77 protein-coding genes and 1 pseudogene are annotated in these 82,266 nt (G+C 44.4%); 36 read left to right on the forward strand and 42 right to left on the reverse strand.

Annotated elements, in window-relative coordinates:
• Positions 1-1,464: molybdopterin-dependent oxidoreductase (locus tag HQM11_14730; GenBank protein ID MBF0352285.1), on the reverse strand; the 1,464-nt coding region annotated here is incomplete at its 3' end.
• A 185-nt stretch (positions 1,465-1,649) separates the two neighbouring features.
• Here HQM11_14730 and HQM11_14735 point away from each other — a divergent pair.
• The 10 genes from HQM11_14735 (at position 1,650) to HQM11_14780 (ending at position 9,451) form a co-directional block, all read left to right on the forward strand.
• Entirely contained in the window at positions 1,650-2,249 is a 600-nt protein-coding gene (locus tag HQM11_14735; GenBank protein ID MBF0352286.1) for a hypothetical protein, read from the forward strand.
• Positions 2,250-2,371: 122 nt separating this feature from the next.
• Entirely contained in the window at positions 2,372-2,875 is a 504-nt protein-coding gene (locus HQM11_14740; GenBank protein ID MBF0352287.1) for a hypothetical protein, read from the forward strand.
• 13 nt (positions 2,876-2,888) lie between these two features.
• Positions 2,889-3,479: a recombination protein RecR gene (gene recR, locus HQM11_14745; GenBank protein MBF0352288.1), complete on the forward strand. Its 591-nt coding sequence runs from the start codon at positions 2,889-2,891 to the stop codon at positions 3,477-3,479.
• A 25-nt stretch (positions 3,480-3,504) separates the two neighbouring features.
• Entirely contained in the window at positions 3,505-3,960 is a 456-nt protein-coding gene (locus tag HQM11_14750) for a hypothetical protein (GenBank protein MBF0352289.1), read from the forward strand.
• Positions 3,961-3,982: 22 nt separating this feature from the next.
• A complete protein-coding gene (locus tag HQM11_14755; GenBank protein ID MBF0352290.1) occupies positions 3,983-4,354 on the forward strand; it encodes an STAS domain-containing protein in 372 nt (123 codons plus the stop codon).
• A gap of 120 nt (positions 4,355-4,474) precedes the next feature.
• The gene (locus tag HQM11_14760) at positions 4,475-4,759 is read left to right on the forward strand and encodes a late competence development ComFB family protein (protein ID MBF0352291.1); all 285 of its coding nucleotides are present in this window, start codon (positions 4,475-4,477) and stop codon (positions 4,757-4,759) included.
• A 109-nt stretch (positions 4,760-4,868) separates the two neighbouring features.
• Positions 4,869-5,627 carry a sulfite exporter TauE/SafE family protein gene (locus HQM11_14765; GenBank protein MBF0352292.1) on the forward strand — a complete coding sequence of 253 codons (759 nt, stop codon included), beginning with the start codon at positions 4,869-4,871 and terminating at the stop codon, positions 5,625-5,627.
• 138 nt (positions 5,628-5,765) lie between these two features.
• Positions 5,766-6,038 (forward strand): OadG family protein, encoded by a 273-nt coding sequence (locus HQM11_14770; GenBank protein ID MBF0352293.1) that lies wholly within the window; start codon positions 5,766-5,768, stop codon positions 6,036-6,038.
• Positions 6,039-6,094: 56 nt separating this feature from the next.
• Complete coding sequence (locus HQM11_14775) at positions 6,095-7,864, forward strand: biotin attachment protein (protein ID MBF0352294.1); 1,770 nt, start codon at positions 6,095-6,097, stop codon at positions 7,862-7,864.
• A gap of 84 nt (positions 7,865-7,948) precedes the next feature.
• Positions 7,949-9,451, forward strand: a complete 1,503-nt coding sequence (locus tag HQM11_14780; GenBank protein MBF0352295.1) for a sodium ion-translocating decarboxylase subunit beta — start codon at positions 7,949-7,951, stop codon at positions 9,449-9,451.
• A 62-nt stretch (positions 9,452-9,513) separates the two neighbouring features.
• Here the strand turns inward: HQM11_14780 and HQM11_14785 are convergent, their stop codons facing one another.
• The 6 genes from HQM11_14785 to HQM11_14810 all read right to left on the reverse strand — a co-directional run bounded on the left by HQM11_14785 (position 9,514) and on the right by HQM11_14810 (position 18,092).
• On the reverse strand, positions 9,514-10,896 hold the full coding sequence (locus tag HQM11_14785) for a wax ester/triacylglycerol synthase family O-acyltransferase (GenBank protein MBF0352296.1): 1,383 nt from the start codon (positions 10,894-10,896) through the stop codon (positions 9,514-9,516).
• Between the two features lie 21 nt (positions 10,897-10,917).
• Positions 10,918-15,117 (reverse strand): hypothetical protein, encoded by a 4,200-nt coding sequence (locus tag HQM11_14790; GenBank protein MBF0352297.1) that lies wholly within the window; start codon positions 15,115-15,117, stop codon positions 10,918-10,920.
• A gap of 364 nt (positions 15,118-15,481) precedes the next feature.
• On the reverse strand, positions 15,482-16,642 hold the full coding sequence (locus tag HQM11_14795) for a TonB C-terminal domain-containing protein (protein ID MBF0352298.1): 1,161 nt from the start codon (positions 16,640-16,642) through the stop codon (positions 15,482-15,484).
• A gap of 20 nt (positions 16,643-16,662) precedes the next feature.
• On the reverse strand, positions 16,663-16,944 hold the full coding sequence (locus HQM11_14800) for an aspartyl/glutamyl-tRNA amidotransferase subunit C (GenBank protein ID MBF0352299.1): 282 nt from the start codon (positions 16,942-16,944) through the stop codon (positions 16,663-16,665).
• Between the two features lie 144 nt (positions 16,945-17,088).
• On the reverse strand, positions 17,089-17,520 hold the full coding sequence (fabZ, locus tag HQM11_14805; protein ID MBF0352300.1) for a 3-hydroxyacyl-ACP dehydratase FabZ: 432 nt from the start codon (positions 17,518-17,520) through the stop codon (positions 17,089-17,091).
• Positions 17,521-17,561: 41 nt separating this feature from the next.
• Positions 17,562-18,092, reverse strand: a complete 531-nt coding sequence (locus HQM11_14810) for an OmpH family outer membrane protein (GenBank protein ID MBF0352301.1) — start codon at positions 18,090-18,092, stop codon at positions 17,562-17,564.
• A gap of 311 nt (positions 18,093-18,403) precedes the next feature.
• On the opposite strand from HQM11_14810, the gene HQM11_14815 reads away from it, so the two are divergent.
• From HQM11_14815 to HQM11_14835, 5 genes are all read left to right on the forward strand, one after another.
• Positions 18,404-18,703 (forward strand): hypothetical protein, encoded by a 300-nt coding sequence (locus tag HQM11_14815; GenBank protein ID MBF0352302.1) that lies wholly within the window; start codon positions 18,404-18,406, stop codon positions 18,701-18,703.
• A gap of 167 nt (positions 18,704-18,870) precedes the next feature.
• Positions 18,871-21,687 (forward strand): PAS domain S-box protein, encoded by a 2,817-nt coding sequence (locus tag HQM11_14820; protein MBF0352303.1) that lies wholly within the window; start codon positions 18,871-18,873, stop codon positions 21,685-21,687.
• Positions 21,674-22,795, forward strand: coding sequence for a hybrid sensor histidine kinase/response regulator (locus tag HQM11_14825; GenBank protein ID MBF0352304.1), 1,122 nt, complete (start codon positions 21,674-21,676; stop codon positions 22,793-22,795). The genes HQM11_14820 and HQM11_14825 overlap by 14 nt, the downstream gene beginning before the upstream one ends.
• Positions 22,796-22,819: 24 nt before the next feature.
• On the forward strand, positions 22,820-23,605 hold the full coding sequence (locus tag HQM11_14830; protein ID MBF0352305.1) for a thioesterase family protein: 786 nt from the start codon (positions 22,820-22,822) through the stop codon (positions 23,603-23,605).
• Between the two features lie 60 nt (positions 23,606-23,665).
• Entirely contained in the window at positions 23,666-24,112 is a 447-nt protein-coding gene (locus HQM11_14835) for a MarR family transcriptional regulator (protein ID MBF0352306.1), read from the forward strand.
• Between the two features lie 35 nt (positions 24,113-24,147).
• Here the strand turns inward: HQM11_14835 and HQM11_14840 are convergent, their stop codons facing one another.
• From HQM11_14840 to miaB, 8 genes are all read right to left on the reverse strand, one after another.
• Positions 24,148-24,702 (reverse strand): Uma2 family endonuclease, encoded by a 555-nt coding sequence (locus tag HQM11_14840; protein ID MBF0352307.1) that lies wholly within the window; start codon positions 24,700-24,702, stop codon positions 24,148-24,150.
• A gap of 256 nt (positions 24,703-24,958) precedes the next feature.
• Positions 24,959-25,363 carry a rhodanese-like domain-containing protein gene (locus HQM11_14845; protein MBF0352308.1) on the reverse strand — a complete coding sequence of 135 codons (405 nt, stop codon included), beginning with the start codon at positions 25,361-25,363 and terminating at the stop codon, positions 24,959-24,961.
• Positions 25,360-25,830, reverse strand: a complete 471-nt coding sequence (queF, locus tag HQM11_14850; protein MBF0352309.1) for an NADPH-dependent 7-cyano-7-deazaguanine reductase QueF — start codon at positions 25,828-25,830, stop codon at positions 25,360-25,362. Before queF ends, HQM11_14845 begins: the two co-directional genes overlap by 4 nt.
• 55 nt (positions 25,831-25,885) lie before the next feature.
• Positions 25,886-26,668 carry a flagellar biosynthetic protein FliR gene (gene fliR / locus HQM11_14855; protein MBF0352310.1) on the reverse strand — a complete coding sequence of 261 codons (783 nt, stop codon included), beginning with the start codon at positions 26,666-26,668 and terminating at the stop codon, positions 25,886-25,888.
• Between the two features lie 62 nt (positions 26,669-26,730).
• On the reverse strand, positions 26,731-27,111 hold the full coding sequence (locus HQM11_14860) for a TraR/DksA family transcriptional regulator (protein ID MBF0352311.1): 381 nt from the start codon (positions 27,109-27,111) through the stop codon (positions 26,731-26,733).
• A gap of 279 nt (positions 27,112-27,390) precedes the next feature.
• On the reverse strand, positions 27,391-28,701 hold the full coding sequence (locus tag HQM11_14865) for a methyltransferase domain-containing protein (GenBank protein ID MBF0352312.1): 1,311 nt from the start codon (positions 28,699-28,701) through the stop codon (positions 27,391-27,393).
• A 12-nt stretch (positions 28,702-28,713) separates the two neighbouring features.
• Positions 28,714-30,006, reverse strand: coding sequence for a class I SAM-dependent RNA methyltransferase (locus HQM11_14870; protein MBF0352313.1), 1,293 nt, complete (start codon positions 30,004-30,006; stop codon positions 28,714-28,716).
• Between the two features lie 36 nt (positions 30,007-30,042).
• Positions 30,043-31,365 carry a tRNA (N6-isopentenyl adenosine(37)-C2)-methylthiotransferase MiaB gene (miaB, locus tag HQM11_14875; protein MBF0352314.1) on the reverse strand — a complete coding sequence of 441 codons (1,323 nt, stop codon included), beginning with the start codon at positions 31,363-31,365 and terminating at the stop codon, positions 30,043-30,045.
• Positions 31,366-31,614: 249 nt separating this feature from the next.
• On the opposite strand from miaB, the gene HQM11_14880 reads away from it, so the two are divergent.
• From HQM11_14880 to HQM11_14890, 3 genes are read left to right on the forward strand one after another with little or no spacing between them, the layout of a single operon-like run.
• The gene (locus HQM11_14880) at positions 31,615-32,646 is read left to right on the forward strand and encodes a hypothetical protein (GenBank protein ID MBF0352315.1); all 1,032 of its coding nucleotides are present in this window, start codon (positions 31,615-31,617) and stop codon (positions 32,644-32,646) included.
• The gene (locus HQM11_14885; protein ID MBF0352316.1) at positions 32,643-33,500 is read left to right on the forward strand and encodes an aminotransferase class IV; all 858 of its coding nucleotides are present in this window, start codon (positions 32,643-32,645) and stop codon (positions 33,498-33,500) included. The genes HQM11_14880 and HQM11_14885 overlap by 4 nt, the downstream gene beginning before the upstream one ends.
• Positions 33,497-34,132 carry a hypothetical protein gene (locus tag HQM11_14890; GenBank protein MBF0352317.1) on the forward strand — a complete coding sequence of 212 codons (636 nt, stop codon included), beginning with the start codon at positions 33,497-33,499 and terminating at the stop codon, positions 34,130-34,132. Before HQM11_14885 ends, HQM11_14890 begins: the two co-directional genes overlap by 4 nt.
• Positions 34,133-34,177: 45 nt before the next feature.
• On the opposite strand, the gene HQM11_14895 is transcribed toward HQM11_14890, so the two are convergent.
• Positions 34,178-39,091, reverse strand: a complete 4,914-nt coding sequence (locus HQM11_14895; protein MBF0352318.1) for a protein kinase — start codon at positions 39,089-39,091, stop codon at positions 34,178-34,180.
• 163 nt (positions 39,092-39,254) lie between these two features.
• Positions 39,255-40,091, reverse strand: a complete 837-nt coding sequence (locus HQM11_14900) for a DUF547 domain-containing protein (GenBank protein ID MBF0352319.1) — start codon at positions 40,089-40,091, stop codon at positions 39,255-39,257.
• A 479-nt stretch (positions 40,092-40,570) separates the two neighbouring features.
• Between HQM11_14900 and HQM11_14905 the strand changes: the two genes are divergently transcribed.
• Entirely contained in the window at positions 40,571-41,071 is a 501-nt protein-coding gene (locus HQM11_14905) for a hypothetical protein (GenBank protein MBF0352320.1), read from the forward strand.
• Positions 41,049-41,369: a DUF1566 domain-containing protein gene (locus HQM11_14910; GenBank protein MBF0352321.1), complete on the forward strand. Its 321-nt coding sequence runs from the start codon at positions 41,049-41,051 to the stop codon at positions 41,367-41,369. Before HQM11_14905 ends, HQM11_14910 begins: the two co-directional genes overlap by 23 nt.
• Positions 41,370-41,529: 160 nt before the next feature.
• Here the strand turns inward: HQM11_14910 and HQM11_14915 are convergent, their stop codons facing one another.
• From HQM11_14915 to HQM11_14940, 6 genes and pseudogenes are all read right to left on the reverse strand, one after another.
• Positions 41,530-42,579, reverse strand: a complete 1,050-nt coding sequence (locus tag HQM11_14915) for an Rpn family recombination-promoting nuclease/putative transposase (protein ID MBF0352322.1) — start codon at positions 42,577-42,579, stop codon at positions 41,530-41,532.
• Positions 42,580-42,795: 216 nt separating this feature from the next.
• Complete coding sequence (locus HQM11_14920) at positions 42,796-43,242, reverse strand: type II toxin-antitoxin system VapC family toxin (GenBank protein ID MBF0352323.1); 447 nt, start codon at positions 43,240-43,242, stop codon at positions 42,796-42,798.
• A complete protein-coding gene (locus HQM11_14925) occupies positions 43,239-43,481 on the reverse strand; it encodes a hypothetical protein (protein ID MBF0352324.1) in 243 nt (80 codons plus the stop codon). Before HQM11_14925 ends, HQM11_14920 begins: the two co-directional genes overlap by 4 nt.
• Positions 43,482-43,744: 263 nt before the next feature.
• On the reverse strand, positions 43,745-44,098 hold the full coding sequence (locus tag HQM11_14930) for a DUF5615 family PIN-like protein (protein ID MBF0352325.1): 354 nt from the start codon (positions 44,096-44,098) through the stop codon (positions 43,745-43,747).
• 10 nt (positions 44,099-44,108) lie between these two features.
• Positions 44,109-44,336, reverse strand: coding sequence for a DUF433 domain-containing protein (locus HQM11_14935; protein MBF0352326.1), 228 nt, complete (start codon positions 44,334-44,336; stop codon positions 44,109-44,111).
• A gap of 701 nt (positions 44,337-45,037) precedes the next feature.
• A pseudogene (locus HQM11_14940) lies at positions 45,038-45,151 on the reverse strand (DUF547 domain-containing protein).
• A 300-nt stretch (positions 45,152-45,451) separates the two neighbouring features.
• On the opposite strand from HQM11_14940, the gene HQM11_14945 reads away from it, so the two are divergent.
• Positions 45,452-46,408, forward strand: a complete 957-nt coding sequence (locus HQM11_14945; protein MBF0352327.1) for an NAD-dependent epimerase — start codon at positions 45,452-45,454, stop codon at positions 46,406-46,408.
• 36 nt (positions 46,409-46,444) lie between these two features.
• Here the strand turns inward: HQM11_14945 and HQM11_14950 are convergent, their stop codons facing one another.
• From HQM11_14950 to scpA, 8 genes are all read right to left on the reverse strand, one after another.
• Entirely contained in the window at positions 46,445-48,157 is a 1,713-nt protein-coding gene (locus HQM11_14950) for a sigma 54-interacting transcriptional regulator (protein ID MBF0352328.1), read from the reverse strand.
• Between the two features lie 19 nt (positions 48,158-48,176).
• Entirely contained in the window at positions 48,177-48,521 is a 345-nt protein-coding gene (locus tag HQM11_14955) for a DUF86 domain-containing protein (GenBank protein MBF0352329.1), read from the reverse strand.
• Complete coding sequence (locus tag HQM11_14960) at positions 48,518-48,826, reverse strand: nucleotidyltransferase family protein (protein MBF0352330.1); 309 nt, start codon at positions 48,824-48,826, stop codon at positions 48,518-48,520. Before HQM11_14960 ends, HQM11_14955 begins: the two co-directional genes overlap by 4 nt.
• A 136-nt stretch (positions 48,827-48,962) precedes the next feature.
• Positions 48,963-49,379, reverse strand: a complete 417-nt coding sequence (locus HQM11_14965) for a HEPN domain-containing protein (protein MBF0352331.1) — start codon at positions 49,377-49,379, stop codon at positions 48,963-48,965.
• Positions 49,372-49,689, reverse strand: coding sequence for a nucleotidyltransferase domain-containing protein (locus HQM11_14970; GenBank protein ID MBF0352332.1), 318 nt, complete (start codon positions 49,687-49,689; stop codon positions 49,372-49,374). The genes HQM11_14965 and HQM11_14970 overlap by 8 nt, the downstream gene beginning before the upstream one ends.
• Positions 49,690-49,893: 204 nt before the next feature.
• Positions 49,894-50,361, reverse strand: coding sequence for an RES family NAD+ phosphorylase (locus HQM11_14975; protein MBF0352333.1), 468 nt, complete (start codon positions 50,359-50,361; stop codon positions 49,894-49,896).
• On the reverse strand, positions 50,361-50,780 hold the full coding sequence (locus HQM11_14980) for a DUF2384 domain-containing protein (protein ID MBF0352334.1): 420 nt from the start codon (positions 50,778-50,780) through the stop codon (positions 50,361-50,363). Before HQM11_14980 ends, HQM11_14975 begins: the two co-directional genes overlap by 1 nt.
• Positions 50,781-50,955: 175 nt before the next feature.
• On the reverse strand, positions 50,956-53,100 hold the full coding sequence (gene scpA / locus HQM11_14985) for a methylmalonyl-CoA mutase (GenBank protein ID MBF0352335.1): 2,145 nt from the start codon (positions 53,098-53,100) through the stop codon (positions 50,956-50,958).
• Between the two features lie 318 nt (positions 53,101-53,418).
• Between scpA and HQM11_14990 the strand changes: the two genes are divergently transcribed.
• Entirely contained in the window at positions 53,419-55,059 is a 1,641-nt protein-coding gene (locus HQM11_14990) for an aldehyde dehydrogenase family protein (GenBank protein ID MBF0352336.1), read from the forward strand.
• A 264-nt stretch (positions 55,060-55,323) separates the two neighbouring features.
• Here the strand turns inward: HQM11_14990 and HQM11_14995 are convergent, their stop codons facing one another.
• Complete coding sequence (locus tag HQM11_14995) at positions 55,324-56,058, reverse strand: hypothetical protein (protein MBF0352337.1); 735 nt, start codon at positions 56,056-56,058, stop codon at positions 55,324-55,326.
• Between the two features lie 155 nt (positions 56,059-56,213).
• Positions 56,214-58,490 (reverse strand): adenylate/guanylate cyclase domain-containing protein, encoded by a 2,277-nt coding sequence (locus HQM11_15000; protein MBF0352338.1) that lies wholly within the window; start codon positions 58,488-58,490, stop codon positions 56,214-56,216.
• Between the two features lie 90 nt (positions 58,491-58,580).
• On the opposite strand from HQM11_15000, the gene HQM11_15005 reads away from it, so the two are divergent.
• Complete coding sequence (locus HQM11_15005) at positions 58,581-58,931, forward strand: phosphomannose isomerase type II C-terminal cupin domain (protein MBF0352339.1); 351 nt, start codon at positions 58,581-58,583, stop codon at positions 58,929-58,931.
• 161 nt (positions 58,932-59,092) lie between these two features.
• Here the strand turns inward: HQM11_15005 and HQM11_15010 are convergent, their stop codons facing one another.
• Together HQM11_15010 and HQM11_15015 are read right to left on the reverse strand one after the other, a co-directional pair.
• The gene (locus tag HQM11_15010; GenBank protein ID MBF0352340.1) at positions 59,093-59,452 is read right to left on the reverse strand and encodes a hypothetical protein; all 360 of its coding nucleotides are present in this window, start codon (positions 59,450-59,452) and stop codon (positions 59,093-59,095) included.
• A gap of 37 nt (positions 59,453-59,489) precedes the next feature.
• The gene (locus tag HQM11_15015; protein ID MBF0352341.1) at positions 59,490-59,906 is read right to left on the reverse strand and encodes a TerB family tellurite resistance protein; all 417 of its coding nucleotides are present in this window, start codon (positions 59,904-59,906) and stop codon (positions 59,490-59,492) included.
• A 291-nt stretch (positions 59,907-60,197) separates the two neighbouring features.
• On the opposite strand from HQM11_15015, the gene gcvT reads away from it, so the two are divergent.
• The 3 genes from gcvT to gcvPA all read left to right on the forward strand — a co-directional run bounded on the left by gcvT (position 60,198) and on the right by gcvPA (position 63,133).
• Positions 60,198-61,298: a glycine cleavage system aminomethyltransferase GcvT gene (gene gcvT / locus HQM11_15020; GenBank protein ID MBF0352342.1), complete on the forward strand. Its 1,101-nt coding sequence runs from the start codon at positions 60,198-60,200 to the stop codon at positions 61,296-61,298.
• A 90-nt stretch (positions 61,299-61,388) separates the two neighbouring features.
• A complete protein-coding gene (gcvH, locus tag HQM11_15025; protein ID MBF0352343.1) occupies positions 61,389-61,778 on the forward strand; it encodes a glycine cleavage system protein GcvH in 390 nt (129 codons plus the stop codon).
• On the forward strand, positions 61,775-63,133 hold the full coding sequence (gene gcvPA / locus HQM11_15030; protein MBF0352344.1) for an aminomethyl-transferring glycine dehydrogenase subunit GcvPA: 1,359 nt from the start codon (positions 61,775-61,777) through the stop codon (positions 63,131-63,133). Before gcvH ends, gcvPA begins: the two co-directional genes overlap by 4 nt.
• Positions 63,134-63,139: 6 nt before the next feature.
• On the opposite strand, the gene HQM11_15035 is transcribed toward gcvPA, so the two are convergent.
• The 5 genes from HQM11_15035 to tig all read right to left on the reverse strand — a co-directional run bounded on the left by HQM11_15035 (position 63,140) and on the right by tig (position 68,621).
• Entirely contained in the window at positions 63,140-64,339 is a 1,200-nt protein-coding gene (locus tag HQM11_15035) for a U32 family peptidase (GenBank protein ID MBF0352345.1), read from the reverse strand.
• Positions 64,340-64,346: 7 nt separating this feature from the next.
• Complete coding sequence (locus HQM11_15040; GenBank protein ID MBF0352346.1) at positions 64,347-65,336, reverse strand: adenosine kinase; 990 nt, start codon at positions 65,334-65,336, stop codon at positions 64,347-64,349.
• Between the two features lie 65 nt (positions 65,337-65,401).
• A complete protein-coding gene (gene clpX, locus HQM11_15045; GenBank protein MBF0352347.1) occupies positions 65,402-66,655 on the reverse strand; it encodes an ATP-dependent Clp protease ATP-binding subunit ClpX in 1,254 nt (417 codons plus the stop codon).
• A gap of 43 nt (positions 66,656-66,698) precedes the next feature.
• Complete coding sequence (clpP, locus tag HQM11_15050) at positions 66,699-67,301, reverse strand: ATP-dependent Clp endopeptidase proteolytic subunit ClpP (GenBank protein ID MBF0352348.1); 603 nt, start codon at positions 67,299-67,301, stop codon at positions 66,699-66,701.
• A gap of 15 nt (positions 67,302-67,316) precedes the next feature.
• Complete coding sequence (gene tig, locus HQM11_15055; protein ID MBF0352349.1) at positions 67,317-68,621, reverse strand: trigger factor; 1,305 nt, start codon at positions 68,619-68,621, stop codon at positions 67,317-67,319.
• Between the two features lie 310 nt (positions 68,622-68,931).
• Here tig and HQM11_15060 point away from each other — a divergent pair, with 310 nt between their 5' ends.
• From HQM11_15060 to HQM11_15075, 4 genes are read left to right on the forward strand one after another with little or no spacing between them, the layout of a single operon-like run.
• On the forward strand, positions 68,932-69,867 hold the full coding sequence (locus tag HQM11_15060; GenBank protein MBF0352350.1) for a chemotaxis protein CheV: 936 nt from the start codon (positions 68,932-68,934) through the stop codon (positions 69,865-69,867).
• A 14-nt stretch (positions 69,868-69,881) separates the two neighbouring features.
• Positions 69,882-70,277: an Hpt domain-containing protein gene (locus HQM11_15065; GenBank protein MBF0352351.1), complete on the forward strand. Its 396-nt coding sequence runs from the start codon at positions 69,882-69,884 to the stop codon at positions 70,275-70,277.
• A gap of 25 nt (positions 70,278-70,302) precedes the next feature.
• Positions 70,303-70,758: a hypothetical protein gene (locus HQM11_15070; protein MBF0352352.1), complete on the forward strand. Its 456-nt coding sequence runs from the start codon at positions 70,303-70,305 to the stop codon at positions 70,756-70,758.
• Positions 70,759-70,773: 15 nt separating this feature from the next.
• On the forward strand, positions 70,774-74,742 hold the full coding sequence (locus HQM11_15075; GenBank protein MBF0352353.1) for a GAF domain-containing protein: 3,969 nt from the start codon (positions 70,774-70,776) through the stop codon (positions 74,740-74,742).
• Positions 74,743-74,752: 10 nt separating this feature from the next.
• Here the strand turns inward: HQM11_15075 and HQM11_15080 are convergent, their stop codons facing one another.
• Positions 74,753-75,196 (reverse strand): biopolymer transporter ExbD, encoded by a 444-nt coding sequence (locus tag HQM11_15080; protein MBF0352354.1) that lies wholly within the window; start codon positions 75,194-75,196, stop codon positions 74,753-74,755.
• Positions 75,193-75,834, reverse strand: a complete 642-nt coding sequence (locus HQM11_15085; protein ID MBF0352355.1) for a MotA/TolQ/ExbB proton channel family protein — start codon at positions 75,832-75,834, stop codon at positions 75,193-75,195. Before HQM11_15085 ends, HQM11_15080 begins: the two co-directional genes overlap by 4 nt.
• 149 nt (positions 75,835-75,983) lie before the next feature.
• On the opposite strand from HQM11_15085, the gene HQM11_15090 reads away from it, so the two are divergent.
• The 6 genes from HQM11_15090 (at position 75,984) to HQM11_15115 (ending at position 81,563) form a co-directional block, all read left to right on the forward strand.
• Positions 75,984-79,193 (forward strand): SpoIIE family protein phosphatase, encoded by a 3,210-nt coding sequence (locus HQM11_15090; GenBank protein MBF0352356.1) that lies wholly within the window; start codon positions 75,984-75,986, stop codon positions 79,191-79,193.
• Positions 79,194-79,403: 210 nt separating this feature from the next.
• Positions 79,404-79,649 (forward strand): transposase, encoded by a 246-nt coding sequence (locus HQM11_15095; protein ID MBF0352357.1) that lies wholly within the window; start codon positions 79,404-79,406, stop codon positions 79,647-79,649.
• Between the two features lie 114 nt (positions 79,650-79,763).
• Positions 79,764-80,078, forward strand: coding sequence for a hypothetical protein (locus HQM11_15100; protein ID MBF0352358.1), 315 nt, complete (start codon positions 79,764-79,766; stop codon positions 80,076-80,078).
• 359 nt (positions 80,079-80,437) lie between these two features.
• Complete coding sequence (locus HQM11_15105; protein MBF0352359.1) at positions 80,438-80,695, forward strand: transposase; 258 nt, start codon at positions 80,438-80,440, stop codon at positions 80,693-80,695.
• Positions 80,696-80,875: 180 nt separating this feature from the next.
• Entirely contained in the window at positions 80,876-81,235 is a 360-nt protein-coding gene (locus HQM11_15110; protein MBF0352360.1) for a transposase, read from the forward strand.
• Positions 81,219-81,563 carry a transposase gene (locus HQM11_15115; protein ID MBF0352361.1) on the forward strand — a complete coding sequence of 115 codons (345 nt, stop codon included), beginning with the start codon at positions 81,219-81,221 and terminating at the stop codon, positions 81,561-81,563. Before HQM11_15110 ends, HQM11_15115 begins: the two co-directional genes overlap by 17 nt.
• Positions 81,564-82,266: the final 703 nt, after the last annotated feature.

Below are 82,266 nucleotides of genomic sequence, written 5' to 3' on the forward strand. Positions count from 1 at the left end.
GGTTTCATGAGTCAAGCCAAGCTGTTCAAGCCGAGCGTCAAACGCACCCTGAGGCGCTTCACCGAGCATGACCAGTTTTTGCCAGCGTTCCAGCAGCGCCTGGGCATCCTGATCAATCACAGGTTCCAGTGGCGAGGTCGGAGGCAGAATGATGTTGGCATGGCGGGTTGTTTCATTGAGATAAAAATCAATGGAAACCATGAAATCCAATTGTTCCAGTGCGGTGTCCAGACGTTTTCCATTCGGCGTGGACAAAACAGGATTTCCCGCAAGGGTCACCAGCGCTCGGATCTGGCCCTCACCAGGGGTCAAAATTTCATCAGCCAGTGTGGCCACCGGGAATTCACCGCCAAATTCAGGAAGCTTTCGAACACGGCTCCGACGAATAGCATAATGCCCTTTTTGTCCCATTCTCGCGGTGATGTCCACGATATCCACGGCAGGTTTGGTGAACATGGCTCCACCTTCCCGATCCAGATTGCCTGTCAAAATATTGAAGACCTGAATCAGCCATTGGGTCAAAGCCCCGAATTTCTGGGTGGAAACACCCATTCGGCCATACAGCACCGCGGATTCCGCTTTGCGGAAATCTCGAACCAGTTGCCGGATTGTATCCGCGGAGATTCCTGTAAATTCACTCACTTTTTCCGGTGCAAACGGTTCCACAATCGCTTGAATGGCTTCGACCCCTTCCATCATAATTTCCAACCGGCCTGAATGAACCAGATTTTCCTGGAACAGGGTATGAATCATGGCGGCCAGCAACAAAACATCTGAACCGGGCTGAATTGGAATGTAACGGGAGGCAACCCTGGCTGTTTCTGTACGTCGCGGATCAAGGACAACCACTTCCCCGCCCTGATCCTGAATTTCACGCAAACGTTTACCAATATCAGGAACGGACATCAGGCTTCCATTGGACGCCAAGGGGTTCCCTCCCAGAATCACCAGGAATCGGGTGCGTTCCACATCCGGGATAGGAATCAGGAGTTGATGTCCATACATGAGCAACGAAACAAGCTGATGTGGCAATTGGTCAACTGATGTGGCAGAAAAGTTATTACGGGTTCTCAGGCTTTTGGCAAACATCGGGCCAAAAATCATAGCACCCAGATTGTGGACGTTGGGGTTCCCAAGATAGACGCCCACCGCTGATTTTCCAAAGGAATTCTGGATGTCTTTCAACCGGGTGGCGACTTCATCAAACGCTTCCTCCCAACTGATTTCCTTCCAGCCTGACTCGGTGCGTTTCAAGGGTTGACGCAAGCGGTCGGGATCATTTTGCAGATCTTGCAGAGCCACAGCTTTCGGGCAGATATGCCCCCGACTCAGCGAATCCTCCGCATCACCACGGATGGACACAATTTCAGAGCCACGCGTCTGGATTTCAATTCCGCAAATTGCCTCGCATAATGGGCAGGTTCGGAAATGTGACTGAAGATTGTCATGGTTTTGTTGAGACATGATGTTCCTTGTGGAATAATGAAATAATCACGGATTGTAACCTAAGAACGAATAAAACGTTGCGAATATCCACTTTTTTTTGTCAATATCAAATTGGAAACGTTGTTCCAGGAAAAGGTTAATAGATTAATGGAAACATTGAATGTGAAACTGATCTCCAGATAAGAATTATCCATGCAGAATTTATGATAACCCGCATTATAATCCTCAGTTGTTTAGGCGGTATTCTATTTCATTGGTGGCTCAATCGGACTGTGCATTACGGTCCTGGTGTGCTGGTTCCTGAAGAACCCTTCCAACAGGAGTTGAAAACCACAGAAGTATTTAATCATGACGAATTTGTAATCACTGCAATTGCACTGTTTCAGGCAAGGGCAAAAGTGCTTTCAAAAAAATATTATTCTGATGAAGGCGCAAAACTATCCCCTGTGGATCTGGCCTTGGGATGGGGACGCATGTCTGATGAAGCGATTCTTCAGGATGTGGATATATCACAGTACAATCGGTTTTATTTCTGGAAGGTTGCTACTTTTCCGATTCCACGCAGAGAGATTGAAACACATAGCGCGAATATGCATTTCATTCCTGCCAATGATCAAGTTGCAACACAACTGGATCGTGTGAATCAAGGGGATTTGATCGGTTTCAAAGGCCGCCTTGTCAGGATTGACAGAGCAGATGGATGGCACTGGAAAAGTTCGCTGACACGTGAAGACACTGGAAATGGTGCTTGTGAATTGATTTGGGTCGAAGCCTTTTCAATCCTGAAACCACCGCTAAATTAGTGGATGTCGCAATTTTATTTGGAAATAATTGAACATGAATGATGTCTTGTGAAAGACCTTAGCATGTGATTGTTTATCCCGGTTCAACAAAAACGATTCACTCTTTCAGGGAATTTTGATTCATGGGAAAAGTCATCAGTTTTGCCGAAAAACGGCTTCAGAAAGCACAGGAAAAGCAAAATTTTCTACTTGAAGGATACCTTGTCTGGTTGAAATGCCCTAAATGTGAAACCCTGGAATATACAGAAGTCCGAATGCCAGATGGCAGGATCCATAACCGTTGTGGTTCAATGGTTACAGAATGTGAGGTGAAAATTGATATCAGAGCGGAATATACCATTGTAACCCGAAATTTGAAGATGTTGGAAAAATGGTTTGAAAAAACAGATATTCCCCTTGAGATTCTACGTCTTCTTGGTCCGGAAAAAAAGATGCTGGTACGAGTTCAGCAAGCAGAACTGGAATATCTGAGGCGCCTCAATATCATGGCGTTGCCGCATAAGGTTGAGCCCTATCCTGAGGAATGGGAGCCTGACAGTTCACAAAAACTGAAAAGGTTGCATCCGCTGGGAATGATCATGAGTGAGGCTCGACAGCCTGAATTGCATTTTGATGCTCAATCCTGAATGAAAGGTCTGAATGGAACTGCCTGAATCACTGGACCGTTTGGTCAGAGAATTGTCCCGGTTACCCGGCATTGGTCGCAAAACCGCACAAAGGCTGGCTTTCGGTATTTTGCGCTATTCTAAAGAGGAAGCTCACCGTTTGGCACAAGCTGTGCTGGATGTGAGTGAAAAAATTCAATTTTGTCATATTTGCGGTTCCTTCACCGATCAGAATCCCTGTTTGATTTGCCGGAAACGACCGCATGAAATTATTTGTATTGTAGAACAGCCCAATAATATTTTTTCAATTGAAAAAAGTGGGGTGTTCCGTGGTGTTTATCATGTTCTGATGGGGGCCATCTCACCGCTGGACGGTGTGGGGCCCGATCAACTCCGAATTCGTCAACTCCATGACCGAATTGAAACAGGCAACGTTCAGGAGTTGATCATCGCGACCAATCCAACGGTTCAGGGTGAGGCAACGTCTCTGTTTCTTCAGGAACAGTTTGAGCGAATTGTTCCGAAAATCACCAGACTGGCAAGAGGTTTGCCCTCGGGGGGGGATCTGGAATATGTGGATGATACCACCATGTTACAGGCATTTTCCGGACGACAAACTTTTTAGAAATGGTGCTAACATGAATATGCGGATGAAATGTTTATCAAAAAAAGAATGTTTCCTGATCTGCCTGATGTTTTTTATCTTTTACTGCCTGAATGTATTTGCTAAAGAAGCAGAGAGTTGTCTGGTGAGTTGTGTCAGACAACATCCGTTATGGGGGGCAAAATCATGCCGGGAAACAGATTTTTTCATTGAAGGCCCCGGCTGTTATGAAGTATTCAGCGGTTGTCTTCAGCAATGTGGAAAGTACTCACCCAAGGCGTATATTCCTTCTCAGAAAAAACTGACTGACCAATGGCGGCAAGGTACGGTTTGTGATTCGGAAATAACAAAAATCCCACTGGATTTGATGCCTGGAACGTATGAGGTTGACCCTCAGTGGAGTGGCCGCTGTGAATGTGCCAACAGTCGTTTGATTGAGGCGCCATGTGGTCATCGCAAAGCTTCATGCCAACAAGTTTGTAACACTGATGTGATTTTTTGAATAAGACATTTGGAAGGAAAGTATGGAAATCAGCCATCGAATTGAAAATGATGTGTGTGTGATCGAAATTGATGGAAATATCGCGTTGGATGGTGTCAAGGCTACAAAAAATTATATACGACCTTTTTTAAGCAATGAAGCCTTACACGCAATTTTAATCAACTTTGAAAAAGTAGATATTATTGACTCAACAGGAATCGGGTTTGTTGTTTCCGTGTTTCAGTTTCTAAGAGAACGCAATGCCTTCCTGATTCTATATAATGTGAATAAAAAAAATCAGGAAACCTTCAGCATGACACGACTGGATAAATTTTTGAATATCGCTGGAACTGAAGGGGAGGCCTATAAAAAACTGAATCAACTTAAAGAAAGTTCCGCCTCTTCACCGGCTTAAACCGAAATATAACAAAATGGCACGAAGCCGGAGTTACGATTCATTATTATCAGCACCCGGTGCGTGTCCTCTCGACCTTGCCATTCCGGCATAAAGTTAACTACCTCTGACTCAGGATCTATGGAACGGGAATTTATTATCAACGGAGTGAGTGTTGGACATATTTATAATCACAATGAGGAACGCGTGGCCGCATTGATCCCCGAAGTCCTCAGCGAATTTAAATTCAGAAAACTCACTGATCTGGATATTGAAGATATTTATGCGTTAACCCTGAACAGCATGCCTTCACGTTATATGCAGTTTGGCAGCGCCTTGACGATCAAGGAAGAGGAAGTCGGGGATGAAACAGTGCGGGAACAAATCCGTAAAGCCATTGAAAGGGTCATAGATAATCCACGGTAAGACCCCCTTCTTTTAAAATCAAAATATGTGACAGATACGTTGTTCAGTTTGCTGGTTCAATGACCTCCTGCCATGTTTTCCCACACAAAAACAACTGATTTTTATGACAATGATAACATGGGAATACGCATTGTTGTTGCTGGCGGTTGGAGTCATTGCCGGATTTGTGAACACTCTGGCAGGTGGTGGGTCCATGCTGACCTTGCCCGTACTCATGCTGTCAGGGATGCCGGCTGACCTTGCCAATGCGACCAACAGAGTGTCCATCTGGGGCCAATCCGCTTTTGGGGCTATGCGGTTCCATCAGCACCAGCAACTGGACGTTTCCGCGATCATTCCTGTCTTGATTCCTACGGCAAGCGGTTCCCTGATTGGTGCCTTGCTGGCTTCGTTTCTCCCACTGACATTCCTGAAGCCTGCATTGTTGATTGTTATGATTTTCATGGCGTTGATCATGGTGATCATGCCGTCTGTTCTGGAACCCGGATTGGATGAAATTCCCTTCACATTGAAGCAGAAACCTGCCGGAAACGTCGCGTTGTTCCTTTCCGGAATTTATGGAGGGTTTGTTCAGGCGGGAGTGGGATATATTCTACTTTTTTCACTCACGGGAATCCTGCGTTATCATCTGGTGAAAGCCAACGCGTTGAAAATGACAGCAACCCTCATTTTCAGCACAATTGCCTTGGTTGTGTTTATCTGGAGAGATCAGGTTTTATGGATTCCGGGACTCATTCTTTGTGTGGGAGCCATCGTTGGCGTGCAGGCCAGTGTTTGGTTTGCGCTGAAAGCTCACCAGAAAACGCTTAAATGGATTTTGCTTGTAATGATTTTTATGACCTGTCTCGGGGCCTTCTTCAAAAAATAATCCACTATGCTCTTGCAAACAACAGGGACTTTCGCTAAGGGTACATCAAAGCTTTCAGGTGAGTTAGTCCCCTCATGGAAGCACTCCATTGTGGAGTTTGTCAGATTGTTTATCACAATTCATGAACGGATGTTTTTTATGATAATGGATGGATTGCAGTTATTGGTCATGGGAATGGTCACCGTTTATCTTTTTCTGATCATCATGATTCTTGGCATCAACCTTGTTTCTAATCTTACGCGGGAACATTCTGAAAAAGAACGTCTCGCCATGCTCAAACAGGAACAGGAGTTGCGTGATAAAAAAAGGAAAAAATTGGCTCCTACATCAGCCGTTCAAACCGCAGGGTCCGTACCTGTCGCAGTGTTTGCCGCAGCGATTGACGCCTTCGAAGCAGATCGTAATCGCTAAATAATGCTTTTTATCAACCCCCATTTCAAAGAGGAAATGTGAAAAAAATTAAATTTATGGATACTTCATTTCGTGATGGTTTTCAGTCCTGTTTTGGTGCCCGAGTGCTGACTAAAGATTTCATGCCGGCGCTCAAAGCCAGTGTGGAAGCGGGAATTGAGCATTTTGAAGCTGGCGGTGGTGCCCGTTTTCAAAGTCTGTTTTTGTATTGTAATGAATCCGCGTTTGACATGATGGACCGCTTTCGCCAGGAAACAGGCCCCAATGCCAATCTTCAGACCTTGGCTCGTGGTATCAGCGTCGTGGCGCTCAGCCAACAACCCAGAGACATGATTGATCTTCATGCCAAAATGTTCAAGAAACACGGCATGACCACCATCAGAAATTTTGACGCGTTGAATGACGCAAGAAACCTGCAATATTCAGGTGAACGGATCAAGCATCATGGCTTGAAACACCAGATTGTAATTTCAGTCATGGATCTTCCTCCGGGTTCAGAAGGCGCTCATACTCCGGAATTTTATATGAAAACCCTGAAAGATATTCTGGCACTGAAAATCCCGTTTGATTCCATCTGTTTCAAGGATGCGTCAGGCATCGCCAATCCAGCCAAAGTGTATGAAACGTTCAAAAGCGCACGCAAGATGCTTCCTCCGGAAACCATTCTGTGGTGTCACACACATGACACCGCCAGCCTCGGCATCTCACAATACAAAGCTGCGATCGAAGGTGGCGCGGATGGAATTGATCTTTCCAAAAGTCCTTGCAGCGGCGGAACCTGCCAGCCTGATATGCTGTCGATGATCCATGCGTTGAAAGGAACCGATTTCACACTGGATCTGGATTATGAAAAAGTTCTCAAGGCTGCTGATGCTTTTGAACAAGCCATGAGTGATTACTTTGTTCCACCAGAAGCCAAAATGATCACGCCTATGGTTACTCTGGCCCCCATGCCCGGTGGTGCGTTGACCGCTAACACCATGATGATGCGTGATACAGGCACACTGCATCTGTATCCTCAAGTGATCAAGGAAATGTCGGAAGTCGTCCGGTTGGGAGGTTTTGCGACATCTGTAACGCCTGTTTCCCAGTTCTATTTTCAACAGGCCTATACCAATGTGACACAAGGTCGCTGGAAAACCATCACCAAAGGTTACGGCGATATGGTGCTTGGATATTTCGGAAGAACTCCTGTGAAACCGGATGCGGAAGTTGTTCGTCTGGCGGCCGAACAACTGGGTAAAAAACCATTTGATGGCGATCCACTGGATATTCTGGAAGCTGGAATTCCCAAAGCGGAAAAAGTTCTTAAAGACAACAATCTTCCTGTCAATGATGAAAATCTGTTCATTATTGCCAGTTGCGAAACCAAAGGACTTGAATTCCTGCAAGGCAAGGCCAAAGTCAATGTTCGTAAAATTTCAGAAGAGAAAAAGAAAGAAGCTGCCGTTGAAGTCAAATCAGCACCCAAAGCAGCCCAACCCGCCTCTGGCCCACGAAACTATTCTATTCTGGTCAATGGACAGAATTATCAGGTCACAGTGTCTGATGCCGGTGGAATTCAGGCCGCCCCATCAGCCGCGCCTGCCGCGCCTGCCGCACCCAAAGTTGCTGGTCTGGATGTCAATGCGCCTGCGCCTGGAAACATTCTGAAAATTGAAGTCACTGTGGGTGATACTGTCGCTGCGGAACAGGTTCTGTTGGTCATGGAAGCCATGAAAATGGAAAATCCTGTCAAAACTCCCAAAGCTGGAAAAGTGCTGGAAATTCATGTCAGTCCCGGTGATACCGTGCAGACTGGAAATCCGTTGGTGACCATTGGTTAATGTTCTTTCCCTTTGCTTTTTAGGGCACCCCGACAAGTTCGGGGTGATTCCATAAGCGTCTTCAACTTTCAATCAAAGTGAATTATGAAATACGGTTGGTTAGGGGTTTTATGTTTGATGTTGTTCTCTGCGACAGTGTGGGCAGAAGAACAGGTAAATATTACGTCTCCCCTTAGCGGAAAAGTTCTGAGGGTAGAAATCAATGCGGGAAAATTTATTTACAGTGGTGACAAACTGGCTGTGATCAAGGGGGCTGATGGCAATAAGACCGTTTTGCGTTCTGGCGTTTCGGGCCAGGTGACCAGCGTTACCATTCAGCAATATGATGAAGTCACCATGGGACAATCGCTGGGGGTCGTTGCCACCAATGTGATCATTGCGGAAAAATCGGAAAGCAAGGAATCGGCAGCTTTGCCAAGTTTTGGCAAACTGATGAAAAATCTGTTTGATTCCACTGGACTTGCCGCCTTGATCAATGGACAAATCCATGACTGGACCGATGGTCTGGGACGGATTTTGATGATCGGTGTGGGGTTATTGTTGATCTATCTGGCCATCAACAAGGATTTTGAACCCCTATTATTGATTCCAATCGGATTTGGTGCGGTGCTGTCCAATATTCCACTGGCTGGAATTGCTGAAACAGGTGGGCTCCTGGCATATGCTTTTGATGTCGGGATTTCAACGGGTGTTTTTCCCTTGTTGATCTTTTTGGGAGTCGGTGCCCTGACTGACTTTGGTCCGATGATCGCTAATCCCAAAACAGCGCTGTTGGGTGCGGCCGCTCAGGTAGGAATCTTTGGAACACTCATCGGTGCTTTGGCACTGAGCGAATATATTCCAGGTATCCACTTTACCATCCGTGATGCCGCCTCTATCGGAATCATTGGTGGTGCTGATGGTCCAACCTCTATTTTTCTGGCCAGTCAACTCTCTCCCCGGTTGCTGGGCGCGATCGCGGTTGCGGCGTATTCGTACATGGCTCTGGTTCCCATCATTCAACCACCGATCATGAAAGCCCTGACCACCGAAAAAGAACGTGGAATCAAAATGGAGCAACTCCGTTATGTGTCCAAGCGGGAAAAGATTCTGTTTCCGTTGCTGGTGCTTGGCTTGTGTATTCTGCTGTTGCCCTCGGCGGCACCATTGATTGGTATGTTGATGTTTGGCAATCTTCTCCGTGAATGTGGGGTGGTTGAACGACTTTCGCAAACAGCCCAGAATGCCTTGATCAACATTGTGACCATATTCCTGGGATTGGGTGTTGGCAGCAAATTATCAGCCGACAAATTCCTTAATCTGGAAACACTCGGTATCCTCGTGCTGGGATTCCTGGCTTTTTGTATGGGAACAGCCGGAGGGGTACTGATGGCCAAAATCATGAATAATGTATCCAAAGATCCCATCAATCCACTGATTGGCGCGGCTGGAGTTTCAGCGGTTCCAATGGCGGCACGGGTGGTCAACAAGGTCGGTCTGGAAAGCAATTCCCAAAACTTCCTGCTGATGCACGCCATGGGACCCAACGTTTCCGGGGTACTGGGATCAGCGGTCGCTGCCGGTGTGTTGCTTGCCGTTTTGGGTTAATCTCTCAGATTATCTCTGAAAAAAATTCACGGTCCCATCATCCTCGTTGGGACCGTTTTTTTCTACATTCCTGTTTTTCCATCCACAGCACGTTTCAGTTCCTCAAAGGATTCTGACAGATACTTAGCAAGTTCCTGAATTTTGGGAATGCCATCCCTGCACGCTAACAGTCCAAAACATAATTTTCCATGATAGCTCGTCACTGTGATATTCAATCCCTGCCCACCGAATAAGAACGAGACCGGATAAATGGCTTCCATCGTCGCACCATTCAGATAAAGTTGTTCTTTAGGACCCGGATAATTGGAAATGACCAGATTGAAGGCTGGTACCGTCTGGTTTTGCATTTGAAGCAACTGAATGGTGAACATCGGGCTTTGCAGAATCAGCATGAGATTTTGAGCCGCTTCTTTGGACAGACCACTGATTTTTTCTTTTCCTTCCCTGGAAGACTCCACGATAATTCGCAAACGTTCCAGCGGGTCCGCAACATCAGTTCCCAGTTTACAGAGAATATTGCTCAACTGGTTGCTCACATGCCCTTTGCTTTGGGTTTGAATCGACACAGGCACAAAGGCGATCAGTGATTTTTCAGGCAGATCATGATGTTTCAGCAAATAATGACGCAAGGCTCCTGAGCAGATGACCATGACCACATCATTGACGGTTGCGCCCATTTTTTTACCAATTTGTTTGATTTCAGCCAGTGACAGATCCTGGCTCGCAAACCGTCGCTGTGCGGAGGTGACCACGTTGATGGAAGACACCGGAGCATTGAACGGAAGCGGTGCTTTCATTTTATGTGGTTCAGTCAGGTATCCTGTGGAACGCAACAGCAGATTGATCAATTCAGGAACAGTGCTGATCTGGGCTTTTATCCTCTCCAGAAACGCTTGTTCTACAGACTCATTGTTGTCTTTTTTCTCATCAGGTACGGCCTGCCATGGCGCACGGATTTTCCGGTTTTCAGGGGATGTACTCAGTATTCGTTGAATGGCCTTCATCCTGCCGAGGCCATCAATACAGGCGTGGTGGACTTTGAAATAAATGGCGAATCTGTCACCTTCCAGTCCTTCAATGATGTGAAATTCCCACAAGGGCCGACTTCTGTCGAGCAGGGAGCTGTGCAGTCTTGAAATCAGCGTATAAAGTTGTTCATAGCTACCTGGGCCGGGAATGGCGGAATGACGGATATGGAAATCCAGATCAATGTTGTCATCCACCACCCAATGAGGCAAGCCGAGTTTGAATGGCGGGTATTTCAGTTTTTGATTGAAAGGCTCAATGAATTGTTTCACCTGCCTCATTCCTGTGACCAGATCTTTAAAATAATCACCGTCATAAGATTCCGGTTTCTTTAAAATCAGTACGCTGGCCACATGCATCAATTGTTCGCGTGTTTCAATCTGCAAAAAAACAGTATCAATGATATTCAAACGTTTCATAAAGTCCTTGTAATTAAAGAATCAAAGTTGTTCCGGTGTTTGTTCCGGTGTCTCAGACTGAAGTTTGTTGGGGGTATCTGATTTCCTGTCCCGGGGTTGTCGCCAGACAATCGTTTTCCAGTAGCCATTGGTGCTGAAACATTCCCAACTCCATTTGCCCCATGAGATCAGCATGGATGCCAGCCAGATGGCCCAAAACAGCATAAATCCACGATAAACCCACAGGGGCAATGAAATCACCTGAGCTTGCGTCAGCGTTGAGGCCGACTGATCCTGATACCATCTCAGAATGGTGCCGTTGGAGCCGTTTCCTGAAATCTGCATTTGCGGAGACCCGAGCAATCCCTGCTGAATGGTGTACAGCAACACCCCCAAAGAGCCAAACGTGAGTAGCACCAACCCGAGCTGGAGTATGTTGAATCGGAACGTTGATCCGGACTGATCCATCGAACGTCGCCAGCCGATCGCAAACAACCAGATTGTGACCAGCAGAAACGCTTCCGGCATGACAGGCGCCAGTCCCAGTCCGAGCAATATCCAGTGCAGGGATTTAAGTGGCGTGATGGTCGTTTTTCCGAGTCCCACACTGACCAGCAGAATGATCAGCAGGGTTCCCCAGAATAACACCGCCGGCCCCATCAGCGGACCACTGACCCATAAAATCCAGCGGTTTCCGGGCATCCGTACCTGAATATCGGAATTGACTACCGGAGTTGCCATTTTCAGAGCGGGGGTTTTGGTCTGTGTGGAAAGATCCTGCTGTTGATTCCAGGAAAGATCCATGATCTGATTTCCCGGCATGACAGGCAACACCAACTGATTCTGCTCCATTCGGGGCACCTGGGGAATTCGGTTGATCAGCACCTGATTCAACTGGCTGTCCTCAGGCAGTCGGATGGTGTATTCGCCGCCCTTGCTGGAACGCAGATGGAACTTGAAGCGATATTCCACATGGCGTTGCCCCGGAGTCATGTGGAGTTGAGTGTAATCGACGGTCATGGTCGCGCCTTCCACGGCTTCAGGGCGATGAATTGACAACTGGATGGATTCTTCGGGCCACGGCCGCCATTCAGGAACCCACAAGCCCTGACGACTCAAATTGTTCAGTGGAGGAATTCCCTGATAATCCACATGCCACACGGGTTTGACATTCAACAGCCAGACTTCCTGCCATGCCAGCATGGATGGCGCTTTTAATTCGAGCTGTTCTTGAAACCGCAAGGTTGAATTCCATGATGTGGACTCTCCCGGAGCAAGATGGATGAGTGCCTTGCCATTTTTAACCTGAATCGCCTCGCTCATGACGGATTCGCCCTCCAGCAGAGGAATTTCCACAATGGCCGACGAATCAGACACGTTCATGGGCGTGATCGTCGTCTGAATTTTCCATGTCAATTCAAACAGTAATTCCCGTTTTACCTGTAAAAAAGGCGGCAAGGCCTGCGTTTGCAGAACCTGCGGTTCATCCGGACTGGCTTTGACCTGTTTCTGAAGGCGGAAAAATTGCAGGGACGGACCAACCTTGTTGTCAGCCAGAATTCCTTCAACACGCCAGCCTTCCAAAGTGACAGTCACCCTCTGCGGAATCACTTCAAAATTAAAATCAATCACGCGCTGATCAAGAATTTTTCCGGAAATAATGATCTGTTGAATTCCCGGTTCCAGCGCCGTGGCAATCTGACCGTTGGACAATCGTGTTATCGAAGAGGGTTTCCCGTTGACCATAAGGGTATTTAATTTCCAGGACTGAATACTGCCTCCCAACGGCATCACAATATGTTCCAGCGCATGAACTTCATAGCGGACTCTCAGCTCATCCGGAGTCATTTCAAACCAGGCCTTGGTGACAGTCGCGCATTGGGGCAAACATTCGGGCGGTCGGGTCAGCCGATTTTGAAGTTCTTTCAGCAAGCCCTCGGGAGGAAACTGGGCCTGTGCCACAGAGGGGGAAAAACTGCTGACAACCCCCAACAGCAGAAACAGGGACAGCGATAAATTCATTAAATTTTTAAACGAATATTTGTTTCGGTCTGACCAGTGAAATTCCAGAAAGAATACAATCATCACCCCCAGAAGGATGACCTTGAGGAAAGCCAACAGCAAATTGACCCAGGGAGGCGTGAGCCATAATGTTATTTTCTGATTTTGCGGCACAGGTCCATTCCATCCGAGATTGATCGTTTGCCAATGCCATAAGGGAATACCACTGCCTGTTTGAAGTTGGGATTTCGGATCCATTTCATTCCAGTCCTGCTCCTGTTTTTCCATGGAAAGCATCATGGGTGCTTCAGGCAAAGCATTGTATCCTTTCATTTCACGTTGAGGTTCAACCTGAGAGAAACCATCCATTTCCTGTTCATCGGCCATTGGCATGCTCCGTTTGGCTTTCAAGGCGGAAGAAATTCCGACACGTCCTGACATTCCCGGATTATGTAGATAATTCTGAAACATGGTTTCCACATCCATGACCTGCCATTGATTTTCCAGTTGGGGGTACAACCCTTGACGCAACTGCTGAATCATGAACGGCAATGCCGCAAAAATCAGGCTGACCAGAGCCAGAATCCGCCATGTGTGCACAAATCTTCTGAATTTTCCCACAGGGAGAACCCTCAATAACGCAACGGCGCCCAGAATATGCAGAAATACCCAGCGTGGAGCCTGGGGTTCCTGATAAATCAAGGTCATGGTGACCATTGTCAACAGACCGGCTTTCCAACCCCACAAGCGAAACGAGGCAAACACAATCAGAAACACCACAAACAAATCCAGCAAGGTCCATCGATCGATCCATGAAGTTTGGGTGGTGTCTGTGCCCTGAACACCCCAAAGGGTCCAACCCGGAGGAAGATGCAGTCGAGCGTTCAGTGATTGCAGATCTTTCTTCCAGCCAACCACCGGCAGAGACATCGAATCCCTGATCAGTGAGCTTTCGGATTGAACATTGATTTGCCCCGGACGAACTTCAATGCCCGCAGGAGCATTCTCCGCGATCCGGGTGATGAGCTGGTCACGGCCATTGAGGGTCACTCGATCCAGATGAAAAATTTCGTTCATGTCAAGGCGAGTGCCTTGGCGGATCTGCCCCTGCAATTGATCCAGAACACTGAAACCTGTGCCTTCAAAATTGAGCCAATACTGGCGTTCCAGGCCCAGTTGATCGGGTTCAGGCTGTCGTCCCCGTTTTTTTTCATTGAGGGTGAGCGCTTCACCGGGCAGTACCAACCAGGCAGGATAATTCCTCCATTCGGGCGGCATGGAGGTTTGTCCCGGATCCACCGAGGTTCCACCTTCCACCTGAACAACCCTGAGTTCCGGATGAGAAAAAAAACTCCAGATTTCCTGCTTTGGCATCCGGTCATCACGGGATTCAACCCGCAATTGATTCAACGGTTCACTGGACCGGACAGAATAACGGATGTTCCAGTGTCCGGGGCGTACCTGAATTTTCATGGAATGGTTTTCTTCCATTCTGACAGCCAGAGGACTGTTCAAGGCGAAGGCAATCGTTTTGCCAAAAGTTCCGGGATCAATCTCGATTTCACGGGTTTTTCCTGACACATCCAGTTCCAGATGTGTGTGAATGAGGAGTGGAACCTGATCTTCAATCAGTCGGAAAACCCTGAAGCGAACAGAATCTTCTTCCACAACAGGTGGCGGTGTCGCCTTGTCAGCCGGTTGATTCAACCACAGCATTCCCTGTGTATCAAAGCGGGGTGTCCTGATTTCTGTTTTACCCACCCACAATTCAATCAGGCCGGTATTGGGGCTGATCTCCAAAAATTCCGGTAAGGTGTCCCATTCCCATAGTCCTTCAATTTCATGGGTTCCAGCGTCCAGCCAAACTTCGGATCGGTTGTCCAGTTGCCTTACCGGGACAGGTTTGCCTTTGATCGTCACATTCTGTGCCCAATGTCCGGATTTCCCGGGCAATTCAGTCCATCCTGCCTGATACACGTCCAACGCCTGAATGAAGCGTCCACCTGTTTCATGGGCATAGATTTTCAGACTGTAAGGCCAGACACAGTGTCGTTGCTGAAACTGGTTGTATAAAAAGGGGCAATTCTGTTGTTTCTGTTCATGCAGAACCCATGGAACCCATGGTTTGAGCGCTTCAGGAAGGTTTTTGATCGAGGTTGGTTCGGCCTTGATGCTGGAGGTTGCTGAGAGCAATAAAAAGAGTAGAACGGACCATGCTGAGATATATTTAACGGCGCCCATAACGTACCTTTCAGGGAGTTACTTAGTGACAAAAAATTCAAGGAGGTGTCACTCACATCTGTAACAAACCAGAAAACCAAGGTAAAGGGGGAATAAAGTGGGGCAGACTTGTGTGTTTGACCGGGAGCAGGGCGAACACACATGTTTGCCACTAAGGAACCACAAAAGAATAACTGCCCAAAGTTTTTATCACACGCTCCCTTGCCAGGTCTGTAGAGACGCGCTATAGCACGTCTCTACGCATGCCCGGCAGGAAATGTCTTTTGAAAAGTTATGGAAGTTATTTTTTGCGTATTCCGAAGTGTTGTGAACGGAAATGTGACCAATCCTGAAATTAATAAATCTGTGGACAACTGGTTATTCATCATCTCGGTTCTGCGCGTACAGCCGGATAGACAAATCTGAAATGTACCTGGAGTTCCTGATCCTCAAAATCATCCGGCAACGCAGGCAGACTGGATGCCCCCAGGATTGCGCTCAATACGGATTCTTCCATTTCTCCAGAAGCACCAAGGACCTGAGTCACTTCAAAATTTTTCAGGGAACCATCTCTGTTGAGCGATACCTTCACAAACACCTCACCGCCTCCGGGAACCTTACCCATCATGTAATCCATCGGCAGATTATTTCTCCAGTTATAAATCAGGGCCTTGGCCCAGCGTCCCATGTAAGATTCATACGGCCAGTCATAATTGCTCAGCGTAAAAAATGTATTTGGCCCCACACCTTTGGCTTCAGGACTTCCGGGTGGAGGCGGACTGTGATTGACCGTTTTTTTTGCGGTGGATTTGTTGGGAAAACTTTTGCCTGTAGGACGTTTGGGCGTGGGGGTCGGTGGCGTTTCGTGGGGTTTGTTGAAATCCGGGTTCAGAAAATAATTGGGGGGAAGCGGTTCAAAGACAGGCTGTTCCGCGGTTGGTTGGGGTATGATCGAAGCTTCGGGTTCCGGATGAGATTGAGACAGCATTGCGACCGATTGCTCTTGTTTCACGGTATTCTCGGGGGGTGGCAAAGCTTGCGGTTCTTGAATGTCGTTGTTCACACTTTTCGCCTGGGGGACTGGTTCCTCTGGTTGCAACATTTTTTCCGCAGGTTTGGAATTGGTTTCCGCAATTCCTTTGGGAGGTTCCTGCTGTGGTTGTTCCCTCTCTGTGGACCCCTGGAGTTTCTGGGTGCTTTGCAACAGTTTCATGCTTAATTTTTCTGATTCCTGTTCTTGAATCAGATCATTCAGAAGTTTTGGCGGTTTTATATCCGGAGGTTGCGGGATGTCCTCATGTTTTTCCTGTTGTGGAACAGGTTGAGGGGGTTGTTCAGGTTTGGGCAGAGTTTTGACAAGTGGGGGCGAAGGCTTGGCCTTGGGTGGAAGGTCCATCAGTTCCACTTCCAGCGGACGATCATCCCGGGTGGATTGCTCAAACCATGGGGCTGTTTTCCAAAGAAGAACACCATGAATCAGTAACGCGATCAGAAGACCAAGTCCCCAATATCCCGCTGAATCAGTACGGGGCTGTGAGTAGTTCATGGTTCAGAAACATGGATGGATTAACCCTGGTCAATGACTTTGGGAACTCTGAACAGGTTATTGTGAAGATAGGGGCTGAAACTGTCAGGCGTTACGCTTGATTCCTTTAAAACATCCTCCCTTGAAATTTTACAGAATTGTTCATCCCGGTCTTCAAGATCTTGGGGAAGATCCAGTGTGTTGAGTTTTTCAAAATAATCCAGAACCTGACTGAATTGTTGGGCAAACTGGATTTTTTCTTCTGCGGTCAGTGTCAACGAAGACAACTCGGCAATTTTATTGACCTGTTCAATGGTAAACATACTTGGGAACCTTTAAAATAAAATGGAAAACTTTCCAGAACATCATTTCTGCCGTACACGTAGAGACGCGCGAATCGCTCGTCTCTACAGGCCTGAATTACAATTTCTACAACTTATTCTTTTGCTGTTGCTTTGTCTCCTGAGTTATTCAATGATGGCGAGTTTGATTTCAGCAATCACCGCAATTTTTGAGTCAACAGTGGCTTTTCCTTCCAGAATCCACAAATTCCGTTTTTTGTTTTTGAAGGTTGTTTCCAGAATCAGTTGATCCCCTGGAACCACCTGCTTTTTGAAGCGTACATTGTCCAGTCCGCCAAACAGCACCTGAAAATTTTCCGGTGGATTTTCAAGGCTTGAATGGATCACAAACCCGGCAGTCTGAGCCAGAGCCTCCACCATCAGCACACCAGGCATGACCGGGTTTCCCGGAAAATGTCCTTCAAACACAGGATCGCCTGCGGAAATATTTTTAAGGGCTTTGCAGTATTGCCCCGGTTGGATTTCCAGAATCCGATCCACCAGCAAAAATGGATAACGATGCGGCAATACTTTTTTAATTGCTTCCAGATCAAGCATAACACTCCAGTTTTGTTATATTTTTCAATCTCAGATTCAGATCAATGCTTTTCAGCTTTCAACGCATTGTAGCGATCAATGATTTTCTGGGTAAAATCATCTTTATCTTCTTTCATGTATAAAATCACTTCCGCCGCGTTTTTTTCCAGCACCACATCATATTTTTCCGCAATGGAAACAGACCGGATGACCGTTTTCAGTTCCTTGAAAATTTCTTCGGTGAGACGTCGTTCTTCGGTACGGATATCCTGTTGGAATTGCTGGATTTTTCCTCGTAAATTTTGTTGTCGTTGCCGAAGTTCTTCTTCTTTCTGGCGTTTGGTTTCCGGATTCAGCAAGGGATTGTTACTCAATTCCTCGGCCAGAGTTTTTAATTCTTCTTCTTCCAGTTTGATATCCTGCTGTTTTTGTCGCCCCTTGCTTTCCAGAATATTTTTGGAACGGATGCCTTCTTCAGATTCATTCAATGCCCGGTTAAGATCCACCACACCAATTCTTAACGCCCATGCTGAATTGGTCACAAGCATGATTAATGAAAATATCCCGAGCCATTGCCATTTGAATTGTCTCACTACGCCTCCATATTGTGAAATAACTTTGAAATTGAATTATGTTGAAAGGAAGGGTCACCATAAAAAAAACAGGATAATTATGCAATCAAAATCTCAGTGAAACTCAGACTCATCCGGGATTGATGCGAGTCGACCGGTTGAATATAAATTTTTTTATTGAATATACTATTGATACGTATAATAGCTATGTGAAATTTACTCTAACAAATAGTTTTGTTCGGAAGGAAATTTATTAACAATCGGATTGCTGAAAGGAACTTATGAAACAATGACACCATACCACCTGTAATCTTTGCGCTCAAAATTGTGGATTGGAGGTTCTTGTTGAAAACAATCGAATTGTGCGGTCCAAGGGTGATAAAACCTATCCGGGGAGTCAGGGCTATGTTTGCCGGAAAGGCACCAGCATTGCCAGTTATCAGCACCATCACCAGATGCCACAGGCACCCAATGTGCTCAGAGAGTTTTCCAGCAATCCTGAAAAACTATTGGTGGTGATTGATCCCAGAAAATCCGAAACCGCCAGGGTGGCCAACATTCATCTGGCATTGCGTCCGGGAACTGATGCCTTGCTGACTCGGGCGATGATTGCGACGATTACTCAGAGTTGAAACATTGATAACGCTTCAGGCCAACACGTAGAAACCGGGTTAATTATTGCTATTGCTAAGGAATCACGTAGTTTTACGAGTATCAGATGCAGGGTAAATCTGCTATAATGCAAAGTTATTTTTTTGAACATGCCTTAGAATAATTTCAACATTGAACAGGGTGCACCATGTCCGATAACAAATTCGAGGCTGAGGTGCTTACTGAAACCTCTGGTACGGATCAAACCATCAAAGCCGTTAATAGCGAAACCATCCTGCTCAAAACAGGTGCCTTACAGAAAGCGATTTTCAATAGTGCAAACTTCTCGAGTATTGCCACCGATGAGATGGGGGTCATTCAAATCTTCAATGTCGGCGCCGAGCGTATGTTGGGCTATGCCGCCGCTGAAGTGGTGAATAAGATCACACCCGCCGACATTTCTGATTCGGAAGAAGTGATAACGCGTGCTAAAGCGTTGAGCATTGAGTTTGGAACCACGATTGCGCCGGGTTTTGAGACCTTGGTGTTCAAGGCTTCGCGCACAATTGAGGATGTCTACGAATTAACCTACATTAGAAAAGATGGCAGTCGCTTTCCGGCAGTCGTATCAATCACAGCGTTGCGCAATATCCAGGGTACGATCATCGGTTATCTGCTGATCGGCACGGATAATACGGCACGCAAGCAGGCAGAAGAGGCATTGCTCAAAGCAAGCGCCCTGCAGAACGCAATTTTCAACAGCGCAAACTTCTCGAGTATTGCCACCGATGAGATGGGGGTTATTCAAATCTTCAATGTTGGCGCCGAGCGTATGCTGGGCTACGAAGCCACTGAAGTGGTGAACAAGATCACACCCGCAGATATTTCCGATTCCCAGGAATTGATAAACCGTGCGAAATTGTTGAGCCTTGAATTCGGAACCACGATCGCCCTAGGCTTTGAGGCACTGGTTTTCAAAGCATCCCGCACGATTGAGGATATCTACGAATTAACCTACATCCGGAAAGATGGCAGCCGTTTTCCGGCAGTCGTTTCGGTCACAGCGTTGCGCGATACTCAAGGCGTGATCATCGGTTATTTGTTGATCGGTACCGATAATACCGCACGCAAAGAGATCGAGGCCGAACAGAAACGGCTCAGCCAACGTCTGCGTGACCAACAGTTCTATACACGCTCCCTGTTTGAATCCAATATCGATGCCCTGATGACCACCGATCCAACCAGCATCATCACCGATGTCAATAAACAGACAGAGAAACTTACCGGTTGCTCACGGGATGAATTGATTGGAGCCCCCTTCAGTAATTACTTCACCGATCCGGAACTAGCTGAGGCCGGCATTAAACTGGCACTGACTGAAAAAAATGTCATCAACTATGAACTTACAGCGCTGTCCAGGGACGGTGTGGAAACTGAAGTCTCCCTCAATGCTACCACTTTTTATGATCGGGACAGGAAGTTGCAGGGAGTGTTTGCCGCAGCGCGGGACATCACTGAACGAAAATTTCTGGATCAAGAGCTCCATGAAAAGAATATAGAGTTGGAAAACGCGAAATCGGTAGCGGAAAAAGCCAACCACGCAAAATCAGACTTTCTTTCGAGCATGAGTCATGAACTGCGCAGTCCGCTCAATGCCATTCTCGGATTCGCCCAGTTGATGGAGTCCAACACTCCGCCACCAACACTGGACCAGCAGGAAAGTTTAGCCGAGATTCTTAAATCCGGATGGCATTTACTGAAGTTGATCAACGAAATCCTCGATCTGGCGAAGATCGAGTCCGGGCATGTGCCGCTGTCGATGGAACATGTATCGCTGGGGTCCGTCGTTGGCGAATGTCGGAGCATGCTTGACCAACAGGCGCAACAGCGTGAACTCAAGATGATCTTTCCCCCATTTGATATTCCGGTCTTTGTCTATGCGGATCGAATCCGTGTCAAGCAGGTTCTCATCAACTTGCTGTCCAATGCGATCAAATACAACAACAAACAAGGAACCCTTGAGTTATCTGTCGTCGACGCAACGCCGGGGAGAATCCGCGTGAGCGTCAAGGACACCGGCGATGGCCTGAAACCCGAACAAGTGGAGCAACTCTTTCAGCCGTTCAATCGTCTTGGGCAGGAAACAGGCACTGAGGAAGGCACAGGGATCGGCCTCGTGGTGGCCAAACAATTGATTGAACTGATGCAGGGCACAATCGGTGCGGAAAGTACCGTTGGCGGGGGAAGCGTGTTCTGGATTGAACTCAACTCAACTACTGCGCCAGGAGTTTCAGTGGCACAGATCAACACCATGAAATTGCCCCAACTGCATACCATCACAGGAGAGGGGCCACACACCCTGCTCTATATTGAGGACAACCCCGCCAACCTGAAACTGGTTGAGCAAATCATGGAGCGCCATCCGGAGATAAACCTGCTGACAGCAAATCATGGAAAACTCGGGATCGAAATGGCCTACGCCAATCATCCGCGTGTCATCCTGTTAGACATCAATCTGCCTGATATCAACGGTTTTGAAGTCCTGAAAATCCTGCGTTCCAATCCAGCCACCTTGAGCATCCCCACCATTGCCCTCACCGCGAATGCCATGCCGAATGATATCAAAAAGGGCATCGAAGCGGGATTTTTCCGCTACATTACAAAACCCATCCAGATCAATGAGCTGATGAACGCGGTGAATCTGGCACTGGGACATAAGCAAAATGGCATACAGTCAAACGTGCAGTCCGAAGAACTGAACCCTCGTCTTTCTTCCAAAATTACAAAATTTCTCATGGAAAACGGAATGTTCCATGATGTCGTGGTCAAACTACCCAAGGCTTTGATACTGCGAATGCAGGATGCCGTTAGTGTCGCGGATTTAGACCGTCTGCTTGAACTGATGGACGAACTCGAAGGAAATACCGAACTGTCACAGCATCTGAAAATGCTGGCTCGAAATTATGACTATGATACGTTGCAACACATCTTTACAAAATTGGAGGAAAACCATGACTGTCATTAACACCTCAGGGCATAGTCCGCTCAATATTCTGATTGTAGACGATACTCCCGCTAACCTTAAAGTCTTGAGCGATATGCTTAAAGATTTCAACTTTAAGGTGCGACCGGTTCCAAGTGGAAAACTGGCCTTGCATGCGGCAGAAAAAGAACCTCCAGATCTGATTATCCTGGATATCATGATGCCGGAGATGGATGGGTATGAAGTCTGCCGCCGACTTAAGGAAAATGAAAAATTGAAAGAAATACCGGTCATTTTTATCAGCGCGTTGAATGAAACAAAGGATATTGTCAAGGGTTTCATCGCCGGAGGAACAGATTATATCACCAAACCCTTTCAAATTGAGGAAGTCAAAGCCCGGGTTGATATGCATCTCAAAGTACATTTCCTCCAGCTTGAACTTCAAAAAAACGCGATAAAACTTCAGGAACTGAATGCCATGAAAGACAGATTTTTTTCGATCATCGCCCATGACTTGAAAAACCCCTTGTCGGGTATCGCGGGGGTCTCGGCAATGATGATGAAACAGTCGCAGACCATGAAGGAAGAAAAGAAAAACCAATTGATTCAAATGATCCACGAAAGTGCCCAAAATTCCTTTAATTTGCTGGAAAATTTATTGCTCTGGGCACGCAGTCAAAAAGATGAACTGAAATTTAATCCCGTTACGCTGGATCTCAGTAAAATGATCCATGACTGTACTGCTTTTTTAGAAAATATGGCGCAACACAAACACATCGAACTCCTGCATGAGCTTAAGGAATCCTGCAACGCCGTTGCCGATTATGACATGATATTAACGGTCATCAGAAATCTGATCTCGAATGCGATTAAATTCACCGAACCCAATGGCACAATAACCATTTCTTGTGAAGAATCCGCGGATTCAATGATCCTGTCCGTAAAAGACAGCGGCATAGGAATGCAGCCCGAAGACCTTGAAAAACTGTTCAATTTGGACACTGTTTCAAAAATTGGGACCTCCAAGGAAAAAGGAAGCGGATTGGGGTTGGTTTTATGTAAGGAATTTGTGGAAAAAAATGGTGGAAAAATTTGGGTGAACAGTGAATTTCAAAAAGGAAGTGAATTTTTCTTTAGCCTCCCCAAATGAAACAATACAAAATGGAGAAACAGCATGAATTACTCTGAACTTTTACAGTCCATGAAACAGGAAGAAAATGGCTGGACCGCCTTGATGACGGAAGACTGGTTGCAGGGACGAAGTGCCTTTGGCGGGATTCAGGCCGCAATCGCTGTGAAGGCGATGCGTCCTCTGGTTTCAGAGGAAATGCCCTTACGGTCACTACAGACCACTTTCATTGCGCCAGTTCCTCCAGGTACTTTCCGGGTAACCGCACAGGTCCTGCGCTCCAGCAAAAACACTACGCATGTCGAGGCACGGTTGTTGGAGGGTGACAAAATTCTGGCACTATTGATCGGAGTGTTTGGTGGCTCCAGACCTTCCAAAATCATACGCGTCCCCCAGCAGCCAGAAGTTGTTTGTGACAAACCTGTTGAACTGCGTTTTATTCCCGGCGTGGTGCCTAATTTCACTCAGCATTTTTCCGCGTTCTGGATCCGGGGTGGATTACCGTTTTCAGGCAATCCACTTCCTGAGGTTGTTGTAGAGGTCAGTATGAAGGACTCCGGATTTGCGACTGAATCACACATTCTGGCAATCGCTGATTTTATTCCACCGGTAGCGCTTTCCATGATGAACACACCTTCCGCAGGCAGTTCGTTGACGTGGATGCTCGAATTTCTGGGAGATTCACTCCAAAGCAGACCTCTTGAACATTGGCGTATTGACGCTGAAATGGTTGCCGGACAAGAGGGCTACACCAGTCAATCCGTCATGATCTGGGGACCGGGCGGTGAACCTGTGGCCTTAAGTCGGCAGAGTATGGTCGTTTTTGGCTAAGCCCGTTTTTCAGTTCTCAAACGTAGCCTGAGCATTCAGGTGACTTTCAGATCAATCAACATGACGTCCATCAACCCTAACGATTGTTTATACTATTTGATTTCCAGAGCGACGCTGGTCACTACTTCCGCCTTGAAAAAAGATTTTGAAATTGCGGGAATTCCTGAAATGAAACCCGCCTATCTGGGAGTATTGCTGTCACTCTGGAAAGAGGATGGCTTGCAGTCTGCCGAACTTGGGAGAAAAGCCGGTTTGGAACCATCAACGATGACCGGACTGTTGGATCGCATGGAACGGGACGCGTTGATTCTCAGGCAAGCAGATCCGAACGACCGTCGTGCGCAGCGCATCTATCTGACACAAAATGGGCGAAACCTACAGGAATCTGTCATGGCTATAGTGAATCAAACGCTAAACAGGATGAATGCGGGTATTTCTGTGGAAGAGATCAATGTGGTAAAAAAGACGCTGAAAACTTTGTTATCCAATAGCCTGGGAGGCCAATAATCACACAGACAAGAATTTTCCGGATTCCTGTTTCTCTATCGCTGACGGGACATCTCCTCAAAAATCACCTTATCATAGAGTTGATCCACTGAACCTTGAAATTCAGTGGAGGCCAACACAAAATTTTCTCCGGCTTCATAGGTGGTTAACATCCAGCTATTGAGTTGCTCCGGAATTTTATGAAAGATCTCCACTCGTTTGATATGAGAATTGATCAAAACATAATCTTTCAGGGATGTCAGCCGTTTGTAAAGGTTGAATTTCTCTCCACGGTCATAAGCTTCAGTTGAATGTGACAACACTTCAGCAATCAACACAGGATGATGGATGAAATCTCTGTTATGCTGTTGGTCGTCCGATGAGCATGTGATGGAAACATCCGGATAAACAAAATGTACTTCCCGACGGGATTCAATACGGACCTTCATATCAGGTCCATGCACCTCACAGGATCTTCCTTTCAAAAACGTATGGAGTTCCCCGATCAAGTTGGTCGATATCGTGGAATGATTACGCTTTGCGCCTGCCATTGAATACAATTGGCCCTCATGAAATTCATGTTTGAGATGTGAACGGGTCTCAAATGCCAAATATTCTGTTTCAGTATAAATTTTAGAAAGTTTTCTCGCGGAGTACATAGGCTTAGAACATGTAAAGGTAAGCGTTCAGCCGTCAGTTATCAGTTTTCAGGAATTCTCAAGGCCTGGAAGCCAAACGATATTTTCTGCTATTGAGTTATAATGCTTCTGAAGCGCATAAACACTGAAAGCTGAATACTGAAAGCTGAACGCTTACATGTAAAGTTAGGAACGGTCATTTTTTGAATTACGGGACAGCATTGAACTGTTAACGGGAAACAGGCAACCCCTGTGACTGCCATTCGGCAAAACCATGATTCATGTGCAGGACATGCTGAAAACCCAGTTGCTTCATTTTGTTCAACGCCTGACTGCTGCGTCCGCCAACCTGACAATAGACCAGATATGCTTTCGAGCGGTCCAGTTCCTGAATGTTTTTCATAAAATCTGTTGAAAAATAATTGATCAGTTTCGCCTCAGCCAGATGTCCACGGGAGAATTCCGCAGGCGTTCGGAAATCCAGAATTTCAAGGGGCTGGTCTTTTTCGTTTTGCTGAAGTGCCTGAAACGCTTCATTGGCGGATACATTCCGGAATTGTGACTTGAGCGGTTGCGCCCATAAAGTTCCTGTCATGAACAGCACGAGCCATAAACAGAGTAGCGATTGTTTCATAAGTTCTCCTTTGAGGTGTGAAAGGGAGGCGTTTTTTCCCGGAGGGATTCCTGATCTTCTGAACGGATGATACAGGTGGTATCAATCCCGCCTCGAGTGTTATAAACAGTGCGGACAATGAGCACTTCAGGTTGTAGCAGTTTGTTGAGATCCTGAAATATACGGGATGTTACTGCTTCCTGAAAAATCCCCACATTTCTGAAGGAAAGATAATAATATTTAAGCGCTTTCAACTCCACCAGCCAGTCCTTCGGAACATAGTCCACCACAATCAGTCCATAATCCGGCAAACCTGAAAAGGGACACACCGCGGAAAATTCAGGCATGCTGTAACGGATCCACTGACGTGGTCCCTGATAGTTAAAACGTTCCAGGAAGTCTGGATTGATGGAATCTTCCGATTCAAATTTGAATATTTTGCCTTCAGCATATTCCGTGCTGGTGACATCAGCGGAAACTGTTTTCATAAACTGTTTTCAATAAGAAAAGAGTGGTAAAATCATGAAGTACGAAATGTATGTATTATTGCGACAGGAGGTGAAGCACACGGAGAACATAATCATCAAACCGTTCAAAAAAGATTCTCAAGGTCTGGATAAAAAATGGCATGGTGACAGACATGAATCCAAACCCCAACAGCAACGTCAACGGAAACCCGATCACAAATAACTGAAACTGGGGCACAGACCGGTTGAGGAGTCCAAGGATGATGTTTGCGAGAAACAGCGAAACAATCAGTGGTGCCCCAATCTGAAAACCAATGGTAAAAATACTGGAGGATAATTTTAAAAATTCTTCGACCAGATTTTCACTCAAGCCAGCCTTGCCCGGAGGAATGATCTGATAACTTTGCACAATAGCCTGGATCACAACATGGTGCGCGTCAATCATCAGGAACACCAGAGAGGCAATGACCTTGTCAAACACCGCGATCAGTGACGATTGTTGTTGAGTGGTTGGATCAAACATGTTGGCAACGCTCAGCCCCATCTGCATTCCGATCAATTCTCCGGCAAAACTAATGGCGGCAAACATGATTTGTCCGACCATGCCCAATGTCAAACCTATCAGCAATTCGCTGGTTACCAGAATGAGAAAATGATGAATGGCGTGAACGTCAACAGGAATGGCTGGTAGGAACGGATGGATCAAAAAGGTCATTGCCAGGGAAAAGGCAATTTTTATCCTGCCTGGAATCGCAACGTCTCCCAAAATGGGGGCTGTCATTACAATTCCGGTTATCCTGAGCAGAACCACAATAAACGCCATCAATTCTGACGCATTGTAACTGAGTAGATTGGGCACTTCTGCCTCCCTGTCCGGGGTAACTCAAAAAATACTTTTATCCGCTCAGGAAAACGCAGGAATCAATCTTCGCCGAAATTCCGGCTGTCTTCAAAAGTGTTGGCATTGCGTGCTGTGCCGCGTTCCATAGTTTCCTGACAGAAAACACAATAGCGTGTGAAGGGAAGAGCCATCAGGCGTTTTTTGCCAATTTCCTCACCGCATTCATCGCAAAATCCATAATCTCCAATTGCCATCCTTCTCAGAGCATCCTCAATCTTCAGGAGTTTGTTCCGTTCACGATCCTGCAACAGCAGTTTAAATTCGCGTTCCTGTTCTTCAACACTTTCATCGATTGGATCACCCACATCGTGATCACTGTTTATATCCTGGTTGTGTTGTTCTTCAATATCCGCCATCAACTGCGCTTTTTCCTGCATTAGAACTTGTTTAATTTCTTCCATGGTTACCTTCAATAATTAGTCGGTCCGTAAACCAGAGACGGGGACTCACCCTCATCTGTAAGGAAAGCAATGATCTGGATGATGCCCTGTCAGGCATCAAATCAAGGTGTGAGGTTCTAAAAAGATCAGGTGTATATGTCAAGGAAATTGACAATTTTCTCTGTTTCCATGCAATTATATAGCATATAAAAAGCACCTAAGCAAAGTGATGGTTTGGCCATGCAGAATCCTTACCTCAAAAATTGTAACATTGTCTGAAATTACAATGTTGAGCGTTTTTCAGGAAACACGCTGGAGCAAGGCTCCGAAAAATCCCATGATGCCAGCCTCTGGCAACGTTTGAAAAAACCCCTCCTCTGTGAGCCATGCCTGATAAGGCGTCTGGTCCTCAAGAAGTTTTCCCGGTGGCACAACCTGAAATGCGGGATGCTGTTGAAGAAATCTGGAAATTTGCCGCTGATTTTCTTCTGGCTCAAGTGAGCAGGTCGAATATACCAGAAAACCGTTGATTTTGGTGACAGCCGCTCCTGATTCCAGCAGTTTCCGTTGCACAGAAACCTGCCTTAGCAGATCCTGTAATTTTGCAACACGTTTAATGTCAGGATTTTTCCTGATGGTTCCTGTGGAAGAGCAGGGCGCATCCACCAGCACCAGATCAAACGTCTGATCGGTAAACGGCAAATTATGACCATCAGCGGTCAACAGGAGCGGCATTTTAAAAGACAGTCGGGTCAAATTTTCTGCCAGAAGACGCATTCTGGCATGGGCGGAATCGACGGAGACCACTTGAACCGCGGCAGGATTTTCGAGCAAATGAAAGGTTTTGCCACCGGGTGCCGCACACATATCCAGAATTTTTCCTGATACCACAGAGTGTATCAGTCGCATAAACAGCCAGGAAGACACATCTTGAACAAACCATGGCCCATGCTGAAACGCTTCGCCCTGCAATAGCGATGAACCCTGAGTCAGGATCCGCCCTTCCGGTACCAGCGGATGGGGCATGGAGTCGTCAGGAAAAACATCGGAATTATTCTTGTTCTCCAGGGAATTCTTCGAAAAAAAGGTCATGCCCTCATACTGGTTATTGGCCACACACATGGATTCTGCCAGTTCAGGACCATAAAATTGCCGCCACCGTTCAACCATCCATGCCGGATGGGAGGTTCGCACCTCCAGTGGATGCGTTTCAAGGGCTATTTTTCCTGCGGCCAGATCACGCTGAAGGTTGCGCAACACCGCATTCACCAGATTTTTTTTATGTGGAACTTTGAAAACTCCCGCGAGTTCTACGGCTTCGAAAAGTGTGGCACGCTCAGGAATTTTTTCCATGAACAACAATTCAAAAGTGCCCAATTGTAAAATGATCCGCACCACATCCGGCAGTTTATGGAGTGGTTGGGACAAACGCGCGGTGATTTCAGTATCAAGCAGGATGCTGTTTCTAAGGATTCCCTGAAACAATGCGGAATACAACCTTCGATCTTCACTTTTGGGGATGGAAGGCGGCAACTCTTCCGGCAACCAGCCCTGTTTCTGGAGATTCAACAAGTTTTTCACACACCAGAATCTGGCGGGATTTACAGACATACGGTACCTTTCTCAGCGTTCCAGCACAAGGAGTGTTTCAAAATGGGGTGTTGCCGGAAAAAAATTATACAATTTCCAGAAAACCGGGCGGTATGCCCCGAGCAAGCGTGATACATCACGGGTGCAGGTGGAAGGATTGCAGGATAAATAGATCAGTCGTTTCGGTAGTTTTTTAAGGATTTCATTGCAAAAGCCGGCATCAAGTCCCGCACGGGGAGGATCCACCAGGATCACTTTGTCGCCCTCAATGTAATTTGGTAAAGTTTCACTGCGGCCATGCAATGCCTGATAATGAGTCAGATGATTGAGCGCGATATTGGCTGAGGCGAAGGCGACCGCGTTCCTGTCACTTTCGACCACCATACAGCTTCGAACCGCATCAGCCAGTCCAATTCCCAGGGCGCCGACCCCGCCATAGTAATCGACCAGGTGCTCATCTCTGACAAAGGGCAGTATGTCCTCAAGCACGGCATTCAAGGGAAACACATTGATCTGAAAAAAGGCCTGGTCGCCATAGCGCAGAACCCTGTGCCGGAGCACTTCTTCCAGATAGGGGATTCCCAACTGTTTGATCAATCGCGGGTGTTTCCTGTTAGTTGTTTCTTCATAAATCCAGAGTCCGGCCAGCCCTGTTTTTTCAAACAATGATTGAGCCTGTGGAAAATGTGAGGAATGGATGAACAGACTTGCCTGGATCGCCCCCCCGGTGCAGGTTCGTACAATCAGTTTTCTGAGTTGGTTGACCTCAATTTTTCGGGCTTGAAGCCATTCCAGAATGTTGTGTGCCATCTGGTTCAGCCGGGATTCCCCCAACAGACAACCACAAACAGGTTGCAGATTATGGGTTCCGCGCTGGAGCATGGCGAAGGACAATGTTCCCTGATGCATCATGAAATTGAATTCAAGTTTGTTGCGGTAGGAAAATCGTTGGTGTTCTGTGAGCGGATGGATGGTGAAATCAAGCGGCAGTTTACAAAAACGATTGAACAATTCCCGGGCAATCTCTATTTTCCAGTGTTGCTCACAGTCAAGCGTCATGATCTGCCACGGACTGCATGAGTAAAAATGGTCTTCAACCGGTTCAATCCGTTGAGCCGATGGTTCCAGAACCTGAAGTGTTTCCGCCTCGAGGTAATCTTTTTTTTCTTCCAGCACCGACACCTGAACCCGTTCCCCGGGCAGTGCATTTCCAACGAGTATCACCTTCCCATTCACCCTGCCAAGCCCATTCCCTCCTGAAACCAGTTTTTCAATCTGGCATTCCAGAACTCTCTTTGGTTGTGGCGCTGAAATTTGTTTAGTCATTTTTCCTTTCCCCCTTTTCCCTTTAACCTTTCCCCTTTAAAAAGGTTTTCCTACGAGTGAATAGAGTTTGGCTTCGGTAATGATGACATTCAGTATGTCGCCGGGTTTTCCTGTGGAGTCCTCAATCATGATCGAATGGTTGCCACGGGTTTTTCCTGTGGGACATTGAGAAAATTTGGGATGAAATCCTTCAAGCAGTACTTCCTGTGTTGTTCCGATCATGGATTGATATTTTTCGCCAATGATTTTCTCATGCAATTCCAGCACAATTCGCAAACGTTCATTCTTAACCTCTTCAGGAACCTGTTCATCAAAGGTTGCCGCGGGAGTTCCAGGTCGTGGTGAATACTTGAAGGAGTACACCTGGTCAAACCGTGCCAGTTCCATCGCCTTAACCGAACATTGAAAATCTTCATCGGTTTCACCGGGAAAACCCACAATCAAATCGGTGGAGATGGCGGCCTCAGGCAAATGACTGCGCAAGAGATGAACTTTTTCCATAAATTCTTCCAGCGTGTAATGCCGTCGCATGGATTTCAGAATTTTATCGGATCCTGATTGAATTGGCAGATGCATGTGTTCACAAAGGGAGGGCAATTCCACAAAGGCCCGGGCCAGATCTTCCTGAAAATCTTTGGGATGAGGGGAAATGAAGCGAAGTCTGCTGAGTCCGGGAAGCGCATCGAGTTGTCTCAATAATTCCACAAAATCCACTCCGTTGGCTTTGTAGGAATTGACGTTCTGACCCAGCAGGCAGATTTCCACAATTCCTTCAGCGACCAGTTTACGTGCTTCCTCAATAATATTTTCCGGTTCGCGGCTCACCTCAAGACCACGAGTGACGGGAACAATACAGAAGGTGCAAAAATTATTACAGCCCTTGGTGATGGAAATATGCGATTTGAACTGTGGTCCGGGTGGAGAGTGAAACAGGGTTTCCGGGATAAAATTTCTTACTTTTTGTTTATATTCCTTGCGTTCGGTACGCAACACCCGTTTGCCCTGACGGACCTGTTCCAGCATTTCCGGAAGATCAAACAGATTGTCTGTTCCAAAAACCATATCGACTGATTTTGCCCGTTTCAGAATGGTTTCACCTTCCTGTTGCGCCACACACCCCCCAACCCCGATGATGAGTCCGGGATGTTTCTCCTTCAGCATTTTCAATCGTCCCAGCATGCTGTAAACCTTTTGTTCAGCCTTATCTCTGACAGAACAGGTATTCAGCAGAATCAGGTCGGCGTCCTCTGTTTGATCGGTGTAAACATAGTTTTGCTGTTTCAGAATTTCGGCCATTTTTTCAGAATCGTATTCATTCATCTGGCAACCGAAAGTTTGGATATTCACTTTTTTAGTCATGAGCAAACCCTTGGAACTGAAAAGGAGTGTTTAATAATTCAAGGAATCCGGGGAGGTATAAGTCTGCATGGAAAAAAACTCAATTCCAAAACCCTGCCTGACGATTTACTTTGATTGATGGAACATTTTTTGCGTTTTCATTGACGGGAAATACTGGAAACTGCTCTTGTAATTGATAGCAAGAGTGTGTCACATCCATATAAAACATCAGTCGGTTTTTTATGCACAACCCACAAATAAACAGGACTCATGGGTGATGAAGACAAACTACAGAACCGTCAATCAACTGAAACAGTGCCTTCCACTTCCGAACAACTGCTGGCAAAGATCATGAGTCTGCCAACGGATCAACAGTATTATCTGGAAATCATAATCGATGGTCTGGGTGCGGGAAAAACCAAACAACAACGCCGTGCCGCCAAAAATACGGTGATGACCATTCTGGGGATTGTTCCCTCAGACATGACACTCCTCCGCCAGATTCAACAACTGTCTCCCTCTGCCAGAGAGGATGTCAAATCATTCATTCAGGAACAATTGCAGGCAGAACCTGAAATGGAATCACTGGTACGCACTCCAGTCTCGTCGACGCTTCCCTCAGAATTATCTGAATCCCCGGAAACGCATCCCGTTGAAGTGACATCTGCGGCTGAGGTTCAGATGGATTCCGTTGCCATGGAATCCACTCCGACTGAAGCATTGCCACAAATGGCGGAATCAGACGCCGAGACATCCCCTGACGTGAGTAATTCTGAGGCAGTGTCTGAAATATCGGCTGTGGAACCGGATTCCACGATGGCGACCGGCACTGTGGACATAGCAGAAACTGAAATACCTGAAATGGCAACAATGGCTGAAGAACCTGAGGTGGATAATTCCCGGGACTCAGCATTATCAGAAGCAGAGACCAACGAACAACCGAGCCTTGCTGATGAAGAGAGAGCCGCCAGGGAACTTGTTGAAGCACAAGCCCGGGAAAATTACGAAAAATTTATCAGGGAACTTGAAGAACTCGACAATGTGACAGATTCAAAAACCCGGATTCACATTTCAACACTCGGCAATGGATTGCTCATCAGTACTGATCAGGAAATTAAAAATCTGCATGAAGTGATTGATATTTACGTCGGCATGAAATTCAGGAATGTATACGGGTTATTCAAATCAGAGGACAAACACGCCGTGGAACATATCAATCCTGAAAAACTGATGTACATCATCATGAATGGAATGATTGTGGATAATGTCCGCTATCCCGTTGAATATGAGGTTCGGGTGTGACGACTTCTTTGCTTGAAATTTGTGTCAATGGCAGTTTTTTTCCAGAAAACCAGCCGGTATTGACAGCCAGTGATCGAGGCTTGTTGCTGGGTGATGGTTTGTTTGAAACCATTCGGGTTTATCAACAAAAACCATTTTTGATCCAGCAGCATCTGACACGAATGCTGGCATCAGCCCGCCACTTTCGTTTTCCGCTTTTGCCCGATTCCTTCGTGATCCATTCATGGCTTCAAGCGTTGATAGAGCGCAATCAGATCCAGACCGGCTATGCGCGCGTCACCCTGACCCGTGGCCTCAAACAATCTCCCGGACTTTACCTTGATCAGGAGTCTCACCCTCAAATCATTATTGAAACAAAACCGCTTGAATACCGGGAAATGACCTGGAACATCACCCTGGCTGAGGTCCGTCGTTCAAGAACATCCTTGATTTCCGCGCACAAAACAACCAACTATCTGGAAAACCTGATGGTTTTGGATCAGGCAAAAAATGAGGGCTTTGATGAAGCAATTCTCTGTGTGGAAGAAGGACTGGTTCAGGAGGGCACACGCACCAACCTGTTTTTTGTCGAAGAAAACCAACTATTCACTCCACCCCTTGAATTGGGGCCCTTGCCCGGCATCACACGGGGACTTGTGATGAACCAACTCCAACATGGTTACCCTGTGACTGAACTTCCGTTTGCCTGGGATTCTGTTCGCATGGCTGACGAGGTGTTTTTAACCAATTCCCTGTGGGGCATTATCGAGGTTTCCCGGGTGGATGAATTGCATAAACCAGCGGGAAAAGTGACGCAGAAACTGAAGCAGGTCTATCTGCAATATGTACAATCATTTAAGGAGACAAAAATATGAGTCAGGATTCGTTTTATCCGTTGATGAACCGGGATGTCTGGTTTGTTCAACAAGTCCGGGAATGGGGCGAAATTCTCACAGGCTTCGAAAGCCGCAATAAATATGAGATCATTGATGAGCATGGTAGCGCTCTCGGGTTTGTGGTCGAGGAATCAGGCGGTTTCATGGACACCCTGCTGAGACTGTTCCTGCGTTCTCATCGGCCCTTTCGGGCTTTGATCCTTGATGCGCAGGGAACGCCTGTCTTGCAGATCATTCGTCCTTTTTTCTGGATCTGGTCATCGCTCAGCATCCTGAACATGTCAGGGGAGCCACTGGGAGAAGTGCATCGGCGGTTTGCGCTGTTGCATCGTCAATATGACCTGCTGAACAAAGAGTTGATTCCATTTGCCAGAATATGGGCCGGATTGTTCAGGATCTGGACTTTTGACCTGAAATCTCTTGCGGATGAAACCATCGGCATGATTGCCAAAAAATGGAGCGGGATGTTTCAGGAAATGTTCACCAATTCGGATCGTTATATCATTTCCATCGACCCCTCAGTCGCTCTTGAACCCGAAGAAAAAGCTGTTGTATTTGCCACGGCCATCTCCATTGACTTTGATTATTTTGAAAAATCATCCAATTCATAACCAGTCGCTGTCGCTGTAGGTCTGAAAATTTCCGGAGTACTCACATTATTTCTTGTCAATCCGATACACGCCGTTCCATTGTGCTGGAGGTAGTTTCAGAAAGGTTTCACAACGGTCAATGAACACTTGAGGGACAGGATCTTCAGGCAGAAGTTCCTGATAATTTCTGAAACAGGCCTGAGCCTCTTTCCATTTTCCTGCTTCATAGATGCTGACAGCTTCCTGAAAACTGGTGAGATGCTTCAGTTTTGCTTCCTTCAATTCGGGCCGATCATGTTCAAACACATCATAGAGCCTCGTGACAGCCTCCTTGCCTTTGACCTGCACGCTGTCAATCAAGCGCATCGGAAGAGTATGCTGATTTCCCAGAAAATTTTTGGTTTGTTCCGAAATGATCAAATCACAACCATACAGTTTTGTGAGGGATTCGATCCGTGACGCGGTATTCACCGCATCGCCCAAAACCGTAGTGTCCATGCGTTCTTCCGAGCCAATCACGCCAATGGTGACTTCACCGGTGTTGATGCCGATCCCGATCCGCAAGGGAACAGCGCCTCGTTGTTGACGAATTACATTGAATTGAGCAAGAGCGGATTGCATACCCAAAGCGGCATACACCGCATCTCCCGGATTATCGTCAAACAAGGCCATGATCGCGTCACCAATGAATTTATCCACAAAGCCATGATGTTCCCGAATCGGCGCTTCCATGAACTTGAGATATTCATTGAGGAACCGGAACACTTCTTCAGGCGGCATATCCTCTGTCAACGAAGTGAACGACCTGACATCTGAAAACAGCACCGACAATGTTGTTTGTCGGGCCAATCCGGTTTCCAGGGATTCTATGTCAATATTGCCCAGGCGATTGGTGAACTGTCGGGGCACAAAGCGCTCAAACACCCGCATGGTGGCTTCAGTTTGTTGACGAGCTTGCTGTTCCTGCGCATAAATCTGGGCATTGTTCATGGCAATCGAAACCTGGGTGGCGAACACTTCCACAATTTCCCGATCCTTCATGCTGAACACCGAAGACGCATGATGGTTTTCCAGATATAAAACGCCCTGCATCGTATCTTTCAACATGATGGGGACCGCCAGGATGGATCGCAACTGAAACGACCGAATGCTATCGCTTTTGTTCCACCGTTTTTCATGTCGCGCGTCACGGGTCACAATCGATTGTCTGGATTCAAAAACTTCCCTGATCAAAACTTTACTGAAGCGATGGTCTTTTGGCTCCAACCGGGTTCCTCTGGCATTTCGGGCCAGGCGCAACATCACATCATCTTCACTGCACAGGCCGGTGACTTGACAACAACGGCCCACCGTGAACAGATAGCCCTGCTCAGCGCCGGACATCTGCATGGCACCTTTGAGAACCTCCTCGAACAGCGACTGAATATCCAGTTGAGCGGATATTTTCCGGTTGATTTCCATCAGTTTGAACATATCGGCGTTGCCCTGAAGAAAGGAAGTCAGAGAGGTCGAAGATTCGCTGGTATGTTTACTCCATGTTTTCAGGTCATCCCTGAACAGTTCATAATATCCGGTGATGTCGAGTCGGAGCATTTCAGTGAGGATTTGTTCTGCTGTTTTAACCGCATTGGGTTGATGCTCCCTGAACCATGCCAGACGTTGCACCGCGAATTGCACTTGCAGTTCAAGCAGTGGCGCGTCCAGTGGTTTGGAAAAACTCCGGGCCTCCTCAAGGGCTTCCCCGGCCTTGTCGAAAAAATTCAGATTCATATACGCCCATCCCGCCATGCAGGCATACAATCCCTGCATGTAGGGGTCCGGTCGAAAATCCATCTGGATTTTTGCTTCATCCAGAAATTTCAGGGCGGTTTCAGGATCATCGTTGAATATCGCCACCTGAATCCGTCCATACAAGGCCATTGGCCGATCAATCTGCTGTTCAGCTTTTTCGGTCCGGTTCAAAATTTCCTCAAACCGTTGAATGGCATCACTCAGTTTTCCATTCATCCCCAACGCTCTGGCGATCAAACATTTCTCAATGGCATCGCCCATGGGGCCCATCAGGCCTGTCATCATCCCGGTGTACTCAGAATTGACCATTTCCAGAATCTTTCTGAATTCACCGCGTTCCATTTCCATGATGGCCTGAGCCGCGATTCTCAATGTTTCTCCCAGACCTGTGTTTTCGGTGTTCAACCTGTCGGCGATTTGATGAATGGTGGCTTCCAGTTCACGAAATCGCCCCTGATAACTCATCAACGACGAGAGGATGATCATATTGTTCACCACCTCGTTATAAATTTGATATTTGAAGGACAGTTCCATGCCCCGTATGAGCAGATCGGAGCGTTCCGCATAACTCTTGCCGCTGGCAATGCGGCCCAGAATATTGAGAATTCGGGTCAGATATTGTTCGTCTTCAGGTTCAGTCGCCATGTGGATCAACTCTTCACCAAACCGGAAGGTGTCTTGTTTGAAGCCTCTGAAAAAACTGAGCATAGCCTTGAGCCACAGAAGTTTCATGATCTGGACTTTATTGTGACCAGCCCACTTTTCCAGAGCCAGCGTTTCCTGCCATAATTTGTCATACTCCTGAGTGTATAAAAAATTATAGCGAATGGCTTCATAGCGCACATCAAACTGTCGATCTGCGGGAATCAAACCCTCTGGTAAAGAGTTGAGATATTCCACCGCAAGATTGAAATAAATGTTGGTCTGGCGTTGGTAGGTACGCTCATCATGCGTCAGCATCGCGGATTTGAAATAGGCTTCAAACGCCTGTTCATTGTTACCGCTTTTCGCCCAATGGAAGGCAATGTCATAAATGCTGTCCGGAGAATCCGGAAGAATCCGCTGTTTCAGAAACAGGGCAATTTCCTGATGCAGACGCGCTTTGTGGTCGGGAACGAGACTGGAAGCCAGGGATTCTCTGAGTTGAGTGTCACGGAAGGCATACAGTTTTTTGGAATCCACCATCAGGACATTGTTCTGAATGGCTTTGTCCAGAATGACCAGCAACTCATTGTTTTGCAGGGGCTGAAGCTCAGGATGCGCTGGAATAATCCGGAGTAGCGCTTCAAAAGTAAACGCTCTGATAAACACGGCACCGCATTGCAGTACCTTTTGTTCCTCAGGTGTGAACAGGAGCAGTTCCAGTGAACCAGCTTTTGCCGACTCCACTTCGCCCATGAGACGTTCGGTCTGTTCCCGATCGACACGCCATGAATTGTGCTGATAATACACGGCATGATGATCCACCAATTGCTGAAGAATCTGACTCAACAAGCCCGGGTTTCCATGAACCAGATTGTAAAGACGGTTCATTAAAAAAGTCATGTCCTGTAACTTTTGGGAAAAGACACGCTGAAGCAACAGTCCAAACTGTGCCTCACTCAACGGATTGAGAAACATGTGCCTGAGCGTTGGCAAATCGAGAAGAGACAGTGTCTGTTTAAATTCTTTGGAAAGTTGTTTGTAATTGAAGGTGATGATCCACAAAACTTTCAATTGCAAAAACCGCTTCAGATCACCAAACAGACATTGAAAAGACTGGGCATCCATGTGCTGGAGATCATCAACCATGATCACCAGAAAGTGATTGTAGCGTGCGGTGATTTCAATAAATTGATAAACCACTTCACGATAATCCTCGATCTTCCACGGATTGACGGTTCGGGATACCGGAATCATGCCGGGTTCCAGCCAGTTTTCCAGTTCAGGAACAATTTCAAGCAGAAGCGGAAATCTGGTGTCGAAGGATTTGATGAAATATTGAACAATCGTCATTTGCTGAGCAGGTGTCATGCTTTTCAGAAACACATCAAACTGTCCCAGCAATGTTTTGAAAAAATGCATTGGTTTTTCACGGGAATCCTGACGCGACTGAACATGCCAACATATTTTTTCGGTGGTGCTCAGTTGATTGAACAGTTCCGAGATAAACCGTGTTTTTCCAACCCGGGGTGCGCCTTCGACCAGAAGCATTTGGCCTGATCCCAGGCGCAAGGCCTGATCCCTGTATTCCATGACGGTCTTGATTTCCTGCTCACGACCCACCAGCGGATATTGTCGGGGAATGCTCCAGGAATGGTCTTCCTCACCCAGTTTGAAATGAATGGAATGAGGCGCTTGTGTTTCGGCCAGACGGACATAGCGCTGAATGTCTTTGAGCAGTCCCTGGGTGGTTCGGTAGCGGTCATCCGGATCTTTGCTGAGCAATTTGAGAATGATGTTTTCCAGAATCACCGGCACATCAGGTCTGAATTGAGTCAAAGGTTCTGGTTCCTGAGCCATATGTTGATGAATCAACAATGCCGCGTCTTCATGCTCAAAGGGAACTTTTCCGGTTAAAATCTCATACATGCAGATCCCCAGCGAATACAGATCGGCGCGATGATCCACCGGACGATGCAGGATTCCGGTTTGCTCGGGTGCCATGTAAGCCAGGGTGCCGCCCATGTGTTCCATCTGGCCTGTCACCAGATGGGAAAGTCCGAAATCGAGCAATTTGACACCCATACCATTGCGGGTATGCCGAATGAGAATATTGGCTGTTTTCAAATCAAAATGAACCCAGTTTTTTTCATGGATAAACACCAGTGCGTCTGTTAAATCCATAAAAATTTTTAAGACCATTCCGAGATCCAGGGGGTGATGATCCTTGACAAAATGCGCGAGATTGGGGGCATCGATGTATTCCATGACCAGCATGTAAACATCATCTTCATGAAAAAAATCCTCATAATGGATAATGAATGGATGCTGGAGTTCTTTCAAGGCCTGGGCTTCTGCCTGAAAACGGAGGACCGTTTCAAGAGGGTATTTTTTCTTGCGGACATCAATGAGTTTGATGGCCTTTTCTTCACGGCTCTGGTTGTCAAATGCCAGAAGAACCTGCCCCATGCCGCCTTCGCCGAGAAGACGCTGGATCTGATACCTGTCAAGCAGGGTTTTACCAATATATGTGGAATGTCTGAGCATAAGCGGATGATAAGCAAAGAAGTCTGTAAGATTGACCGGATTCCTTAAAATCTGCTTTTATTGATTTCTGAAATCCGGATGGAGCCTCATGCTTTTCATGTAGCAACAAGAGGATCGAAATGCCAAGCTACTTTCATAAAAACCCCCTGTGGTTGTATCGCAATCAGGGCTGCGCGGCATTCAATTTCCAGTCATAGTCATGATCCCAACTTTCATGATAGGACCTGAGTTTTTCTGCCAATGGTGCGTCCGCGAAGTGAATCAAATGCTCAATCACGGAAGCGTCCGTTCCACCAAAATCAGTTTTGAACCAGTGATAGATGCTGGACAGAACCAGTTCCTCCTTTTCAAATTTTGCTCCACGTTCATGATTGATAAACGCTCTGGCCGCTGAATCAAGCAGGGTTTCCATATTTTCCCGGGTAAACGCCTGCGGTTGCAGATCGGGGCATCCCAGACTGGCGCAATTCAAGGCGTAATGCACCCGGTTATCCTGCCAGAGGGGTCTGAGGATACGGTGTTCGATGTCATTCAACGTGATTTTTTCGCCTTCAATTTCCATAAGTTTCATATCCCATGGACCAAAACTGAAAAATCCTGATTTGATATCCCGGATGGATTGGACAGGATAGTTTTTCAAAATGATCTGCACCGTCAGAGCATTGTAAAGGTTGATCCAGAAAGCTTTTTGTTCCTGCTTTGAATAAGCTGTGATTTGAGTCTGGCTCATCTGTTTCAGATAATCCGCGAGACTTTGACGATCTTCAGTGGAGACCCGGGTATAACGGACACGATTGATTCCGGAGGCGTGTTGTGTTTCCAGATACTTGTTTAAAAATTCCTGCCAGGGTTCATGATTGATCTGATTTTGATTGACGGGATTGTTCCGCGTCCATGTTTCCCATAAATCTGCGGATGGTGCCGCAATCACTGCCTGCATCAGGCCCAAAAATGTCAGTATGGCAAACAAAGTTTTCAGAGATTTTTGCTGATGATTCATCATCCTCCTTTGAACAGAAACTGTTCGGGTTGTTTAAAAAATATTGGTTCTTTGGAATTGGTCATGATAAGTACCCGACCAAAAATATTTAATCATTTTTTCTGGTTCCCTACCTCTGGTGGGGAACCCTTCTTAGCCCAATACCCGTGAGTGAAATCCTGTTTGTAGTCCCGCCTTTAGGCGGAAAAGCCGCTGAAAAACCGCCTGAAGGCGGAACTACGAACTTTTCGTCACGATTTCAGAAAAACCTTCTTTAATCACATACCTCACTGTAATTGATCACTTATTAATTACAGTCCCAAATTCACTCACGGGTATTGTTCCTTATCCCACATCCAGTGGCTTGCCAACGAGCAGTGGAAGGGCACCAGAGGTGCCTTATGGAAGCGAGGGATCTTAAAGATTTCTCGCTTTTGGCTCGAAATGTCAAAATTCCAGATTTAACCCGTTCCAAGTATAATGCATTTCTAAAAGAGACTGTGCATTTTAAAAATGACTCTGTAGCGGATGGCAATCAAAATTATACGATCTCAGTCACCCCCAGCAGCAGTTCTGCCGATACCACCGGCTACAAAACTCTGACCGCCCAAACCGTCAGTGTGAACAACACAGATAATGATTCTCCAGGGTTCACATTGGGAACGATCAGCGGCAATACCTCTGAAGCCGGAGGCTCCGCTACCTTCACGGTGAAACTCAACAGCCAGCCCAACGGGAACGTCCTTCTAAACTTGGCCAGTTCCAACACTTCAGAAGGCACCATATCTTCTTCCTCTTTGACCTTCACGACCACGAATTGGAATGCGACCCAAACTGTGACGGTGACCGGAGTCAATGACTCTGTGGCGGATGGCAATCAAAGTTATACGATCTCAGTCACCCCCAGTAGCAGTTCCGCAGACACCACCGGCTACACAACACTGACCGCCCAAACCGTCAGTGTGAGCAACACGGATAATGATTCTCCAGGGTTCACCTAGTGGTGTAGAAAAAACATGGTCTTCCGCTAAATCTTATTGTTCAGGACTTTCTCTCGGTGGTTCGTCGAGCTGGAGATTACCCACAATTAGTGAGTTGACGATGGTATCGGGTCATTTGGAACTGTACTCCTATAGCGCGATTAATGGAACTCAGGATTATTTTACCCCTGGGTATGAAGAGGTTTGGTCTTACACGGCCTATGATACCTATGAGGCATGGGGGTGTTCGTTTGGTTATGCCGACTGTAGTTGGACTGATTTTAAGACCGAAGTATACTATGCCCGTTGTGTGCGTTAGGGGGGCAGTGAATCTGGGATGGGGGGATTGGATGATTTGGAAAAGGGAAAGGTTTTCAGAGGCGTGAGACCGTGCCGCCTGTGAGGGCGGTCACTGCAAAACGGTTTTCACCGCCGTGAGAGGCGGCGCTTCTGTTGGGGGAGGTTTCCACAGAGAGGTTCTATTCAAAGACGGCCTCTAGGCGGTCCACCTCCAGAACCCGGTCTTCCCATTGTTGTAGGATTTCAAGAGAGGAGGCTTCCAATTTTTGGGAAACCCAAGGAGGGAGTTTCCCAAATTTTTTCTCCAGAATTCTCCGCAAACTCTGCTGAATTCCTCTGAGAAATCCTTGTTGGGCACCTTGTTGGATACCTTGTTGGATACCTTGTTGGATACCTTGTTGGAGGCCTTGTTGGAGGCCTCGTTGGAGGCCTTCAGAGGTCAATTGTTCCGCAATGGTCATAAGTGTTTCTCCAGCTTGAGGGGTGACAGAATGGGTGATGATTTTTTTCAGGGTGTTCAGCGTGATCGAAGCATCCGCCTGAATCATATATTTCAACAAGGTTTCCAGCAGTTGCAAGGCACTTTCCTGGTTCAATAACTCCCGGAGCAGGGGCGCAATGCCTTCCAGGGTTTCCGGCAACGTTCCTTGAGCGACCGCTTTTAAGAGATGCTGGACAATACGTCCGAGGAGATCCCCTTGGATTTGCTCCCCTTGGAGATGTGACAGATTCACCAATTGATACGCAAACTCAGGCACATACGGACGCCATAAGGTGTGGAAGGACTCTTCCAGATTCAGAAGGCTCTGAAACTGAAGGGGAACCGTCCACTCCCTTTTCCCCTGATACAACACCAGAGGGAACACGGGTGGCAAACTCAAGACCGGATGGTCCGGGGTCGCTTGTTTCAGCAGGGAACTCCAGAGTTGGACCAGGTAACGGAGCAGACGCAAGGGCATCCAGCGATCCGGAGTGCTTTGATGTTCAAATAAAACATAGAGAACCAGCCCTTGACCGGCCCCTTGAATCCGATAAATCAGATCCGATTCATGTTCCCGTAACTCCTCATCCACAAAACTGCCTTCCACGCACTCCAGCGTCTCCAAATCCATTTGATTCACCAGCGATTCGGGCAGGTAAGCCTGAATAAACCCGATGGCGCTTTCTTTGCGGGAAAAAGTTTCCCGAAACAGTTTATCATGTGGGGAGAGCAGGGAAGCGTCTGACATCCTTAACCAGATTTTTCAAAAAAGGGTTTCCAAAGGTTGAGTTCAAAAATTGAATTCACGATGCTTACTTTCGGGGAACAAAACAAGTTTTTCCTCTTGCTTTTGTGTCCGAGGGGGGCAGTGAATCGGGGATGGGGGGATTGGGGGAATTGGATTATTTGAAAAAGGGAGAGGTTTTCAGAGGCGTGAGGTTTGCTTTTGTTTCTACCTTTTTTATCATTCCAAAGGATTGATAACTTTTAGAAAGTCAAAGATTTCAAAGTCTTTTGTGTTAACCGTATAGAGTCCTACCACATGATTGTTTTTTAAAGTTGCGGCGAGAGCCACATCAAACAGTCGTTTACGGGATTGTGTCTTTTGCAACAGCTCCAAGGTTGTTTGGAGTTGGGTGTGTTGTTGATGAATCAAGGAGACTCCGCTATCGAGATAATCCTGTACGATACGGATTGCGCTTGAGAGAGAAATCGGTTTTTCCAACTGAGCCCAAGTCATCACATGAATAAATTCCATGAAGACTTGAACGGGAATTCTAATAGATAATTTTCCTTCCGCATCCCTTTCGTTCATCACTTGTTCCACAAAGGCGGAAGCTTTGGTATGAAATACGGAGTCAGCGTTATGTGCATAAACCAGGAGATTCGTATCCAGCGCAAATAGATTCATGCCCCTCTCTCTCGATAGAGAGTATCTCGATCCACATGAACGTCTGAACCTAAATGATATTTCTGAACTTTGAAGGTTTGGGGGGAGGCATGTCGCAAGGCATCAACCGTTGTGGGATGCTCAAGAAGGAAGGTAGGGGGCAGCAAGGTCACAATCATTTGGGTTCCTTCCTGGAGTTCCAAAGGCTCCAGGAAGGTTACAATTCCATTTTGGACAATCGCTTCAACACTGGTTAACATAAAAAACTCCGTAAAAAAAGAGGTTCCCCTTGAGGGATTGCTTGGAAAAAAGAAGTTGTTATTGGAAGTATAGAAATTTGAAGAAAGACTGTCAAGGAACCTTTTGAAGCTGGGGAATTGAGATTCCTGAAGAAACGAGGGATGGGGGGATGGTGAACAGGGAGAGGTTTTCAGAGGCGTGAGACCGTGCCGACTGGGAGGGCGGTCGCATCAAAACTTCAAAGAGAGGCGGGGCTTCTGTTTGGGAAAGAAAAGGAACCGCTTCACCGACTCCGTATGCGCAATCGAGTTTCTTCAAGAACCACAATCGTTCCAGGAAGTAGGTTGTGATCCTGTTTCAGAAATTGTTCACAAATACTAATCACATTTTGAGGATGAACGTTTTTGAACCGAAGATAGAGAATGCCATAGCAAGCTTTGCCCTCATTCATTGCTAACGTTCCAAAATCAGAATCATGAGTGAGAATAAAACGCTTTTCACGGAAGGCTATTTCTAAAAGTTCTGCATCCGAAAAACCGTACCACTTTTGCTCTTTTGCATCCAGAACATTCACCCCTTGTTGTCTTAAAAAGGCTACCACTTTAGGTGAAATATTTTCATCGGTGAGAATTTGCATCAGAATCATGTCAGGAGGCGGCTTTCAATTCCAGATAAACTTCATTTTTATAGGCCTGTGCGGCGTATTGTAAACAAGCATAGATATCGTCTTGTGAGAGTTGAGGATAATCCTCCAGAATTTCCTGAATGGACATTCTGGAGGCCAATAATTCCAGAATAAAGGATACGGAGATACGAGTCCCCTGAATAATCGGTTTGCCTCCTAAAATTTTTGAATCCACAACAATTTGATCCATAAACAATCTCCGTTTTATAGTGTTTTCTTGTTGGGTAAGATCAGATAAGTCGGAATAAAACCCATTGCGCTTTCTTTATGGGAAAAGGTTTCCCGAAACATTTTGTCATGAGGTTGAATCAATCATTGAATTCACGATGCTTAATTTCAGGGAACAAAACAAGTCTTTCCTCTCGTTTTTGTGTTCGAGGTGGGCAATGAATCGGGGATTGGGGGATTGGATTATTTGGAAAAGGGAGCAGTTTTCAGCGGTGTGAGATCGTGCCGCTTACGACCATTGAGTCCGATGACCGTGAGTTTATTGGGGTGGCGATTCTTTCCCTAACTTAAAAAATGGAGGACTTGAAAGTCTGCGATGGAAAATGGTGATCCAGAGTACAAACTTGTGAAATTCGAAGAAATTTCATCAAAGCAAAGGAAGTACAATCGGTGAAACTAAAGTCCTGATCCTGGAATTGAATCATCCAGTCCCATGCCGCTTGTTCCAGATCAGGAGTGATATGAAAAAGATTACACAGTTTTTCTGACCAGAGGGCTTCCACAAAAGACTCAAACTGTCGAAGGAGGATGTGACGCACTCTAAAAAGTGTAATCAATTCATGGCACCTTTCAAAATCAGTCAAAAGTACGTTACAGTTTGCCTGTGTTATCCCGACAGAGCGAGGTGAGCGGCGAGGGATCTTAAAGTGTGCTCTCCTTCGTCGAGATGAACGCCTGCGGTTGCAGATCGGGGCATCCCAGACTGGCGCAATTCAAGGCGTAATGCACCCGGTTATCCTGCCAGAGGGGTCTGAGAATACGGTGTTCGATGTCATTCGGGTTGTTTAAAAAATATTGGTTCTTTGGAATTGGTCATGATAAGTACCCGACCAAAAATATTTAATCATTTTTTCTGGTTCCCTACCTCTGGTGGGGAACCCTTCTTAGCCCACCTCCGGTGGCTTGCCAACGAACTGTAGAATGGCACCAGAGGTGCATTATGGAACGGTTCCCGACGAGACGTCAGGAACCAGATTAATGTTAAAAAAAACTATGATCGGGTACTTACCTCTCCAAATCAATTAGAACTTTGAAAATAATAACACAAGAAACGTACACCTTTCAGAAAAGGGATTTATGAATTATTACCTTGTTACCGGAGCCGCTGGCTTCATCGGCTTTCACACGTGCCAACGACTTCTCAAACAGGGAAAAATGGTGCTTGGTGTGGACAACCTCAATGATTATTATGATGTTCAACTCAAACAGGACAGACTGAAACAACTCAAGGAAATGCCGGGATTTATTTTCTATCAGCAGGCCCTGGAAGATCTGGAGGGCTTGAGCCAGATTTTCAAAAAGCATCAAGTGGATGTGGTATGCAATCTGGCGGCTCAGGCTGGTGTTCGCTATTCCCTGACCAATCCGTTTGCCTACCAGAAAAGCAATCTGGAAGGATTTCTGAACATCCTGGAACTTGCCAGAAATCATGAAGTAAAAAACTTTGTGTATGCCTCATCGTCTTCGGTGTATGGCAAAAACAAAAAACTCCCCTTCAGCGTTGAAGATCGGGTGGATCATCCCATTTCCCTGTATGCCGCCAGCAAAAAAGCCAACGAACTCATGGCACACAGTTACAGCCACCTGTTTCAGTTGCCCACCACCGGATTGAGATTTTTCACAGTATATGGCCCCTGGGGAAGACCGGATATGGCGTTGTTCCTGTTCACCAAAGCCATTATGGAAGATCGCCCGATTGATGTGTTCAATCATGGAAAAATGAAACGTGACTTCACCTATGTGGATGATATTGTGACAGGTGTTGTTCAATGTCTGGAACATCCCCAACCGTATGAAGTGCTGAATATTGGCAATCACCGGTCAGAGTCGCTGGAACACTTCATTGATATTCTTGAAAATTGTCTGGGTAAAAAGGCCCATCGAAATTATCTGCCGCTTCAACCTGGCGATGTGGAAGAAACCTATGCGGATATCAGCAGAATTCAGGAATTGTATGGGTTTGAACCCACCACCCCCATTGAACAGGGCATCCCTCGTTTTGTGGAATGGTATCGGTCGTATTACAAAATCTGATCACCCTGATCTGGAACATGCAGATTGATTCTATTGTCACAAGCCGTATTTGAGGCGTTTGCGGTAGAGTGTCATCACCGAAATACCCAGCAGAGCCGCGGCTTTGCCTTTCCGGTAATTGGCCTGTTCCAGTGCATGCATGATAGCTTCTTTTTCTGATTTAGGCGCGGTTTTTTCTGTTTGAAATGTCTGGGGTGGCGATATGGTTCTAAGCTTTTCAGGCATATGTGCCATTTGAATGATATCCCCCTTGCTCACCGCAAAGGCATATTCAATCACATGATACAATTCTCTGACATTTCCGGGCCATGAATACTGAATCAACACCTGGAGCACATCCGGTGCGATGCCTTTCACCGTTCGATGTTCCACCCGGTTCAGGCGTTCCAGGAACTCTGTGACCAGCAGCGAGATATCTTCAGGACGTTCATGCAGGGTTGGAAGTTTGATCGAAATCACATCCAGCCGGTAAAACAGATCTTCACGGAATTCCTGATTTTCTACCAATTGTCGGAGATCCTTGTTGGTTGCCGCAATGATCCGGACATCCACCTTGATCGATCGGGTTCCACCAACACGCTCAAATTTCTGTTCCTGGAGGGCACGCAACAATTTGACCTGTAACTCCAGTGGAATATCCCCGATTTCATCCAGAAATAAAGTTCCGCCATTGGCCAGTTCAAAACGTCCGGGCTTGGCCTGGTCCGCACCTGTGAAGGAACCTTTTTCATGACCGAAAAATTCGCTTTCAAGCAAAGTTCCCGGAATTGCCGCACAATTGACCGCATGAAACGGTCGGGACGCACGCCGACTGCGGTCATGGATTTCAAGCGCCACAAGCTCCTTGCCGGTTCCGCTGGCACCCTGAATGAGAACCGTGGCATTGCTGGGCGCGATATCCTGGATCAACTGAAACATGTCTTTCATTCTGGGAGAGCAACTCACCATCCGGCCGAAAGCAGTATGTCGGCCTTCATGAAGTCGTTGAAGATCGGGGGTTTCCTGGAGAAATACCAACCAACGGATACTGCTGGAGGCCTGATCCAGCATTTCGATCGAAATCTGTGCGGAAAATGAGGGCTTTCGCGGCGTGATCACGGTGGTCTGTTCATCGCGCAGTCCTGATTTTTTGCGGAAACACTCAATCAATAATCCGGAGGGCCCGGCAATGGAAGTGCCGAGCATACTGGCCGCGGGTTTGTTCAGTGCTTCAGTTTCAGTGATTCCGAGCATGTTGCACGCTTTCAGGGAAATCATCTGGATCATGAAGTTGTCATCAAGACTGACGACGCCCTGATTCATACCATCCAGTGTACTTTTCAGCAGTTGATGTGCCTGCTTCCGGGCCGCCATTTCTTTTTTGAGCGCATGGGCGGACTGAATCTGAAAAATTGTGTTTTTGACGAGTCCTCTGATTTCATAAATGCTGACAGGTTTTTTGAGAAATACCTGAACGCCGAGTTTATAACAGAGTTCCACATCTTCATCCGTATTATGTCCGGTGAGGATGATCACCGCATGCGTGTGGTCCGGAACAGGTTTCAGATTTTTCAGAAACTCGACACCACCCATCACCGGCATTTTGAGATCAAGCAGAACAACTTGAGGAAGATGCTTATAAAATTGCTCCAACCCGTCTTTTCCATTTTCAGCAGTGATGATTTGATAGCCTTCCTGGAATAGATACTTTGACAGCATTTTACGGATCATCAGTTCATCATCAATGATCAGCAACCTGTTCTGGGGCATAGGGGGAACTCCGAATTACTTATTCCGTTTTCTGGTTATTTATAAAAGCTTGAATAGCGTTTTGTAGGGTTGCCAAATCTTCATGAATCGTCTGCCAAACGACTTCAAGGACAATTCCAGCATAATCATGAACCATTCTATGACGCATCGCTATGACTTTGTGCCAGGGAATACTTGAAATTTGATGTTTAAGTTCTTCATCGATTTTGTTTGATGCTTCTCCAATAATTGTGATTTGCCTGATAACCGCGTCTTGTGTCTTATCGTCTGACTCAAACTCATGGTAATTTGAGCCTTTAACATATTTCTTGATTCTTTCTATCGAATCAAGAATGTCAAACAGGTAAATGAATTTGTCCTTCATTGTGGATCTCTATCAGCGGTATAAATCGTTTGAAGATCTTTCATAATATAGGGTTTTATTCTTTCTTTGAGGTATTTACGAAAAACCAGGTCAATCGGTTTTTGAAATATTTTCTGAAATTTTTCTTCAATATCCATAATGGTAAACAATGATTTGGGTTGCTGGAATTCAACTAATAAATCGAGATCACTGTCTTCTGTGGATTCTCCTCTGACATACGAGCCAAATACGCCTAAATAATTAATATCATGGTCACGGCATATTTGTTCGATCTCTGACATATGATCAATGGTTATTTTATTCATAAAGACCTCGATTGTTATGTACGCCCAGCATGGGCGTGAATTAATGGGGTGAAAGTCCCCTGAAGAGTAGCCACTGGCTACGTTTCTCATGGAAGAAATAGTGTGGCAAAGCTTCCCTCTAGCCGATTGGGCTACCTCACGGATTCAGAAAATGTCTAATTTCTTCAGATAACAATGAGGCAACAAAATTAAAAATCTCTTCTGCCTTTTTCAGTGCATCCTGGAGTTCTTCGGATGTCGGTTCAAGAAGGTCTCCTGGATAACGGAATTCTGTAGCATAAGGGGTCAATATCTCCGCTGTCTCTTGGTATTGTTGGAAACTTGGGTTAATCCTGATTGCCAATTGAACAAGCAGACGAATGTCATGTGTTTTGGGAAACTCTTGATCCTGTAAAACCAAAAAACCTTTTACCGCTTTCTCACCTGCTTGTTGGCAATGATAAATAGCCACATCCGCATAGCTTTCTGGGTCATTGCTCAACTTTTTGGCGGCCAATAAATCATGTTGTGCTTTGATTAACCAATTTTTGACCAATTCCTCTTTGTCATCCATAAAGACGTTTTCCTCGTGATAAAATCTGATGTTCCAGAGATACGGACACTTGTGAAAACTGTTCTATTTCCTTTCGTGTTTTCACTAATATATCTAAAGGATAGGGAATATCTCTTAAACAACGATAGGCGATAGAGGCTCGTTTAGCTGGAGAAAAATCACTCTTTGGCACTATGACGAGCAAATCCAGATCACTATCCGAATGGGGATTTCCCCACACATGAGATCCAAATAGAAAGATGTTTTCTGGTCTAAATTCCTGTACTAATCGACTGATAATTTCAGGGAGTAATTGCTCTACTGTGTTCATGATGTATCTTTATCCACTTTATGAGTGTTTTGCATATTAGCCCAACGATTGAGCTAAGCTACGGCAACCAAGGGACACTGAACGTTGCCAAGTTCGGCACCTTTCAGAAAGACGGAATTTTAGTTTACAGTTTGACCTTCAATGTCATGCATACATGCCTGAGCGGGAACGACAGCCAAGTGTCAACTACTGTTGAAAGGTGCCTCATCTTTTATAAAGTCTTGGATCAAATTCATATTCAAAAATATCAATGATCTTAACTTCTCTAAAATCAGGATGGGACGGATTAAGCAGAAAATTCCATCCACCTCCATCCGGAACAATGGCTGAAGGAACTTGTAGCAGGAATGTTTGAGCTTGCTTGACCCATTGTGTTCCTATTTGTGCCAATTCTAAAGGTGACGGATAGTCTCTCCAATTGCCAGGGAGTTGGGAATAATCCAGTTTATTCATTTTGTGATGATCTGGAAGTTCAAAAACGGTGACGGCCCTATGTTTGGGCACCAGATTCAGCGGAGTGTGAACCAATGTTTCCAAGGTGGCCAAGGCAATGGAATCAGAAGTGTATATAACGGGAATCCCCTTCAAATTCCATCTTCCTCCTGCTTTGCGGGCACCTTCTCCAGAAAGATCACCTGCATATTGTGACTTGGACAACCGATAGACACGCATTACGCAAAAACCCCATACTCAATGCGTGTCAATTCATCCAGAACCATTTCAATTCCCGATATAGTATCTACAAGATCCATTGGGGGTACATTGCCTAAGGATATATTGACCTGTTTTAGCCACATTGAGGCATCCTCAGCATCTTCAAAGACTTCAAGACTCCTGGAATATACTTTGGCAATTTGAAGCAAATGATCAGATATCGCAGAAGAAAGTAATTTATCAGGAGAATAGCGTTGTAATGTTCGTTCTGAAACATGCAGGTATTGGATCAATTCCGAGATTGGAATATGCAGGCATTCCGCTAATGAATTAATAGATTTCTTTGGAATACCCATGCGAGCAATCTCTATCAAATCAAAGGGAGTTGGAACGGGGTGTTTCAGGTTTAGTGTCCGGGCAATAAATTCATAATTCATACGTTCTCATTTTGCAGGTTGAAGAATTTTTGCCAATTGTCTTATTTATAATGTCATCTGTTAATCATTGCTTTGATATTTTTCTGCATGAGGAGCTATTTCAAATTGAATAAAACTCGAAGATCCATAGTAGGGGCGACCTGCCGATCGCCCTTAAATGAAAGATCGCTCCTGATTATTGCTGTTGATTCAGTTTCATGATCACGTCATGGGCCGCTTGTGGAATGGGGGTACCGGGACCAAAAATACAGGCGACTCCCTGTTCATATAAAAAGTCATAATCTTTGGGAGGAATGACCCCACCGGCCACAACCAGAATATCATCCGCACCCTGTTCCTTGAGGCATTGAATCAATTGCGTCACCAACGTTTTATGGCCGGCCGCCTGACTGGAAACGCCGACAACATGCACATCATTTTCAATGGCTTGCCGGGCAACTTCCTCAGGCGTCTGGAACAAGGCACCGATGTCTACATCAAAGCCCAGATCCGCAAAAGCGGTTGAAATCACCTTGGCTCCCCGATCATGACCATCCTGACCGATTTTGGCGACAAGAATTCGGGGACGACGTCCGGCTTTTTCAGCAAAACGATTGATTTCCTCTCGTACCTTATCGAAGGAATCATTGCTCCCCTGTTCATATTGACTGCTGTAAACTCCGGAAATCGACCGGATCGGCGCGTTATAACGTCCGAAATGTTTTTCAAGCGCAGATGAAATTTCTCCAACAGTCGCACGGAGGCGGGTGGCTTCAACGGCCAGAGCCATTAAATTGCCGTCACCGGATTCAGCACAACGGGACAAGGCCTGTAAACTGGCCTGCACACGGGCTTCGTCACGGGACGCACGAATCTGTTTCAACCGTGCGATTTGTGATTCACGAACTGCGGAATTGTCCACTTCCAGTGTTTCCAGCGGATCTTCTTTTTCCAGTCGGTATTTGTTGACACCAACGATCACTTCTGAGCCTTGGTCAATGCGGGCTTGACGGCGGGCCGCTGATTCTTCAATCCTCATTTTGGGCACACCGGATTCCACGGCTTTGGTCATGCCACCCAGAGTTTCCACTTCCTTCATGACTTCCTGCGCGGCCTTGATCAGTGAATTTGTCAGACTTTCCATAAAATAAGAACCCGCGAACGGATCGATCACATGGCGGATTCCAGCTTCTTCCTGGATGATCAACTGAGTGTTTCTCGCCACTCTGGCCGAGGTATTCGAAGGCAAAGCCAAGGCTTCATCAAAGGCGTTGGTGTGCAGGGATTGAGTGCCGCCAAGGGTGGCCGCCATGGCTTCAATGGTGGTTCGGATGATGTTGTTGAACGGATCCTGTTCCGTGAGACTCCAGCCTGAGGTCTGGCAATGAGTTCTCAGTTTCATCGAAGTAGAATTTTTGGGATTGAACTGTTGGATCATGGTTGCCCAAATGTAGCGGGCGGCTCGCAGTTTGGCGATTTCCATGAAAAAATTCATGCCTATTCCAAAAAAGAAGGAAAGCCTGGGCGCGAAATCATCAATTCCCATGCCGGTAGCCAGCCCCAGTTTCACATATTCCAGACCATCCGCCAGCGTATACGCCAATTCCTGAACCGCTGTTCCACCCGCTTCCTGAATATGGTAGCCACTGATGCTGATTGAATTGAATTTCGGCATGTTTTCGCTGGTATATCTGAAAATATCCGCAATGATTTTCATGGAAGGTGTGGGTGGGTAAATGTAGGTATTACGAACCATGAATTCTTTGAGAATATCATTCTGGATGGTTCCAGTCAGTTTATCCAGTGTAACACCCTGTTCCTCGGCCGCGACAATATATCCTGCCAATACGGGAAGAACCGCGCCGTTCATGGTCATGGAAACCGAGATTTTGTCGAGAGGAATCTGATCAAACAGAATTTTCATGTCTTCTACAGAATCAATGGCGACTCCTGCCTTGCCCACATCGCCTTCAACTCTTGGGTGATCTGAGTCATAACCACGGTGGGTGGCCAGGTCAAACGCCACGCTGATGCCCTGTTGCCCTGCCGCAAGATTTTTGCGGTAAAACGCATTGGATTCTTCAGCCGTTGAAAATCCGGCATATTGTCTGATGGTCCAGGGACGTCCGGCATACATGGTAGCTTGTGGACCTCGAATGAAGGGAAATAACCCCGGAAGAGTGTTTAGATTTTCCAGATTTTCCAGATCTTCAGCGGTGTATAATGGTTTTATTTCAATGTCTTCCGCGGTATGCCAGTGGATGGATGATACATCTTTGCCCTTGAGTTCTTTTTGGGCACTGGCGTTCCAATCAGCTATGGTGAATGAACTTTTAGACATAAATGCCTCCTGTGGGGGTGATTAATCAGGGTTTGGGGGTTTTATCAAAAAAACTGTTCTTGAGAACAGACGGCAAGAGATATCGCAACTTTTGTTTACAAAGACAATTTGCTTGTGAACCTCCCGATACTTTTTCAACAGTATCTCCGCAGAAGAAAATATTCTGGCTTACGGTTGACTTTTAACTGTGTTACATTTTCAAAAATTTTTGTCAACTTCAGGAAATGTCCGGCATTTTCTGAGGATTTTGAAACACCTCCGCTGTTTCACTCAACACTCCACCGGATTTGTCACACCAGTATTCATCATAGGAGATTTATGTCAGAAAATTCAGCAAACCAGCATAAACCACTCATTTCTACCGTTTTGTCAGCCAATCCGGCAACGGGTGAACTTCTGGGGGAAGTACAATGCACACCGCTTGAAGAAATTCCCCAAATTTTCAAGGAAGCTCGAAAAGCCCAGAAAGTCTGGGCGGCGATGTCGTTCAGTGAACGTGGAAAACGTATCCTCAAAATCAGGGATTATCTGCTGGATCAGGGTGAAAATATTGCCAGGGTGATTTCCAAAGAAAATGGAAAAACCATTCCTGACGCGTTCAATACAGAAATTTTACCCTCCATCATGTCCTGTGACTGGTATGCGCACAAAGCTGAAAGTGTCCTCAAGGAAAAAATCATCCCTCTGGGCAGTATCATGACCTTCAACAAACGCAACCATCTGTTGCGGATTCCCTATGGAGTGGTTGGCATCATTTCTCCCTGGAATTATCCCTTCGCCATTCCCTTTGGTGAAATCATCATGGGATTGATGGCCGGAAATGCGATTTTATTCAAGGTGGCCCGCGAAACTCCACTGGTTGGTGTTGAAATCGAAAAAGCGATAACCGCCGCGCAATTACCCAAAGGCTTGTGCCAGCATATCGTCGGCAGTGGCAGTCAGGTGGCAACGTCATGGTTCGAAAACGGAATTGATAAAATTTTTCTGACAGGAAGTGTTGGCGCCGGAAAAACCCTGATGCGCCAGGCCATTGATTCCATGACACCGCTGTCGCTGGAACTGGGAGGGAATGACCCGATGATTGTTCTGGAAGACGCACCGATTGACAGAGCGGTGAATGGTGCCATCTGGGCAGGATTTCAAAATTGCGGACAAAGCTGTGGAGGGGTGGAACGGGTGTATGTGCATGAATCGATCGCGGAAGAATTTCTGGCAAAACTGAAAACAAAAACTGAATCGTTACGTCAGGGCGTGGACCGGGGATATTTTGATGTGGATCTGGGTTGTATGACCACGACGGGTCAACTGATGACCGTCAAGGAACATGTGGATGAGGCACTGGCAAAAGGCGCAAGAATCTTTGCGCAATCGAAGCCTGTGACCGACTGGGATGCCAAACTTTTTTATCCTGCCACGGTGCTGGTGGATGTGACACATGACATGCTGGTCATGCGGGAAGAAACCTTTGGTCCTGTTCTGGGTGTGATGACTTTCAAAACTGAAGAAGAAGTGATTCGATTGGCCAATGATTCTCATTTGGGGCTGACATCCTCTGTCTGGACCATGGATACAAAACGAGGCCGCCGATTGGCTGAACAGCTTGAGACAGGGGTGACGACCATCAATGATCACCTTTACACGCATGGAGGGGCGGAACTCCCCTGGATCGGCTGGAAACAAAGCGGAACCGGTGCCACTCATTCCCATTTGGGACTGGTGGAAATGACCAAGGCAAAACTGGTAAATTATGACATTGTTCCCCACATTCCAACGAATCTGTGGTGGTTCCCTGTACGCAAATTCAAGTATGAAACCATTGTTTCCGCACCGAAGATTCTGTTTGGAAGTGACATGAAAAACAAAACAAAATCCATCCGCAGGTTGTTGCCTCAGTTGATGAAAGATCCTCAACTTCGTGAAATGACCACCATGTATCTCAAGGCAAGGATGCTTCAGTGATTTGACTGACTCAGGCCGGATCAACATCTGGTCAGTCCTGAATCCACGAGAGGCCCCTCCCCCTTCGGCGCTCCTGCGCCCTTTCAGGATGTTTATGAATACTCAGGCGATTGCCTTAGGAACGGCAAAAGAATAAGTTGTAAACATTTCCCAATCCAGTCTCTCCTGTTCTGGTCTGTAGAGACGTGCTATAGCGCGTCTCTACGTGTGCCCGACAGGAAATATAGTTCGGAGAAATTATCTATTTTATTTTTCGAATGTTCCTTAGTTGTCTTCCTCAACCGGTTCTTCTGGAACTGTTGGTTTTTCGTGATTGGTGACCCATTCCCAGAATACCTCCCGAAAGGATGGATTCAGCAATAGACTGTTGACCAGTCCAGCCAGAGTAGTGCCTTTGGGTTCTTCTATTTCCATATAAAAATCTTTCAACAATCGCTCCAGAATCAGAAACGGATAAATTCCGGGGAGCGAAACTTCGATAAACTGAAAATCCTCTGGTTTGTTCAGGTCAATCAAATAAGAAATAACGTTTCTCTGATCAGTCACATTGGTTCGAACAATCGATTGAGAATAGCTTCGTTCGTAATCCAGTCCGTAATCAATTTGCAGTTGCTGGCGAAACACTTCTCCCTGCCTGAACATGACAATCACGCCATTCGAATCATTCCAGGCTCCTGAAACTTTCCCGTTTGATCCACAAGTCAACGTTGAACCGGGATAACGTTGATTCCATTCTTCCAGAGTGTTCATTTTTCCAGAGGCAGAACCTGACACACATTTTTTATTGAAAAACAAAGTGTTCTGGGATGCATCAGAAATCATCTGCTGAATAAGCTGAACTTCTGTCACGAGTCCAGGTGTTATCTGGATTTCCTCAGGGGGATCTTCAGGGGGAAGTTCTGGTGGATCTTCCTGTGCCTGGAGTGTCACCACCAAACCTGCGAGCATTAACCATAAACAGAGAATATATCTGAAATGTTTGATAGTCATCGACATCATAAAACCTTTTCCCGTTTACAATTTGTCATTTTGGCGAAGGATAAATCTTGTGCACCACGCTTTAACATCACACGTCGCTCGTACCTCACTCTGTCTGTTCTGTGGTTACGAGGCAGGAGGCGCCTCGTAACAGAAACCTGATTAATCGGCAAAGATTATTTACTGGTTGCGGTATAAACTTTATCCCAATCTGCTGGTGGAGGGGTTCGCATGAAGTTGTGGCAACGTTCAATGAATACTCCGGAAGGTCCATCTTGTGGTAGAATTTTAAGCACCTCTTCGAATTTGGCAATTCCCTGTTCCCATTGACATTGACGGTAACATTCCAGACCTTCCGCAAAAAGTTTAAAACCCTGTTCTTGCTGTGCTGTCAAATCTCCAACCCGGCATATTATTTCATAAATACGAACAGGCTGATTGATTCCAATAACTCGAATAAGATCAAGTTCTCGACCAACGATGGTATCCCTGCATTTCTCATAAGTCATTTCAGACATCATGAGGGTTGATTTATAAACCTTATTGGTACCTTCCAATCGGGCTGCGAGATTCACTGAATTTCCCATGATGGTGTAATCAAAACGATTTTTGCTACCCATGTTTCCCACAACCATGCGTCCTGTATTCAAACCAATCCGCTGGGCAATATGAACGCCCCATTCTTCTTTCCATTTTGGACGCAATTCAGCAACCCGGCTTTCCATTTCAAGCGTGACCAGTGCGGCTCGTGTGGCATGATCTTCGAAAGGAAGCGGCGCCCCAAAAAAAGCAATGATGGCATCCCCTTCAAATTTATCAACTGTGCCATCATATTTCATGATGATATCAGTCATTTCTGTGAGGTATTCGTTGAGGAGATGTACCAATTCATTGGGGGTTAATTTTTCGGAAATGGTAGAAAAACCAGCCACATCAGAAAACATTGCCGTCAGAATTTTTTCTTCTCCACCGAGGGACAATGCTTTGGGGTTGTCCATGAGTGTATGAATAACAGTGGGGGATAAGTATTGTTGAAACGCACCTTTGATGAATCGTTTGTCCTTGTCTGAAACAAAAAACATATATTGTGTTACACCTGCGGCAACCAAAACCATATCCACTGCCACATAAACATAACTTGGCCAGTTGAGCCAGTAATTGACACAATATTGATGAAAATAGGTGTAACTGATGAGTAAAAAGAAAAACATTCCGAGTCCATAAATCAATTTGATTCGTGGAAACACCAACCCGAAGATTCCTCCTAATGCCAAAATAACCAGCAACGTATATAAATGATTGAACAAGCCGAGTTGAAAATATGTGCCTGAAAGAAAGTTATCCAGGGCATTTGCATGCACCTCAACTCCAGCATAGGCTTCCGAGACAGGAGTAACTCGCAAATCAAGAATTCCAACTTCAGTGACACCCACCAACACCATTTTGCCCCGTAATTTTTCAATCGGAATTTTATGTTCTATAATATCTACAATGGAATAATGGGGAAATGTGGTAGCCGGGCCTTTATAATTGAGCAGAATTGAGCCGTCAGGATCTGGATAGATGACAAGATCTCCAACCACGATGCTGGAAACACCAAATTCCTCAGCATTGATACGGATACTGCTTTTCAAATGGTTGGCCAGCATTTTTAGACTGAGAGAGGGATAATATTTGTTGCCTGCTTTTCTGATGAGATGTAGTCTTCGTACCACACCATCTTCGGAATCGATATCCACATTAAAAAAACCGAATTGGGTGTTTTCAGAGGCAATTTGGGGGATCGTCATTTCGGGATAAATTTCTTCTGGTACTACAGAAAGTTGATCGAGCCATTCAAATCCCTGAATCACTGATATGGCACTACCTTGTAAACGCTGTTGTTGCGCAATGATTTCTTCGGTTGGAATGTGGCCGATTTCTTCATTATAACTCATGAAGACATAACCCAACACGGTTCCAGGAGCCTTTGCCACCTGCTGTCCCATGAATAAATCTCCATCCAGTTCATATTCATACGACTGTAATTTTTTGAGATAATCCTGACCAGCAAATGTTTGAGAAAGTGGGTTTTTTTCAAATTGTGTCCGAACGTTATGCGCCACATTGACATCCGCGTCATTGGGTTCAGAAAACACAATATCAAAACCAATAGTGCTGGCCTGATAATATTCATTGAGGCTTTGGATCATTAGCCCAATGTACTTTCTGGACCAAGGCCATCTTCCATATTTGTCAATACTGGGACTGTCCACTGCGGCCACTACAATCTGATCACTGTGTTCAATGGTTCCACGTCCTTTTTGAATCAGATCAATCCATTTTTTATCCATCATGTTCAAGAAACTGGTGGTGTCCCCGATGTTCAATAAATATAAGACAATCATTCCGGTTGTCATTATTCCAGAAATTTTATTGGGGGTCATTCTTAAAAATTTTTTAATAAATTTCATAATCTTACAATATTATGGGTTGTGCCAGGAGATTAATTAGTGTTAACGTATCAACAAGTATTTTATTGATTTGACATGAAAGGAGTTGTTATGTCCCAGTTAGAAACAGATCATCGCCCCTGGGGGTATTATGAAGTGTTGTCAGATGAGTCTGACCATAAGGTTAAACGTATAGTAGTTTATCCAGACAAACGGTTGAGTCTTCAGCGACATCAGAAACGTCAGGAACACTGGTTTATTGTTTCCGGCACTGCCACAGTGACAGTTGGTGAATCAGAAATTTTACTGAAAGCCGGTCAATCGGTCAATATTCCAATGGGATCAGCTCATCGTATGACTAATTCCGGAATAGAAAATATGGTATTTATAGAAATTCAGACCGGAAGCTATTTTGGTGAAGATGATATTGAACGACTTCAGGACGATTATGGTCGTAATTAGTCGCTGTCGTGTGATTGAGAAATGGTGTCATTTCCACCAACTGGAGAAATCTTGATTATTGTAAAATCAGTAACTCAAGAAGTTAATGATCCCACACATCCATTATGAATGACACCTAAACACAATTTCGCGATAGAGACTCATTACCAATAATTCTTCATCTATTCCTCAACTACATGGGATAATAAATCATCCATTTTAGAGTTTTTCTCTTTGGATTCCTCCCTTAAAAATCCTGTTAAACCTACCACACTGTAACGCCCTTTTTGTCCTGTTCGGTGGTGGGTTTCAATATATTGATTGGACTCAAGTTCCTTGATCGCATTTACGATACTGCTTTGACTATGGTTTAGTTTTGATGCGAGAACCTTGATAGAAATATCAATATAAGTAAGATTTTCAATAACACTTTTGCAACACAAATAAGAGTATACCTTGTATTCAATGGGATGAATCATCCAATCCTGATTTGCTTCAAGCAAAAGATCAGGCAACTTTTTTTTGTCTATTTTTATGGTCATAATCAGTTTCCTCCCGCATAATGTCCTGAAGTTTAGATCAGTGTGACAGTTTCTTGATGTTATTGATGATATTTTTCACATTGCCTTTGATCTTATCAATGTCTAACTGTCCTCCCGCTTTGAAATAAGGATGTTCATTAGGATTCATTCCCACTCGTTTCATGATTTTTGTGATAAAATCTTTTTCCTTGTCTTCAAAAACACCATCGGCTCCAGCTACAAGCGCAAGAACATCTACAAGCGCGTTTTTCGCATCGTTGGAAGTGACTTCCTGAATCATTTTTTCAACCGAAGATTTTTGTCGTATCAATTTCTGTTCATCATCTGTGACATCAATTGAGTTGAATAATGCGGTCAGGACTTTTTTCTCACTGGGGTGAAGCTCTCCATCAGCTCTGGCCATATGGCTTGCCAACACCAGAATATCCAGATATTGCTCACGGTTTATATCCATAAGGTTCTCCAATTCTTGGCTGTGAATGGCAGGATTTGCTTCCTGCATTTTGAATATTAAAAATAGATGACATTTTTATTGAACACATTCGATCAACTTTGAAAAGATAAAATTCACAGTATTTTCAGCACCCCTATGATTCAATAAAAAACAGTAAGGGCTAATCATTTGGAATCAAAGGTGTCGAAAATTATTTTGCTGGCTTCAAGTCTTTCTGTTAGGATGCGATTTTTTTATCAGAAAGATTCCACTCATCAAAAAAATAAATCCAATTTTTATTCAAGGTTATGTATGTCAGATCAATCCTCTCAGGTCACTCCTTTGTTCCAGAAACACATTGACAGTGGCGCAACCATGGTCAATTTCGGTGGATGGAAGATGCCTGTTCGTTATTCAGGTGATAAAAAAGAACATTTTGCTGTTCGTGAGCATATTGGCATCTTTGATGTCAGCCATATGGGGGAAATCTGGGTTAAGGGAAAAAATGCCCTTCCCTTGCTCCAATATCTCACATGTAATGATGTCAACACGTTGTATCCCGGGCGTATTCAATACAATGTCCTCATGTCCAGACAGGGGGGCGCAATCGATGATATTCTGATTTATTGCAGGAATGATAAAGAATATCTTGTGGTCGTAAATGCTTCGAATCAGGAAAAAGATTTTTCCTGGATGAAAGAAAACAACCGGTTTAATGCGGATATCTCCTATGAAAGCGAGAATTACGCACAGATCGCTGTTCAGGGACCAAAATCAATTGAACTCATGTCCGCGTTGGCAGGCACTGATTTATCTGGACTGAAGTATTATCATTTTATTGAAATGGAATTTCAGGGTTTTCCTGTTATCATCAGTCGAACTGGCTATACCGCATCAGATGGTTTTGAAATCTATATGGCACCAGGAAATGCTCCTGTATTATGGGATATACTTATTGAAAAAGGTCAGCCCTATCAATTGATTCCATGTGGGCTGGGGGCTCGTGACAGTTTGAGGGTTGAAGGGAAGATGATTCTATACGGGAATGATTTGAATGAAGAAACAACAGTTTTGGAAGCAGGACTCGGATGGATTGTAAAACTGGAAAAAGGGGAATTCATTGGGCGTGATGTTCTGCTCATGCAGAAAGAAAAAGGCCTAACCAAAAAATGGGTTGGTTTTGAAATGCTTGATAATGGAATACCTCGACATGGATATCCAGTTATTCAAGATGGAATTAAAATCAGTGAAGTGACCAGTGGGGTTTTTTCCCCAACTTTCAATAAACCCTTAGGCATGGCCTATCTTCCAATTGAACTCACTAAAACCGGAAGTGTAATCGAAATAGAAATTCGTAAAAAGCTGTTTAAAGCACAAGTCGTGGCAACCCCCTTTTATAAAATTCAACGATAATATTTTTTTACTGGATTCTACTGTTTATTTAGGCTTAGATGTCCTCGTTTTTTATTTTATTCCATCAATTTTCTTATGAATAGGAGACTCATGAGCGAAACTCCAGCAGAGTTGTTATATACCAGAGAGCACGAATGGATTCGGATTGACGGAGATCAGGGGTATATTGGGATCACATTTCATGCTCAGCATGCCCTGGGGGATATTGTCTTTGTTGAACTGCCAGCAGCAGATGAAGAAATTGACGCAGGAGATGAATTTGGAACCATTGAATCTGTCAAGGCTGTTTCATCGTTGTATATGCCAGTTTCAGGGAAAGTGCTTGAGGTCAATTCTGAAGTAACCCAACAACCAGAACTGGTCAATGAAGACTGTTATGACGCATGGTTGCTCCGTATTAAAATCACCAACAAAATTGAAATTGATAACCTTCTCAATGCAGAAGAATACGAAACGTTTTTATCGGAACTGGATGAATGAGATATATTCCCAATAGTGCAGAAAAACTTCAGAATGAAATGTTATCTTCCATGGGTATTCAATCGATGGAAGAACTTTTTTCATCAATCCCTGAAAATGTTCAACTTGGTCGTGATCTCAAGATACCCCTTGGTATGTCAGAAAGTGATGAACTTGAACTATTTCAGAAAATATCGCTTAAAAATACCGGTGCGAAATTGACCAGTTTTCTGGGAGGCGGCAGCTATGATCATTTTGTGCCGCTAGTCATTGATTCACTGATATCCAGAGCAGAATTTTTCACATCCTACACTCCCTATCAACCTGAAGCCAGTCAAGGGACCCTTCAGGCAATTTTTGAGTTTCAGACGTTCATCACCATGCTGACCGGAATGGAAGTCGCAAACGCGTCGATGTATGATGGTTCAACCGCATTGGCTGAGGCTGTGCTCATGGCCAGTCGTTTGAAAAAGAATAAAAGACAGGTTTTATATCCTGAAACCTGTCACCCGCATTATATTGATGTTCTCAAGACCTACACCCGCAATCTGAATCTTGAGTTGATTCCTGTTCCCTGTAAAGCATCTGGACAAATTGATGATGATTTCCTGATGCGATATCTGGGGAGTAATACATTATGTCTGATTGTCCAGCAACCCAACTATCTGGGTGTGATTGAAGATTTGCATCGTTTAGGTGAATTGTTAAAATCGCAAGACGCGATGTTCATCTGTTGTATTTCTGAAGCAATCAGTTTAAGTGTGCTGGAACCTCCAGGAAACGCAGGCGTGGATATTGTGGTTGGTGAAGCCCAGAGTTTTGGAATTCCATTGAGTTTTGGCGGACCATATCTTGGTTTCATGGCGACAAAGGATGAATTCAAACGTAATCTGCCAGGTCGTATTGTCGGAAAAACACTGGATATTGAGGGGCGTGATGGATTTGTTCTCACTTTATCCACTAGGGAACAACATATTCGCAGAGAAAAGGCTACCAGTAATATTTGTACCAATCAGAATCTGATTATGATGATGGCCACCATGTTTTTAACCTTGATGGGAAAAAAAGGGCTGAAAGAAATGGCTTATCAGAATGCGGCTAAAACCAGTTATCTGAAATCATTGATTGAACCACTGAGCAGCTTTAAATTTCCATACAGTGGGCCTGTTTTCAATGAATTTGTGGTGGAATGCCCCAAACCAGCGTCTGAAGTGATCCTGAGTTGTCTTCAAGACAAAGTTTTGCCTGGAATCGATCTTGGCAAATATTATCCTCAATTACCAAATTATTTACTAATCAATGTAACGGAAAAACGCAAAAAAGAGGAACTGGATCAATTGGCCGCCTGTTTCAAGGCTATTGATATGGGGGCGTGATTAAAATCAGGAGTTGGGTAAAAATCGAGCGACATTCAACTCCTTGATGCCTTCCATGCTTGATGAGTAGGGAATCAACACAATAGTGTTGGGATTTGTTTTTTTAATTTCTCTATTTCTAATATTTTGCATTCCTCGAGTGCTGATATGGTGCAGTACTCCTTCGAAATCAAGAATTTCAAGGATGCTGTTTTCCTCAAAGGTATTTTGAGTCATTAAAACCAGATATTTATCAGGAACAACATCAACCACAGTTCCTGCATATTCAAAATTTGTTTCAGAATATCCCTGTCGATCTCCATAAAATACACTGGTGCTGTCTGCGGGCTTTATTAACGAAGCCTCAGTATATCCCCGATGTCTCACCTTAAGAAGTTCCGTTTTCCAATGCGTATCGTGGTGTTGCTCGTGATCTGAAAGAACTGATCTTAAACCATTCACATAAGACATCACGGTTGTCGCAACGTATAAATTGCTTTTCATTCTTCCTTCAATTTTTAAACTATCGATTTCATACTTTACAAACTTCGCTAGTTGATCAATACCCTGAAGATCTTTCGAACTCATAAAACTTTGAGTGATAGATTCCTGCTTGTGATTTGTAAAGGAATATTCAAATCGACAACTTTGGACGCATCCTCCCCTGTTGCTATCTCTTCCCGCTGTAAAATTGGATATTGTGCAATGTCCTGAGTACGCCATGCACATGGAACCATGAATAAACATTTCGACATCAATAGCCGCCATTTTTTTGATGTCAGCCGCTTGTTGAATGGAAACTTCACGACCGAGAACAATTCTCTCGACGCCAAGATTTTTCCATAATTTCGCGGAGTATTGGTTGAGGCAGGAGGCCTGGGTTGATAAATGGACAGGGATGTTGGAGTTTGTGGTTATAAAATCCACAACGCCAAGGTCTGAGACAATAGTTCCATCGATATTTATGGACTCAAGGAACTGAAGATATTCTGGAAATGTTTCAAAATCCTGATCATGAAAAAATGAATTTAAAGTAACATAAATCTTCGCACGGTGTTGATGTGCGAAGGTGACGCCTGTTTGCAAATCTTCATCTGAAAAATTATCGGCTCCCCCTCTCAGTCCAAACCTGTCTCCTGAAAGGTATACGGCATTGGCACCGTATAGGATCGCAATTTTCAATTTTTCCAGATTGCCTGCGGGAGCCAGAATTTCAGGAAGATGCATTTAATGTTCAAGAAAACAGTTGTTTCATTTTTGATTTCATATCCGTTGTGCACCGAGGTCCCAATTGTGAGATGACTTCCGCTGCCATCATTGTAGCAATTTGACCACATTCATTTATGGATTGGCCATGGGTAAGTCCATAAAGAAATCCTGCGGCAAACGCATCACCAGCACCTGTGGTATCGATCACTTTCACTGTCTGTGAATCGACATAACTTTGAACTTTGTTGCTTGAAATCAACGCACCTTTCCCACCCAATGTCAGGACCACAGTTTGCACATTTTCCGTCAGATAATCCATGGCGGTTTGGGTGTGGTTTGTTTCTGCCAGAGCGAAGGCTTCCTCCTGGTTACAGAATACGATATTGACATATTCTTTGAGTAAACTTTTAAAGTCCGCAGTATGTCTGTTAACACAAAACGCGTCTGACAAACTCATGGCAATTTGGGTATTATGTTCTTTTGCTGTTTCAAGGGCGTGTTTTACAGCGGCCTTCTGAGAATCTGTATCCCAAAGGTATCCTGTGAAATAGAGAATCTTTGCGTTTTTAATCACATCTTTCCGTATGTCATTTTCACCCAAATCCTGACACATCCCAAGGCAAGTGTTCATCGTTCGGGATCCATCAGGATTGACCAGCACCAGACTACTGCCGGTCATCCCACTTGCATATGCGACAAAATTTTCAACTCCCGCGAGAGTGAGCTGTTTCTGATATTCCGCACCGTGCTCATCATCACCGGTTTTTCCCGTAAAACCTGCAGCGCCTCCTAATTGACAAAGTCCAATCATTGTGTTTGCGCAAGACCCACCCGGGGCCGTTGTGACTTTGTATTGGGCCTTTGCCAACTTGTTAAGAATCTCTTTTTGACGGATTCTATCCACCAAATACATGCGGTTTTTTTCAAGACTCAGTTCGTTGAGAAATGCTTCAGGAACGTGAACCAAAAGGTCAATAAGAGGATTCCCAATGCCATAGACATCCAATGTTTTCATAAACATCCTGTAAAATGAGGGATTAATCGAATTCAGGAAATGGCTGGACCAAGCCAGCCTTTGGATCAGCCAGCTTTCGCTTTGCGGGGTGCTTTACTCAAAACCAGTTTAGGTGCCGACTGTTGGGTAACCGTGGTTTCAGTTACGACACATTCCTTGATATCATCGCGGGAAGGAATTTCATACATCACATCAAGCATTAATTTTTCCATGATGGAACGAAGTCCTCTGGCGCCAGTCTCCCGTTTTACAGCTTCTTGAGCAATGGCCTTGATGGCTCCCTGAGTAAAAGTCAATTGGACACCTTCGATGTTGAACAGCTTTTCATATTGTTTGATGAGCGCATTTTTAGGCTCAACCAAAATCTGGATCAGTTGCTCTTCTTTAAGATTTTGAAGCGAACAGGTTACTGGAAGTCGCCCGATAAACTCGGGAATCAAGCCATATTTCAACATATCTTCCGGCTCAAGTTGAGCCATCAAGGCTTCATAATCATTTTGCTTCTGGGGAGAGTTTGAATGCCCAAAACCGATGGTATGCCTGCCGATTCTTCGACTGACAATATTGTCAATTCCCACAAAAGCACCTCCACAAATAAACAGAATGTTTGTTGTGTCCACTTGAACACATTCTTGTTGAGGGTGCTTTCTTCCGCCCTGTGGTGGGATGTTGGCAACAGTACCTTCAATAATCTTCAGCAACGCCTGTTGAACGCCTTCTCCTGAAACATCACGAGTGATGGATGGGTTTTCACTTTTTCGGGTAATTTTATCGATTTCGTCGATATAAATAATGCCCTGTTCAGCGCGTTCGATATCGTAGTCAGCATTCTGTAGTAATTTTAATACGATATTTTCAACATCTTCTCCGACATAACCTGCTTCAGTTAGAGTCGTCGCATCGGCCATAGCAAAGGGAACATTGAGTATCCTTGCAAGTGTCTGTGCCAGTAAGGTTTTACCCGTTCCGGTTGGTCCGACAAGCAGAATGTTGCTTTTTTGCAACTCTACATCATCATCATTATAATTTGCCTGAATCCGTTTGTAATGGTTATAAACAGCCACCGACAAAACTTTTTTCGCTTGTTGCTGTCCCACTACAAAATCATCAAGAACAGCTTTGATTTCAGAAGGTTTTAATAAGGTTTGCCGTTGTTCAACAACACGATCCTTATGCCATTCTTCTTCCATGATGTCATTACAAAGTTCAATACATTCATCACAAATGTAAACTGTAGGTCCAGCGATGATTTTTTTAACTTCATCCTGGGTTTTCCCACAAAATGAACATCGTAACGGAGTCTCCTTCAGGCTACTCATATTAATCCTTTCTCCAATACGTAAACTTTCCCCTGTTGATCAATTATGAAGAAACCAGTTCCAGGCCACGTGTTACCATGACTGAATCCACGATACCATAGGCTTTGGCTTCATCACTTGAAAAATAGAAATCTCTTTGTGTGTCTTCTTCAATCTGTTCAGGTGGTTTATGAGTATGTTTTGCGACAATGTCATTCAACTTTTTTTTCACACGAACCATCTCTTTCGCCTGAATACTGATATCCTCCGCCTGACCGGAAAAACCACCACTGGGTTGATGAAGCATGATCCGTGCATTCGGTAATGCAGAACGTTTTCCAGCCGTTCCCGCAGCCAGCAAAACAGCACCCATACTGGCTGCTTGCCCTAAACAGATAGTCTGAATATTGGGCTTTAGATATTGCATGGTATCATAAATAGCCAAGCCTGAAGCCACAAAGCCACCCGGGCAATTGATGTAGAGTGAGATATCCGCATCTGGATCCTCAGCTTCGAGAAAAAGGAATTGGGCAATGATTAAATTTGCCACATGATCATCAATTGGGGTTCCTAAAAATATAATCCTATCTTTAAGCAACCGGGAATAAATATCATACGCCCGCTCTCCTCGATTTGTTTGCTCTACAACCATTGGTATGAGTGTCATATTATTCTCACCAGATTATTCGTGTGAATGTGCTTCTGCACCGGAATGATGATCGTGGTCATGAGTCAGGGATTCGCCCAGAACTTTTTCCGCGACAAATTTCAATATTTGTTCTTCATATACTTTTTGTGCGGTGATGTGATAAAAATTACGGCCTAAGGGGGATTCTATCATTTGTTCAGGATTACTTCCAAACATCCACGACATCCTTGCAAAACGCTGAAGAACTTCATTCTGGTCAATTTCGATGGACTCTGAAGTGGCAACACTGTCCAAAATATAGGAAAGTCTCAACTCTTTTTTATAGGAATCCATGGCTTCGGAAATGTCTAAGGCTGGAGCTTCTTCGGAATTGGAGTCTTCCTTGTTTTGTTTAAGTAATTCCTCTTCTTTCTTTTTTAGAAGTATTTCGGGAAGATCAAAATCCGCATATAATCCAGGAAGTTGACTCTTGATGGCTGCGTAATATTTTTCCAAGATCAGGAAATTTTTTTGATGTTGAATCTCATGGCGGATTTCTTTGAGGAATTCTTCCTCACTTGATTTACCAAATTTTTCATAGAAAGCCGCATTCACTTCTGGCAACTTCCTGTTTTTTAAACTCTTTAAAGTTATCTGGAATGATACGGTTTTACCTTCATCCTCTCCATAAAATTGATCCAGTGTGATAGGCGATGTTCTGGTTTCGCCAACAGTCATTCCTTCAATATGAGGGAGCAAAATTTTAACTTTGCTATTCACTTCTGTACCAAGAATAATTTGAGCATCTGCAACGGATCCATTCTCATAGGGTACATTATTGATAGTTGCATTTATATCAACGAGGACTTGATCACCGTTACCTGCGGCATTTCCTGCTTCTGCCTCCAGCCACTCCGCATTTTCTTCTCTCATCCGTGAGATGTGTTCCTGAATATCTGCATCAGTTATTACAAGTTCCTCTTTTTCAAGTTGAATTCTTGAATATTCTGGTTTTTGAAGTGTCGGTTTTACTTCAAAACTCATTTTACAGGAAAATGGTTTGCCCTGTTCAAAGTTGATCTCATCAACAGTGGCCTGAGTGGCCGGATTAATCCCTTTTTCATCAAGTGCTTTTCCATAGTATTCCGGGATAACCTTTTCAAAGGCTTCAGCCTGCATAAATTCCTTGAATCTTTTTTCAAGCCAACCTTTAGGAAATTTCCCAGGCCGGAATCCTTTTACTTTTGCGGAGCGGATTTTATTGAGTACGGAATTGTAATGAGGGCGAATTTCTTCTAAAGGAATTTCAATGGAAATACTGCGTTTAAGTTGTCCCAAATCCTGAATTTCTGACTGCATAGGAATTTTGCCTTGAGATGAATTGATATTTAAAACCGCATGATTAATACGGTTTCAGCACTTTAATGGAAGGAAACGAAATTAAAAACAATCCATCAAATGACAAGTTTTAATTTTGCTTGAATTTGAGCCTATCGAGTAAAATTTAAACCCAGATAAGGCCTGAAATGGAGAACTCTTGATTTAGTACGTTACAAAATAAAAAAAATGAATTATGTTCATTTTTAATGCGTTTCCTACCATCATATCGATGGCTATCAGGATGACATCAATTGCAAAATAATACGTTGGTGACCAATCAGGGGAATTTATGGAACAAGAAATACTTCTTGAAACTGGAACGAATGAATTTGAAATTCTGGAGTTTTTTATCACCGAAAACTCACCCTCTGGAAAAATGATACCTAATTATTTCGGGATGAATGTGGCTAAAGTCACTGAAGTCATTGAATCTCCAAATCTTCAAAGCAGTGACTATGCGGTACATCCTTGTTTTTTGGGAACGATTCCTTTGAGAGGGGATGTTTTGCCAGTGCTTGATTTGAGTATCTGGTTGGGAATGGATCGTAACAAACATGAGCATGAAAACATTATTGTTACCAAATTCAGCAATTCCATGCAGGGATTCCTTGTTTCCGGCGTGGTAGAGATCCATCGTTTGACATGGAAAGAGTTGATTCCACCGGGAACATTCATGCAATTGATGAATAACAAATCAATTATCGGGATGATCGATGCCGGGGATCACTTTATACAATTACTGGATCTGGAATATATTGTGACCGATCTGAATCCAAACCATGCTGAGAGCGATTGGCACACCACAGTCAAGGCCTCAAATGAATATAAGGCTTTAGTGGTTGAGGATTCCCCCACAATCCGCAAAATGCTACAAAAAAATTTATCGGCCTCCAATTTTAAGATAAAAATGGCAGCTAATGGGGAAGAAGCCTTTGGAATGTTGAAACAGTTTTTGGCTCAGGCAGAACGGGAAGATAAAACCATCAAGAATTTCGTTGATGTGGTTATTTCAGACATTGAAATGCCACTCATGGACGGTTTTACCCTGACCAAACAAATCAAGCATAATGCAGGACTGAGAGATTTACCCGTGATTCTTTATTCTTCTATCATTACTGATGAATTACGTCATAAAGGAGAGTCTGTGAAAGCGGATTTTCAGGTTTCTAAACCAGACATGGATATAATGGCTGAAAAAGCAATTGAACTTATCGAGCGAACTTGAAAAACAGGCAAAATATGGATTTTAGAGAAGATGAAGATGTTATTGAAACGTTTATTGAAGAAACACTCGGCCATCTGGAAATCATTCAGAATGGAATTATGTCTCTGGAAAAACAGGGACAGAACACGGATGACAAACTCATTCATCAGATCTTTCGAGAAGCTCACACCATGAAAGCCGGGGCAAATCTTCTGGAATTAAAAAATATTGAAAGACTTGCCCACCATATGGAAGATATTCTGGATCTTATCCGCAAGAAACAAGTTGTTGTGGATAAAGACCTGGTAGGAGCTTTTTTACACGGTCTTGATACCATCAGAGACTTATTGGATGATATACAGGACAGTGATATCGCTGATATTACTGTTATTCTCCAGAAAATAAAAAGCGTCATTCCAGTATCACAATAAAAACCACTCTAAAAAAGGGAGGAACATGTCAACACTATCAATCCAGTCCAATGAAAAGGATGGAATTTTTTATCTATCCGGTGAAATAGACGCTCATACGGATTTATCACTCCTGTTTGATTCACAGGACGATCATTTGACGCTGAACTTGAAAGGAGTGACTAATATCTATTCAATTGGCGCAAAAAAATGGCTTGAAGGCGTGAGAGATTTACGTCGAAGTGGCAAAGGATTGATCTATATAGAATGCTCCGAAATTTTTGTGGAGTTTTTTAACATTTCACCAGCCTTTACCCAGGATGTCAGAATTCAATCCTTTGAAGTAGCATTCATGTGCGAAAGTTGTGATCAATATAAATCCCAAATGATTGTTCTCGGCAACAACCTTGCTTTTGAACAACCAACCATAGTTTGTCCTCAATGTGGAACAGAGATGATCACTGAGGAGGAAGATGTTTTCCGTTTTTTGGAAAATCTCTAACAGCAATCAATTGTCATGAAATTTCCTTATTTATTGAATCACAAAAAACAGGGGTTGAAAGCCTGTTTCCTGCCGTTTAATGTTCTCCGGTATTTTCCTGTCCATACCATTATTTTGTTTTTATTATTTTTTATGGGTTTGTTCCTTGATGGAAGGGATGAGATCCAGGCAATGCCGGTGACAATCACTGATGGCACTGAAAATTATAATCTTGGATCGGTGGTGGATATTCTTGAAGACAAGGATGGAACAACTACCATTGAGCAGATTATCTCAGCAGAATGGTCGAATCAATTTATCAAGAGTTCAGTCGATATTCCAAATTTCGGATTTACCCGCTCCGTGTATTGGGTTCGCCTTGAACTGGATCATGATTCCCCACTTGATACCAGATGGTTTCTGGAGGTTGGTTATCCTCTCCTTGATCAGATTGTGCTTTATTCAAAAGATGAATCAGGAATCTGGCAACAGACACTTACCGGCGATACCTATCCCTTTTCACAAAGGCCGTTGAATTTCAGAAATTTTGTTTTTCCACTCAATCTGGAAGGCGGTCAGTCAGAAACCCTGTATTTAAGAATAAAAACAGAAAGTTCCATGCAGATCCCGCTCAATCTGTGGTCTCCTGACAAATTTGCTGAACGCATCAATCGAGAAGTCTATGGTCTGGGCATTTACTATGGAATCATGCTGGTCATGATTCTTTACAATCTGTTTATCTATGTTTCAGTCCGGGACATCGGTTATTTGTTTTATGTTCTGTTTATTACGCTTTATGCACTTATTCAATTAGCACTCAATGGTTTGGCCTTTGAATATTTATGGCCTGAGTTTCCTTGGTGGGCCAATCGGAGCATCCCATTTTTAATTGCGACGGGTGAAATTCCCTTGCTGCTGTTTACCAGAAATTACCTGAGACTCAAAGATTACCTGCCCCGCACTGATCAGTTATTCAAAGCGTTGATTCTGATACATGCTGTTTGTACCTTGTTACCGTTTGTAGCAGGTTATTCTCTGGCAATTAGAATCATAATTTATCTGGTTGTGGTGATATGTCTGGCAATGACATGGGCTGGTATTTCCACGCTGATGAAAGGCTCCAGGGAAGCACGTTTTTTTCTATTCGCATGGGGTGCTTTTTTTCTGGGAGCTTTGGTTTATTCCATTCAGAAAGTTGGTTTGATTCCTCCAGGCTTCATCACAGAATATGGAGTTCAATTTGGTTCAGCGGGTGGTGTCATTCTGTTGTCTCTCGGGTTGGCCGACAAAATCAATGAATTGAAAAAAGAATCTGCGCAAGCACAGGCTCATGCTCTGGAAATTCAACGACAGGCCAATGAACGTCTGGAAAAAAAGGTGGCGGAACGGACCTCTGAACTGAATCTTTCACTCACACAGGTGGAAAAAGCCCAGGCGCAATTGACAACTATCAATGACATTGTGAAAATCATCAACAAGGAAACAGATTTTGAAATCATTCTGGAAAGTATCCTTAAAACATTTTCATTGCTGATTCCGAGCGCTCAAAGAGCATTTTGCATGATCATGGACTCAGAAAATAAGAATTACATCATCGAAAAAACACTTGTCTTGTCAGCAAACGATTTTCAAACCATGACTCTGGGAAGTGAATGGAATGAACTCTTTTATACACACGTCACCCACTACATTGAATGGGCCGTGATTACTGAATATTCAGGGGTTGTTTCATGGAATCTTTATGCGGAATCAGCGACTCCTCAATCCGTACTTTCTGTTCCGGTAACGTTGAATGGTGAAATCGCCGGATTTTTTCATTTTGACAACCTGGATACTCCAGATGCCTTTCATCCGGAAATGTTTGCGATGATCGGAGATTTGACCGAACACATCACTTCAGCATTTTTAAGATCCAGAACACTGAAAATATTGAAAGAAAATGAAATCAGGCTCGAAAAAAACGCACGCTCTCTCAACCGTGCGTTGAGACAGGCACAACAGCGGGAAGAGACCATTGTTCAACTCAATCATCTGATGAAATCGGCTAATGAAACACTTGATTTGAATAATTTGATCAAGGCATTGCTCGAGGGAGCCCTGATTGATAAATATGCGATTGATGGCGCTATCGTTCATTTTGCCGATGTCGAAACAAGAACTTTGGAGTTTGCGGCTTTCTATAATGTATCAGGCCGCTATGAACATTTTTGTAATGATCTGGATCAATATTCATTTTTTCTGGATAAACCTGATACGCCTTTTGGGAGATCTTCCGTCACAAAAAATCCAGTTTACCTCAGAAATGTTCCTGAAGATCGCCAAACTATTGAAGGGCCGTTAAAAGATCTCAAATTGAGGCATGTTCAGTCCCTGTTGATTTATCCTCTCATTATTCAGGGGGATGTGATTGGAACAATCAGTTTTTTTTCAGCGGATTATGAACTGAAACTCAATGAACAACATCTCGAAAACATTCAGGGTTATATTGATCATATTGTGACACCTGTGAACAACATCCGTTTGTATGAAATTAGTCAGCAGGACAGAAAATTGATAACCCGGATCAATCAGGTGATGCAGACTGTGAATGCTACGCTGGATCTGGATGAAGTGATGGCGGCAGTCAAAGCGGCTCTTCAGGAAATGTTCACCTTTGACGCCATTGGAATTCAATTGGTTGATGAAGTTCGTCAATATTTGAATATTTACAGAATTTATGGTGATTCCATTTCAGAAAAACAGGTGAAACGCTGGAGCAGCATTCCTATTTTGATTGATGGCAGGGACAGTCTGAGTCTGTATAGTCTTCACATGAATGGGCCAGTGTATGTGCCTGATGTCAATGACGATATACCATTGGGACTTGTTGATGAAAAAATCCGGGAAAGTTTTCGGTTTGTTTCTTTACTTTGTCTCCCTTTGACTGTGCAAAACAAGGTAATAGGGGTTATTTCATTTTATAACAGTGGTCATGGTTTTTCATTGAGTGAAATCCAGATTGCACAGATTCAGCGGTATGTGACACAGATTGCCGCCACCATTCATAATGCGAGACTTTATGATGATTTGAAAAGTACCAAGATCCAATTGCTTGAAACTGAAAAAATCGCGGAAATGACCAAATCTTTCGAGCGATTTGTGCCCAAACAATTTTTGAACAGGATTGCGAAAAATGGTTTGGATCGCATTGAACTAGGCATGGCGGAAAGTGATATCATGACCATTTTATTTTGTGATATCAGATCGTTTACAACGCTTGCCGAAAAGATGAGCCCACAGGAATTATTAAATTTCCTCAATGCCTATCTGGATCGAATGAGTAAACCCATTCATGTTCACAATGGTTTTGTGGATAAATTTATCGGGGATGCGATCATGGCCTTGTTTGATAATCCAGGGGGACCACCAGAAGTGGAGGCACAAGGTGCCGTTGATGCGGCTATCGGTATGCAGGAAACCCTGAGGATATACAATGAACATCGAAGATTTTCTGGATATGTGCCTTTGTCAATTGGTATCGGAATTCATACAGGCCCAGTGGTCGTTGGTACGGTAGGCTCAAGGGACAGGATGGATTCAACCGTGCTTGGGGATAATGTGAATCTGGCCGCAAGGCTGGAAGGCTTGACCAAATATTATGGGGCAAAAATCATCATCAGTGAAGACACCATGAGGTTGCTGGAAAGCATCCGTCAATACAAGTACCGACAATTGGACTGGTTAAGAGTTAAGGGCAAGGCAGAGCCTGTTTCAATTTATGAAATTTACAGTGCCGATGATGATGATATTCAAAGGTTGAAAATGAAATCGGAAAGATTTCTACGCAAGGGATTGTTCAGTCGGTTCAAACAACAATGGGATGAATCCATAACCAGCTTTCAGGAAGTGTTGGCCATTAATCCGAAAGACAAAGCTGCTGAATTTCATATTAAAAATTGCCTGTATTTGAAAAATAATCCACCTGAACAGGGATGGGATGGATCCATCAGTCTGGATTCAAAATGAAATCGACTGCTTAAGGTCTGGTTGGTTCGGTGACGCTTATTACCTGAACTTTGTCAATTTCAAGCGAGGCCATGAAATTCAACAGACTCAATAATCTATTGATTTCAATATTATTTTCTGGTGCGATCACATACTCACCTTCAGGCTTGGTTTTTCTGAATTCAATGATTGCCGTTTTTAAATCCTCAAATTTCGCAACTGGTTTTCCTGCTATAATCCAGTTGTCTGAAGCATGAATTTCTATCAGTAATGGTTCATCAAGAGTCGAAACAGGGGGTGCTCCCTCGGTTGTCTGAGGCAAATTTATTTCGGTATAAATATGGGTGATTCCTGCTGTTAAAATGAAAAAAATCAGCAAAATGAACATAACATCCAACAATGAAGTCAGATCAATGCTATTTTCCGGATCAGATTCCGGGGATGGCAAACCATGAAATGGCCTGGTTGAAATCATGAGCGAACTCCATGAGTCAGATGGTGATTCAATGCATTCAATTGCTCTGTTAAAAGTTGAATGATGCTGTTGATCCGCATATGAAACATTGAATAAGCGATCAACGAAGGAATAGCAATGATCAAACCCGCAGCGGTTGTGAGCATGGCTTGAGATATGCCATTTGCAATCAGTGCCGGACTCACTGGACCATGTGACGTTGCGATACTGTCAAAGGCCTGGATCATTCCCAGAATGGTTCCAAGTAGACCTAAAAGTGGTGCAATAGACGCCACAAGTTTCAACAATGGTAGATATCGAAGGAGTTCTCGTTGCAATTTCATCATCTTGATTGAAAGATAATGTTCGCGGTCTTCTTGATCCAGATGGCTTTTTTCGCAAAGTTCCATTAATAGGAAACCTGTTTTCCATTTTTTAAGATCAAAAGACACCATGCTATCGACAATTGATTCCATGGGGTGCTGTAGGATTTTTTCAACAACGTCATCAGGCACTCCTGAATAACGCATTAAAACATAGAAACGTTCTGAAATGATTGTGGTAACGATTACCGCGCAGGCAAGCAATGGCAAACCAACCAAACCCATTTGCTCAAGAAAACTCATGCTGTCCTCAAGGAAATATGTTTCAGCAAACATAAAAAAACATGCTTTACTTTCTACTCAAGAAACCAGTATTAAAAAAGAGAAATTTTTTTCCAGAATGCATTTTTTAATAAAATCGGAGTCATTTGTTGAAAATAAAAACTCTGTTAATGATTATTGCAGTGATATTATTGGGAAATAGTGTGCTTTCTGCTCAGGAAAGCGTCAAGCTTGTTCCTGGAAAAACCATGTATGCACTGGGTAAAAACCTGGTGTATATGGAGGATAAAGACAACAAGATTACTTTAGACACGCTCCAAACAGGTGGAGATTTACCTCCTTTTCAAAAATCTACTTCAGACACCTTGAGTGTTGGTTTCACAGATTCTTCCTATTGGCTACGTCTATTTATTAAAAACACCGATTCTTCACAAACATCATGGTATTTGGAGTTTGCGTATCCTCCCATGGACCATCTGGAGTTATATGTAATACAGAATAACCAGATTATTCGGAAATATATAAGTGGCGATTTATATGCTTTTGAGGAACGTCCCTATCCTCATCGGCACCATATTTTTCCAATCAATCTGCCGACTGACGCTGAAACAACCCTTTATATTCGTGCCAAAACAGAAAGCTCCATGCAGTTCCCCTTGATTCTCTGGTTACCAGAAGCCTTTGCCCGCAAAGACCACAAAGAACAATATGGGTTGGGATTGTATTATGGCATCATGTTTGTGATGTTGCTTTATAACCTGTTTATTTATGGGGCAACAAAGGATCGCAGTTACCTTTATTATGTGTTTTATGTTGGCGCTTATTCCCTGTTTCAAATGTCCCTCAATGGATTGGCCGCAGAATGGGTGTGGCCGAATTGGACATGGTGGAACAATCGAAGTATTCCATTTTGTATAGGGGGCGCATTCCTGGGATTAATTTTATTTTCACAATCATTCCTTCAGATTAAAAACTATGCACCAGGACTGAATAAAATCATGAACTTGCTTGGGCTTGGTTTTATCGGTGTGATGTTCATTTCACTGTTGGCAAGTTATGCTATCAGTATTCAAACAGCCGTTGTTCTTGTCATCATTTCCCCTTTTGTTTTAATCACAGCCGCTGTGATTTGCTGGAAAGCCGAATATTATCCGGCACGCTTTTATTTACTGGCATTTATTGCTCTGCTTTGTGGAATCGTTGCGACTGGAATGAGTGCGGAAGGATTGGTTCCTAGTAATTTTCTTACCAATTACGGAATCCAGATTGGGTCGGCCATGGAAGTGGTTTTGTTGTCCCTGGGATTGGCTGAACGTATCAATCAATTGAGGCGTGAAAGGTTTCATGCGCAACAGGAATTATTCAAGTCACAGAATGAAACACTGAACGCGCAGAATCAGGCAATGGAAAACCTGAAAAAAGCTGACAGATTGAAAGACGAGTTTCTGGCGAACACCTCTCATGAATTACGTACACCACTGAATGGAATGATTGGTCTTGCGGATGCTTTGCTTGATCAACTTCGTGGGCCGTTAACTCCTGAACAACAGCTTGATTTGGCCATGATTGTTCAAAGCGGGAAACGTCTTTCAAATTTGGTTAATGATATTCTTGATTTTTCCAAGATCCGAAATCAGGATCTTGAACTTCGTCTCACGCCATTGATGTTACCTAAAATTATTGACGAAGTTATTATGTTGTCACGACCATTGATTGGCAAAAAATCGATCACATTAACCAGTGATATTCCTGTAAATCTCCCACAGGTGATGGCTGATCGTAATCGATTGGAACAGATTCTTCATAATCTGGTAGGAAACGCTATCAAATTCACCAGGCAGGGATCTGTTTCAATAGAAGCAAAAACTGAAAATGAGAGAATCAGAATTCTTATTCGTGATACTGGTATTGGCATTCCTGAAAACAGGCGTGAAGGAATTTTTGAATCATTTGAACAGTCCGATGGTTCAATTGAACGAGAATTTGGTGGTACAGGATTAGGTTTATCCATCAGTAAATCACTTGCCGAATTGCATGGCAGCACCATTCATCTGGAAAGTGAGGTAGGTAAAGGTTCCGCATTTTCATTTACATTACCAATCGCAATGGACTCCTCCAGTGAATCAGTTGTTGAGGATAAATCAGGTAGTATAAAACCCTCATTAAATCTACAAAACAGTCAGATGCTCGAAATTGTAGATGATGTTGTAACACCAGATAAAAAAACAATATTGATGGTGGATGACGAACCTGTAAATCTACATGTGCTTCGAAATCATCTTAAATCAAGAGGATACAATACAATTTCAGCAGGTGACGGTTTATCAGCTTTGGAAAAAATCAAAATATCCAAACCGGATTTAGTGTTACTGGATGTGATGATGCCGAAAATGGGGGGGTATGACGTTTGTCAGAATATCAGAAAAATATATAATGAAATCTCGTTGCCTGTGATCATGTTGACTGCAAAAAATCAGGAACAGGATATCATTCAGGGGTTCAAGCACGGCGCGAATGATTACCTCACCAAGCCTTTTATGAAGGCTGAATTGTTGGTTCGGGTTGAAACGCATCTGAAATTTCAGGAAGCTGTTGCTGCACTTAAAAATTCTGAAAGACAGGCAATTGAATTAGCAACGGCTCGTACCGTTCAAGAATTATTGATTCCTCAAAAATTACCAGAATTAGAAGAAGTCGAAATTGCCAGTTTTTATCAGTCAGCCTCTGAAACTGGAGGAGACTGGTATCATTACAGATATTCACCTGAATCCAATTTGCTGGATGTTTTAATAGGTGATGTAACAGGACATGGGGCCGCTGCGGCTATCATCACTGGTATGGTTGATAGCGTTTATCAGTCGTTGGAAGAACATAAAAAAAATGTGATTAGCGGAGATCTGGGGTTTCAGATGCTGCATCCTTCATATTTACTGGAATTACTGAACAATGTCCTTCACACCACAACGGATGCCAAATATACACTTACTTTTGTTTATTCTGTTCTCGATTTGAAAAATAAAATTCTGATTTATACTTGTGCTGCACATAATCCATGCTACGTCTGGCGCCCAACCGGATTTGAAGGAAAACGTGGGAGTAATTCAAAAAATCCCTTTTTTGAACTCAGAGATTATTCTCATGCACTCGGTTTTCAACAGGGGAATACCTATAAAACACAGATGTTGGAACTTCAAACGGATGATGTGATTGTTTGGTACACGGATGGTCTGGTTGAAAATTATAATGAAAAAAAAGAAATGTTTGGTCAGGGTCGACTGCGTCGTCTCATTAAAGATTGTGAGGGACTCAATGCTGAAGAAATTAAGAACAGGATTGTAAATGAAGCGTTTAAGCACTTTGCCAATGTCCCGATTGAAGACGATGTAACATTGGTGGTGGCAAAAATCCGGTGAAGATTGATCTGGTCTACTGATTGATATTTATAACCGGTTAAATTATTCTAAAATATTATGTATAATTAAAAATTAATTTCAAAGATTAGTCCCTTCGTCCGAGCTTTTTGATCAGAAAAATTTTCACGACTATGCCCAAACAAAAATTGTTCAGGCTGTCTTGTCCTGATATAAGTTTACACATCCGATAAACTTAAAAGAGGACAGACCATGCAAAAAGCGATACGATTATCAACAAGTAAATATCACATCAGATACACAGAAGAATTTAAGCGTCAAATCCGCGATGAATATTTATCGGGTCAAAAGAGCAAATCAGAGTTAGCCCGAAACCATGGCATAGGAGGAGGTGCCTATCGAATCACCTTGTGGCTGCGTTCGATGAACGCTGAGAATCGGTCAACGTTTCTGAACCCTCTGGATCAGGAGGCGGAAATGAAGGAAGAATCCGAGTAACCGTTCAAGGGGGGGTGATTCATAAATTTGTATTTCAGACTAGCAAGTTTGATATTCTGTTCATAATCTACAGTCTGTCTATTAGTCCAGTAAACTCTTTGTGTTGATCCAACGATGGGATTGAATATATTTTCCAAAGCAAAGCAAATTTATCGAGAAATAGAGCAGATTCCTCAGCAATTGGAAACCATATCCACCTTGCTTCAAACGAATGAACAGTTATCTCGGCAAGTGGCCCTTCTGGAACAAGAGAATATCCAACTTCGTCAACAAATAGAGGCGCTGTCCTTATTAACAGCAACGCATGCTGCTCTACGCCAGCAAGTTGAGTCATTAACTGCGGAAAATAAAGAATTAAGGCAAAAGAACAAGGATTTAGAGGAAAAACTGCGAACCAATAGCGGGAACTCTTCCAAACCACCGTCGTAAGATCCGCATCGTTCTAAAAAACCGCTGAATCCCGGCAAAAAGAACAAGGTGGTTACCGCTGATTTTGGGCAAAATAAAAAACCATCCTCCGAAACGGAGAAACAAGACTCAGTTTGCGATCCCATTTCCAAAAAAATTGAGAATTGTTTTCCCTCAACCCTGTGTGAGTGTGGTGGTTGTGTTCAAATTGCGGCAAATTACCAGGCTCGTGATCAATTTGAAATTCCGGTGATCCAACCCCTTGTGACAGAATTCCGCATATTTTCTGGACGTTGCGATCAATGTGATCAATATCATGAAGGACATCACCCTGAAGGTATTCCCACGGGTGTCCTTGGCCTCAGTTGGTCTGGATTTCTGTGTTGACCGGGGTTTACAAGTTATCGAAGCGTGAAGTTCAGCGCGTCCTGGAAGATATGTTTCGGATTTCAATCAGCCTTGGCAGTGTTTCAAACGCTGAAAAAATTGTCAGTGAGGCCCTGAAAGCTCCCGTGGAAGAAGCTCAGGAAGCCATTCAACACGAGAAAGTGGTTCATTGTGATGAAACCTCACATAAGCAAAATGGAAAGAAGCAATGGCTGTGGATCGCAGTTGGAGCCGTCTTTAGTGCAACCTGAAAACCCATGTCCTCTGGACATGGTCATGGTTCCAAGGCTCTGCCCGGAACCGGATGAATTCAAGAAAATGGATTCTGGGCACGATCCCATCGAATTTAAAGAAGGGATGGTGTCTGTTCTGAATCATCGGGGTTCCAAGGATAGGAGTGATGACAAGAACTATGGAAAAAACGTTGCTTAGTGTTAAGGCTAACCCCAGTATGTCAAGCCCTCTGGGCTTATCCCAAACCCACCCGTTCCACGGGTGGATTCTTTAGTGTGTTCCTGATCCGATCTTCCCGGGCTGCCAGTGTCGCTCAGGAAATACTGGGATTGGCCTTTAAGGGAATTCTCGTTTCAGATCGTTATTCCGCTTACACTTGGGTCGATGCCATGAAACGTCAGTTGTGTTGGGCGCACCTGATTCGAGATATTTTGAAAATCTCTCAAAGAGGGGGCGCCGATGAGAAGATTGGCGCGGATCTTCTTTGGCAAATCAAGCGCATGTTTCAATGGTGGCACAGACTTCGAAAGGGCAATATCAGTGGAACAAGGAAGTGAAAAAACAAGGAGAACCTGTCTCAACATTCTCAACATCAAAGAAGCTTTATGGACTTTTGTGGAACAGGAAGGGGTCGAACCCACAAATAATATCGCGGAACGGTTTTTGAGACCCTATGTTTTATGGCGAAAAAAGTCCTTTGGAACTCAGTCTGAGCGGGGTAACCGCTTTGTTGAGCGAATGATGACCGTCAGTATGTCCTGTCGACAGCAATCTCTGCCTGTGATTCCGTTCATTACTCAGGCATTAACAGCTCATTTTGGATCAAAAAACTATCCTTCATTGATTCCTCAAAACGATGATATTGCCATAAAAATGGCCTCATAGTTTCCCCCCCTTGAACGGTTACGATTTTAGTGCGATTGCCCTGTTGGCTGTCACTAATTTTACTTCCAGGACTGTGTGAGAATAAGCCACCTTTTCAGGTTTTAAAACCAGATTATCTCTGATTTGTTTTTGATAAAGATCTTTGATCTGATCCCCTGTTTTCTTTTTAAAAACCTGAAAGAACGCAGCTTCACTTTCAAAAGAACGCCCCGCGAGCTCTTTCAATGATGATAAATTATATGTTTGATAATGTATGCTATCAAACATATAGAAATTTTACACGAGTGTTGTGTTTTGCCTTCCTTCAGGCTTGGAAAGAAGTATCTTTGATGTTGTAGAAACGGTAAGTGGCTGAAATCATTAGATTCAATAAAATTACCGGTTTTTAAATAACCACAATGATTTCAATATGCTATCCAAAACACAACACTCAATAATTTTACATATACCGGAAATTTTAAATACCGTTTATGCCATGATTATGGCAAGGGAAAAACGCACCCCTGTGGCAGTCGAAAAACGCACCCCCTCCGTGAGAAAGAATTTGTAGTTTTGTTTATAATTTTTGAAAAATTTCGAGCTGTGCAGGTGATTTGAATATGTTGTAGAACAGGAATACACTGGATTTTGCGTTATTTTCCCCCAAAAAGAACCTTTTGATGCGAGAATCCTATGTCCAATTATGAAATCAAGATCCAGATAG

The sequence above is a fragment of the SAR324 cluster bacterium genome (assembly GCA_015232315.1).
GTDB lineage: Bacteria > SAR324 > SAR324 > SAR324 > NAC60-12 > JADFZZ01.

Excerpts from the sequence above, each read along its gene's own strand:
- HQM11_14735 (MBF0352286.1), top strand. The coding sequence starts at position 1,650 with ATGATAACCCGCATTATAATCCTCAGTTGTTTAGGCGGTATTCTATTT.
- HQM11_14740 (MBF0352287.1), top strand. The coding sequence starts at position 2,372 with ATGGGAAAAGTCATCAGTTTTGCCGAAAAACGGCTTCAGAAAGCACAG.
- recR (MBF0352288.1), top strand. The coding sequence starts at position 2,889 with ATGGAACTGCCTGAATCACTGGACCGTTTGGTCAGAGAATTGTCCCGG.
- HQM11_14750 (MBF0352289.1), top strand. The coding sequence starts at position 3,505 with ATGAAATGTTTATCAAAAAAAGAATGTTTCCTGATCTGCCTGATGTTT.
- HQM11_14755 (MBF0352290.1), top strand. The coding sequence starts at position 3,983 with ATGGAAATCAGCCATCGAATTGAAAATGATGTGTGTGTGATCGAAATT.
- HQM11_14760 (MBF0352291.1), top strand. The coding sequence starts at position 4,475 with ATGGAACGGGAATTTATTATCAACGGAGTGAGTGTTGGACATATTTAT.
- HQM11_14765 (MBF0352292.1), top strand. The coding sequence starts at position 4,869 with ATGATAACATGGGAATACGCATTGTTGTTGCTGGCGGTTGGAGTCATT.
- HQM11_14770 (MBF0352293.1), top strand. The coding sequence starts at position 5,766 with ATGATAATGGATGGATTGCAGTTATTGGTCATGGGAATGGTCACCGTT.
- HQM11_14775 (MBF0352294.1), top strand. The coding sequence starts at position 6,095 with ATGGATACTTCATTTCGTGATGGTTTTCAGTCCTGTTTTGGTGCCCGA.
- HQM11_14780 (MBF0352295.1), top strand. The coding sequence starts at position 7,949 with ATGAAATACGGTTGGTTAGGGGTTTTATGTTTGATGTTGTTCTCTGCG.
- HQM11_14785 (MBF0352296.1), bottom strand. The coding sequence starts at position 10,896 with ATGAAACGTTTGAATATCATTGATACTGTTTTTTTGCAGATTGAAACA.
- HQM11_14790 (MBF0352297.1), bottom strand. The coding sequence starts at position 15,117 with ATGGGCGCCGTTAAATATATCTCAGCATGGTCCGTTCTACTCTTTTTA.
- HQM11_14795 (MBF0352298.1), bottom strand. The coding sequence starts at position 16,642 with ATGAACTACTCACAGCCCCGTACTGATTCAGCGGGATATTGGGGACTT.
- HQM11_14800 (MBF0352299.1), bottom strand. The coding sequence starts at position 16,944 with ATGTTTACCATTGAACAGGTCAATAAAATTGCCGAGTTGTCTTCGTTG.
- fabZ (MBF0352300.1), bottom strand. The coding sequence starts at position 17,520 with ATGCTTGATCTGGAAGCAATTAAAAAAGTATTGCCGCATCGTTATCCA.
- HQM11_14820 (MBF0352303.1), top strand. The coding sequence starts at position 18,871 with ATGTCCGATAACAAATTCGAGGCTGAGGTGCTTACTGAAACCTCTGGT.
- HQM11_14825 (MBF0352304.1), top strand. The coding sequence starts at position 21,674 with ATGACTGTCATTAACACCTCAGGGCATAGTCCGCTCAATATTCTGATT.
- HQM11_14830 (MBF0352305.1), top strand. The coding sequence starts at position 22,820 with ATGAATTACTCTGAACTTTTACAGTCCATGAAACAGGAAGAAAATGGC.
- HQM11_14835 (MBF0352306.1), top strand. The coding sequence starts at position 23,666 with ATGACGTCCATCAACCCTAACGATTGTTTATACTATTTGATTTCCAGA.
- HQM11_14845 (MBF0352308.1), bottom strand. The coding sequence starts at position 25,363 with ATGAAACAATCGCTACTCTGTTTATGGCTCGTGCTGTTCATGACAGGA.
- queF (MBF0352309.1), bottom strand. The coding sequence starts at position 25,830 with ATGAAAACAGTTTCCGCTGATGTCACCAGCACGGAATATGCTGAAGGC.
- HQM11_14860 (MBF0352311.1), bottom strand. The coding sequence starts at position 27,111 with ATGGAAGAAATTAAACAAGTTCTAATGCAGGAAAAAGCGCAGTTGATG.
- HQM11_14865 (MBF0352312.1), bottom strand. The coding sequence starts at position 28,701 with ATGTCTGTAAATCCCGCCAGATTCTGGTGTGTGAAAAACTTGTTGAAT.
- HQM11_14870 (MBF0352313.1), bottom strand. The coding sequence starts at position 30,006 with ATGACTAAACAAATTTCAGCGCCACAACCAAAGAGAGTTCTGGAATGC.
- miaB (MBF0352314.1), bottom strand. The coding sequence starts at position 31,365 with ATGACTAAAAAAGTGAATATCCAAACTTTCGGTTGCCAGATGAATGAA.
- HQM11_14880 (MBF0352315.1), top strand. The coding sequence starts at position 31,615 with ATGGGTGATGAAGACAAACTACAGAACCGTCAATCAACTGAAACAGTG.
- HQM11_14890 (MBF0352317.1), top strand. The coding sequence starts at position 33,497 with ATGAGTCAGGATTCGTTTTATCCGTTGATGAACCGGGATGTCTGGTTT.
- HQM11_14895 (MBF0352318.1), bottom strand. The coding sequence starts at position 39,091 with ATGCTCAGACATTCCACATATATTGGTAAAACCCTGCTTGACAGGTAT.
- HQM11_14900 (MBF0352319.1), bottom strand. The coding sequence starts at position 40,091 with ATGAATCATCAGCAAAAATCTCTGAAAACTTTGTTTGCCATACTGACA.
- HQM11_14910 (MBF0352321.1), top strand. The coding sequence starts at position 41,049 with ATGATTCTCCAGGGTTCACCTAGTGGTGTAGAAAAAACATGGTCTTCC.
- HQM11_14915 (MBF0352322.1), bottom strand. The coding sequence starts at position 42,579 with ATGTCAGACGCTTCCCTGCTCTCCCCACATGATAAACTGTTTCGGGAA.
- HQM11_14920 (MBF0352323.1), bottom strand. The coding sequence starts at position 43,242 with ATGAATCTATTTGCGCTGGATACGAATCTCCTGGTTTATGCACATAAC.
- HQM11_14925 (MBF0352324.1), bottom strand. The coding sequence starts at position 43,481 with ATGTTAACCAGTGTTGAAGCGATTGTCCAAAATGGAATTGTAACCTTC.
- HQM11_14930 (MBF0352325.1), bottom strand. The coding sequence starts at position 44,098 with ATGCAAATTCTCACCGATGAAAATATTTCACCTAAAGTGGTAGCCTTT.
- HQM11_14935 (MBF0352326.1), bottom strand. The coding sequence starts at position 44,336 with ATGGATCAAATTGTTGTGGATTCAAAAATTTTAGGAGGCAAACCGATT.
- HQM11_14945 (MBF0352327.1), top strand. The coding sequence starts at position 45,452 with ATGAATTATTACCTTGTTACCGGAGCCGCTGGCTTCATCGGCTTTCAC.
- HQM11_14950 (MBF0352328.1), bottom strand. The coding sequence starts at position 48,157 with ATGCCCCAGAACAGGTTGCTGATCATTGATGATGAACTGATGATCCGT.
- HQM11_14955 (MBF0352329.1), bottom strand. The coding sequence starts at position 48,521 with ATGAAGGACAAATTCATTTACCTGTTTGACATTCTTGATTCGATAGAA.
- HQM11_14960 (MBF0352330.1), bottom strand. The coding sequence starts at position 48,826 with ATGAATAAAATAACCATTGATCATATGTCAGAGATCGAACAAATATGC.
- HQM11_14965 (MBF0352331.1), bottom strand. The coding sequence starts at position 49,379 with ATGGATGACAAAGAGGAATTGGTCAAAAATTGGTTAATCAAAGCACAA.
- HQM11_14970 (MBF0352332.1), bottom strand. The coding sequence starts at position 49,689 with ATGAACACAGTAGAGCAATTACTCCCTGAAATTATCAGTCGATTAGTA.
- HQM11_14975 (MBF0352333.1), bottom strand. The coding sequence starts at position 50,361 with ATGCGTGTCTATCGGTTGTCCAAGTCACAATATGCAGGTGATCTTTCT.
- HQM11_14980 (MBF0352334.1), bottom strand. The coding sequence starts at position 50,780 with ATGAATTATGAATTTATTGCCCGGACACTAAACCTGAAACACCCCGTT.
- scpA (MBF0352335.1), bottom strand. The coding sequence starts at position 53,100 with ATGTCTAAAAGTTCATTCACCATAGCTGATTGGAACGCCAGTGCCCAA.
- HQM11_14990 (MBF0352336.1), top strand. The coding sequence starts at position 53,419 with ATGTCAGAAAATTCAGCAAACCAGCATAAACCACTCATTTCTACCGTT.
- HQM11_14995 (MBF0352337.1), bottom strand. The coding sequence starts at position 56,058 with ATGATGTCGATGACTATCAAACATTTCAGATATATTCTCTGTTTATGG.
- HQM11_15000 (MBF0352338.1), bottom strand. The coding sequence starts at position 58,490 with ATGAAATTTATTAAAAAATTTTTAAGAATGACCCCCAATAAAATTTCT.
- HQM11_15005 (MBF0352339.1), top strand. The coding sequence starts at position 58,581 with ATGTCCCAGTTAGAAACAGATCATCGCCCCTGGGGGTATTATGAAGTG.
- HQM11_15010 (MBF0352340.1), bottom strand. The coding sequence starts at position 59,452 with ATGACCATAAAAATAGACAAAAAAAAGTTGCCTGATCTTTTGCTTGAA.
- HQM11_15015 (MBF0352341.1), bottom strand. The coding sequence starts at position 59,906 with ATGGATATAAACCGTGAGCAATATCTGGATATTCTGGTGTTGGCAAGC.
- gcvT (MBF0352342.1), top strand. The coding sequence starts at position 60,198 with ATGTCAGATCAATCCTCTCAGGTCACTCCTTTGTTCCAGAAACACATT.
- gcvH (MBF0352343.1), top strand. The coding sequence starts at position 61,389 with ATGAGCGAAACTCCAGCAGAGTTGTTATATACCAGAGAGCACGAATGG.
- gcvPA (MBF0352344.1), top strand. The coding sequence starts at position 61,775 with ATGAGATATATTCCCAATAGTGCAGAAAAACTTCAGAATGAAATGTTA.
- HQM11_15035 (MBF0352345.1), bottom strand. The coding sequence starts at position 64,339 with ATGCATCTTCCTGAAATTCTGGCTCCCGCAGGCAATCTGGAAAAATTG.
- HQM11_15040 (MBF0352346.1), bottom strand. The coding sequence starts at position 65,336 with ATGAAAACATTGGATGTCTATGGCATTGGGAATCCTCTTATTGACCTT.
- clpX (MBF0352347.1), bottom strand. The coding sequence starts at position 66,655 with ATGAGTAGCCTGAAGGAGACTCCGTTACGATGTTCATTTTGTGGGAAA.
- clpP (MBF0352348.1), bottom strand. The coding sequence starts at position 67,301 with ATGACACTCATACCAATGGTTGTAGAGCAAACAAATCGAGGAGAGCGG.
- tig (MBF0352349.1), bottom strand. The coding sequence starts at position 68,621 with ATGCAGTCAGAAATTCAGGATTTGGGACAACTTAAACGCAGTATTTCC.
- HQM11_15060 (MBF0352350.1), top strand. The coding sequence starts at position 68,932 with ATGGAACAAGAAATACTTCTTGAAACTGGAACGAATGAATTTGAAATT.
- HQM11_15065 (MBF0352351.1), top strand. The coding sequence starts at position 69,882 with ATGGATTTTAGAGAAGATGAAGATGTTATTGAAACGTTTATTGAAGAA.
- HQM11_15070 (MBF0352352.1), top strand. The coding sequence starts at position 70,303 with ATGTCAACACTATCAATCCAGTCCAATGAAAAGGATGGAATTTTTTAT.
- HQM11_15075 (MBF0352353.1), top strand. The coding sequence starts at position 70,774 with ATGAAATTTCCTTATTTATTGAATCACAAAAAACAGGGGTTGAAAGCC.
- HQM11_15080 (MBF0352354.1), bottom strand. The coding sequence starts at position 75,196 with ATGATTTCAACCAGGCCATTTCATGGTTTGCCATCCCCGGAATCTGAT.
- HQM11_15085 (MBF0352355.1), bottom strand. The coding sequence starts at position 75,834 with ATGTTTGCTGAAACATATTTCCTTGAGGACAGCATGAGTTTTCTTGAG.
- HQM11_15095 (MBF0352357.1), top strand. The coding sequence starts at position 79,404 with ATGCAAAAAGCGATACGATTATCAACAAGTAAATATCACATCAGATAC.
- HQM11_15100 (MBF0352358.1), top strand. The coding sequence starts at position 79,764 with ATGGGATTGAATATATTTTCCAAAGCAAAGCAAATTTATCGAGAAATA.